At 56.3% G+C, this 107,394-nt stretch carries 102 protein-coding genes, 4 tRNA genes and 1 rRNA gene (1 of these 107 cut by a window edge); 48 read left to right on the top strand and 59 right to left on the bottom strand.

Features of this window, described 5'->3' with window-relative positions:
• On the bottom strand, window positions 1–339 hold the start of the coding sequence (gene pmbA / locus F3J31_RS16675) for a metalloprotease PmbA (protein WP_032643854.1). 1,014 nt of this gene lie to the left of the window's left edge; only the first 339 of its 1,353 coding nucleotides appear in the window; its start codon is at window positions 337–339; its stop codon lies beyond the left edge, outside the window.
• A 95-nt stretch (window positions 340–434) separates the two neighbouring features.
• Between pmbA and yjgA the strand changes: the two genes are divergently transcribed.
• Complete coding sequence (gene yjgA, locus F3J31_RS16680) at window positions 435–986, top strand: ribosome biogenesis factor YjgA (RefSeq protein WP_008501414.1); 552 nt, start codon at window positions 435–437, stop codon at window positions 984–986.
• Between the two features lie 77 nt (window positions 987–1,063).
• On the opposite strand, the gene mpl is transcribed toward yjgA, so the two are convergent.
• Complete coding sequence (mpl, locus tag F3J31_RS16685) at window positions 1,064–2,443, bottom strand: UDP-N-acetylmuramate:L-alanyl-gamma-D-glutamyl-meso-diaminopimelate ligase (protein ID WP_167214244.1); 1,380 nt, start codon at window positions 2,441–2,443, stop codon at window positions 1,064–1,066.
• Window positions 2,444–2,640: 197 nt separating this feature from the next.
• On the opposite strand from mpl, the gene fbp reads away from it, so the two are divergent.
• Window positions 2,641–3,639, top strand: coding sequence for a class 1 fructose-bisphosphatase (gene fbp, locus F3J31_RS16690; RefSeq protein WP_008501416.1), 999 nt, complete (start codon window positions 2,641–2,643; stop codon window positions 3,637–3,639).
• Between the two features lie 150 nt (window positions 3,640–3,789).
• Window positions 3,790–4,146 carry a LysR family transcriptional regulator gene (locus F3J31_RS16695; RefSeq protein ID WP_167214247.1) on the top strand — a complete coding sequence of 119 codons (357 nt, stop codon included), beginning with the start codon at window positions 3,790–3,792 and terminating at the stop codon, window positions 4,144–4,146.
• Here F3J31_RS16695 and F3J31_RS16700 read toward each other — a convergent pair.
• From F3J31_RS16700 to ytfQ, 5 genes are all read right to left on the bottom strand, one after another.
• Entirely contained in the window at window positions 4,118–5,689 is a 1,572-nt protein-coding gene (locus F3J31_RS16700) for a methyl-accepting chemotaxis protein (protein WP_167214250.1), read from the bottom strand. The two genes, F3J31_RS16695 and F3J31_RS16700, sit on opposite strands and share 29 nt — an antisense overlap.
• Before the next feature lie 93 nt (window positions 5,690–5,782).
• Window positions 5,783–6,784 carry a galactofuranose ABC transporter, permease protein YjfF gene (yjfF, locus tag F3J31_RS16705; RefSeq protein WP_021240694.1) on the bottom strand — a complete coding sequence of 334 codons (1,002 nt, stop codon included), beginning with the start codon at window positions 6,782–6,784 and terminating at the stop codon, window positions 5,783–5,785.
• Entirely contained in the window at window positions 6,771–7,796 is a 1,026-nt protein-coding gene (ytfT, locus tag F3J31_RS16710; RefSeq protein ID WP_167214253.1) for a galactofuranose ABC transporter, ATP-binding protein YtfT, read from the bottom strand. The genes yjfF and ytfT overlap by 14 nt, the downstream gene beginning before the upstream one ends.
• A gap of 10 nt (window positions 7,797–7,806) precedes the next feature.
• Window positions 7,807–9,309, bottom strand: a complete 1,503-nt coding sequence (gene ytfR / locus F3J31_RS16715) for a galactofuranose ABC transporter, ATP-binding protein YtfR (protein WP_167214256.1) — start codon at window positions 9,307–9,309, stop codon at window positions 7,807–7,809.
• 132 nt (window positions 9,310–9,441) lie between these two features.
• The gene (gene ytfQ, locus F3J31_RS16720) at window positions 9,442–10,398 is read right to left on the bottom strand and encodes a galactofuranose ABC transporter substrate-binding protein YtfQ (protein ID WP_014882271.1); all 957 of its coding nucleotides are present in this window, start codon (window positions 10,396–10,398) and stop codon (window positions 9,442–9,444) included.
• A 309-nt stretch (window positions 10,399–10,707) separates the two neighbouring features.
• On the opposite strand from ytfQ, the gene ppa reads away from it, so the two are divergent.
• Together ppa and F3J31_RS16730 are read left to right on the top strand one after the other, a co-directional pair.
• Entirely contained in the window at window positions 10,708–11,238 is a 531-nt protein-coding gene (gene ppa / locus F3J31_RS16725; RefSeq protein ID WP_008501423.1) for an inorganic diphosphatase, read from the top strand.
• Between the two features lie 215 nt (window positions 11,239–11,453).
• Entirely contained in the window at window positions 11,454–13,037 is a 1,584-nt protein-coding gene (locus F3J31_RS16730; RefSeq protein WP_167214259.1) for a methyl-accepting chemotaxis protein, read from the top strand.
• A 43-nt stretch (window positions 13,038–13,080) separates the two neighbouring features.
• Here F3J31_RS16730 and F3J31_RS16735 read toward each other — a convergent pair whose 3' ends face one another.
• Genes F3J31_RS16735 through tamA form a run of 3 tightly spaced genes read right to left on the bottom strand, consistent with a single transcriptional unit; the run spans window position 13,081 to window position 18,934 of the window.
• A complete protein-coding gene (locus tag F3J31_RS16735) occupies window positions 13,081–13,425 on the bottom strand; it encodes a gamma-glutamylcyclotransferase (RefSeq protein ID WP_014830431.1) in 345 nt (114 codons plus the stop codon).
• Between the two features lie 2 nt (window positions 13,426–13,427).
• The gene (gene tamB, locus F3J31_RS16740) at window positions 13,428–17,204 is read right to left on the bottom strand and encodes an autotransporter assembly complex protein TamB (RefSeq protein WP_167214262.1); all 3,777 of its coding nucleotides are present in this window, start codon (window positions 17,202–17,204) and stop codon (window positions 13,428–13,430) included.
• Entirely contained in the window at window positions 17,201–18,934 is a 1,734-nt protein-coding gene (gene tamA / locus F3J31_RS16745) for an autotransporter assembly complex protein TamA (protein WP_045908043.1), read from the bottom strand. The genes tamB and tamA overlap by 4 nt, the downstream gene beginning before the upstream one ends.
• 224 nt (window positions 18,935–19,158) lie before the next feature.
• On the opposite strand from tamA, the gene msrA reads away from it, so the two are divergent.
• Window positions 19,159–19,800, top strand: coding sequence for a peptide-methionine (S)-S-oxide reductase MsrA (gene msrA, locus F3J31_RS16750; protein WP_048027915.1), 642 nt, complete (start codon window positions 19,159–19,161; stop codon window positions 19,798–19,800).
• On the opposite strand, the gene F3J31_RS16755 is transcribed toward msrA, so the two are convergent.
• On the bottom strand, window positions 19,801–20,859 hold the full coding sequence (locus F3J31_RS16755) for a LacI family DNA-binding transcriptional regulator (RefSeq protein ID WP_167214266.1): 1,059 nt from the start codon (window positions 20,857–20,859) through the stop codon (window positions 19,801–19,803). It lies immediately after the preceding gene.
• 192 nt (window positions 20,860–21,051) lie between these two features.
• On the opposite strand from F3J31_RS16755, the gene F3J31_RS16760 reads away from it, so the two are divergent.
• The 6 genes from F3J31_RS16760 to F3J31_RS16785 all read left to right on the top strand — a co-directional run bounded on the left by F3J31_RS16760 (window position 21,052) and on the right by F3J31_RS16785 (window position 28,662).
• On the top strand, window positions 21,052–22,203 hold the full coding sequence (locus F3J31_RS16760; RefSeq protein ID WP_048225344.1) for a Gfo/Idh/MocA family oxidoreductase: 1,152 nt from the start codon (window positions 21,052–21,054) through the stop codon (window positions 22,201–22,203).
• A gap of 16 nt (window positions 22,204–22,219) precedes the next feature.
• Window positions 22,220–23,389 (top strand): Gfo/Idh/MocA family oxidoreductase, encoded by a 1,170-nt coding sequence (locus tag F3J31_RS16765; RefSeq protein WP_048225340.1) that lies wholly within the window; start codon window positions 22,220–22,222, stop codon window positions 23,387–23,389.
• 11 nt (window positions 23,390–23,400) lie between these two features.
• Window positions 23,401–24,468 (top strand): Gfo/Idh/MocA family oxidoreductase, encoded by a 1,068-nt coding sequence (locus F3J31_RS16770; protein ID WP_167214269.1) that lies wholly within the window; start codon window positions 23,401–23,403, stop codon window positions 24,466–24,468.
• Between the two features lie 12 nt (window positions 24,469–24,480).
• Entirely contained in the window at window positions 24,481–25,503 is a 1,023-nt protein-coding gene (locus tag F3J31_RS16775) for a Gfo/Idh/MocA family oxidoreductase (protein WP_167214273.1), read from the top strand.
• 79 nt (window positions 25,504–25,582) lie between these two features.
• Window positions 25,583–27,130: an MFS transporter gene (locus F3J31_RS16780; RefSeq protein ID WP_167214276.1), complete on the top strand. Its 1,548-nt coding sequence runs from the start codon at window positions 25,583–25,585 to the stop codon at window positions 27,128–27,130.
• Between the two features lie 194 nt (window positions 27,131–27,324).
• Entirely contained in the window at window positions 27,325–28,662 is a 1,338-nt protein-coding gene (locus F3J31_RS16785; RefSeq protein ID WP_008501429.1) for a hemolysin family protein, read from the top strand.
• Window positions 28,663–28,739: 77 nt separating this feature from the next.
• Here F3J31_RS16785 and F3J31_RS16790 read toward each other — a convergent pair whose 3' ends face one another.
• Window positions 28,740–28,946, bottom strand: a complete 207-nt coding sequence (locus F3J31_RS16790; protein ID WP_008501430.1) for a DUF1107 domain-containing protein — start codon at window positions 28,944–28,946, stop codon at window positions 28,740–28,742.
• Between the two features lie 324 nt (window positions 28,947–29,270).
• On the opposite strand from F3J31_RS16790, the gene F3J31_RS16795 reads away from it, so the two are divergent.
• Window positions 29,271–29,828 (top strand): YtfJ family protein, encoded by a 558-nt coding sequence (locus F3J31_RS16795; protein WP_023617831.1) that lies wholly within the window; start codon window positions 29,271–29,273, stop codon window positions 29,826–29,828.
• On the opposite strand, the gene cysQ is transcribed toward F3J31_RS16795, so the two are convergent.
• Entirely contained in the window at window positions 29,822–30,562 is a 741-nt protein-coding gene (gene cysQ, locus F3J31_RS16800) for a 3'(2'),5'-bisphosphate nucleotidase CysQ (protein WP_023617832.1), read from the bottom strand. The genes F3J31_RS16795 and cysQ overlap by 7 nt on opposite strands.
• A 190-nt stretch (window positions 30,563–30,752) precedes the next feature.
• Between cysQ and F3J31_RS16805 the strand changes: the two genes are divergently transcribed.
• The gene (locus tag F3J31_RS16805; protein WP_167214279.1) at window positions 30,753–32,696 is read left to right on the top strand and encodes a bifunctional 2',3'-cyclic-nucleotide 2'-phosphodiesterase/3'-nucleotidase; all 1,944 of its coding nucleotides are present in this window, start codon (window positions 30,753–30,755) and stop codon (window positions 32,694–32,696) included.
• A 98-nt stretch (window positions 32,697–32,794) separates the two neighbouring features.
• On the opposite strand, the gene F3J31_RS16810 is transcribed toward F3J31_RS16805, so the two are convergent.
• On the bottom strand, window positions 32,795–33,181 hold the full coding sequence (locus F3J31_RS16810) for a helix-turn-helix domain-containing protein (RefSeq protein ID WP_023331869.1): 387 nt from the start codon (window positions 33,179–33,181) through the stop codon (window positions 32,795–32,797).
• 84 nt (window positions 33,182–33,265) lie between these two features.
• Here F3J31_RS16810 and F3J31_RS16815 point away from each other — a divergent pair, with 84 nt between their 5' ends.
• The 3 genes from F3J31_RS16815 (at window position 33,266) to F3J31_RS16825 (ending at window position 36,061) form a co-directional block, all read left to right on the top strand.
• Window positions 33,266–34,114, top strand: a complete 849-nt coding sequence (locus tag F3J31_RS16815; RefSeq protein ID WP_167214281.1) for an SDR family oxidoreductase — start codon at window positions 33,266–33,268, stop codon at window positions 34,112–34,114.
• An 81-nt stretch (window positions 34,115–34,195) separates the two neighbouring features.
• A complete protein-coding gene (locus F3J31_RS16820; RefSeq protein WP_008502887.1) occupies window positions 34,196–35,020 on the top strand; it encodes an AraC family transcriptional regulator in 825 nt (274 codons plus the stop codon).
• Between the two features lie 75 nt (window positions 35,021–35,095).
• Window positions 35,096–36,061 carry a DMT family transporter gene (locus tag F3J31_RS16825; RefSeq protein ID WP_048027884.1) on the top strand — a complete coding sequence of 322 codons (966 nt, stop codon included), beginning with the start codon at window positions 35,096–35,098 and terminating at the stop codon, window positions 36,059–36,061.
• 85 nt (window positions 36,062–36,146) lie between these two features.
• Here the strand turns inward: F3J31_RS16825 and F3J31_RS16830 are convergent, their stop codons facing one another.
• Complete coding sequence (locus tag F3J31_RS16830; RefSeq protein ID WP_048027882.1) at window positions 36,147–37,796, bottom strand: methyl-accepting chemotaxis protein; 1,650 nt, start codon at window positions 37,794–37,796, stop codon at window positions 36,147–36,149.
• A gap of 244 nt (window positions 37,797–38,040) precedes the next feature.
• Here F3J31_RS16830 and ytfE point away from each other — a divergent pair, with 244 nt between their 5' ends.
• Complete coding sequence (ytfE, locus tag F3J31_RS16835; RefSeq protein WP_111967115.1) at window positions 38,041–38,703, top strand: iron-sulfur cluster repair protein YtfE; 663 nt, start codon at window positions 38,041–38,043, stop codon at window positions 38,701–38,703.
• An 86-nt stretch (window positions 38,704–38,789) separates the two neighbouring features.
• Here ytfE and cycA read toward each other — a convergent pair whose 3' ends face one another.
• Window positions 38,790–40,199, bottom strand: a complete 1,410-nt coding sequence (cycA, locus tag F3J31_RS16840) for a D-serine/D-alanine/glycine transporter (protein ID WP_008502891.1) — start codon at window positions 40,197–40,199, stop codon at window positions 38,790–38,792.
• 312 nt (window positions 40,200–40,511) lie between these two features.
• Window positions 40,512–41,132: an FKBP-type peptidyl-prolyl cis-trans isomerase gene (fklB, locus tag F3J31_RS16845; protein WP_008502892.1), complete on the bottom strand. Its 621-nt coding sequence runs from the start codon at window positions 41,130–41,132 to the stop codon at window positions 40,512–40,514.
• A 233-nt stretch (window positions 41,133–41,365) separates the two neighbouring features.
• Here fklB and F3J31_RS16850 point away from each other — a divergent pair, with 233 nt between their 5' ends.
• A complete protein-coding gene (locus F3J31_RS16850) occupies window positions 41,366–42,010 on the top strand; it encodes an OapA family protein (protein WP_167214284.1) in 645 nt (214 codons plus the stop codon).
• A 68-nt stretch (window positions 42,011–42,078) separates the two neighbouring features.
• On the opposite strand, the gene rplI is transcribed toward F3J31_RS16850, so the two are convergent.
• Genes rplI through rpsF form a run of 4 tightly spaced genes read right to left on the bottom strand, consistent with a single transcriptional unit; the run spans window position 42,079 to window position 43,518 of the window.
• Window positions 42,079–42,528: a 50S ribosomal protein L9 gene (gene rplI / locus F3J31_RS16855; protein WP_008502894.1), complete on the bottom strand. Its 450-nt coding sequence runs from the start codon at window positions 42,526–42,528 to the stop codon at window positions 42,079–42,081.
• Window positions 42,529–42,569: 41 nt separating this feature from the next.
• Entirely contained in the window at window positions 42,570–42,797 is a 228-nt protein-coding gene (rpsR, locus tag F3J31_RS16860; protein WP_000135199.1) for a 30S ribosomal protein S18, read from the bottom strand.
• A 4-nt stretch (window positions 42,798–42,801) separates the two neighbouring features.
• A complete protein-coding gene (priB, locus tag F3J31_RS16865; RefSeq protein WP_008502895.1) occupies window positions 42,802–43,116 on the bottom strand; it encodes a primosomal replication protein N in 315 nt (104 codons plus the stop codon).
• Between the two features lie 6 nt (window positions 43,117–43,122).
• Window positions 43,123–43,518, bottom strand: a complete 396-nt coding sequence (gene rpsF / locus F3J31_RS16870; RefSeq protein WP_014830397.1) for a 30S ribosomal protein S6 — start codon at window positions 43,516–43,518, stop codon at window positions 43,123–43,125.
• Window positions 43,519–43,856: 338 nt separating this feature from the next.
• Here rpsF and yjfY point away from each other — a divergent pair, with 338 nt between their 5' ends.
• Complete coding sequence (yjfY, locus tag F3J31_RS16875) at window positions 43,857–44,132, top strand: DUF1471 family protein YjfY (RefSeq protein ID WP_167214287.1); 276 nt, start codon at window positions 43,857–43,859, stop codon at window positions 44,130–44,132.
• 141 nt (window positions 44,133–44,273) lie between these two features.
• On the opposite strand, the gene F3J31_RS16880 is transcribed toward yjfY, so the two are convergent.
• The 6 genes from F3J31_RS16880 to ulaA are packed head-to-tail and all read right to left on the bottom strand — an operon-like array spanning window position 44,274 to window position 48,681.
• Window positions 44,274–44,960: an L-ribulose-5-phosphate 4-epimerase gene (locus F3J31_RS16880; protein ID WP_167214290.1), complete on the bottom strand. Its 687-nt coding sequence runs from the start codon at window positions 44,958–44,960 to the stop codon at window positions 44,274–44,276.
• The gene (locus tag F3J31_RS16885) at window positions 44,953–45,813 is read right to left on the bottom strand and encodes an L-ribulose-5-phosphate 3-epimerase (RefSeq protein ID WP_167214293.1); all 861 of its coding nucleotides are present in this window, start codon (window positions 45,811–45,813) and stop codon (window positions 44,953–44,955) included. Before F3J31_RS16885 ends, F3J31_RS16880 begins: the two co-directional genes overlap by 8 nt.
• A gap of 9 nt (window positions 45,814–45,822) precedes the next feature.
• Window positions 45,823–46,473 carry a 3-keto-L-gulonate-6-phosphate decarboxylase UlaD gene (ulaD, locus tag F3J31_RS16890; RefSeq protein WP_008502901.1) on the bottom strand — a complete coding sequence of 217 codons (651 nt, stop codon included), beginning with the start codon at window positions 46,471–46,473 and terminating at the stop codon, window positions 45,823–45,825.
• A gap of 12 nt (window positions 46,474–46,485) precedes the next feature.
• Window positions 46,486–46,953 (bottom strand): PTS ascorbate transporter subunit IIA, encoded by a 468-nt coding sequence (gene ulaC / locus F3J31_RS16895; protein WP_024907321.1) that lies wholly within the window; start codon window positions 46,951–46,953, stop codon window positions 46,486–46,488.
• 9 nt (window positions 46,954–46,962) lie between these two features.
• Window positions 46,963–47,268 (bottom strand): PTS ascorbate transporter subunit IIB, encoded by a 306-nt coding sequence (gene ulaB / locus F3J31_RS16900; RefSeq protein ID WP_003856022.1) that lies wholly within the window; start codon window positions 47,266–47,268, stop codon window positions 46,963–46,965.
• A 12-nt stretch (window positions 47,269–47,280) separates the two neighbouring features.
• Window positions 47,281–48,681 carry a PTS ascorbate transporter subunit IIC gene (gene ulaA, locus F3J31_RS16905; RefSeq protein ID WP_167214296.1) on the bottom strand — a complete coding sequence of 467 codons (1,401 nt, stop codon included), beginning with the start codon at window positions 48,679–48,681 and terminating at the stop codon, window positions 47,281–47,283.
• Window positions 48,682–49,039: 358 nt separating this feature from the next.
• Between ulaA and ulaG the strand changes: the two genes are divergently transcribed.
• On the top strand, window positions 49,040–50,104 hold the full coding sequence (gene ulaG, locus F3J31_RS16910; protein ID WP_010427455.1) for an L-ascorbate 6-phosphate lactonase: 1,065 nt from the start codon (window positions 49,040–49,042) through the stop codon (window positions 50,102–50,104).
• 110 nt (window positions 50,105–50,214) lie between these two features.
• Complete coding sequence (gene ulaR, locus F3J31_RS16915; RefSeq protein WP_045907973.1) at window positions 50,215–50,970, top strand: HTH-type transcriptional regulator UlaR; 756 nt, start codon at window positions 50,215–50,217, stop codon at window positions 50,968–50,970.
• Here ulaR and yjfP read toward each other — a convergent pair.
• Complete coding sequence (gene yjfP / locus F3J31_RS16920; RefSeq protein ID WP_167214299.1) at window positions 50,967–51,689, bottom strand: esterase; 723 nt, start codon at window positions 51,687–51,689, stop codon at window positions 50,967–50,969. The two genes, ulaR and yjfP, sit on opposite strands and share 4 nt — an antisense overlap.
• A 137-nt stretch (window positions 51,690–51,826) precedes the next feature.
• Here yjfP and bsmA point away from each other — a divergent pair, with 137 nt between their 5' ends.
• From bsmA to F3J31_RS16935, 3 genes are all read left to right on the top strand, one after another.
• Window positions 51,827–52,156 carry a biofilm peroxide resistance protein BsmA gene (bsmA, locus tag F3J31_RS16925; protein ID WP_072052249.1) on the top strand — a complete coding sequence of 110 codons (330 nt, stop codon included), beginning with the start codon at window positions 51,827–51,829 and terminating at the stop codon, window positions 52,154–52,156.
• 148 nt (window positions 52,157–52,304) lie between these two features.
• Complete coding sequence (gene yjfN, locus F3J31_RS16930; protein WP_008502907.1) at window positions 52,305–52,580, top strand: DUF1471 family protease activator YjfN; 276 nt, start codon at window positions 52,305–52,307, stop codon at window positions 52,578–52,580.
• A gap of 171 nt (window positions 52,581–52,751) precedes the next feature.
• Entirely contained in the window at window positions 52,752–54,683 is a 1,932-nt protein-coding gene (locus tag F3J31_RS16935) for a methyl-accepting chemotaxis protein (RefSeq protein ID WP_167214302.1), read from the top strand.
• Here the strand turns inward: F3J31_RS16935 and F3J31_RS16940 are convergent.
• A complete protein-coding gene (locus tag F3J31_RS16940) occupies window positions 54,680–56,302 on the bottom strand; it encodes an isovaleryl-CoA dehydrogenase (protein WP_167214305.1) in 1,623 nt (540 codons plus the stop codon). The two genes, F3J31_RS16935 and F3J31_RS16940, sit on opposite strands and share 4 nt — an antisense overlap.
• 193 nt (window positions 56,303–56,495) lie before the next feature.
• On the opposite strand from F3J31_RS16940, the gene F3J31_RS16945 reads away from it, so the two are divergent.
• Window positions 56,496–57,770 (top strand): MFS transporter, encoded by a 1,275-nt coding sequence (locus tag F3J31_RS16945; RefSeq protein ID WP_167214308.1) that lies wholly within the window; start codon window positions 56,496–56,498, stop codon window positions 57,768–57,770.
• A gap of 82 nt (window positions 57,771–57,852) precedes the next feature.
• Here F3J31_RS16945 and rlmB read toward each other — a convergent pair whose 3' ends face one another.
• The 14 genes from rlmB to nnr form a co-directional block, all read right to left on the bottom strand.
• Window positions 57,853–58,584 (bottom strand): 23S rRNA (guanosine(2251)-2'-O)-methyltransferase RlmB, encoded by a 732-nt coding sequence (gene rlmB, locus F3J31_RS16950; RefSeq protein WP_048225287.1) that lies wholly within the window; start codon window positions 58,582–58,584, stop codon window positions 57,853–57,855.
• A gap of 66 nt (window positions 58,585–58,650) precedes the next feature.
• Complete coding sequence (rnr, locus tag F3J31_RS16955) at window positions 58,651–61,092, bottom strand: ribonuclease R (RefSeq protein WP_048027861.1); 2,442 nt, start codon at window positions 61,090–61,092, stop codon at window positions 58,651–58,653.
• Between the two features lie 38 nt (window positions 61,093–61,130).
• A complete protein-coding gene (nsrR, locus tag F3J31_RS16960) occupies window positions 61,131–61,556 on the bottom strand; it encodes a nitric oxide-sensing transcriptional repressor NsrR (RefSeq protein WP_010427492.1) in 426 nt (141 codons plus the stop codon).
• A 192-nt stretch (window positions 61,557–61,748) separates the two neighbouring features.
• Window positions 61,749–63,047, bottom strand: a complete 1,299-nt coding sequence (locus tag F3J31_RS16965) for an adenylosuccinate synthase (protein ID WP_006178975.1) — start codon at window positions 63,045–63,047, stop codon at window positions 61,749–61,751.
• Window positions 63,048–63,151: 104 nt separating this feature from the next.
• Window positions 63,152–63,349, bottom strand: a complete 198-nt coding sequence (locus F3J31_RS16970; protein WP_003855996.1) for a DUF2065 domain-containing protein — start codon at window positions 63,347–63,349, stop codon at window positions 63,152–63,154.
• A 71-nt stretch (window positions 63,350–63,420) separates the two neighbouring features.
• Window positions 63,421–64,425 (bottom strand): protease modulator HflC, encoded by a 1,005-nt coding sequence (gene hflC, locus F3J31_RS16975; RefSeq protein ID WP_008502916.1) that lies wholly within the window; start codon window positions 64,423–64,425, stop codon window positions 63,421–63,423.
• Between the two features lie 2 nt (window positions 64,426–64,427).
• The gene (gene hflK / locus F3J31_RS16980; RefSeq protein WP_167214311.1) at window positions 64,428–65,687 is read right to left on the bottom strand and encodes an FtsH protease activity modulator HflK; all 1,260 of its coding nucleotides are present in this window, start codon (window positions 65,685–65,687) and stop codon (window positions 64,428–64,430) included.
• A 56-nt stretch (window positions 65,688–65,743) separates the two neighbouring features.
• Entirely contained in the window at window positions 65,744–67,024 is a 1,281-nt protein-coding gene (gene hflX, locus F3J31_RS16985; protein ID WP_023310136.1) for a ribosome rescue GTPase HflX, read from the bottom strand.
• A gap of 74 nt (window positions 67,025–67,098) precedes the next feature.
• Entirely contained in the window at window positions 67,099–67,410 is a 312-nt protein-coding gene (gene hfq, locus F3J31_RS16990; RefSeq protein ID WP_008502919.1) for an RNA chaperone Hfq, read from the bottom strand.
• An 85-nt stretch (window positions 67,411–67,495) separates the two neighbouring features.
• Window positions 67,496–68,446: a tRNA (adenosine(37)-N6)-dimethylallyltransferase MiaA gene (miaA, locus tag F3J31_RS16995; protein WP_047073328.1), complete on the bottom strand. Its 951-nt coding sequence runs from the start codon at window positions 68,444–68,446 to the stop codon at window positions 67,496–67,498.
• A complete protein-coding gene (mutL, locus tag F3J31_RS17000) occupies window positions 68,439–70,283 on the bottom strand; it encodes a DNA mismatch repair endonuclease MutL (RefSeq protein ID WP_167214314.1) in 1,845 nt (614 codons plus the stop codon). The genes miaA and mutL overlap by 8 nt, the downstream gene beginning before the upstream one ends.
• Before the next feature lie 9 nt (window positions 70,284–70,292).
• Window positions 70,293–71,633 carry an N-acetylmuramoyl-L-alanine amidase AmiB gene (amiB, locus tag F3J31_RS17005; RefSeq protein ID WP_063622713.1) on the bottom strand — a complete coding sequence of 447 codons (1,341 nt, stop codon included), beginning with the start codon at window positions 71,631–71,633 and terminating at the stop codon, window positions 70,293–70,295.
• 16 nt (window positions 71,634–71,649) lie between these two features.
• Window positions 71,650–72,111, bottom strand: coding sequence for a tRNA (adenosine(37)-N6)-threonylcarbamoyltransferase complex ATPase subunit type 1 TsaE (tsaE, locus tag F3J31_RS17010; RefSeq protein ID WP_013095283.1), 462 nt, complete (start codon window positions 72,109–72,111; stop codon window positions 71,650–71,652).
• The gene (nnr, locus tag F3J31_RS17015) at window positions 72,104–73,627 is read right to left on the bottom strand and encodes a bifunctional ADP-dependent NAD(P)H-hydrate dehydratase/NAD(P)H-hydrate epimerase (protein WP_069720058.1); all 1,524 of its coding nucleotides are present in this window, start codon (window positions 73,625–73,627) and stop codon (window positions 72,104–72,106) included. The genes tsaE and nnr overlap by 8 nt, the downstream gene beginning before the upstream one ends.
• Between nnr and queG the strand changes: the two genes are divergently transcribed.
• A complete protein-coding gene (gene queG, locus F3J31_RS17020) occupies window positions 73,626–74,765 on the top strand; it encodes a tRNA epoxyqueuosine(34) reductase QueG (RefSeq protein WP_167214317.1) in 1,140 nt (379 codons plus the stop codon). The genes nnr and queG overlap by 2 nt on opposite strands.
• 270 nt (window positions 74,766–75,035) lie before the next feature.
• Here queG and F3J31_RS17025 read toward each other — a convergent pair.
• From F3J31_RS17025 to orn, 4 genes are all read right to left on the bottom strand, one after another.
• Window positions 75,036–75,111 (bottom strand) — tRNA-Gly (locus F3J31_RS17025).
• Window positions 75,112–75,147: 36 nt separating this feature from the next.
• A tRNA-Gly gene (locus F3J31_RS17030) sits at window positions 75,148–75,223 on the bottom strand.
• Between the two features lie 36 nt (window positions 75,224–75,259).
• Window positions 75,260–75,335 (bottom strand) — tRNA-Gly (locus F3J31_RS17035).
• 196 nt (window positions 75,336–75,531) lie between these two features.
• On the bottom strand, window positions 75,532–76,077 hold the full coding sequence (orn, locus tag F3J31_RS17040; protein ID WP_045909541.1) for an oligoribonuclease: 546 nt from the start codon (window positions 76,075–76,077) through the stop codon (window positions 75,532–75,534).
• Window positions 76,078–76,184: 107 nt separating this feature from the next.
• On the opposite strand from orn, the gene rsgA reads away from it, so the two are divergent.
• The 3 genes from rsgA to mscM all read left to right on the top strand — a co-directional run bounded on the left by rsgA (window position 76,185) and on the right by mscM (window position 81,646).
• Window positions 76,185–77,237 carry a small ribosomal subunit biogenesis GTPase RsgA gene (gene rsgA / locus F3J31_RS17045; RefSeq protein WP_008502927.1) on the top strand — a complete coding sequence of 351 codons (1,053 nt, stop codon included), beginning with the start codon at window positions 76,185–76,187 and terminating at the stop codon, window positions 77,235–77,237.
• 97 nt (window positions 77,238–77,334) lie between these two features.
• Complete coding sequence (gene asd, locus F3J31_RS17050) at window positions 77,335–78,303, top strand: archaetidylserine decarboxylase (protein ID WP_023326546.1); 969 nt, start codon at window positions 77,335–77,337, stop codon at window positions 78,301–78,303.
• Between the two features lie 19 nt (window positions 78,304–78,322).
• Window positions 78,323–81,646: a miniconductance mechanosensitive channel MscM gene (gene mscM / locus F3J31_RS17055; RefSeq protein ID WP_045909543.1), complete on the top strand. Its 3,324-nt coding sequence runs from the start codon at window positions 78,323–78,325 to the stop codon at window positions 81,644–81,646.
• 37 nt (window positions 81,647–81,683) lie between these two features.
• Here mscM and yjeM read toward each other — a convergent pair whose 3' ends face one another.
• The gene (gene yjeM / locus F3J31_RS17060; RefSeq protein WP_167214320.1) at window positions 81,684–83,183 is read right to left on the bottom strand and encodes a glutamate/gamma-aminobutyrate family transporter YjeM; all 1,500 of its coding nucleotides are present in this window, start codon (window positions 83,181–83,183) and stop codon (window positions 81,684–81,686) included.
• 178 nt (window positions 83,184–83,361) lie between these two features.
• Window positions 83,362–84,339: an elongation factor P--(R)-beta-lysine ligase gene (epmA, locus tag F3J31_RS17065; RefSeq protein WP_045909545.1), complete on the bottom strand. Its 978-nt coding sequence runs from the start codon at window positions 84,337–84,339 to the stop codon at window positions 83,362–83,364.
• Between the two features lie 310 nt (window positions 84,340–84,649).
• On the opposite strand from epmA, the gene frdA reads away from it, so the two are divergent.
• From frdA to frdD, 4 genes are read left to right on the top strand one after another with little or no spacing between them, the layout of a single operon-like run.
• The gene (gene frdA / locus F3J31_RS17070; protein WP_045909546.1) at window positions 84,650–86,440 is read left to right on the top strand and encodes a fumarate reductase (quinol) flavoprotein subunit; all 1,791 of its coding nucleotides are present in this window, start codon (window positions 84,650–84,652) and stop codon (window positions 86,438–86,440) included.
• Window positions 86,433–87,167, top strand: coding sequence for a succinate dehydrogenase/fumarate reductase iron-sulfur subunit (locus tag F3J31_RS17075; protein ID WP_045909547.1), 735 nt, complete (start codon window positions 86,433–86,435; stop codon window positions 87,165–87,167). The genes frdA and F3J31_RS17075 overlap by 8 nt, the downstream gene beginning before the upstream one ends.
• A gap of 10 nt (window positions 87,168–87,177) precedes the next feature.
• Complete coding sequence (frdC, locus tag F3J31_RS17080; protein WP_045909548.1) at window positions 87,178–87,573, top strand: fumarate reductase subunit FrdC; 396 nt, start codon at window positions 87,178–87,180, stop codon at window positions 87,571–87,573.
• A gap of 10 nt (window positions 87,574–87,583) precedes the next feature.
• Window positions 87,584–87,943: a fumarate reductase subunit FrdD gene (gene frdD, locus F3J31_RS17085; RefSeq protein WP_032662398.1), complete on the top strand. Its 360-nt coding sequence runs from the start codon at window positions 87,584–87,586 to the stop codon at window positions 87,941–87,943.
• Between the two features lie 29 nt (window positions 87,944–87,972).
• Here frdD and ampR read toward each other — a convergent pair whose 3' ends face one another.
• Window positions 87,973–88,848, bottom strand: coding sequence for a LysR family transcriptional regulator AmpR (ampR, locus tag F3J31_RS17090; protein ID WP_167214323.1), 876 nt, complete (start codon window positions 88,846–88,848; stop codon window positions 87,973–87,975).
• A gap of 132 nt (window positions 88,849–88,980) precedes the next feature.
• Here ampR and blaACT point away from each other — a divergent pair, with 132 nt between their 5' ends.
• Window positions 88,981–90,126 (top strand): ACT family cephalosporin-hydrolyzing class C beta-lactamase, encoded by a 1,146-nt coding sequence (blaACT, locus tag F3J31_RS17095; RefSeq protein ID WP_167214326.1) that lies wholly within the window; start codon window positions 88,981–88,983, stop codon window positions 90,124–90,126.
• A 131-nt stretch (window positions 90,127–90,257) separates the two neighbouring features.
• The gene (locus F3J31_RS17100; protein WP_167214328.1) at window positions 90,258–90,788 is read left to right on the top strand and encodes a lipocalin family protein; all 531 of its coding nucleotides are present in this window, start codon (window positions 90,258–90,260) and stop codon (window positions 90,786–90,788) included.
• Here the strand turns inward: F3J31_RS17100 and sugE are convergent.
• The gene (gene sugE, locus F3J31_RS17105) at window positions 90,785–91,102 is read right to left on the bottom strand and encodes a quaternary ammonium compound efflux SMR transporter SugE (protein ID WP_008502938.1); all 318 of its coding nucleotides are present in this window, start codon (window positions 91,100–91,102) and stop codon (window positions 90,785–90,787) included. The two genes, F3J31_RS17100 and sugE, sit on opposite strands and share 4 nt — an antisense overlap.
• A gap of 261 nt (window positions 91,103–91,363) precedes the next feature.
• Between sugE and F3J31_RS17110 the strand changes: the two genes are divergently transcribed.
• Complete coding sequence (locus F3J31_RS17110) at window positions 91,364–91,963, top strand: LuxR C-terminal-related transcriptional regulator (protein WP_048027839.1); 600 nt, start codon at window positions 91,364–91,366, stop codon at window positions 91,961–91,963.
• Between the two features lie 37 nt (window positions 91,964–92,000).
• Here the strand turns inward: F3J31_RS17110 and ecnB are convergent, their stop codons facing one another.
• The 3 genes from ecnB to efp form a co-directional block, all read right to left on the bottom strand.
• Complete coding sequence (gene ecnB / locus F3J31_RS17115) at window positions 92,001–92,147, bottom strand: lipoprotein toxin entericidin B (protein ID WP_003025482.1); 147 nt, start codon at window positions 92,145–92,147, stop codon at window positions 92,001–92,003.
• Window positions 92,148–92,255: 108 nt separating this feature from the next.
• A complete protein-coding gene (locus F3J31_RS17120; protein WP_024907352.1) occupies window positions 92,256–92,387 on the bottom strand; it encodes an entericidin A/B family lipoprotein in 132 nt (43 codons plus the stop codon).
• 57 nt (window positions 92,388–92,444) lie between these two features.
• Window positions 92,445–93,011 (bottom strand): elongation factor P, encoded by a 567-nt coding sequence (gene efp / locus F3J31_RS17125; RefSeq protein WP_008502940.1) that lies wholly within the window; start codon window positions 93,009–93,011, stop codon window positions 92,445–92,447.
• 40 nt (window positions 93,012–93,051) lie between these two features.
• On the opposite strand from efp, the gene epmB reads away from it, so the two are divergent.
• Window positions 93,052–94,080: an EF-P beta-lysylation protein EpmB gene (gene epmB, locus F3J31_RS17130; RefSeq protein WP_049122278.1), complete on the top strand. Its 1,029-nt coding sequence runs from the start codon at window positions 93,052–93,054 to the stop codon at window positions 94,078–94,080.
• A 65-nt stretch (window positions 94,081–94,145) separates the two neighbouring features.
• Here epmB and F3J31_RS17135 read toward each other — a convergent pair whose 3' ends face one another.
• Complete coding sequence (locus tag F3J31_RS17135; RefSeq protein WP_045909554.1) at window positions 94,146–94,499, bottom strand: DUF4156 domain-containing protein; 354 nt, start codon at window positions 94,497–94,499, stop codon at window positions 94,146–94,148.
• A 231-nt stretch (window positions 94,500–94,730) separates the two neighbouring features.
• Between F3J31_RS17135 and F3J31_RS17140 the strand changes: the two genes are divergently transcribed.
• The 3 genes from F3J31_RS17140 to iadA are packed head-to-tail and all read left to right on the top strand — an operon-like array spanning window position 94,731 to window position 97,009.
• Window positions 94,731–95,393 carry a nucleoside recognition domain-containing protein gene (locus tag F3J31_RS17140; RefSeq protein WP_167214331.1) on the top strand — a complete coding sequence of 221 codons (663 nt, stop codon included), beginning with the start codon at window positions 94,731–94,733 and terminating at the stop codon, window positions 95,391–95,393.
• The gene (locus F3J31_RS17145) at window positions 95,374–95,835 is read left to right on the top strand and encodes a YjiG family protein (RefSeq protein ID WP_045909556.1); all 462 of its coding nucleotides are present in this window, start codon (window positions 95,374–95,376) and stop codon (window positions 95,833–95,835) included. The genes F3J31_RS17140 and F3J31_RS17145 overlap by 20 nt, the downstream gene beginning before the upstream one ends.
• A 10-nt stretch (window positions 95,836–95,845) precedes the next feature.
• Complete coding sequence (gene iadA, locus F3J31_RS17150; RefSeq protein WP_167214333.1) at window positions 95,846–97,009, top strand: beta-aspartyl-peptidase; 1,164 nt, start codon at window positions 95,846–95,848, stop codon at window positions 97,007–97,009.
• A gap of 65 nt (window positions 97,010–97,074) precedes the next feature.
• Here iadA and groL read toward each other — a convergent pair whose 3' ends face one another.
• The gene (gene groL, locus F3J31_RS17155; protein ID WP_047748209.1) at window positions 97,075–98,718 is read right to left on the bottom strand and encodes a chaperonin GroEL; all 1,644 of its coding nucleotides are present in this window, start codon (window positions 98,716–98,718) and stop codon (window positions 97,075–97,077) included.
• Between the two features lie 31 nt (window positions 98,719–98,749).
• Window positions 98,750–99,043: a co-chaperone GroES gene (locus F3J31_RS17160; protein ID WP_003855929.1), complete on the bottom strand. Its 294-nt coding sequence runs from the start codon at window positions 99,041–99,043 to the stop codon at window positions 98,750–98,752.
• 179 nt (window positions 99,044–99,222) lie between these two features.
• On the opposite strand from F3J31_RS17160, the gene yjeH reads away from it, so the two are divergent.
• Window positions 99,223–100,443, top strand: coding sequence for an L-methionine/branched-chain amino acid transporter (gene yjeH / locus F3J31_RS17165; protein WP_167214336.1), 1,221 nt, complete (start codon window positions 99,223–99,225; stop codon window positions 100,441–100,443).
• A gap of 36 nt (window positions 100,444–100,479) precedes the next feature.
• Here yjeH and F3J31_RS17170 read toward each other — a convergent pair whose 3' ends face one another.
• A complete protein-coding gene (locus F3J31_RS17170; RefSeq protein ID WP_023616652.1) occupies window positions 100,480–100,944 on the bottom strand; it encodes an FxsA family protein in 465 nt (154 codons plus the stop codon).
• A 335-nt stretch (window positions 100,945–101,279) separates the two neighbouring features.
• On the opposite strand from F3J31_RS17170, the gene aspA reads away from it, so the two are divergent.
• The 6 genes from aspA to F3J31_RS17200 all read left to right on the top strand — a co-directional run bounded on the left by aspA (window position 101,280) and on the right by F3J31_RS17200 (window position 107,065).
• Complete coding sequence (gene aspA, locus F3J31_RS17175; protein ID WP_003855923.1) at window positions 101,280–102,716, top strand: aspartate ammonia-lyase; 1,437 nt, start codon at window positions 101,280–101,282, stop codon at window positions 102,714–102,716.
• A gap of 115 nt (window positions 102,717–102,831) precedes the next feature.
• Window positions 102,832–104,133: an anaerobic C4-dicarboxylate transporter gene (locus tag F3J31_RS17180; RefSeq protein ID WP_167214338.1), complete on the top strand. Its 1,302-nt coding sequence runs from the start codon at window positions 102,832–102,834 to the stop codon at window positions 104,131–104,133.
• 113 nt (window positions 104,134–104,246) lie between these two features.
• Complete coding sequence (gene cutA, locus F3J31_RS17185; protein ID WP_014168278.1) at window positions 104,247–104,570, top strand: divalent cation tolerance protein CutA; 324 nt, start codon at window positions 104,247–104,249, stop codon at window positions 104,568–104,570.
• Window positions 104,546–106,237 carry a protein-disulfide reductase DsbD gene (locus F3J31_RS17190; RefSeq protein ID WP_167214341.1) on the top strand — a complete coding sequence of 564 codons (1,692 nt, stop codon included), beginning with the start codon at window positions 104,546–104,548 and terminating at the stop codon, window positions 106,235–106,237. The genes cutA and F3J31_RS17190 overlap by 25 nt, the downstream gene beginning before the upstream one ends.
• A gap of 49 nt (window positions 106,238–106,286) precedes the next feature.
• Window positions 106,287–106,862, top strand: coding sequence for a transcriptional regulator (locus tag F3J31_RS17195; RefSeq protein WP_021240733.1), 576 nt, complete (start codon window positions 106,287–106,289; stop codon window positions 106,860–106,862).
• Between the two features lie 127 nt (window positions 106,863–106,989).
• Window positions 106,990–107,065, top strand: a tRNA-Phe gene (locus F3J31_RS17200).
• Window positions 107,066–107,279: 214 nt separating this feature from the next.
• Here F3J31_RS17200 and rrf read toward each other — a convergent pair.
• Window positions 107,280–107,394: ribosomal RNA gene (gene rrf / locus F3J31_RS17205) — 5S ribosomal RNA — on the bottom strand.

Genomic DNA, 107,394 nt, shown 5'->3' on the forward strand with positions numbered 1-107,394 from the left:
ATCTGCGACGCCGGCGTAAGGGTCCGGCGAGGTGTAACGGGCGATATCCAGCGCGGCCTGCACCGTACGGGCGATGGCATCCGGACTGAGATCGGTGGATGACGCACTGCCTTTGCGATTCTGGTGATATACCGTGATACCCAGCGCGCCGTCGCTGTTGAATTCGACATTCTCCACTTCGCCATAGCGGGTGCTCACGCTAATGCCGGTGGTTTTGCTGACCGCCACTTCGGCGCCATCTGATTTTTCTGAAGCAAGCATCAGCGCGGTGGAGACGGCTTCTTCCAGAATCTTACGCTGCGCTTCAACTTGTGAGGTTACTTTCATCGCAAATGCCATACTGTAAGAGAGAGTTAACTGAAGTCTAACAGAGAACCGTTTTTCAGTGCGCGTCTTAACTGGTAACATTAGCCTCTTTTTTTAAGGAGCCTGACATGACTAAGCAGCCCGAAGACTGGCTCGACGACGTTCCCGGTGATGACATCGAAGACGAAGATGATGAGATCATCTGGGTCAGTAAAAGTGAAATTAAACGTGACGCCGAAGAGTTAAAACAGCTTGGCGCGGAAATGGTAGAACTGGGTAAAAACGCGCTGGATAAGATCCCGCTCGACCAGGATCTGCGCGATGCCATTGAACTGGCACAGAAAATCAAAAAAGAAGGCCGTCGTCGCCAGCTTCAGCTTATCGGGAAAATGCTGCGTCAGCGCGATGTTGATCCGATCCGCCAGGCGCTGGACAAGCTGAAAAACCGCCACAACCAGCAGGTTGCGCTGTTCCACAAGCTGGAGCAGATCCGCGATCGTCTGATTGAACAGGGTGATGACGCCGTACCGGAAGTGCTGAACCTGTGGCCGGATGCCGACCGCCAGCAGCTGCGTTCCTTGATCCGCAACGCGAAGAAAGAGAAAGAAGGGAATAAGCCGCCGAAGTCTGCGCGCCTGATTTTCCAGTATCTGCGCGAGTTGTCTGAGAACGAAGAGTAATGCGTTCCCCTCACCCCGGAGGGGCGAGGGGGAAAAGAACGTAGGCCCGGTAAGCGCAAGCGCCACCGGGCTTTTTTTTACGCCTCGGCGGCCGCTTCCGCTTTCTTCGCCAGCCCGTCCAGCAGCTTCTGATGGATCCCACCAAAACCGCCGTTGCTCATCACCAGAATATGGTCGCCAGGCTGAGCGGCTTTCACCACCATATCCGCGAGCGCATCCACATCTGCGCTCCAGTGTGCCGGCTGAATGCAGGCATCGGCCACTTCCGCGACCTGCCACGGAATATGCTGCGGCTGCAGCAGGAAGACTTCATCGGCACGTCCTAACGACGGCGCGAGATCGTCTTTGCAGATGCCCATCTTCATGGTGTTCGAGCGTGGTTCCAGGACCGCCAGAATGCGCGCGGTACCGCCAACTTTGCCACGCAGGGCGGCAAGCGTGGCCAGAATGGCCGTTGGGTGGTGCGCGAAATCGTCATACACGGTGACGCCGTGGGCTTCACCGCGCAGTTCCAGACGGCGGCGGGCATTGATAAACGAGCCCAGCGCATTCGCCGCATCCGCAGGCTGAACGCCCACGTGACGCGCTGCGGCAATCGCCATCAGGCCGTTGTGCATATTGTGTTCGCCCACCAGGCCCCACTTCACCTCACCCACTTTTTCACTGTCGAGCAGCACTTCCCACTCGGAGGCATCGGCATTGAGTTTCTTCGCCTGCCAGTGGCCCTGCTCACCCACCAGCTCCTGCTCGCTCCAGCAGCCCATTGCCAGGGTCTGCTTCAGGTTAATGTCGTTTTCCGGCAGGATGATGCGGCCCTGGCCTGGAACAATGCGCACCAGGTGGTGGAACTGTTTCTGAATGGCCTTCAGGTCGTCAAAAATATCCGCGTGGTCAAACTCAAGGTTATTGAGGATCAGCGTGCGCGGGCAGTAATGCACGAACTTAGAGCGCTTGTCGAAGAACGCGCAGTCATACTCGTCGGCTTCGATCACAAAGAACGGGCTGTCCCCCAGGCGCGCAGAAACGTCAAAGTTGCCCGGTACGCCGCCGATGACGAAGCCCGGCTTATAGCCACAGGCTTCGAGGATCCAGGTCGCCATGCCCGCGGTAGTCGTTTTGCCGTGGGTACCGGCAACGGCAACTACCCAGCGGTCACGCAGGACGAAGTCATGCAGCCACTGCGGGCCGGACATGAACGGGATATTGCGTTCCAGTACCGCCTCAACGCACGGGTTGCCGCGGGTCATGGCGTTGCCAATGATCACCAGATCCGGCTCAGGATCCAGCTGGCTGGCATCGTAGCCCTGAATTAAAGCGATGCCCTGTTTCTCCAGAAGTGTGCTCATTGGCGGATACACATTGGCGTCCGAACCTGTCACCTCATGGCCCAGCGAGCGCGCCAGCATTGCCAGTCCGCCCATGAAAGTGCCACAAATCCCCAATATATGAATGCGCATACGTCACTATCCTTCTTCAATGTGGCGCACATTTTACTCACATGTCAGCGGGTGTGAAACGCATTTCAGGAAAATCCGTATCCTGCTGGCGCGATTCACCTCTGCGCTACTATTTGAATATTTGTTAAGATTGTTGGGCTTTAGTCGTTTTAGTGAACATACAATCGCTCTACTCACAAAGATGCAGGGAAAGTGTTATGAAAACGTTAGGTGAATTTATTGTCGAAAAGCAGCACGAGTTCTCTCATGCTACCGGTGAACTCACTGCTTTGCTGTCGGCAATAAAGCTGGGCGCTAAGATCATCCACCGTGATATCAACAAGGCCGGTCTGGTCGATATCCTGGGTGCCAGCGGTGCCGAGAACGTTCAGGGCGAGGTTCAGCAGAAACTCGATCTGTTCGCAAATGAAAAACTGAAAGCTGCACTGCGCGCGCGCGACATCGTTGCGGGTATCGCCTCCGAAGAAGAAGATGAAATTGTTGTTTTCGAAGGGTGTGAACACGCGAAATACGTTGTTCTGATGGATCCGCTCGACGGCTCCTCCAACATCGACGTTAACGTTTCTGTCGGTACCATTTTCTCCATCTACCGCCGCGTCACGCCTGTTGGCACGCCGGTGACCGAAGAAGATTTCCTGCAACCGGGCATTAATCAGGTTGCTGCCGGTTACGTGGTTTATGGCTCCTCCACCATGCTGGTGTACACCACCGGGTGCGGAGTGCACGCCTTTACGTACGATCCTTCCCTGGGCGTTTTCTGTCTGAGCCAGGAACGCATGCGCTTCCCGGAGAAGGGTAACACCTACTCCATCAACGAAGGCAACTACATCCGCTTCCCGAACGGCGTGAAGAAGTACATCAAATTCTGCCAGGAAGAAGATAAAGCGACGCAGCGCCCGTACACATCCCGCTATATTGGCTCTCTGGTCGCGGATTTCCACCGTAACCTGCTGAAAGGCGGCATCTATCTCTACCCAAGCACCGCCAGCCACCCGGACGGGAAACTGCGTCTGCTGTACGAATGCAACCCGATGGCGTTCCTGGCCGAACAGGCGGGCGGCAAGGCAAGCGACGGTAAAGAGCGTATTCTGGAGATCGTGCCGGAAAGCCTTCACCAGCGCCGTTCATTCTTCGTCGGCAACAACCACATGGTTGAAGACGTCGAACGTTTCATCCGTGAGTACCCGGACGCGTAATCCCTCTCTTCAGGGGAGCCGATCCGGCTCCCCTGGTCATTTATATATTTTACCGTATAAGTGTTTATAAAAAACATGCTTTAATCTTCGCCACTGCTCCTGCATTATTTCCATAACAGTTTGACAGATATTTCGTGGAGCAGAATCGCAATGAAAAATTATTCCCGTGCTAATACCGGTATTGATTTAAATCTTATCCCTGTATTTATTGAAATCGTCCGCTGCGGCAGCATGGCAAAGGCCTCTTTGCGTCTGGAGATGTCCCGTCCTGCGGTGAGTCTGGCATTAAAGCGTTTTAATCAACTCTTTGATGAGCCGTTATTTTTCCGTAAAGGTTTATATCTTGAACCGACTGAAAAAGCGTTAGCCTTAACCAGCTCACTGGAAATATTAATGGGTGAAATTCACGATAATATCGGGGCGCTTAATTCCGGAAGGAATAAAACCCCGACACAGAACGTACCGGGGCTGGGTAATATTATGCCGCGTTCTGAGTCGTCACTTTGAATGATGACATGGCTTCCATCAGCTGACGCGACTGCTCCTCAAGGGAGCGGGTCGCGGCAGAGGATTGCTGCACCAGCGCCGCATTCTGCTGCGCGGTTTCGTCCATCTGGTTCACCGCAATATTCACCTGCTCAATGCCGCGGCTCTGCTCATGAGACGCGGTCGCAATCTCACGCATCAGTTTGGTCATACGCAGCACTTCGGTTGCAATCTCGTCCATCGTTTCGCCAGCCTGCTGGGCCAGCTCGCTGCCCTCGTTAACGTGGGTCTGCGAGTCGCCGATAAGCGTTCGAATCTCTTTCGCCGCGTCAGCGCTGCGGCTGGCCAGGTTGCGCACCTCGCCCGCGACGACGGCAAAACCGCGCCCCTGCTCGCCCGCACGCGCCGCTTCCACGGAGGCGTTAAGCGCCAGAATATTGGTCTGGAAGGCAATGCCGTCGATCACGCTCAGGATGTCAGCGATACGCGCCGAACTGCCGGAGATATCGCGCATTTTTTCAATCACGTAGCAGACCATTTCACTGCCGTGATCGGCCGTGTCGGACACCGATTTCGCCAGTTGGTGCGCCTGCTCGGCGTTATCGGCGTTGAGCTTCACCGTGGCGGTGATCTGTTCCATGCTGGCCGCCGTCTGCTCCAGCGATGTGGCGGTGGATTCCGTACGCTCGGCGAGATCGCGGTTTCCCAGCGTCAGCTCGCGGCTGCCGGTGTCAATCTGCGCGCTGGCATCGCGTACCCGCAGAACCGAGTTCATCAGCGACTGACGCATCTCCTCTATCACCGCGTTAAGGCGGTTAAACTCCTGGCTCGCGGGCGCAGCCAGCGTATGGGTTAAATCACCCGCTGCCACATTCTCCAGTTGAGCAATCGACGCCGAGAGCGGCTTGAGCAGCATATGGCGCAGCGCCAGCCAGGCCAGCACAATAATGCCCGCCGTCAGCAGCGCTGCGACGATAATCAGGATCAGGACGTGGGTTTTGCTCGCCTGCACGGCATTCACTTCCGCCAGACCTCGCGCTTCGCTCCATTTCTGAAACGCCTGCATGTCATTATCGAACGTTGACGCCAGCGGGATCAGCGTCTTCTCCAGCAGATCGTAATACCCGTCCGCGCTCTGGTCATTGAGGGTTCTCAGCATCGGGTTGATCCCCTGCTGGGTATACGCCCCCAGGCTGGTCGCCACCTTATTGAGCAGCTGTTGCCCCTGCTCGTCAGCCACGCCGCCGTCGATCACGCCCTTCAGCGTTTTCTGGGCCAGGGCGACTTCCTGGTTGATGTTTTTTACCGCGTTGGCCGCATCGTCCAGCATGCCGATTTCCATCATGCGGACGGCCTGACCCGCTTCATTGCGCGCGCGCAGGATCAGCGTATAGCCTGAATTAAGCTGCACCATTTGCTCACCCTGAAGGTGATTAATACGCTGCAGCGAAGAAGAACTCTGTGTGAGGGCATAAATGCCAATGCCGCTGACAATCAGCAGCAGAAGGGTCATAACGGCCAGTAAAGAGAGCAAGCCGGTACGAATCGATAGCGTTTTCAGCATGATATTATTTCCGGTAGCGAGATATTTCTGGGCATAAAAAAAGAGTATCGGCCGCTACCGGAAAATGTTTAGACTTTAAGCAAATTCAGCGTGTTATCGCTCTGTTACCGATGTGTTTACGCGAGTAACAGGTGAGCTTTGACGGTTCTCCCAGAGCACCGTCAGACCACGCTGTAGGGCAATAAAAATAAACAGCAGAATGCCGATGGCGATCTTCGTCCACCACGAGCTGAGCGTGCCGTCAAAGTTGATATAGGTTTGTATCAGCCCCTGAATCGCCACGCCGAACAGCGTCCCCAGCACCGTCCCCACGCCGCCACTGAGCAGCGTACCGCCGATGACCACAGAAGCAATCGCATCCAGCTCAACGCCCACGCCTGCGAGGGCATAGCCCGCCTGGGTGTATACCGAGAAGACGATACCCGCCAGCGTCGCCAGGCCGGTCGAGAGCATATAGATGCGGATGGTGGTGCTGCGGGTCGAGATCCCCATCAGGTTAGCCGACGTGGCGTTGCCGCCAATGGCGTAAACCTGATTGCCAAACCGGGTACGGTGAGCAAGGAAGATGCCAATGACGACCACGCCCAGCATCAGCAACCCCATCGCGCTCAGGCGGCCGCCGCCGGGGATTTTCCACGCCAGGCTGGAGAGCGTGTCGTACACCGGATGGTTAATCGGGATCGACTCTTCCGACACCAGGTAGCTCACCCCACGGAGGAAGAACATTCCCGCGAGGGTAATGATAAACGCCGGAATTTTTAACGCGTCGATCAGCAGCCCCATAAAGGCGCCAAACGCGCAGCCCATCACCAGCACCAGCGGAAACGCCACCAGCGGTGAGATGCCCCAGAAGCCGATCGCCTTTGCGAGAAATACGCCCGTAAACGCGATCACCGAGCCGACGGAGAGGTCGATCCCGCCGGAGAGGATCACAAAGGTCATGCCGACGGCGATAATGCCTAAAAAGGCGTTATCGGTCAGGATATTGCAGATCACGCGCGTCGAGGCAAAACCGGGGAACTGCGTCAGACAGTAGAGGTAGCCCAGCACAAACACGCCCAGCGTGATCATTAGCGGTAAATTACGTTTTATCATGGCCACGGATCCCCTTAATGATGCTGACAAAGCGCGGCGACTGGACGATCAGCACGCAGAGCACGACCACCGCTTTCACCACCTGGTTGAGTTCCGGCTGGAAACCGGAGAGCAGGATCCCGGTGTTCATGCCCTGAATGATCAGCGCGCCGATCACCGAGAGCAGCAGGTTGAAGCGTCCGCCCATCAGCGACCCGCCGCCGATGACCACCGCCAGGATCGCATCCAGCTCCAGCCAGAGCCCGGCGTTGTTGGCATCGGCTCCGCGGATATCCGCTGCGACGATCACCCCGGCGATGGCGGCGCAGATACCGCTCAACACGTAGGTCAGCATCACCATCAGCCGCGTGTTGACCCCGGCGTTGAGCGCGGCGCGGATGTTGATCCCGACGGCCTCAATGAACATGCCCAGTGCCGTTTTGCGGGTAAAAAGCCAGAACACCACTAACGTCGCCAGGGCAATAATCACCGGCGTCGGGAAGAACAGAAGGTTGCCGCTGCCGAGCCACGCCAGGCTCGGTGAGTTGAAGGTAACAATCTGGCCGGAGGTAATCAGCTGCGCGACGCCGCGCCCGGCCACCATTAAAATCAGCGTGGCGACAAAGGGCTGGATTTTCAGCACCGCCACCAGAATACCGTTCCATAACCCGGCCAGCACGCCGGTACCTAAGGCTGCCAGCAGGACCACCGGCAGGCTGTGCCCGGCCACGGTCATGGAGGCGGCCGTGGCCCCGGCGATAGCCATCACCGCGCCGACGGAGAGGTCAATCCCGCCGGTGGCAATCACCAGCGTCATCCCGATGGCCAGCAGCGCCACGGGCGCGGCACGGTTTAAAATGTCTATCGGGCTGCCAAACAGGCGGCCATCCTGCACGATGATCTGGAAGAAATGCGGGGCAACCAGGCTATCAACCAGCAGCACCACCAGCAGCGCCGCGATTTGCGGCGTGCCGGTCGGCCAGTTGAAGCGGCGCTTTGACTCACCGGTTTGCGAAAGCGAACGGGACATCACGATTCACTCCTTATGCCGCGATGGCATTCATGATCGCCGGAACGGACAGCTTATCCAGCGGGATCTCTGCCACCTGTTTACGATCGCGCATAATGATGACGCGATCGGCATAACTCACCAGCTCTTCCAGCTCGGACGAAATGACCAGCAGCGCCAGACCGTCAGCGCACAGGGTCTCGATAAGCCGGATAATTTCGGCGTGCGCCCCCACGTCAATGCCGCGGGTCGGTTCGTCGAGGATCAGGAACTGGGGTTTGGTCAGCAGCCAGCGCGACAGCAGCACTTTCTGCTGGTTACCGCCGGAGAGAAATTCAATGGGCTGTTCCGCGCTCGGGGTGCGGATGCCGAGCTGGCGGATAAAGCGCTCAGCAATGGCGTTCTGCTCTTTGCGAGGGATCGGCCGCAGCCAGCCGCGCTGGGCCTGTAGCGCCAGAATGATATTTTCCCGCACCGAGGCCGCGGCAATAATGCCGTCCGTTTTCCGGTCCTCCGGGCAGAAGCCGACGCCGAGACAGGAGGCCTGATGCGGCGATCGCAGGGTTTGCGGTTTGCCCTTGATCAGCGCGCTGCCGCTGTCGGCGGGCTTGATCCCGAAGATCACCTCGGCGGTCTCGGTTCGACCCGAGCCTAACAGGCCCGCCAGCCCGACAATTTCGCCTGGCCGCACCTCAAGGTTAAACGGCGAGATGACCCCTTTTTTACCGTAATCGCTGAACGCGGCGACCGGCTTCTCGCTCAGCAGCGTGCGGCCCGCGCGCTGAAGGGCGTTGGTCTCCAGCTCGCGGCCCAGCATCATTTTGACCAGCTCGATCTGCGGCAGCTCGCGGGTTTCGCGGCAGCCGACAAAGCTGCCGTTGCGCAGCACCGTAATGCGATCGCTTACCTCATACACCTGATCGAGGAAGTGGGTAACGAAGATCAGGCTGACGCCCTGATCGCGCAGCTGGCGCATCAGGGTAAAGAGCATTTCCACCTCCTGGGTATCGAGGCTGGCGGTGGGTTCGTCGAGGATCAGCACCTTTGCGGAGAGATCGATCGCGCGACAAATGGCGACGATCTGCTGCATCGCCACTGAAAAGCGGTTCAGCGGCTCGCGGACGTCGAGGGAGAAGCCGTAGGATTCCATCAGCGTTGTCGCCCGCGCCTCCATCTCTTTACGGCGCAGCAGGCCAAAACGTCGTGGCTCACGGCCAATAAACAGGTTATCCGCCACCGACATATTCGGCAGCAGGTTCACTTCCTGATAGACCGTCCCGATCCCCAGCTGCTGGGCATGGGCGGTGTTTTTTGGCGAAATGGCGTTGCCTTCCAGCCAGATGGTGCCGCGGTCAGCGTGATAAACACCGGTCAGGGATTTAATCAGCGTCGATTTTCCCGCGCCGTTCTCGCCCAGCAGCGCCATGATCTCCCCGCGCCGCAGGCTGAAATCAACGTTATCCAGCGCCTTTACGCCGGGAAAGAATTTACTCAAGCCCTCTGTGCGGAGGATTTCCTGGTGTTGTTCAGTGGTCATGGTTTCCCCCTCACCCTGACCCTCTCCCCGGAGGGGAGAGGGGATTGATCGTGCCAATTGTTAATATCCAGCTCCGCCCTGCCTTTCTCCCTCTCCCCTCCGGGGAGAGGGCTGGGGTGAGGGGCGCGGGTCTTAGTAGCCCATATTTTTCTTCTTCTCTAACTCTTCTTTCGCCGTATCAGGCAGATAGAGCGTGGACTTGGTGACCGTCACTTTCTCCGGCATCGTGCCGTCTTTCTTGAATTTCTCCAGCGCGTCGAATGCCGGGCCCGCCATGTTTGGCGTCAGCTCCACGCTGGCGTTGGCTTCGCCGTCGATCATCGCTTTGTAGATGTCCGGCACGCCGTCGATAGAGCCGGTGAGGATATCTTTGCCCGGCTTCAGGCCCGCTTCTTTAATGGCCTGAATCGCACCGATCACCATGTCATCGTTGTGGGCGTAAACCATGCAGATGTTCTTGCCGTTGTTTTCAGCCTTAATGAAGCTCTCCATGACCTCTTTACCTTTGCTGCGGGTAAAGTCGCCGGACTGAGAGCGGATAATCTTGATGTTTGGCGCTTTCGCGATGGCTTCAGCAAAGCCTTTTTTACGGTCGATGGCCACGCTCGCCCCGACGGTACCCTGCAGCTCAACGACGTTACACGGCTTGCCGTCGACCTGTTTTACCAGCCAGTCACCAATTAACTGCCCTTCCAGCACGTTGTTGGCCGTCACGGTGGTCATATAGAGAGATTTGTCTTTGACGTCGATGGAACGATCGAGCAGGAAGACCGGGATCTCAGCGTCTTTCGCTTCCTTCAGGACGGGTTCCCAGCCGGTCGCCACGACGGGGGCAATAAAGATGGCATCCACGCCCTGGGCGATAAAGGAGCGCACGGCTTTGATCTGATTCTCTTGTTTTTGCTGACCATCGGCGATTTTCAGGGTAATACCGCGTTTCTGAGCTTCGCTTTTCGCCACGTTGGTTTCTGCCGCTCGCCAGCCAGATTCAGAGCCGACTTGCGAAAAACCTACGGTTAAGGGAGCGGCCATCGCCATAGACGACATGGCTGCCGAAACGGCTGTGACCAGGAGTAAGCGCTTCCACATATGAACGTCCTCGTAGGGTGAGTTATTGTTGGTTAAAAGATGTTCTGCGGAATGACTATAGCCCATGAAATATGTAACGAATTGCGTTACATCACACTTCAGAAAAGTGAATAAAACGTTAATCACAAGTTTGTAATCGCTTTCATTTCTCCATGAAAAATGCGGCTGAGTTTATGGATTTTTCTGTCATGGAATCGGTCTGAAAAGTGGGAAGAACGTGGAGAGAAGGCGAAAACAGGCGGAGACATTCAGCGCGAGTTGGCTATAATACCTGCCACTTGTTTACCATCCATTTTAAAGGACACCGACATGAGCTTACTCAACGTCCCAGCGGGTAAAGAACTGCCAGAAGACATCTACGTAGTTATCGAAATCCCGGCTAACGCAGATCCGATCAAATACGAAGTGGACAAAGAGAGCGGCGCCCTGTTCGTAGACCGTTTCATGTCTACCGCGATGTTCTATCCGTGCAACTACGGTTACATCAACCACACCCTGTCTCTGGACGGTGACCCGGTTGACGTGCTGGTCCCAACGCCATACCCACTGCAGCCAGGCGCAGTGATTCGCTGCCGTCCCGTTGGCGTGCTGAAAATGACCGACGAATCCGGTGAAGATGCGAAGCTGGTTGCGGTACCGCACACCAAGCTGAGCAAAGAATACGATCACATCAAAGATGTGAACGACCTGCCAGAACTGCTGAAAGCGCAGATTACTCACTTCTTCGAGCACTACAAAGACCTCGAAAAAGGCAAGTGGGTTAAAGTTGACGGCTGGGACAACGCAGAAGCAGCGAAAGCGGAAATCATCGCCTCTTTCGAACGCGCTGCCAAGAAGTAATTCTTACTGTCGATTAAAAAAAGCCCCGCATGCCGGGGCTTTTTTGTTGCCCTGAAACTGTCACAAAAACGTCATAAAGAGATTTTATCTCGCAATATTAATTAGATATCGCTTTTTACCTGCCCTATCCCCTCTTCCCCCTTTAAAGTCTGCCTGCCGCAGGTCGATACCTCCCGTGATATGAGCACAATCGCGTTTTCACATAACAGGAAATCATGAAACTCAACACACTCACCATTGGACAGCGACTTGGCATTCTGGCGTCGCTTCTGTTGCTTGCAACGCTTTTTATTGGCCTGCGTGGCCTGCTGATCAATAGCGACAGTCAGGCGCAGAACGAACAGATTATGGCCATGGAACAGACCATCACCAGCAGCATCGATACCGCCCGCAATGCTCAGGTACAATTCAAAATTCAGGTCCAGGAGTGGAAGAACACCCTGATTCGTGGTGCTCAGGGACAAGAAGCGTTCGATAAATACAAAAAGGCCTTTGTCGCAGAAAGTCAGAACACGCAGGCACTACTGACCCGGCTAAGTGAGCTTCTGCCGAAAATTGGCATGGATAATCGACAAGTGCTGGCAACGCGCGACATCCACGCCGGGCTGGAACAGAAATACCTGGCGGCACTGGCTACCTACCAGGTGGGAGATCCCACCAGCGCCCAGCGAGTGGACAAACAGGTTACAGGGATTGACCGCGAGCCGACAAAGATGATCGACAACGTTGTGGCCCATACGCTGCAGCATGCCCAGGCTATTCATGAGCAGACCATCGCCATAAACGAGGCGCAGTACCAGAAAACGAAATGGATGCTGATACTGGCAATGGTTCTCACACTGGCCGCCGGGATACTCATTACCTGGTGGCTGATTCGAAGCATTACTCTTCCGCTGGCACAAGCTGTCACCATAGCACGTACCGTTGCCGCCGGTGATTTGCAGTCCCGCTTTACCGTGGCCGGTCGAGATGAAACGGCTGAGCTCATGCGCGCTCTGCAGGAGATGAATGACAACCTCACTCGCATTGTCTCTGGTGTACGTAAAGGTACCGAAACCATCGCCACCGCATCAGCGCAGATTGCCAGCGGTAGTCATGAGCTTTCCTCGCGCAACGAAGCACAGGCCAGTGCCCTGGAACAAACCGCAGCATCCATGGAGGAGCTGACGTCAGTTGTAAAAAGCAATGCAGAGCATTCACGCACAGCCAGCGATCTTGCCCGTAATGCCCGTCAGGTAGCCCGCCAGGGAGAAGAAGCCGTTGAACGTGCAATGCACACCATGAGTGAAATTCATAATTTCTCCAGCGAGATCAACTCTATCATCAGCATGATCGACAGTATTGCCTTCCAGACCAATATCCTGGCGCTAAACGCTGCAGTTGAAGCGGCGCGTGCAGGTACTGAAGGCCGCGGTTTTGCCGTTGTTGCAGCAGAGGTGCGCGCCCTGGCGCAACGATCAGCTGCCGCCGCCAAAGATATCCGTGTTTTGATCGACCGCTCTGTTAACCGAATTGATGAAGGGAACGGGCAGGTGCAGCAGGCCGGTGCAGCGATGGCCGATATTCTGCATAGCGTGAGTAAGGTGAGCGAACTGATTGAAGCGATCTCGCATGCCAGCCATGAACAAAGCACGGGTATCGATCAGGTCAATGTGGCCGTGACGCACATGGATACAGCCACGCAGCAAAACGCAACCTTGTCACAGGAATCTTCCGCCGCAGCGCAGGCTATGCATCGACAGGCAGAACAGCTTCTGGAATCGGTGCAGATATTCAAGCTGCGTCATGACGCCGTTTAGCCCATAAAAAAACAACGCCACCTCACGGTGGCGTTGTTTTTTTTCAGTACTGGTCTCTGTCTAACCAGTTACCGCTTACAATCCGCGTTAACCCTTCGACCGGACGCTGGTAGACATACATCCACGCACTTCCGTACGGCGTCTGGATCAACTGGCGCGCGTATTCACCGCCCCTGGTGCGCAAGGCATCAAGTTCGGCAAGTGTCGCGTTATCAATACGATAAACTTCACCCTGTACTGTTCCTTCGCCGGGAACCGCGCCTGGATAGTGGCCCAGGCTGTACAACTGGTAGTTCTCGATATTGTAATTCCCCAGCAGCAGGGCATTGGTCATCCAGTGACTGTTGCCTTGCTTGGTTCGTAAACTGCCGTAGACAAATATTCGCATTGCTAAAACTCAAACTGATAGAGCAGATCAAGTGCCTGGTCTACGCCGGACACTGCTTCCAGATATAGCTTAGGCATCAGGCGATAGCGTAACGTGAGTGTTGCCAGTGAGTCAAAGATCCCCACACCATATTTTACCTGCAGACCCGGCAGTACATAACCGCTGACCACCACCTGCGAGGAGTCACCCACGCCCTGGGTGTCCAGCGCCAGATTGCTTACGCCGAACGTCTCGCCGATTTTACCCACAACCTGCCCACTTTGTGCAACCCCCAGCCCCACTAACATCGAGGTCATCGCCGCACTGTCGCTCTGACCGCTGTCGAGACCTTGTCCACGCAGCAGGTAAGAGAGAGCCTCCTGCTGGGACATCGCCGGGTCAGAGAAGATCTCCGCCTTCGGTTCGTCAGCAGAACCGGTGACGCGTACCCCAGCAATGACGTCGTTTTCCGTCGCTTCCGGGTTACGAATCGCTTCGATGTTGAGCAGGGGCTGATCCGGTGGACCGGAGAACAGCAGCTCGCCTTTACGGACAATCAGATCCTGACCATAAGCGTGGAAACGCCCTTCAGGAATATTGATTTGCCCGTTCAGGCCAAGCCCTTGTTTATCCTGCGCCACCTTCAGGTCGCCCGTAAGCCTCGCCTTCAGCCCAAACGCATCCAACCGCACGTTATTCCCCACGTGCACGATAAGGTTACTATTAATCGGTATGCCAGCGCTCTTCTGTTCGACAGGTTTCAGATTTTCATTGAGCATAACTTCATCACTTGAGACGCCGACCGCACTTTCCGGCACATCGTGAACCACGATGCGCGCCCACGGCACGTCGACGCGACCGTCAAGCGTGAAGAGGCTTGGCGTGGCTTCAAAGACCACATCAGGTGAGACGTCCAGACGCACCATCGGCGGTACGGTGATGCGCACCTTACTGCCTTTCGCGGCAATACGGGCGCGCCAGTTATCGAGCTGGCTCCAGTCCGCGTCGCCGCTCAGGTTGATTTGCCCTTGCTGCGTCAGTACCGAGCCGCTTAGCGTCGAGCTCATGCCGTTGAAGTTCATGGCGATCTGGCTGGGCTGCATGTCAAACGGCATAAAGTTGCCGTCAATATCCACGCCGCTGAGCCGCAGTTGGCCGAACAGCTGAGGGGTTTGTGCATTGCCCGCCAGGCGCAGGTTGGCATTCACCATGCCCTCTGCTTTTTCCCCGCGCGCGAAAATCGGGTTCACCATCGCCAGGTTGAAGTTGCGGATAGTGACGTTGCCGCCCAGATTTCGCCGACCCTGTGGGTCGGTAATTTGAACCTTCCCGTCAAACTGACCGTTATTGGTGAGGCGAATCAGCCACCCCAGCTCCGCACGGTTGTTATGCAGGTCAGCGCTCAGGTTCAGGGTGTCGAAGGCCACCGGCAGCGGCGCGTCATTCACCTCCTGCGTCACCTTCACGTTACGCCCGGACAGCGTGACGCTACCCTGCGGCAGCCCCTCTTTGGTGGTGTCCCAGGCGACATCGGCTTTCCCGCTGAAGACGCCGCTCGCCTGCGTGGTCTCCGGCATAAACGGTTTTAGCATCGCCAGATCGAAGCGGTTGAGGTTGATCTGCGCGCGCCCTTCCGCGCCCGCATCGATGGTCTGCGGCACGCACAGTTCCGCATTCGGGTTGGTCCAGCAGTGCGGCCCAATGCTGATCTTCTGCTCGGCGTTGCGGTAGTCCAGAGCAATGGCGCGCGACAGCGCCAGCGGCCCGACCGGCGTATTGAAACGGGTGTTATCCAGCGTCCCTTTCCAGCGCGCCTGTTTGCGGTCGAAGCTACCGGTCAGGTGAAGCTGGCCGGAGACCGGCTCGCCCTGCACCCGTAGCTGCAGGTCGTGCTGCTTCTCGTTCCCTTTCGCGTCCAGGGTGACCAGGCTGATGTTCACGTCCGGCTGAGAAATACGCTCCACGCGCAGGTTCAGGTTACCGCCGATCTGGTCGGTGGATTTCACATCCCCTTCTACGCGGACGCGGGCAACGCTTAGCTCTTGCCAGCGCAGGTTATTGGCGGTGATATCCGCCAGCAGCTGCGGCGCGTCTACCGTGCCGCGCACCTTCACGAGTCCTTTCGCCGTACCGCCAAGCCCCGGCAGGGCGTTATCCAGATTCGGCGCGTCGATGGTGGCATCCAGATTAAGATCTTTCACCCCCAGCTCGCCTTTGATATCCGCCGTGTTGCGCCCCAGGGCCACATGCAGGCCCGGGATAACCCACTGCAGATAGCTGTTGCCTTTCACCGAGCCCTCAACGTTTACCTTGTTCTGCTTCACGTTCCCGGTGAGCTTGATCTCCGGCACGTCCATCTGCCACGTGCCGCCGTACAGGCTGCCGCGGGTTTTAATCAGGCCATCCAGCTTCGACGGCCAGTCTGGCACCTCTTTGGCGGTGTTAATGCCCGTCAGCTTCAGCTCGCCGCGCCAGCTGATCGCCTGCTGCCAGTCGAGCAGCGCGGTCAGCTCGGTTTTACCTTCCAGCGCCGCGACGGTCAGCTTGTCGAGGTTGACCTGCTGTTCGTTGCCCTTCGCATCCAGGGTGATGTTCGCGGGCGGCACCCCCTGCCCCTTCACCGCGGTGCGGAACGAGAGCGTGTAGTCGGTCATCTTGCCGCTCAGCTTCAGCTTCAGGTCATCGGCCTGGAACTGCTTTTCGCCGGTGAACGGCCAGGAAAGCTGCTTGCTGACAACCTCAAGATTGAGCGGCAGCCCGGCTTCCGCCAGCTGGGTTTGCGCACGCAGGGCCATATCCACCGGGCCGGAGAGATTCACGCCAACATCGAGCTTATCGCGCAGCGCCCCGCCCACCTTGACCTTCACTTTCTCGCCTTTCAGCGGGTCGATGTTCAGGGTGCTATTCAGCGTGATATCCACCGGCCAGCTGTCGCGCAGCAGGGCATTACCTGACGCATTCACCGAGCCCTGGTTGGTGTCGATATCCAGCGCGTCGAGCTTCATGTTGCCGTCAATGCTGCTGACCTTCAGCAGCATGTTATAGACCGTCAGGTCGGTATCGCCCGTCAGACGCAGCTGTTCGCCTTTGAATTCCTCAATGTTAAGGTTCAGCGGCAGATGAACGTCGGTCATTTCCGGCAGCACTGGCTTCGAGAAGAGGTCTTTCAGCGTTTCGCCCAGCGGCTTCTCTTCCGGCTGCGGGTTCTGGATCTTCGGCTCGACGATCTCTTCCTGCGCCACGTCGGCCACTTTCGGCAGCGCGATCAGCAAGCCCTGCAGGGACGTTGGCGTCAGGGTGAGGTTTTTCTCCTGCCAGCGCAGGCCGGAGGTGAAATCCATCACGGACACGGTGGTGTCGTCGATTTTGATATTGATGTTATCGAGCGCGACCCGATAAAGCGCGATCGGGTACGGCGTGGAGAGATTCAGCGGGCCGCTGTCCTCTTCTTCAACCGGCGCAGACTTCGGCATTTTCTTCGAGTCTATCGCCACGTTGACATCTTTTAGCGACAGATCGTTGACGCAGAGCTTGCTGTCCCGCAAACAGCCCAGCTTCACCGCCAGGTGAAATTCCCCGGCGTTAACCGCCACGCCCGGCTGCTCATAGCGGATGTTCTTCAGGCGCAGGTCGCGCCAGCCGCCCGTCACCTGGCCAATTTCCAGCCCCGGCACCCAGCGGTTCGCGGCGTTAAACAGCAGATGCAGCCCGGTCGTCGTTCCTACCAGAAACGCCACCGTCCCGAGCAGCAGCACGATAAAGATCAGCACTCCGAGGCTTATTTTCTTCCATAAACTCATAATTCAGGCCCCAGACCGATGTAAAACTGTAATCCGTGTTCATCTTTGTCACCCACCGGCACGGCGAAATCGAGCTTGATGGGCCCGACGGGTGACTGCCAGCGCACGCCGACGCCCGCGCCGGTTTTAAAGTCGCTGCGGCGGATATCGTTCACCGCTTCACCGCCGTCAACAAACATGGCGCCCCACCACTTTCCGCTGACGTTGTACTGGTACTCCAGCGAGCCCGTCGCCAGTTTTGACGCACCGGTCAGCTGGCCCTTTTCGTTCTCAGGTGAAATCGATTTGTACTTATACCCGCGAATGCTGCGGTCGCCCCCGGCGAAGAAGCGCAGATCCGGCGGAACGCGCTCGAAATCTCCCGTTTCAATCCAGCCGAGATTGCCGCGCATCACAAAGCGATGTTTATCGTACAGCGTGCGGATCCAGACGTTTTGCGCCTGAAAGACGGAGAAGTCCACGTCGGAGCCCCAGGCGGTGTTGGAATAATCGATGGAGTAGCGCTGCGAGTCGCCCCAGGTCGGCATCAGGCCCCCGCGCGAGCGGGTACGGCTGATCATCACCCCCGGATAAAGCAGCATGGTGGTATTAGTGACGTTGGCCTGGGTAAAGTGATCGAGGCTCCAGCGCAGGTTAATGGCGCGCTGCCAGCCGCTGGAGAGATCCCAGAAACGGGAGACCGCAAGCGTCGTCGAATCCTGCTCGGTGTCGTTCAAATCGGTGCGCTTAAAACCGCCCTGCAGAAGGTAATACTGCTCCAGCGGATTTTTCAGCAGCGGCATTTTGTAGCTGAAATCCAGCTGCTGCTCGGGCGCAGAAAGGCTCAGGCTGGTGGTCAGGCTGTGGCCGTACGAGTTCACCCACGGTTTTTTCCACGAGGTTTTCACCCGTGGCCCCACGTCCGTCGAGTAGCCCACACCGGTCTCAATGGTGTTCTCGGTGCGCGGCGAAACAACGCCATGCAGCGGCAACACCTTGGTTTTGCGAGACTTATCAAATTCCGGTGCGACAACCACGGAGTTAAACCAGCCGGTAGCGGAGAGGCGTCGGTTCAGCTCTCCGAGGTCGCTCGACTGGTAGTAGTCCCCTTTTTTGAAGGGCACGAGGTTTTGCAGATACTCTTCACGAATTTGCGAACCTTCGAACGTCACGTCACCAAAGCGGTAACGTTCTCCGCTGTCGTAGTCGATATCCCAGAAGGCCTGACGTCGCGCCAGCGCAATGCCCAGCTGGCTTTTGTTGAACTGGCTGTCAAAGTAGCCCTTACGCAGGGAAACGCTGGTCAGCTCTTTTTTGAAATGATCGTAGTCGCCGTGGTTAAGCACGGTACCGATTTTCGGCCGCGTGCTGAGCAGGTCCAGGTAATCCCGGTCGGTACGCGCCCCGCCGCGCAGGATGACATTCGTGCCGCCAATCAACACCGGCTCGCCCGGCGAAACGCGGGCAATAAGCACCTGGCGCCCCTTCTTTGGAGGCGGACGGAGGTCAAAATCAATGGTGGGTTCGTAATAACCCAGCGCTTTCAGCCCCTCGCGGATCGCATCATCGACGCGCGCGCGAAAACGCCGGTCCGGCGTCACCTCATCACTCTGGATGGTCGATAACTGCGCACGTACGTTTTTTTGTAGCGCCCCGGATAACCCCTCAACCTGCAAACGGACATTCGCCGCGCTGGCAATCCCGCTTGTCAGCAACACACTGACTAAACATAACTGGCGGATTTTTGTCACGTTTTCTCCTGAATATCCCTGTTTCCACCCTGGAAGCAAATGAAGTGCCGCTCCGCGGCAAAATACGGCCTGATGGCCAAAAACCCGAATCGTGGGTTGAAAATGGGTGTAACACCCAAATATTTCTTATGATTAAATCTAGTCTCATTCAGCGCATTTATTGTGTTCAATTAAACGCTTCGTGACAACCTTAACTGAAACATCGCACCCCGGGAGGCCCCATCGTGAGTTTATTCGACAAAAAGCATCTGGTTTCACAAGCAGATGCATTACCGGGACGCAACACCCCTATGCCTGTAGCGACCTTACACGCCGTCAATGGCCATTCTATGACCAACGTGCCGGATGGCATGGAAATCGCCCTGTTCGCCATGGGCTGCTTCTGGGGCGTTGAGCGCCTCTTCTGGCAGCTGCCCGGCGTTTACAGCACGGCAGCCGGCTACACGGGCGGTTACACGCCGAATCCAACCTACCGCGAAGTCTGCTCCGGCGAAACCGGCCATGCGGAAGCGGTACGCGTGGTCTATGACCCTGCGGTAATCAGCTACGAACAGCTCCTGCAGGTCTTCTGGGAGAATCACGACCCGGCGCAGGGCATGCGTCAGGGCAACGACCACGGCACGCAGTACCGTTCTGCTATCTATCCGCTCACCCCTGAGCAGGATGCCGCCGCGCGCGCCAGCCTGGAGCGTTTCCAGCAGGCCATGCGTGAAGCGGGCGATACGCGCGAGGTGACCACGGAAATCGCGACGGCGAAACCGTTCTACTACGCCGAGGACGATCACCAGCAGTATCTGCATAAAAACCCGTACGGCTACTGCGGCATCGGAGGCATCGGCGTTTGCCTGCCGCCACAGCTGGCCTGATCACTGTTCCAGCGCCACGCGAGCCGCGTGGCGCGTGGCATTGCTGACCGAGCCGTAATCCATCACTTTGCCCTGCAACAGCAGGTTAAAGACCGGTGCCTGCGGTCTGTTGAGCCGCGTTTGCAGCAGATGAACGGCCTCAATACCCAGCTCACGGCAGGGCACCGTCACGCCCGTGACCGGTTTTTCCAAACGGTGCGCTAAATTCCATGCAAAATCGGTCGTGATAAGCGAAATGTCTTCCGGAATGCGCAGCCCGTGTCGCGTCAACGCCCTTACCACCCCTTCCGTCATGCTGGTACTGTTCGGGAAAATCACCTCCGGCCACTGCGAGCGGTCATGATTCACTAACCACGCATCCAGCGCCTGCTCGGCCTCTTCTGCGGTAAACCACTCCGTCACGAGCAAATCGCGCAGGGGATCGAAGGCGACGTGAAAATGACGGTACGCCTCTTTGATGCCGTCCAGTCGCGCGTACAGCGTATCCCGCCGCAGGCAGGTGAGCGTGAGCACGCGGCGATGCCCCTGCTCGAAAAGGTACTGCATGGTGGTGAAGCCGATCGCCCGGTGATCGGGTGACACGGAATCCAGCACCCGATCCCGGTCAACGGAATTAATCAACACGCAGGGCTTATTCAGGGTGCTTGCCAGTTTAAATATGGTGGAATCATCAGTGCCAATAATAATTATCGCGTTAATATTCTTATGACTGGCTTTTTCCATAAAGACTTTCACATCGGCGTGCTGCTCTTCTAAACCACAGCACGTGACCCACACATTATGCCGCGCGCAGGCTTCAGCAATTCCTTTCGTCACTTCCAGATAAAAAATATCCCCGCGTCCCTGAAAGGTTCTTTCCGGTGCAAAAACAGCGATACCGTTAATGAGCAGTCTTCCGCTCGCCATAGACTCCAGCACACCGAGCTCCCGCGCGGTGCGAACGATCGCTTCCCTGGCTTTATCGCTGGTGTAAGACTTGCCGCTTAATACCCGCGAAACCGTGCTGACGGAATAGCCCGTCAGGGCCGCAATTTCCTCCATTTTTAACTTGCCCGGCATAGTGTGACCTCGCTCTCATTCAGTTTTTGCAAATATTTGCAGAAACAGTCCTTTGATTTTAAAACCAAATTTCAAAACGCCTGGAGATTACTTAATCACCTTGCGAGTATTCTCACAAAAACACATTGTCGCTACCGTTCCCCTTTCCTATTTTCCGGTCATCACTCATTTCAACTGAAATTAAGGTGTGACATGGAGAAGGTACGTTTTGGCATTATTGGAATAGGTAATATCGGTACGGTCCACGCGCGTTATTTACTGGCGGGTACGGTCAGCGACGCCTGCCTTGCCGCAGTTTGTGATAATGCGCCGGAAAAGCATCCGGCCATTCGCCAGCTGGTCGGCACCCTCCCCGTGTTCAGCGACGCGCAGGAGATGCTCCAGAGCGGGCTTATCGACGCGGTGATTGTCGCTACGCCCCACTACGAGCATCCGCGCCTGTCGATGCTGGCGATGCGCAACGGCATCCACACCCTGTGTGAAAAACCGGCGGGCGTGTATACCGCCCAGGTACAGGAGATGAACGCCTGCGCCCAGGCGTGCGATGTGGTGTTCGGCATCATGTACAACCAGCGCCCGAACCCGCTCTACCAGAAGGTGAAAGATCTGATCGACAGCGGCGAGCTGGGTGAGATCCGCCGCTCCAACTGGATCATCACCAACTGGTATCGCTCGCAGAGCTATTACAACTCCGGCGGCTGGCGCGCCACCTGGAAAGGAGAAGGCGGCGGCGTGCTGCTCAACCAGGACCCGCACCAGCTCGATCTCTGGCAGTGGCTGGTCGGTATGCCGGTCCGTCTGCGCGCGTTCTGCCAGTTCGGCAAGCATCGCGATATCGAAGTGGAAGACGACGTCACCGCCTACGCCGAATATGCCAACGGCGCAACGGGCGTGTTCATCACCACCGTGGCGGAAACGCCGGGAACCAACCGGCTGGAAATCGTCGGCGATCGCGGCAAGGTGGTCGTCGAAGAGGGCAAGCTGCGCTACTGGCGGCTGCGGGAATCTGAAACCGCCTTCAACGCCCGCTGGCAGAACGGTTTTGGCGAGCCTGAATGCTGGGAGGTCACGCTTCCCGTGGCCCCGGAATGCAGCGAACACCACGTTATTACCGCCAACTTCTGTGCCGCCATCCTGCGCGGCGAGCCGCTCATTGCGCCGGGTCTGGAAGGGATCCACGGGTTGACGCTCTCCAACGCCATGCACCTCTCCACCTGGACGGACGACTGGGTCGAGTTCCCGCTCAACGAAAAACAGTATCTGCGCCTGCTTCAACAACGCATCAGCACCTCAGTGGCTAAAGAGACAGCCAGCGTCACGCTGGACGCCTCAGGCACCTGGTAACTCCGGAGAAGAATCAATGTTAAATGTCGCTATTGTGGGAACAGGGAATATCTCGCACAACCATATTCAGGGCTATTTGCAGTTTGGCCAACGCTGCCGGATCGTCGCGCTGGTTGATATTTATCCGGAAAAAGCCCACGAGAAAAAAGCGCGCTACGGCCTGACGGACGCCCGCGTGTATGACAGCCACCAGCAGATGCTGGCGTCAGAGCCGGATATCGATATCGTCGACGTCTGCACGCCGCCCTACGTCCACGCAGAGATCAGCATTGATGCCCTGAACGCGGGCTGCCACGTGCTGTGCGAAAAACCGATGGCCGCCTCGCTGGAGGAGTGCGACGCGATGATCGCCGCACAAAAGGCCAGCGGCAAAATGCTCTCCATCATTGCCCAAAACCGCTTTACCGATGCCTTCTGGCGCTTAAAAGCAGCGCTGGATTCGGAGCTTGCGGGCAAGGTTTGCCACGCGCAGGTGGACTCCTTCTGGTGGCGCGGACACTGCTATTACGACCTGTGGTGGCGCGGCACCTGGGAAAAAGAGGGCGGCGGCTGCACCCTTAACCACGCGGTTCACCACATCGACGCCATTCAGTGGATGCTGGGCTTTCCGTCTGAGGTGGTGGCGATGATGACCAACGTGGCGCACGACAACGCTGAAGTCGAAGACCTCAGCGCCGCGATCTTCAAATACCCCAGCGGTGCGCTCACCCAGCTTACCGCCTCGGTCGTGCACCACGGGGAAGACCAGAAAATCATTATTCAGGGTGAGAAGGCGCGCATCTCCGCGCCGTGGCAGGCCTTTGCCAGCGTCAGCGCCGACAACGGCTTCCCGCAGGAAACCCACGACCAGCAGCGCGAAGCGCAGCTCGACGCGGTGTTTAAGCAGACGCCGAAGCTCGAGTGGACGCTGCACGCCGGGCAGATTAATGACCTGCTTTCTGCCATCGAGCACGGCACGGCACCGTTAGTGGATGGGTTACAGGGCAAACGCTCGCTGGAACTGATCGCCGCGATCTATAAATCCGCCATTACCCGCACCGTGGTCTCGCTGCCGATTCAGCGCGACGACCCGTTTTACCGTACCGGTGGGACGAGCGCCCTCGCTCCCCGTTTTTATGAAAAATCCGCAAGCGTCGCCAACTTCAGCGAAGTGGGTGCGATTCCCCTTGGCAAAGACCTGGATTAAGGAGTGACACCATGAACAAAAATGACGGAATGAACTACGCGCCGGTGGGTAAACCTCAGCCGGTTGTCCGCGAGGGGGAGTTTGTTTTTGCCGCTGCCGCGCTCGACCACGGCCATATCTACGGCATGAGTAACGGCCTGATTGAAGCCGGGGCCACGCTGAAGTGGGTATACGACCCCGATCCGGCAAAAGTGGATAAATTTATCCAGCAATACCCGCAGGTCAACGTGGCGGAGTCGCTGGAGGTGATACTCAACGACGACGAAGTGCGCCTGGTGGCCGGTGCGGCCATCCCGTCTGAGCGCTGCGCGCTGGGGCTGAAAGCGATGGCGGCCGGCAAGGACTACTTCACGGATAAAGCCCCGCTCACCACCCTTGAACAGCTGGCGGATGCCAAAGCGATGGTTGAGAAAACCGGCCGGAAATACGCCGTGTACTACAGCGAACGTCTTCACGTGGAGAGCGCGGTGTTTGCCGGACAGCTGGTGCAGCAGGGGGCCATTGGCCGCGTCGTCCAAACCCTGGGGACAGGCCCGCACCGGGAAGGGACCGGCCGCCCGGACTGGTTCTACGATCGTCGCTACTTCGGCGGCATTCTGTGCGACATCGGCAGCCACCAGATTGAGCAATTTCTGTTTTACACGGGCAACCATAACGCCACCGTGGTCGCCAGTCAGGCACGCAATTTCAACCATCCGCAGCATCCGGCATTCGAAGATTTCGGTGACGCAACAATCAGGGGCGAAAACGGTGCCAGCGGTTATTTCCGCTGTGACTGGTTCACCCCCGACGGACTCTCAACCTGGGGCGATGGACGTCTGACGCTGCTCGGCACCGACGGGTATATCGAGATCCGCAAATATGTCGATCTCACCCGCGGCGAGCAGGACGTGGTTTATCTCGTCAATAAGGAGGGGGAATTCCGCTATCCGGTCGCCGGACAGGTCGGGTTCCCGTTCTTTGGCGAACTGATCCTCGACTGTCTGCATCGTACCGAAAACGCCATGACGCAGGCGCACGCCTTCAAAGCGGCCGAGCTCTGCGTGAAGGCCCAGATGCTGGCCAACGCGACGGAATAACGGGAGGCGACAATGACGATCCTGAACACGGCGGTTATCGGTGCCGGAGCGATCCACGGCTGCCATGTGAATGCGTTGCGCCTGCTCCCCAACGTCGCGCTACGCGCGCTGGTCGACCTCGACAGCGTCAAAGGGCTGGAGCTGGCAATGCGCTATCAGTGCCGCTTCTATCAGGATTACCGGGAAATGCTGCTGGATGATGCCATCGACGTGGTCCACATCTGCACGCCGCATTTCGAGCATAAAAGCATGATCCTGGCGGCGCTCGCCGCCGGGAAACATGTTTTCTGTGAAAAACCGGTGGGCATGAATAGCAGCGAACTCGTGGATATCACCCGCGCCGCCGAACAGGCGTCGGGTCTGCTCGGCGTGTGCTACCAGAATCGCCTCAACCCCACCAGCCTGCGCATTCGCCAGATGCTGGAGGAGGGCAGGCTGGGGAAAATGCTCAGCATTAAGGCCGTGCTGACGTGGTCACGCTCGGGCGCGTACTACACCGAAAGCCCGTGGCGCGGGCGGCTGGCAACGGAAGGTGGCAGCCTGCTGATCAACCAGGCCATTCATACCCTCGACCTGATGCAGTGGTTTGCCGGTGGCGTAACGCGCGTGAAAGGCGTGGTGGACAGCGGCGAGCTGGCGGACGTAACCGAAGGGGAAGACAGCGCAATGGCCACGCTGCACTTTGCCAACGGCGCGCGCGGCCTGTTTTACGCCAGCAACTGCAATACCACCGATTCCCCGCTTCTGATGGAGATCCACTGCGAAAAGGGCTCGCTGCTGCTGCATAACAACGTGCTCTGGTGCATCACCCGCGGCGAGCGCCTCAGACTGGCCAGCGATGACTCTCCCGACGGCTCGGTCAAAAGCTACTGGGGACTGGGGCACGAGCAGGCGATCCGCCGGTTTTATCACGCCATCACCCACCCGGGGCACACGGATTACACCAACATCCGTGAAGCCGGACATTCACTCACGCTTGTGGAGGCTATTTACCGCTCATCTCAATTAAGACAATGGATAGATATCAATAACTAGAACGTAATTTGTATTCCAGCACTCATTAAAAAAACGACCCGGAAAACGGGTTAATCATTACCCTACACTGGATATTATTATGGTCAAACCAACTGAACGTAGAGTGGGTTATGGCGTAGCGCTCGGCTACGGCGTAACCGATCTTTTTGGCGGAGGCGCTTTCGCCATTATCGGCACCTGGCTGTTATTTTTTTACACCACCTATTGCGGACTCTCGGTCATTGAAGCGGGATCGATATTCGCCATTGCCCGCGTGATTGATGCGCTATTAAGCCCGATAATGGGTTATATCACCGATAACTTCGGGGATACCTGGCTCGGGCGTAAATTTGGCCGTCGCCGCTTCTTTTTATTACTCAGTTCACCGCTCATGTTTTTGTATGCCCTGTTATGGCTGACGGACATGGGTTACTGGTACTACCTGGGCACCTACCTCTCTATTGAGCTGCTGTCGGCGATGGTGCTGGTTCCCTGGGAGACCCTGGCGGCTGAAATGACGAACCGGTATGAAGAACGTAGCCGCCTGTCCGGCGTGCGGATGATCTGCTCCCAGCTGGGCGGTTTTCTTGCGGTATTCGTTCCCGGGGTGATTATGCAGTTCACGGGGAAAGATAATCCGTTTACCTATACCCTCACCGGGCTGATATTTTCCTGCGTGTTCTGCCTTGCGGTATTTATTACCTGGTACACCACCTGGGAAGCGAAGGATGTGCAGCAGGAATCCAGTTTTAAAGTGGATAACCAGCGCAGCGGCGGGCTACTGAATCACCTGAAATATCTGGTGCTGGATCTCTTTTCCTCCTTCCGTATCCGCGCGTTCCGCCTGCATATTATTATTTATATCTTTTCGTTCACGGCGATGGACGTGTTCGGTTCGGTGTTTACCTATTATGTCGTGTACTGTCTGAGCCAGGATGCGGCTGCGGTATCCGGCTGGCTGAGCATTGCGGCCTTCGCCTCGGTACCCGGCACCTATGGGTTTATGCTGTTGCTGAACCGGCTGAACGTCACGCCGTCTGCCGCCCTGCGGCTCTCCTACGGCTGTATCTTCCTGGTGCTGGCCTTCCTGTTTACGGTCTACCTCACCAAAACGCAGGTACCGACGCTGCTGTTCTCCGCGGTCTTTATTCTGCTCGGTGCCGCCCGCTCTGGCCTCTACTATATTCCGTGGAATATCTACAGCTTCATTCCGGATATTGACGAGATGGTGACCCAGCAGCGCCGCGAAGGGATATTTGCCGGGGTGATGGTCCTGACCCGGAAGAGCACCGTGGCGATTGCCATCATGATTATTGGCCTGGTGCTGCAGGAATCCGGCTTCGTGAAGGGCAGCGGCGCGCAGCCTGAAAGCGCGCTGGGGGCGATTATCGGCCTGATGATCTTCGCAACGGCAGCCCTGCTGGCGGTAAGCTTCTTCACCACCTACAGGTTCAAGCTCACCCGTGAGACGCACAAGCTGCTGCTCAAAGAAATTGCGCGCCGTAAGCTGGGTGGCGATTACCGCGACTGCGACGCTAGCACCCGCGTGGTGATTAAACAGCTCACGGGCTATGAATACGATCAGGTATGGGGAGGCGATGCCACCCGTCGGGCGGTGGGCGATGTCCGCCTGTCTACCGTGAAATAACGTGATGTACCGGACAGCGCCCGCTGTCCGGTCTGTTTTATGCCAAAAATGTGACCTCTGGCAGATTTACATCTCTTTACGCTATACTACCCGCTGAAATAATCGGCTCAACGCTACGAGCTGGTGTTCAATGTGTTTCCACACAAATGGTATCAACTCCCCTTCTGAGGATCTGGCGAGAAGCCGGATAAACTATGTTAAACAGTATTTTAGTAATACTTTGTCTGATTGCCGTCAGTGCATTTTTCTCGATATCCGAGATCTCGCTGGCCGCGTCCCGTAAAATCAAACTGAAGCTGCTTGCCGACGAAGGCAACATCAACGCCTCACGCATTCTCAAAATGCAGGAAAACCCCGGTACGTTCTTTACCGTGGTGCAAATTGGTCTGAACGCGGTCGCCATTCTCGGCGGTATCGTGGGCGATGCGGCGTTTTCCCCGGCGTTTTATAGCCTCTTTGCGCAGTATATGTCCGCCGAACTGGCCGAGCAGCTGAGCTTTATCCTCTCCTTCTCGCTGGTGACCGGGCTGTTCATCCTCTTCGCCGACCTGACCCCGAAACGCATCGGTATGATTGCGCCAGAAGCTGTGGCTTTGCGTATCATCAACCCGATGCGCTTCTGCCTGTTCGTGTTCCGCCCGCTGGTGTGGTTCTTCAACGGCCTGGCAAACGTCATTTTCCGCATCTTTAAGCTACCGATGGTGCGTAAAGACGACATAACCTCTGACGATATTTATGCGGTCGTGGAGGCCGGCGCGCTGGCCGGGGTGCTGCGCAAGCAGGAACATGAGCTGATTGAGAACGTATTCGAACTGGAATCCCGTACCGTGCCCTCTTCCATGACGGGCCGTGAAAGCATTATCTGGTTCGATTTACATGAAGATGAGCAGAGCCTGAAGAACAAAGTGGCGCAGCATCCGCACTCCAAGTTCCTGGTCTGTAATGAAGATATCGACCACATCATCGGTTACGTCGACTCCAAAGACCTGCTGAACCGCGTGCTGGCGAACCAGAGCCTGGCGCTGAACAGCGGCGTGCAGATCCGCAATACCCTGATTGTGCCGGACACCCTGACGCTCTCAGAAGCGCTGGAAAGTTTCAAAACCGCCGGGGAAGACTTCGCGGTGATCATGAACGAATACGCGCTGGTGGTGGGTATTATCACCCTCAACGACGTCATGACCACGCTGATGGGCGACCTGGTAGGCCAGGGGCTGGAAGAGCAGATTGTTCAGCGTGACGATAATTCATGGCTGATTGATGGCGGCACGCCGATTGAAGACGTGATGCGTGTGCTGGATATCGACGAGTTCCCGCAGTCCGGAAACTACGAGACCATCGGCGGCTTTATGATGTTTATGCTGCGTAAAATCCCGAAACGCACCGACTCGGTGAAGTTCTCCGGCTACAAGTTTGAGGTGGTGGATATTGATAACTACCGCATCGACCAGCTGCTGGTGACGCGTATCGACAACAAACCGACCGTACTGGTGCCGAAGCTGCCGGATGCGGAAGAGAAGGTGTCGGCGTAACGTTCTGGCCCCCACAAACATCAACGGCTCCCATCGGGAGCCGTCTTTTTATCTACTACTACTGCATAGCACGTTGGTTAAGCCATCTCAGTTTGCAGACGCATAACCTGACGGTTGACTTCGGACATCACAGACAGGTGCTGTTTGTCCTTCACTTTTGGGACAAGGATTTTGCCCTTATCAAACTCAAAAGCGCCAACATCCTTGATGTACAACCGTCCACGGAACAGGATCTTCACGTACTTCGCCACCTGAAGCGGGTTGTAGCGTTGGAAAATTTTCATTCTTGTATCTCCTGCGAATCATACGCTCTTGCGGTGCCACAATCGGCCCGACTGTCCTGAGCGCAAATTTTAATGCCCAATGACTATAGACCAGAACTACGGTGTTACCCAGTGTGCATAAGTTTATTTACCGTTTGATTACAATTATTCAGAATAATCTTTGCAAAGCGTGACTGAGCGCAGTATAAGCCGTCGTTTTTTCATGGATATGTGCGTTCACCCGCAAACTGGCATCGGGATTGCGGGAAAACCACATTGATCGCACTTATCATTAAAAGCGTATGACCAAGTGGTCGGATCACCTGCAAACAATAAGGAAACGCCATGACCCTACGTAATATCCTTGCAGCAGCCTGCCTGCTGCTGCCCCTGTGGGCGAGTGCTCACAACATTGAAAAAGGACAACGTGTACCGCCAGTCGGCATTGCTGACCGGGGAGAATTGATTCTCGACAATGATAAGTTTAGCTACAAAGCCTGGAATAGCGCGCAACTCGCGGGCAAAGTGAGAGTTGTACAACATATTGCCGGTCGTACATCTGCAAAAGAGAAAAATGCCAGCCTGGTGGAAGCGATCAAGGCCGCAAAATTCCCTCACGACCGCTACCAGACCACCACGATCGTGAATACCGATGACGCCATTCCGGGTTCGGGGATGTTTGTGCGCTCAAGCCTTGAGAGCAATAAAAAGCTCTACCCGTGGTCGCAGTTTATCGTCGACAGCAACGGCGTCACCCGTAAGGCCTGGCAGCTGGAGGAAGAGAGCTCCGCGATTATCGTGCTGGATAAAGAAGGTCGCGTACAGTGGGTAAAAGACGGGGCGCTGACCCAGGAAGAGGTGCAGCAGGTTGTCGACCTGCTGCATAAGCTGCTGGCTCAATAAATAGAGACGCGGAAGCCGGGGTTTAGGAAGGATTCGCGCGGGGTGTAGTCCAGCGGCTTGCCCTGCCAGTCATGAACATGCGCCCCGGCGGCCGCAGCAACGGCATGCCCGGCGGCGGTATCCCAGACGTTCGTCGGCCCAAAGCGGGGATAGAGCTGAGCCTGTCCTTCCGCCACCAGGCAGAATTTCAGCGATGAGCCAATCGAGGTGGTCTGGTGTTCACCCAGCTGCTGCAGGTACTCCTGCAGCTCGCTGTCGCTGTGCGAGCGGCTAATCACCACCAGCGGCGGACGCGCATCGCGCACCTGGATCTGCTTGCGCACGCCGCACTCTTCTTTCCACGCCTTCCCTTCTGCAGCACTGTACATCACCTTCATGACCGGCGCGTAGACCACGCCCAGCACCGCTTTCCCCTTCTCAATCAGGGCGATATTGACGGTGAATTCACCGTTGCGCTTGATGAACTCTTTTGTCCCGTCCAGGGGGTCCACCAACCAGTAACGCTGCCAGTGCTGGCGTTCGTCCCAGCTTTGCGGCGCTTCTTCTGACAGGACGGGGATGTCCGGCGTTAAGGCCTGTAACCCTTTCAGGATCACCTTATGCGCCGCGATATCTGCCGCCGTGACCGGAGAGTCGTCCGCTTTGCTGACGACCTCCATAGGTTTAATACCGTCATACACCTGCATGATGGCATCTCCCGCATCCCGTGCGAGCTGACAAATTTTATCTAGCATTTTCCACCTCTTTGTTAACGCAGTGAGGTTAACTCTTTGTTTTAGTTATATCGTAATGTGAACAATTCCGCTATCTGTGAAGCAATTCCGGTTTCAGGTTGCTTTTTTCTGTCAGGATTCACATTTATGTAAGCAACGCGTTATAGATACATACTCTTTTGTGGCCTGGATCGAAAAAAGGACTCTTCTGATGATTAAGTTTAGCGCAACGCTCCTGGCGACGCTGATTGCGGCGAGCGTGCAGGCGGCGACGGTCGATTTACGTATTCTGGAAACGACCGATCTGCACAGCAATATGATGGACTTCGATTACTACAAAGATACCCCGACGGAAAAATTCGGACTGGTACGCACGGCAAGTTTGATCAATGCCGCACGTGGCGAAGTGAAAAATAGCGTGCTGGTCGATAACGGCGATCTCATTCAGGGCAGTCCGCTCGGGGATTACATGGCGACCAAGGGGCTGAAAAAAGGCGAGGTCCATCCTGTTTATAAAGCGATGAACACCCTGGACTATACCGTCGGTAACCTTGGCAACCATGAATTCAACTACGGTCTGACATACCTGCACGATGCCCTGGCAGGTGCAAAATTCCCGTACGTTAACGCCAATATCATCGACGTTAAGACCCAAAAGCCGCTCTTTACCCCTTACCTAATTAAAGAGACCGAGGTTGTCGATCGGGACGGGAAAAAGCAGACGCTGAACATCGGCTATATCGGTTTTGTCCCGCCGCAGATCATGACATGGGATAAGGCCAACCTCGACGGTAAGGTGACCGTTAACGACATCACCGAAACCGCGCGCAAATACGTGCCGGAAATGCGTGAGAAAGGCGCCGATCTGGTGGTCGTTGTCGCCCACTCGGGTCTCTCCGCCGACCCGTACCAGGCCATGGCAGAAAACTCCGTTTACTACCTGAGTGAGGTTCCGGGCGTCGATGCGATCCTGTTCGGCCACGCCCACGCGGTCTTCCCGGGCAAAGACTTCGCCAGCATCAAAGGAGCGGATATCGGGAAAGGCACGCTCAACGGCGTGCCGTCGGTGATGCCGGGCATGTGGGGTGACCATCTTGGCGTGGTGGATCTGGTGCTGAATAACGACGGCGACCGCTGGAAGGTGACGCAGTCAAAAGCCGAAGCGCGTCCGATCTACGACGCGGCAGCGAAGAAATCACTGGCGGCGGAAGATAAAAAACTGGTCGACGTGCTGAAGCACGATCACGACGCCACGCGCGAATTCGTCAGCAAGCCGATCGGTAAATCCGCTGACAACATGTACAGCTTCCTGGCGCTGGTGCAGGACGATCCGACCGTCCAGGTCGTCAACATGGCGCAGAAAGCCTATGCCGAACACTTTGTGCAGGGCGATCCGGATCTGGCGAAGCTGCCGGTCCTGTCGGCCGCTGCGCCATTCAAAGTGGGCGGACGTAAGAATGACCCGGCAAGCTATGTTGAGGTCGAAAAGGGCCAGCTCACCTTCCGTAATGCCGCCGATCTCTATCTCTATCCGAATACGCTGGTAGTGGTTAAAGCCACCGGGAAAGAGGTAAAGGAGTGGCTGGAGTGTTCTGCCGGACAGTTTAACCAGATTGACCCGCGCAGCAGCAAGCCGCAGTCGCTGATTAACTGGGACGGCTTCCGCACCTACAACTTCGACGTGATTGACGGCGTGAACTACCAGATTGACGTCACCCAGCCGGCGAAATATGACGGTGAGTGTCAGGCGATCAACCCGCAGGCGGAGCGCATTAAAAACCTGACCTTTAATGGCAAGGCGATCGACCCGAATGCCACCTTCCTGGTGGTGACCAATAACTACCGCGCCTACGGCGGCAAGTTTGCCGGTACGGGAGATAGCCACATCGCCTTTGCCTCGCCGGACGAGAACCGCTCGGTGCTGGCGGCGTGGATCAGCGCGGAGTCGAAAAAGGCCGGCGAAATTCATCCGGCGGTGGATAACAACTGGCGTCTGGCGCCGATCCACAGCGAAACGCCGCTGGATATCCGTTTTGAAACGTCACCGTCCGACAAGGCAGCCGCGTTTATCAAGGAGAAGGCGCAGTATCCGATGAAACAGGTCGCGACGGATGATATTGGGTTCGCGATTTATCAGGTGGATTTGAGCAAGTAAAAGCAAAACGGCAACGCACGTTGCCGTTTTTGGTGTTTGTTCCCTCTCCCTGTGGGAGAGGGCCAGGGTGAGGGCATCAGGCCGCACATACCCGGCTTTTACGCCGCGCGATCGTCCCTGTTCGCCATCACCTTCGGCGTATTTACCTCAATCCAGTCCGCCAGCGCGGCGACTTTTTCGCTGACCTCGATACCCATCGGCGTCAGGCTATACTCTACGTGCGGCGGCACGACCGGATACGATACGCGATCGACAAACCCGTCCTGCTCCAGCGCCTGAAGCGACTGGGACAGCATCTTTTCGCTCACCCCGCCCATTTTACGGCGCAGATCGCTAAAGCGATGCGTCCCCTGGCGCAGAGCCAGCAGAATCAGTACCCCCCAGCGGCTGGTCACGTGTTTGAGCACCTCTCGTGAAGGGCACTGTTCCGCGAAAAGATTGCCATCGCGCATTTGTTCGCTGAGCGTCGGTATCGTTGTTTTCATACTTACCTTTTTGTACGTACTTACTAAAAGTTAGCTATGGTGCTAGTGTGCCACAACACCAGACAAACACGAAGGAGATTCATCATGATCGCGATTACCGGCGCCACCGGCCAGCTTGGCCATCTCGTTATCGAACAGCTGTTGAAAACCGTACCGGCTAACCAGATTGTGGCTATCGTACGTAACCCGGCGAAAGCGCAAGCCTTAAGCCAGCAGGGAATTGTGGTTCGTCAGGCGGACTACACGGATGAAGCCGCCTTCGCCGCCGCGCTGAGCGGCGTGGATAAGCTGCTGCTGATCTCGTCCAGCGAAGTCGGCCAGCGCGCAACCCAGCACCAGAACGTGATTAACGCCGCCAAAACGGCAGGGGTGAACTTTATCGCCTACACCAGCCTGCTGCATGCGGATACCTCACCGCTCGGCCTGCACGTTGAACACGTTGCCACTGAAAAAGCGCTGGCGGCGTCCGGCATTCCTTATGCCCTGCTGCGCAACGGCTGGTATACCGAAAACTATCTGGCGAGCGCGCCGCCTGCGCTGGAACACGGCGTGTTTATTGGTGCGGCAGGCGAAGGCAAAATTGCCTCTGCCACCCGCGCAGACTATGCCGCGGCGGCAGCCAAAGTGATCGCTGAAGAGGGCCACGCGGACAAGGTATATGAACTGGCGGGCGACAACGGCTGGACGCTGAGCGAACTGGCGGCTGAACTCAGCAAACAGAGCGGGAAGCCGGTCACCTACCAGAATCTCAGTGAAGCGGATTTTGCCGCCGCGCTGAAGAGCGTCGGCTTGCCTGCCGGTCTGGCCGATATGCTGGCGGACTCCGATGTCGGGGCCTCCAAAGGCGGGCTCTTTGACGACAGCCATACGCTGAGCAAACTGATCGGACGCGCCACCACGCCGCTGGCGCAGAGCATTAAAGACATCCTGTAATTGTTACTGGATGGTTATTTTTTGTGGCATCCCCTCTGGTCATCTTTGATAATGAAAAGATGACCCACGAGGAGGCTTACCGTGCAAGGCGTACCGGAACAGTTTAATGATGAAAGAGACAGCGCGCGCTTTCGCCATCTGGCGCAACTGCCGGGCCTGGAGCTTTATCATGCCCATATTTCTGACTACGCCTTTGAGCCTCACACCCATGAAGCCTTCGGGATCGGCACGATTGAAACCGGTGCCGAACGTTTTCGCTATCGCGGTAGCCAGCATCTCGCGGCGGAAAAATCCGTCGTTACCATGAACCCGGACGAGATCCATACCGGCGAATCCGCCACCGAGGGCGGCTGGCGCTACCGGATGGTCTATATCGAACCCGATCTGCTGGAAGAGGTGACCGGTCTGCGGCACTGGTGGTTCAGTGACGTGACCCGTCATGACCCATTGCGCTCGCAGCAAATTGGCAGGCTTATTTACGGCTTGTGGCACACGGACGATCCGCTTGCGCAAAAAGGATTACTGCTGGATCTGATTGAGACCTTCCAGCCGTTTGCCCATCACGCGCCGCGGGTTCAGGAAGGCGCGCACCGCTTCGAACGGGTACGCGAGTACCTGCACGACAACTATATGCGCGCCCTGACGCTGGACGAACTGGCCAGCGTCGTTTCACTCAGCCCGTATCATTTCCAGCGCCAGTTCAAAGCCCATTTTCACGTAACGCCGCATCAGATGCTGATGGCCATTCGCCTCTGGCGCGCCAAAGCGTTCCTCACCCACGGCATGCCCGCCGCAGAGGTCGCCGCCGCAACCGGGCTGACCGATCAGTCGCATCTGACCCGCGCGTTTACCCACCGCTACGGCATTACCCCCGTGCGCTACCAGAAGCAGGTCACCCGGCGCTAATGCGCAACCTCATACAATACGCACGCATTTGCCCGTCCTACACTGAGAACAAAGTAAATACCTGTGGATGGAAAAATGATTAGTGGAGTGTTGTATGCCCTGCTGGCCGGGATGATGTGGGGGCTGATTTTTGTCGGCCCGCTGATCGTGCCGGAGTACCCGGCGATATTGCAGTCGACCGGACGTTATCTGGCGCTGGGGCTGATTGCCCTGCCCCTGGCGTGGCTGGGGCGCGCGCGCTTGCGTCAGCTCAGCCGTCAGGACTGGGGTACCGCACTGGCGCTGACCATGATGGGCAATCTTATCTATTACGTTTGCCTCGCGAGTGCCATTCAGCGTACCGGTGCGCCGGTATCGACCATGATTATTGGCACGCTGCCGGTCGTTATCCCCGTCTTTGCTAACCTGCTTTACAGCCACCGCGATGGCAAACTGGCGTGGTCAAAAATGGCCCCGGCGCTGGTCTGCACTGCCCTGGGGCTGATATGCGTCAATATTGCCGAGCTGCGTCATGGGCAGGGGGATGTTGACCTGTGGCGATACGGCTCTGGCATTCTGCTGGCGTTCATTTCCGTGGCGTGCTGGGCCTGGTATGCCCTGCGCAACGCGCGCTGGCTGCGAGAGAATCCGGACAAGCACCCAATGATGTGGGCGACGGCGCAGGCGCTGGTCACGTTGCCCGTATCTGTCGTGGGGTATCTCGGCGCATGCCTCTGGCTGGGCCATCAGCAGCCGGACTTCGCCCAGCCCTTCGGGCCAAGACCGTGGGTGTTTATCGGCCTGATGGTGGCGATTGCGGTGCTGTGTTCATGGGTGGGCGCGCTGTGCTGGAATATTGCCAGCCAGAAGCTGCCGACGGTGATCTTAGGGCCGCTGATTGTCTTCGAAACCCTGGCCGGGCTGCTGTATACCTTCCTGATGCGCCAGAGCGTGCCGCCGTTGTTCACGGCCTGCGGGATCGTGCTGTTGGTCGTGGGCGTGGTGATGGCGGTGAGAGCGAAGCCGGAAAAACCGAGGGTTGTTCCGGCGTCGGAGATGTGATTTTGCCGGGTGACGGCTACGCCTTACCCAGCCTACAAGGAACGGTTTCACAGGCCGGGTCAGCGCAGCGCCACCCGGCATGATCTTAAAACGTTTCCCAGTTCGCTTCGGGTGCCGTCGCTACGGGCTGCGCTTTTGGCACATAGGTTTTCACCGGCGCCGCTTTAACCGCCTGATTGCGGGTGATTTTAAATACCGCCACCGCTTCGTTCAGACGTGCAGCCTGATCTTCCAGCGCTGCCGCTGCGGCCGCAGACTCCTCCACCAGCGAGGCGTTCTGCTGAGTCACGCGGTCCATTTCGGCTACCGCCTGGCCCACCTGGTCAATACCGCGGCTCTGCTCGTCAGAGGCCGAGGCTATTTCGCCCATGATGTCGGTGACGCGGGTAACCGCATTGACGATCTCGGCCATCGTGGCCCCGGCTTCGTTAACCAGCTGCGAACCCGCATTCACGCGTTCGCCGGAGTCGTCGATCAGCGCTTTGATCTCTTTCGCCGCCTGAGCACTGCGCTGGGCAAGGGTACGCACTTCCCCTGCCACCACCGCAAAGCCACGGCCCTGCTCGCCTGCACGGGCTGCTTCCACCGCCGCGTTCAGCGCCAGGATATTCGTCTGGAAAGCAATACCGTCGATCACGTTAGTGATTTGCGCGATCTTGCTGGAACTGGTGGCGATCTCATCCATCGTACGTACGACGCCTTCCACCACGTTACCGCCCTTCTTCGCCGTTGAGGAGGCATCCAGCGCCAGACGGGACGCCTGACGCGCGTTATCGGCATTCTGCTTCACCGTTGCCGTCAGCTGCTCCATGCTGGCTGCCGTCTCTTCCAGAGACGCGGCCTGCTGCTCGGTGCGGGAAGAGAGATCGTTACTGCCTGCAGAGATTTCGCCTGCACCGGTGTAAATGGTATCTGCGCCTTCACGCACTACGCCCACGGTATTCGCCAGCGAAGTTTGCATCTCCTGCACGTTGCGCGCCAGGATAGCCATTTCATTTTTACCGTCGGCCTGAATCGGCTGGGTGAGATCGCCTGCCGCAATGGCGCGAATATGGTTAATCACCTCTTCCAGCGGCAGCAGCAGCACGCGGCGCATCGCAATCCAGCTGGAGATAATCACCACAATCACCAGCAACATGACCGCAGAGAGGATCCACAGGATGCGCTTGTAATCACTTTCGTTATCCTGAATGCCTTTATCCGTGAGCGCAGCCTGCGCTTCACGCCATTCACGATACACCGTCTGCATCGCGTTCTGTTTTTGTTCGGCATTCTGCTTGAACATATCTTCCAGATTGCCCTGGCTCAGCAGAACGTTCATTTGCGTCAGCGTCGCAGAGTAAATGCGGTACTGCTCTTCGAGTTGGTTAGTCAGGCTCTCATCCAGGCCTGGCGTGTTCGGCAAGGCATAGTATTTATCGTAATGAACCTGCGCTTCAGTCAGCAGATTTTTCGCCGTGGTCACCAACTCATTCAGCTGACCGCCGTTAATTTGCGAGGCCATGCTGCTTTGCAGGCGCAGCATCCCGCGGTTCAGGGTGACGCGCGCCTGGTTCAGACTGATCCACGCATCGGTAAACTCCGCCACGTTCTTGCTGGAGAGCTGCGCCACGGTGAAGTTGTCTTTATCGTTGTTCAGGGCGTTGATAAAGATACCGGCGGAAATCACTTGCATGATGCCGAGCACAAGCAGCACCGAAATCAGAAGGGTAATGACTTTTATACGTTTAAACATGCGTTGCCTTTGTTATATGCAGGTTTGTCTGACGTGGATATATCGGCAGGCACAGCGGGTTGTTTACTGTTTCTCCACCTTTAAAAAGTTTCGAAACCACTTTCCTGAGCCCATTCAGAGAGTTAAATCGGATATTTTTTTGTGATCTGCATCTCATTTTTCCCCGTCCCTCTAAAGGGTTATAGCGCCACCTTAAAGATGCATTTAGTATGCATCTTATATTATTGAGAATGAGGTAACTGCTATGGCCTTTCGCGACCAACCCCTCGGCGAGCTGGCGCTCTCCATTCCTCGCGCTTCTGCGCTGTTCCGTAAATACGATATGGACTACTGCTGCGGCGGTAAGCAAACCCTGGCGCGTGCGGCGTTACGCAAAGAGCTGAACGTTGAGGTGATTGAAGCCGAGCTGACGCAGCTGGCCGCACAGCCCATCGACAAAGACTGGCGAACCGCTCCGCTCGCGGAAATCATCGACCATATCATCGTGCGTTATCATGACCGTCACCGTGAACAGCTGCCGGAGCTGATCCTGCAGGCGACCAAAGTCGAGCGCGTCCATGCCGACAAACCTTCCGTACCGCGCGGTCTGGCAAAGTACCTGACCCTGCTGCACGAAGAGCTTTCCAGCCATATGATGAAAGAAGAGCAGATCCTCTTCCCGATGATTAAACAGGGAATGGGAAGCCAGGCGATGGGGCCCATCAGCGTGATGGAAAGCGAGCATGATGACGCGGGCGAACTGCTGGAGGTGATCAAACATACCACCCACAACGTCACGCCGCCGCCAGAAGCGTGCACAACGTGGAAAGCGATGTACAACGGCATTAACGAAACGATCGACGACCTGATGGAGCACATCAGTCTGGAGAATAACGTTCTGTTCCCACGGGCATTAGCGGGGGAATAAAAAAGCCCGGTGGCGCTAGCGCTTACCGGGCCTGCAACGTCCTCGAACGTAGGCCGGGTAAACGTCAGCGCCACCCGGCAACATGCTTAACGCATGCCAGCCATACGTTTCTTACCGATAAACATCCAGCCCAGCCCCAGCGCGATAAACCACAGCGGCGTGACGATCAGCGCCTGGCGGGTATCATCTTCCAGCGTCAGCAGAACCAGCACGAAGACGAAGAACGCCATGCACACCCAGCACATCAGCTTGCCCAGCGGCATCTTGTAGATCGATTTTTCATGCAGGTGTGGGCGCTGTTTGCGGTACACCAGATAGGAGCAGAGGATAATGGTCCAGACGAACATAAACAGGATCGCAGAGACCGTGGTGATCATGGTGAATGCGCCAATCACGCTTGGGTTCACGTAGAGCATCACCACACCACCCAGCAGACACATGCATGAGAAGGTCAGCCCTTTTGCCGGTACGGCACGCTTAGAGAGCTTGGCGAACGCGCTCGGCGCCACGCCTTCCTGCGCCAGACCAAACAGCATACGGCTGGTTGAGAACACGCCGCTGTTTGCGGAAGAAGCCGCAGAGGTCAGCACCACGAAGTTAATCAGGCTCGCTGCCGCAGGCAGACCTACCAGCACGAACAGCTCAACAAACGGGCTCTTGCTTGGCACCACCGAGCTCCACGGCGTCACGGACATAATGATAATCAGCGCGAAGACGTAGAACATGATGATGCGCACCGGAATGGAGTTAATGGCGCGCGGCAGGGACTTCTCAGGATCTTTGGTTTCCGCAGCGGTCGTTCCGACCAGCTCAATCCCTACAAACGCGAACACCGCAATCTGGAAGCCGGCAAAGAAGCCGCTGATGCCTTTCGGGAACCAGCCGCCGTCATTCCACAGATGGGTAAACGACGCCTGAACGCCGGTTGGTGACTGGAAGTGGGTGAGCACCATCACCAGGCCCACCACGATGAGCCCGACAATGGCCACAATTTTGATCATTGCGAACCAGAACTCCATCTCACCGAACATTTTAACGGTGGCGAGGTTAAGGCTCAGCAGCAGAACGATGACCGCCAGCGAGGCCACCCAGTCCGACAGCCCCGGGAACCAGAACTGCGCATAGGCGGTAATCGCCACGACGTCCGCCATACCGGTGACGACCCAGCAGAACCAGTAGGTCCAGCCGGTAAAATAGCCCGCCCATGGTCCGAGCAGGTCTGAAGCGAAGTCGCTGAAGGATTTGTATTCAAGGTTCGAGAGCAGCAGTTCACCCATTGCACGCATCACGAAGAACAGCATAAAACCGATAATCATATAGACGAATATGATTGACGGTCCGGCGAGACTGATGGTTTTGCCTGACCCCATAAACAACCCGGTACCGATGGCACCCCCGATGGCAATGAGCTGAATATGACGGTTTGTGAGATTGCGCCGTAGCGACTGTTCAGACGACGCCTCTTCGTCGGCGACGACTTTGACCTGATCTACCATGTGATATTTTCCTGTTTATGCCTGTCTGTGTTGTTAAGGCTCTTCTGGCCTTTAAATACGCCAAAAAAATGACGTTCCCTTGTAAGGGCTAATCGATATTAGGTAAGAATCGGCGGGATGAATACTATGATTTAGATATTATGTTAATAATATGTTGAAAGTGAGTGTCATATCACTCATACAGCGCGAAACAGCTCACAAAAATACACGCAACAGTTTCGTTTGCAAGATAAAATATTGATTCCGGCTTAACTATAGGTTTTCACGCTATTTTCCCCTCCCCAGCCGGGGAGAGGAAATAAGAAAAGTCGATTACAGAATTTCCAGCAGCTCGACTTCAAAGACCAGGGTGCTGAATGGCGGGATGGACGCGCCAGCGCCGCGCTCGCCGTAGGCCAGGTTGTGCGGAATAGTCAGTTCCCATTTAGAACCCACTGGCATCAGGGTCAGCGCTTCGATCCAGCCTGCGATAACGCCATTCACCGGGAACTCAGCCGGTTCGCCGCGCGCCACGGAGCTGTCGAAGACGGTACCGTCGATCAGCTTACCGGTATAGTGTACGCGAACGTGGTCGGTACGCGCCGGGATTGCGCCATCACCCTGATTGATCACGCGGAACTGCAGACCAGACTCGGTGCTGTTCACGCCTTCACGCTCACGGTTCTCTTCCAGATATTTCACACCTTCGGCGGCCATCTCTTCAAAACGTGCGCGACGCACGGCGTCAGCACGTTCGTGGATTTCACGCAGCGCACGGTGCACAACGTCAACCGGAACGGCAGGCTGTTTACCTTCCAGCGCGTCAGCGATACCCGCCACCAGCGCTTCGGGTAACAGACCTTCCAGGCCGGATTCGCTCAGCTGCTGTCCTACCTGCAAGCCGATACCGTAACTTGCCTGCGCTTCGATAGTGTCAAAAGTCGGGGTGGTCATGGGTTTTCCTTCCATCACATTTAAAGTAGCGGGCAGCATATCAGCCATGCCCTTATGGGTAAAACTTTGTCTGAAGTTAAGGTGACAAACCGCGACGAAACAGAAACAATAGAGAGAACCAGGATTAATCCCGAACTGATGTCACGGATGTCGGGTTTACTACGCCGTTCAGGCAGTTAGCAAACTATACTTCGGGGCACAGGATAAAAAATACGCGGAGCAGGAGGAGTGCCATGCCCGGGCGATTTGAACTGAAACCTACCCTGGCGAAAATCTGGCAGGCGCCGGACAATTTTCGCATCATGGACCCGCTGCCGCCTCTGCATCGCAGAGGGATCATCATTGGTGCGCTGATGGTGATTGTGGGCTTCCTGCTTCCTTCCGGTGGCGATGATGTTGATATCGCCCCCGTCACCCGCAATGCTCAGCTGGATATTCAGTCGCAAACCCGACCGCAGCCTGACGCACAGCCGATGCAGACGCAGCTCGTCACCCCGTCTAACGACCCGGGTCAGGTCGCGCCGGTTGAGCCAGAGCCCATTCAGGACGAACAGCCGCAGGAACAAGCCGCCGCCCCGTCTCAGCCTCAGACGCAACAGCCCACCGGCATTGAGCAACAGTGGCGTTCCTATCGCGTAGAGTCGGGTAAAACGCTGGCGCAGCTGTTCCGTGACCACAACCTGCCGCCGACAGACGTGTATGCCATGGCGAAGGTGGAAGGTGCGGGTAAGCCGCTCAGTAACCTGCAGAATGGCCAGATGGTGCAAATACGCCAGAATGCCAGCGGGGTGGTGACAGGGTTAACGATTGATACCGGAAATGGACAACAGGTGCTGTTTACCCGCCAGCCGGACGGCAGTTTTATCAGGGCACGTTAAGGACTGGGATCTGTAAAAAGCAAAACGCCGGCACAAGGCCGGCGTTTCAACGTGAGCAGAGTAAAAAATTACTCAGCTACAACGTTAACAACCAGTTTAGCGAACACTTCGCTGTGAACCTGGAAGTCAACTTCGTGCTCACCAGTGGTACGCAGAACGCCGTTCGGCAGACGAACTTCGCTCTTAGCCACTTTAACGCCTGCTGCAGAAACTGCATCAGCGATATCGCGGGTACCGATGGAACCGAACAGTTTACCTTCGTCGCCAGCTTTGGACGCGATGGTAACGGTGCCCAGTGCGTTGATTGCTTCAGCGCGAGCATTAGCAGCCGCCAGAACGTCAGCCAGTTTGGCTTCCAGTTCAGCGCGACGTGCTTCGAAAAACTCTACGTTTTTCTTGGTAGCTGGAACAGCTTTACCCTGTGGAACCAGGAAGTTACGAGCGTAGCCCGCTTTAACGTTTACCTGATCACCCAGGCTGCCCAGGTTTGCTACTTTATCAAGCAGAATAACTTGCATTACCTTATCCTCTTAAAGTCGTATTAATGGACCGTGCCCGATTACTGATGACGATCAGTGTACGGCAGCAGGGACAGGTAGCGAGCGCGTTTGATAGCGCGAGCCAGCTGACGCTGATATTTTGCACGAGTACCGGTGATACGGCTTGGGACAATCTTACCGCTTTCGGTGATGTAGTTTTTCAGCGTTGCGATATCTTTATAGTCGATCTCTTGAACGCCTTCCGCGGTGAAACGGCAGAACTTGCGACGACGGAAATAACGTGCCATATGGCTAGTCTCCAGAATCTATCAAATCAATCTGCTCGGCATGCAGAACCATTTTGCTCAGACCGTTCTTTGCCTTGTGGCAAGAGATGAACCCCTGAACGATTACTGCACTACCGACCGTTAAACTGTGAGTAATGGCCTGGTTTTCGTGTCCGCTAATAATAACGGGCATTTGGCACCACGCCTGCCGGTGAAACCCGGCTTCCTCTTGCACAGAACGATGCTCAAGCACGAACTGGCAATGCGGAATTCCTGATGGACTGACCTTTCGAAGGGGAGCCCTGCATACGATGCCGGACAACGCCAGACGGTTGGTCATCAGAAATTACTCTTCAGAATCCCCAGCATCAGAATCATCTGCGGTTTCGTTTGCGAAATCATCGCGACGCTCACGGCGCTCGTCTTTCGCTTTAACCATCGGAGATGCTTCGGTAACTGCGTGTTTAGTACGCATAACCATGCTGCGGATAACGGCATCGTTGAAGCGGAAGTTAGTTTCCAGCTCATCGATCACTTCCTGCGGCGCTTCAACGTTCAGCAGAACGTAGTGAGCTTTGTGCAGTTTGTTGATCGGATAAGCCAGCTGACGGCGGCCCCAGTCTTCCAGACGGTGGATCGTGCCCGCTGCTGCAGTGATTGCACCAGTGTAGCGCTCGATCATACCCGGAACCTGTTCGCTCTGGTCAGGATGGACCATAAAAACGATTTCGTAATGACGCATCGAATTGCTCCTTACGGATTATTCAGCCTCCTGTCTGGGTCAGCCGAGGCCCGGGGAGGCAAGGAACGTGTTAAAGGTCGGCTGAAAAATTGACGCGTCATAATACTTGCGCGCCCCCGGAAACTCAAGCTGATTGCACAAATAATTCGCACAAAGCGCGAAGCGGGTCTAAGTGGGTGATTTAAAATTACTCACACCCGGAAGCGGTGTTTTTTTGAACAACTGCATCAGAAATGGTCACGCTTCCCCGCCGGAGGAATGATTACACTTTAATCAGAGATCACCTGAACAGAAGAAGGAGTCCCCCTCTCAGAGCACGCAGTCGTGGAGCGCATATCATGAAACAAATCGCATTAGCCCTAATGGCAGCGCTTTTGCTCAGTGCAAACGCGATGGCAGCCATCAAGATAGACAGCCGACAGGCCAGAAACATGGATGATGTGCAAAGCTTGGGCGTCATTTACATCAATCATAATTTCGCCACGGAAAGTGAAACAGATCAGGCCCTTAATCAAGAAACCGATGCACAGGGCGCAACCTATTACCACGTGATGTTAATCCGTGAGCCCGGCAGCAACGGCAATATGCACGCCAGTGCAGATATTTACCGATAACGCGTTAACGCTAGCACCAGGAAAGCCAACAACGAGAACATAGCCATAGTTGACGTTGCCCCCTGCCCGGGGGCTTTTTTTTGTGAATGGCTCCGGAATACCACCGGTTACAACTGTTTTTCGGTATTCCAGAGCACTTATTCACTTCTGCCCGTAATAGGCATTCGGGCCGTGCTTGCGCATGAAATGCTTATTCATCAGATAATCATCAATCCCCTGAAGCTGTGGGTTGATGCCGCGAGCAATCCACGCCATGCGTGCCACCTCCTCCATGACAACCGCATTGTGAACGGCGTCGTGGGCATCTTTTCCCCAGGCGAACGGGCCGTGCTGATAGACCACAATACCCGGCGTATGCAGCGGTTCGCTTTCACCCAACGTTTCGATGATAACCTTCCCGGTGTTGAGCTCGTATTCGCCTTCCACTTCAGCCTGCGTTAATGCGCGCGTGCAGGGGATGTCGCCAAAGAAGTAGTCCGCATGCGTTGTTCCCAGCGCCGGGATCGCCAGCCCCGCCTGTGCCCAGGCCGTGGCATGGGTCGAGTGGGTATGCACAACGCCGCCGAGTGAGGGATAACGACGATAAAGCGCCAGATGGGTCGCCGTATCTGAAGAGGGACGCCATTTTCCCTCTACGACGTTTCCGTCAAGATCGACCGCCACCATATCGTCAGCGTTCATGGTGTCATACGCCACACCGCTCGGCTTAATCACGATCAGCCCCTGTTCGCGATCGATAGCGCTAACGTTACCCCAGGTGAAGGTGACCAGGCCATAGCGCGGCAGATCCATGTTGGCTTCAAAGACCTGCTGTTTAAGCTTAAGCATGTTCAGCCTCCAGTAACCCCGCGCGCGCCATACGCTCGCGCACCCAGTCCCGCGCCTTTGCTACTTCCGCCGCAGGGTTTTCCGACGTTTCGCTCCACATCTCGATCAGATAAGGCCCGCAATAGCCGGTCTGCCTGAGCGTCTCGAAGCACCGTTCGAAATCCACCACCCCTGTGCCGAACGGTACGTTTTTAAACACGCCAGGACGGGTATCTTTGACGTGCACCGCCACGATATGCCCCATACCTGCCTGCAGTTCCATCTGCACATCGTTATCCCATGCCGACAGGTTGCCGATATCAGGATAAAGCTGGAACCACGGGTTATTCAGATAGTGCGCGTAGCCCAGCGCCTTGCTGATGGAGTTCATCAACGGGTAGTCCATGATCTCCATCGCCAGCGTGACCTGCGCACGGCTGGCCATCTCAACGCTCTCCTTCAGCCCGTCACGGAAACGACGGCGCGTTTCATCGTTGGCTTCCTGGTAATAAACGTCATAACCCGCCAACTGGATCACGCGGATACCCACGTCCTGCGCAAAGCGAATGGCTTTACGCATGATCTCCAACCCCTGAGCGCGCACAGCATCGTCTTCACTGCCGAGAGGGAAACGGCGGTGGGCGCTCAGGCACATTGACGGCACGCGTACCCCCGTTTCGGCGATGGCGCTCACCAGCGCCAGGCGTTGTTCACGACCCCAGTCGAGACGAGAGAGGCGTTCGTCCGTCTCATCCACGGACATTTCGACAAAATCGAAGCCCAGCTGTTTTGCCAGCTGTAACCGCTCCAGCCAGCACTCCCCCACAGGGAGTGCCTTTTCATAGATGCCAAGCGGGACCTGTTTGGACAACATACCCGCTCCTTAGCCCCAAAGCTGAGCGATTGAGCGTTTGAACTGACGCGCCGCTTCCACTGGAGACGCCGCATCACGAATGCTGCGACCGGCAATAAAGACGTGAATCGGAATGCCCTTGAACAGCGGCAGATCTTCCAGTGCCAGACCGCCGGTAACGGTGACTTTAAAGCCCATATCCGCCAGACGTTTGATCGCGCTGATATCCGCTTCGCCCCACGCCACCCCTGCGGCCTGCGCGTCGCGGCTGCGGTGATACACCACCTGCTGTATACCCGCATCACGCCACTCCTGGGCCTGTTCCCAGGTCCAGAAACCGGTCAGCTCAATCTGCACGTCGCCGTTAAACTCTTTTGCCACGTCCAGCGCGCCTTTGGCGGTGTTGATATCCGCACAGCAAATGACGGTGACCCAGTCGGCGTTGGCTTCGAAGCACATGCGGGAGAGGATTTTGCCTGCGTCGGCTATTTTGGCATCTGCCAGCACGATTTTGTGCGGATAAAGCGCCTTCAGGTCGCGAACGGCGCGAACGCCCTCGCCCACGCAGAGAATGGTACCCACTTCGATGATATCGACTTCTTCCGCAATCAGACGGGTCGTTTCATAAGCGTGGGACAAGGTCTGGTTATCAAGCGCAACCTGCAACATGGGTAATGACATTTTCAATTCCTCTTAAACAGCCGCCGCTGTGGCGTTATCAATTAAATCCAGCACGTCCTGCTCGGTACGGCAGGCGCGTAAACGGTCGAAATTGGCTTCGTCATCAAACAGATTGACGATCTGCATGATGCCCACCTCCTGGTGGGTGTTAGCGTCAACAGCGGCCATGGTGATCAGGATGTCGACCGGGTCATTATCTTCGTGGTTAAACACCAGCGGCGTTTTCAGCGTCACCAGCGCGAAGCCGGTTTTCTTGACGCCCTCTTCCGGGCGGCCATGCGGCATCGCCAGGCCCGGCGCAATCACAAAATAAGGGCCATGCTGCGCCACACCATCCAGAATTGCCTGGTAGTAACGCGGCTCGACAACGTCAGCCTTAACCAGCAGATCCACGCTCAGCTTTACCGCTTCCTGCCAGGTGCTGGCCTCAGCCTGTAAAAGGATGGAGTTATTCTCTGCCAGCGAATCACGTAGTTTCATGTGGCGTCCTTACTTCACGTCTTGTGGAAAGTGCTCTTTAATCACTTCCAGCAGTTTTGGTCCGAAATCCGCAGGCGACAGCATGTTGCGCACGCCCACCACGTATTTATTACCCGACACACTGATTTCGCCGGCGATATGAGTAGAGGCGATGATGATGTCCGCGCCGTTCAGCTCACTTTTGTATTCACCCACTGCGCAGCTGTTTACCGTGTGGTCGATGTTGGACTGGGTTAAAAACTGGTCCACTTTCATCTTCATGATCATGGAGCTGCCTTGCCCATTACCACACACAGCCAGGATACGTACGGTCATAATCGAAACTCCTTAATGAGCAGAGACTTCTGCTGTTTGTTTTTCCGCGTCTTCTTCTGCTCGCAGCGAACGGCCAGCGAAGAACATATAAGCCAGAGCAATCAGGATGATGATGGCCATAAAGACCAGCCCGATGGAGGCAAAGCCCTGCATCATCGGCGGTGCCAGAATTGACCAGTCCGCCATACCCATCCAGGCGCTCATACTGGTGAGCTTGACCGCCCACACGCAGCCGAAGATTTCCACCATGCCCATCACCAGGCAGATTTTGAGCGCCGCACGCCAGCCGCCGAAGTGGTTAGCGAATACGCCGATGGTGGCGTTGGAGAAGAACATCGGGATAAAGCCTGGAATAATCAGGATTGAGGAGCCGCAGCCGACCAGAATGCCCACTGCAATCAGCTGGCCGATAGTGCCCCACATAAAGCCCCAGACCACCGCGTTTGGCGCGAAGCTATAGATAGCGGCACAGTCGATGGCCAGTACCGCGCCAGGGATCAGGCGCTGGGAGATACCGTTGAACGCTTCCGACAGTTCGGCAACGAACATACGTACGCCCTGAGTGATGATGAAGATCGCCACCGCGAAGGAGAAACCGGTCTGCAGGATGTAAACCGTCCAGTGGGTTTTGCCTGCCATCGCCTGCACCACGTCAATACCGAAGGAGAGCAGAATGGCCCCGAAGAAGATGGTCATGACAATTGCGGTCGAAACGATGTTGTCGTGGAAGATATTCAGCCAGCCAGGCAGCTTGAGGTCTTCAACGCTCTCTTCTTTTTTGCCCAGGTACGGCGCAACTTTATAGGCAATCCAGGAAGCAAACTGCTGCTGATGGCCGATGGAGAAACCGCAGCCGTCCGTCACTTCCTGAGTCGGCTTGTACATCATGTTGGAGGTGATACCCCAGTAGAGCGAGACCAGCACCGCGGTGCAGATAATCGTGGTCCACATTGGGTAACCGAAGATATAGAGAGAAACCGCGATCAGCCCCGCCTGCTGGAACATGATGTGCCCGGTGAGCATGATGGTGCGAATGCCGGTAATACGACGCAGGAGAACGTAGATGATGTTCAGCGCCAGGGCGAGCAGCACTGCATACCCCACCCAGCTATAGGCATCACCCATGCGCTCGATGGTCGCCATCATTGAGGCGTAAGTGTCAGAAATCGCACCGTTGATGCCATACACTTCGGACATTTTGGCGACGACCGGCTTAAAGGTGCTGGTCAGAATGCCAGACCCCGCCTGTAACAGCATGAAACCGATAATGGTTTTGATGGTGCCTTTAATAATCACGCTGACGCTTTTGCGCAGCAGGATATAGCCCAGACACGTCACGATACCCAGCAGCAGCGGGGCGTTGGTCATTACCTGATTAAAGAACACGGTAAAGACGTTGTAGAGGATCTCCATAACTCTCTCCAGAAATGAGAACACGAGGGGTAATCCCTGTGCGGTTGGTGTCATCACTCTATTAATCACAAATAATCACCACAAGATTGCATTTGATTATTTGTGACGTATCACGCAATTTATTTCCATGCAGTTAATAATGATTTTCACTACTGCATTGCGAAAACAAATTAATCCTTATAATTCATCAAATTAATGAGTTGCGCGTACTACTATAACAAGTAAGAAGCGGAGAATCTGTGAAGTTGAACGGATAAAAATCCGCATTTTTACCATTGCAAAGCGCGTCAAATGGTGCCAGCATTAATCACAACAAATCACCAAGTGATTACTTTTGATTAAACCAGGAGTCAAAACGATGAGTAAAGTGAACACCATCACCCGTGAGTCATGGATTCTGAGCACCTTCCCGGAATGGGGCAGCTGGCTGAATGAAGAGATCGAGCAGGAACAGGTTGCTCCTGGTACCTTTGCGATGTGGTGGCTGGGCTGCACCGGTATCTGGCTGAAATCAGAAGGCGGCGCCAATATCTGCGTCGATTTCTGGTGCGGCACCGGCAAGCAGAGCCACGGCAACCCGTTGATGAAAAAGGGCCACCAGATGCAGCGCATGGCGGGCGTGGAAAAACTGCAGCCGAACCTGCGTACCACGCCGTTTGTGCTCGATCCGTTTGCCATTCGCCAGATCGACGCCGTGCTCTCCACTCACGATCACAACGATCATATCGATGTGAACGTGGCGGCAGCGGTGATGCAAAACTGTGCTGACGATGTGCCATTTATCGGGCCGCAGACCTGCGTGGATCTGTGGATTGGCTGGGGCGTGCCGAAAGAGCGCTGCATCGTGATGAAGCCTGGCGACGTGGTGAAAATTAAAGATATTGAAATCCATGCGCTGGATGCCTTTGACCGTACAGCACTGATTACCCTGCCTGCCGATCAGAAAGCCGCGGGTGTACTGCCGGACGGTATGGATGAGCGCGCGGTTAACTATCTGTTTAAAACCCCTGGCGGCTCCCTGTACCACAGCGGCGACTCTCACTACTCTAACTACTACGCGAAGCACGGTAACGAGCACCAAATCGACGTGGCGCTGGGCTCCTACGGTGAGAACCCGCGCGGCATTACCGACAAAATGACCAGCGCCGACATGCTGCGCATGGCGGAAGCGCTGAATACCAAAGTGGTGATTCCGTTCCACCACGATATCTGGTCAAACTTCCAGGCCGATCCGCAGGAAATCCGCGTGCTGTGGGAGATGAAAAAAGACCGCCTGAAGTATGGCTTCAAGCCGTTCATCTGGCAGGTCGGCGGCAAGTTCACCTGGCCGCTGGACAAAGATAATCTTGAATATCACTACCCACGTGGTTTCGATGATTGCTTCACCATTGAGCCAGACCTGCCGTTCAAGTCCTTCCTCTGATTGTGCAGCCACATCGCCAGACTTGATGTCTGGCGATGTCATATTTCTTTTAGTAATTTCACGCTATTTCAAATATCATCTTTTCAAATCAATTCTTATCGGAATAGCTCATGACGGAAGCGCAACGGCATCAAATTCTCCTGGAACTCCTGGCGCAAACCGGGTTTATCACCGTCGAGAAAGTGATCGAACGTTTAGGGATCTCCCCGGCAACGGCGCGGCGGGATATCAACAAGCTGGATGAAAGCGGCAAGCTGAAAAAGGTCCGCAACGGCGCGGAAGCGATCAGCCAGCAGCGCCCTCGCTGGACGCCAATGAATATTCATCAGGCGCAAAATCATGATGAAAAAGTGCGGATTGCCAGAGCCGCGTCGCAGCTGGTGAATCCTGGTGAGAGCGTCGTGATCAACTGCGGTTCCACGGCATTTCTGCTGGGCCGTGAAATGTGCGGCAAGCCGGTGCAAATCATCACCAACTACTTACCGCTCGCCAACTATCTGATCGACCAGGAGCATGAGAGCGTGGTGATCATGGGCGGGCAGTACAACAAAAGCCAGTCCATCACCCTTAGCCCTCAGGACAGCGAAAACAGTCTCTATGCCGGGCACTGGATGTTTACCAGCGGCAAAGGCCTGACGGCAGATGGCCTGTATAAAACCGATATGCTGACCGCGATGGCGGAACAAAACATGCTCAACGTTGTGGGCAAGCTCGTTGTGCTGGTCGACAGCAGCAAAGTGGGCGAGCGCGCTGGCATGCTGTTCAGCCGTGCTGAGCAGATCGACATGGTGATCACCGGCAAAGGCGCCAACCCTGAGATCCTCCAGAAGCTGGAAGATCAGGGCGTAAAAGTGCTGCGCGTTTAAAGGTGCTGGCGGAAAAACGCCACCGTAGCGTCCAGCGCCGTGGGCGTGATGCGGTGGCGGACGCCCGCTTCCCACAGACAGGTGAGATTACCGTCCATGCCTGCATTCATTAACGCCTGCTGTAGTCGAAAAGTTCCCTCAGGCGGGACCACATCATCCGCGTCGCCGTGCCACAGCAGCAGCGGGCGATCCGCCAGGCGCGGCAATGCCAGGGTCACGTCCCACTCATCGAGCGTCGCGGTGATTTGCGCTAAATCCTGAGGGGGAAAGAGCGTCTTCGCCAGCGACGTAAAATAGCCCGAGCCCATCAGGCAGGCGACCGATTTCACTTCCGGATGATGCGTCATAATCCCCAGCGCCGTCATACCTCCCATCGACGCTCCGGCCACGGCCAGACGATTCTCTGCCACCAGCCCTGCCTCATAAAGCGCATCGCGCAACCCGGCAAACTCGGTCAGGCTCCCGTGCAGAATGTGCCAGAACTGCCCAAGACGCGCCTGTTCGTTACCCATAAAGCGGGCGCCGTGGTCAGGCGCATCCGGCATCACCACGCGAAACCCCGCCTGCGCCAGCGCAACCGCAAAATAACTGTAAACCAGCTTCGATGAGGTAAACCCGTGATAAAAAACCACAACAGGCAGCGGTTTATCACGTTTACCCGCTGGCATAGCGTGTAAAATTTCATGGTCGCCGAGGTGGCGTATTTCAATTTCAATCATTGTCGACCCTGTACGAATGTATGATTCATAATGTTGAGAACTGGGTTACGCTTTCACATCATTTTCATTCGAAATATACGTCCCAGATAACACTTCGGGAACATTCCCCCAAAACTAAATTCACAGACAACTACACTATGGCTATCAGGAAACGAGATATGGTTATGCGCAGGTTTGCTGCTTTAGTACTGGTGTTTCTGCTCAGTGGCTGTAGCGCGCTGCAGGGAACGCCGCAACCCGCTCCACCGGTCGCCGATCATCCACAGGAGATTCGTCGTAATCAGACGGAAGGATTACAACGAATGGGCACCGTCTCCGCGCTGGTTCGCGGCTCCCCGGATGACGCAGAAGCGGCAATCAAAGCACAAGCCGTCGCCGCCAAAGCAGATTATTACGTCATCATTATGATCGACGAAACCATCATAACGGGACAGTGGTATTCACAGGCCATTTTGTACCGTAAATAATGGTTTTCCTTTGAACGAGATTTACACTGCTTTGCGTCCATAGACATTTTCCTGTCCACAATAAACTCCATGCCCGCGTCAATGGAAGGGAGTTTATTCGCGAAGGATTGCCCGGCGGATACCGGAGATATGTGAAATGGAGCTGACGATGAAACGAACTCTTGCTTTGACCTCTCTGTTGCTCTCAGCCGGCCTGGTGAGCACCACTGCGCAGTCAGCAGAATTCGCCAGTGCTGACTGTGTAACTGGCCTGAATGAAATTGGCCAGATCTCCGTGAATAATATCTCGGGGAGCCCGCAAGACGTTGAACGCGTTGTGGCATTAAAGGCCGATGAGCAGGGTGCTTCATGGTATCGCATCATCCAGATGCAGGAAGATAACCATATCGACCACTGGCGGGTACAGGCCATTCTCTACGTGTAATATCCTCCTGATAAAAGCCACTTATTTTTAGTGGCTTTTCGCTTTTGCAAATTTTTTATCTAATCAAAAACCAATAAATAACAACAAAATAACATTTTGTTACATTAATTCAGTAAACGTAATCCCCGCTCTGCCGTTGAAGAACCATACCTTTTCAATGATGAGCAATTTATGATCAACGTTTTTCGCCGTGCAGGCCTGGGGGCGAAGCTGTCGCTGCTTACGGGCGTCAGTGTCGCCACGCTGTTTCTGCTTTTCACTTTTCTGCTCAGTCAAAAAGCCAGCCAGCAGCTTGAAGCCCTTGCGGTAGAAGACCTGCATAATCAGTCTACCGGCATGGTCGACATGGTGCAGATGTTTAACACCAGCCTGAGTGAAGAGGTGGAGAGTTATACCCGGCTGTTTACTACCTTTTTACCGCAGCCACTGAATAGTGATCCTTCCCAACCCCAGACGATCAACGGGCTCAGCGTCCCGCTTCTGAAAGGCGGCGACACCGGGCTACATGAAAATAACACCCTGTCGGACGACTTCCTGAACCGTACGGGAGCCATCTCGACGCTGTTTGTACGCAGCGGAAACGACTTTGTTCGCGTAGCGACTTCCCTGCGCAAAGAGAATGGCGAGCGGGCAATGGGCACCGTGCTGGATACTTCCAGTCCGGCCTTTGCCGCCGTCAACAAAGGTGAAGTCTACCGCGGCCTGGCGCTGCTGTTTGGCAAACGCTACATCACCCAGTATCAGCCCGTAAAAAACGCCGAAGGACAGGTCATTGCGATCGTCTTTGTTGGGGTGGACATCACTCACTCCTGGAACGTCATGCGCGAGAAAATTCTCAACCGCCGCCTGGGTGAGAGCGGTCACTTCTTCGTGCTGGATCGCAGCAACGGCAAAACGCGCGGGCAATACCTGTTCCATGCCGGTGAAGAGGGACAGCTGCCGAAGTGGGACGACGCGACGCAGCAGCAGCTTCTGGGTGACAAGCCCGGCACCCTGGAACGCGTAAGCGACGACGGCCGCACGCTGAAAATGGCGTATACCCCGCTGCCAGGCTGGAACTGGACTATTGTCGGCGAAGTGGATAAATCAGTGCTGCTCTCAAGCGTTACCGCCATGCGCGATCGTTTCCTGCTGGCCGGCGTGGTCTTATCTATCCTGTTTGCTGGTCTGTTCGTGGTCATTATTCGCCGCGTGCTGACCCGACCGCTGCGCAATGTGATCCATCTTGCCCGGCAATATGCCGCAGGGGATCTCCGTTCCAGCCTGCCCGTGACGCGCCAGGACGAAGTCGGCCAGCTGATCGACGCTATCAACGGCATCGGTGGCGGCCTGCAAAAAATTGTCCTGCAGGTCCGCGAGGCCGCAGGCGAGATCCATTTGGGCACCAACGCGCTGGCCGCCGATACCGGCGAGATTTCAGAGCAGATCAACAAGCAGGCCAGCAGCGTGGAAGAGACCTCCGCCAGCATGGAGCAGTTGGCCGCCACCGTGCAGCAAAATGCCGCCAACATGGAGCAAACGCAGCAGTTGGTGGGTGAAACCTCGCTCGCGGTGCATCAGGGCGGTGAGACGGTCACCCACGCGGTGTCGACGATGGACGACATTCGCGAAGCGTCAAAACGCATCGAAGACATCACGCGCGTGATTGAGTCTATCGCTTTCCAGACCAATATCCTGGCGCTGAATGCGGCAGTGGAAGCGGCCCGCGCGGGCGAGCACGGGAAAGGGTTTGCGGTGGTCGCGCAGGAAGTTCGCGCCCTGGCCGGACGCAGCGCCAACGCGGTGAAGGAGATTGAACAGCTGATTGGCGATACGCTCAGGAAAGTGAGTGAGGGCCATGCGCTGTCTGAACAGACGCGCCTGGCGATGGATGACATCATCATTCATATCGATAACATCAGCCAGCTGGTCACCGAGATTAACCATGCCTCACGCGAGCAGTCCGCAGGGATTGGCCAGGTGAATCTCGCCATGACCCACATTGGTGAAGCATCGCATATTAATGCGGATCGTATCTCACGCAGCGAACAAACCGCTCAAACGCTGCGTGAGAAGGGATCACATCTGGCCCAGCTGGTAAGTCTGTTCCAGCTAAAAGACTAACCGACTCTGCCCGTCGCACGCAGCAGCAGGTCATTTTGCACCTGCTCGCTCATCAGCGTGCCGCCACGGGTATCCAGCATCATGCGGCACCACGCCTGCGCTACCGGGGGCGATGCGTGCCGCAGCATTTCGCTCCCGGCACCCAGGAGGAAAAGCTGCTGCGCAATTTCCCGCCCCTGCGCCTCCTGCGGTTTACGCAGTTTTTGCTGAAGCTGTCGCCAGCTGCGGTCGAAGTGTCTGTCCTGCCCTTTGACCTGTGCAAACTCCTCGGCAAGCAGATCGTGAATACCCGGCTGCTTCGCCAGCACGCGCAGCACGTCCAGGCACATGATGTTGCCGGACCCTTCCCAGATGCTGTTCACCGGCATCTCGCGATACAGGCGGGGAAGTTCGCTCTCCTCGCAGTACCCGACTCCGCCCAGCACCTCCATCGCTTCAGCCACAAACGGGATGCCCGCTTTGCACACGCTAAATTTCGCGGCCGGGGTAAACAGCCGCGCCCATGCCGCCTCCTTCGGATCCGCGCGTTTATCCCACGCCCGCGCCAGGCGGAACAGCAGCGCCGTTTGCCCCTCCAGCACCAGCGCCATCCGGCTTAGCACTTCGCGCATGAGCGGCTGATCGATAAGATTTTTGCCGAAGGTCTGGCGCTGATGCGCGTGGTACAGCGCCACGGACAACGCACGGCGCATGAGTCCGTGGCTGCCCAGCGCGCAGTCAAAGCGCGTCAGACCGCCCATTTTGAGGATCTGCCGGACCCCTTCGCCCTCTTCCCCCAGCAGCCAGCCGGAGGCATCAAGAAACTCCACCTCGCTGCTGGCGTTGGAGCGGTTCCCGAGCTTGTCCTTAAGACGCTCCAGCCGGACGGCGTTGCGCTGTCCGTCAGGCAAAAAGCGCGGCACAAAAAAGCAGGACAACCCGCCCTTCGCCTGCGCCAGCACGAGATGCGCATCGCTTTGTGGGACGGAGAAAAACCATTTATGCCCCACCAGCCGGTAGCTGCCGTCGCCGCATTTTTCCGCTTTGGTGGTGTTGCTCAGCACGTCCGAGCCGCCCTGCTTTTCCGTCATCCCCATACCGATCAGCAGGCCGCGCTTTTGCGCGCCAGGCGCCAGATGCGGATCGTAGCGATCGCTGAGTAGCGGCGTCAGCCAGTCGTGAAATATTTTGGGAAGCGCCTGCTGCAGAAGCGGCGTGGCGGCAAACGTCATGGTGACCGGGCAAAGCGTGCCCGCTTCCACCTGAGCATGAAGCACAAAGCGTGCGGCCCGCGCGACAAACGACCCTTTACGCGCCTCCTCTTCCCATGCCAGGTTATGTACCCGATTGGCACACAGCCCCTGCATCAGCAGGTGCCATGCCGGGTGAAAGCGGACGTCATCCAGTCGCTCTCCGGTGGCGTCATAACGAAGCAACTCCGGCGGATTTACGTTCGCCAGCCTGCCCAGCTCCAGCGACTCTGCGGTGCCTAACTGCTGCCCGATGCTGGCGAGCAGCTCGATATCCCACTCGGCCCCTTCACGCGCGACCGCATCGCGCAGCGCGCAGTCCGAGAGAAAAAGGTTGCTGTTAGAGAGTGGTGCGGGTTGATTGAAAACGGTATGGGTCTGCCAGTGCATACTGTCTCCCTCCTTCAGTGGCAATGACGATAAGTATGGACAGACCGCGCATACGCTGCATGGGAGGGGAGTCACACGTTCACGATCCCGCTAATATCATTCGTGAAATAGCTCACAGAACATAAGAATAAACTATTTCATGACTTCGCTTTTGTTGAATAATTTATTCTTACTCTTTTCAGTGAGGATCGTTATGCAACCGGATGCGCACAAGCGAGCATTAATTGCCGGCTCCATTGGTAACTTTATCGAGTGGTATGAGTTTGCGGTCTACGGTTTTCTGGCGACCGTCATTGCGAAGAACTTCTTCCAGCTTGAAGGGGAAGCAGGGCTTACCAGCCTGATCCTCACCTACGCCTCATTCGCCATCGCCTTCTTCTTCCGTCCGCTGGGTGCGGTGGTGTTTGGACGCATCGGCGACCGAATTGGCCGTAAGCCGACGCTCATTATTGTGCTGGTGCTCATGACGCTCGCTACCGCCGCCATCGGCATTGTGCCGGTCTACGCCAGCATCGGGATTGCCGCACCGCTGATCGTTACGCTGCTTCGCATCCTGCAGGGGCTGTTCGCGGGCGGCGAGTACGGCGGTGCGGTCTCGCTGATGACGGAGTTTGCTCCGCGCGGCAAGCGCGGGCTCTATGGTGCCTGGCAGTCCTTTACCGTGGCGCTGGGGCTGTTAGCGGGTGCAGGCATCGTGGCGCTGCTCTCCGCCCTCCTCACGCCTGAGGCCCTGCACGACTGGGGCTGGCGCATTCCTTTCTTCCTGGCGCTGCCCATGGGCGTTGTTGCGCTGTGGCTTCGTGTCAGTATGGAAGAGACACCCAGCTTTGTGCAGCAGCAGGATAAACCGGCTGTCGCTCAGGCGGATATTGCCGCCACGCTCCGGGCCATCGTGATGGGGATTGGCCGCGTAATGGTCTGGTCTGCAGCGGGGTATACCTACCTGGTGATTATGCCGACCTATCTGCAGTCGGCGCTGCACACCGGGTTTAACCAGGCGCTGCTGATCGCGGTGATTTCGAACGTTGGGTTTGCGCTGACCATCATTCCATCGGGGATCCTGAGCGATAGGATCGGGCGTCGCACGGTGATGATTATCGCCACCGCGCTGCTGCTGATCCTCGCCCTGCCGCTGCTGAAACTTCTGCAGGCGGAGTCCAGCACGCTGGCGGTGAAAGCGATAGTGGTATTGATTGCGGGCGGCCTGGTGGGCATGCTGGCAGGGCCGGGCCCGGCGATGCTCTCTGAGATGTTCCCGACGCGCGTACGCTATACCGGGCTGGGGTTGGCCTACTCGTTATCGAACGCGATTTTCTCGGGCTGTGCGGGGTTAATTATTACCGGGCTGATTAAGCAGACGGGTAACCTGGATATTCCGGCGTACTACGTGATGGCAACGGCGGTGGTGAGTATTTTCGCGCTGATGACACTGAGGAAGGATGACCATCTGCGGTCGTTAGAGAAGTGAGGTTGTTTTGCCGGGTGGCGGCTTCGCCTTACCCGGCCTACAAAACCGTAGGCCCGGTAAGCGAAGCGCCACCGGGCGAAAATCAGCTGCGCTGACGCACCGCTTCAAACAGGCAAATACCCGTCGCAACAGACACGTTCAGGGAGGACACGCTGCCCGCCATCGGGATGCTGATCAGCTCGTCGCAGTGCTCGCGGGTCAGACGACGCATGCCTTCACCTTCCGCCCCCATCACCAGCGCCAGACGGCCGGTCATTTTGCTCTGGTACAGAGTATGATCCGCTTCACCGGCAGTCCCGACGATCCAGATGTTCTCTTCCTGCAGCAGACGCATGGTGCGCGCCAGGTTAGTCACGCGGATCAGCGGAACGTTTTCCGCCGCGCCGCAGGCCACTTTCTTCGCCGTCGCATTCAGCTGTGCAGAACGATCTTTCGGCACGATCACCGCATGCACGCCCGCCGCATCCGCGCTGCGCAGACACGCGCCGAGGTTATGCGGATCGGTGACGCCATCGAGGATCAGGAAGAACGGATTCTCCAGCCCAGCGATCAGATCCGGCAGATCGTTCTCCTGATACTGACGGCCCGGCTTCACTCGGGCAATAATGCCCTGGTGCACCGCCCCATCACTTTTTTCATCCAGGAACTGGCGGTTCGCCAACTGGATCACCACGCCCTGCGCTTCCAGGGCGTGGATCAGCGGCATCAGACGTTTATCTTCACGCCCTTTCAGAATAAACACTTCCTGAAAACGCTCCGGTGCGCGCTCGAGAAGGGCCTGCACCGCGTGGATGCCGTAAATCATTTCACTCATTGATGGTTCTCGTAATAAGTATTTCTCCTCTCCCGGTTGGGGAGAGGGTCAGGGTGAGGGGAGAATTTACTCCGCCTGCTTTTTCTTAGCCGCGCGCTTCGCTTTGGTGGCGGCCGCTATTTTCTGTGTCTTCGCGGAAGGTTTCTTCGCGGAACGGGCTTCTTTCTTCGCCGCCTTCGGCTTCTGCTTCTTCTCGCCGCGGAACGCGCTGTCCGGCTCGAAGTTCACCTTCTTACCGGCCTGACGGCGCTTGCCGCTCGTTTTGCCGTTTCCGCCTTTTTTCGCTCTTTCGCGCTCGGTTTTACCGACGTTACGCGGGGCGCGCTCGCTGGAGATCAGGCTGAAGTCGATTTTACGGTCGTCCATATTCACGGCCTCAACCTTCACTTCCACGCGGTCGCCCAGACGATAGGTCTGGCCGCCAGATTCGCCGATCAGACGCTGGCCGACCTGGTCGAAGCGGTAGTAGTCGTTATCCAGGCTGGAGACGTGCACCAGACCGTCGATAAACAGCTCATCCAGACGAACGAAGAAGCCAAAGCCGGTCACGCTGGCAATCACGCCTTTGAAGACGTTGCCGACCTGGTCCAGCATAAAGTCACACTTCAGCCAGTCCGCCACGTCGCGGGTGGCCTCATCGGCACGGCGTTCGGTCATGGAGCAGTGCTGACCTAGCTGTAGCATCTCTTCCATCGAATAGTGGTAGCCACCGGTTTCGGTGGTGTTCCCTTTATGTCCCTGCTCCTGCGCCAGCAGATACTTGATCGCACGGTGCAGAGAGAGGTCAGGGTAACGACGGATCGGCGACGTAAAGTGGGCGTAAGACTGCAACGCCAGGCCGAAGTGACCGCGGTTTTCCGGATCGTAAATCGCCTGCTTCATTGAGCGCAGCAGCATCGTCTGCAGCATTTCTGCATCAGGACGATCGCTAATGGATTCCAGCAGCTCGGCGTAATCGCGCGGCTCTGGCTTGTTGCCGCCCGGCAGCTCCAGGCCCAGTTCGGCCAGCACGGAGCGGAACGCGGTGATGGCTTCCGTCGACGGTTTATCGTGAATACGGAACAGCGCCGGTTCTTTGGCTTTCTCAACGAAGCGTGCCGCCGAGATGTTCGCCAGAATCATACACTCTTCGATCAGCTTGTGCGCATCGTTACGCTGGGTCTGTTCGATACGCTCAATGCGGCGCTCGGCGTTGAAGATAAACTTCGCTTCTTCGCTCTCAAAGGAGATCCCGCCGCGCTCTTCGCGCGCCTGATCCAGCGTTTTGTAGAGGTTATGCAGCTCTTCGATGTGTTTGACCAGCGGCGCATACTGTTCGCGCAGATCCTGGTCGCCCTGCAGCATATGCCAGACCTTGGTATAGGTCAGACGCGCATGCGAACTCATCACCGCTTCGTAGAACTTGTAGCCGGTTAAGCGCCCTTTGTTGGAGATGGTCATCTCGCACACCATACAGAGGCGGTCAACCTGCGGGTTCAGGGAGCACAGACCGTTAGAGAGCACTTCCGGCAGCATCGGTACAACCTGCGACGGGAAGTAGACCGAGGTACCGCGGCTGCGCGCTTCGTTATCCAGCGGGGTATGCGGACGAACATAGTAGCTTACGTCTGCAATCGCTACCCACAGACGCCAGCCGCCACCGCGTTTTTTCTCGCAGTAGACAGCGTCATCGAAGTCACGGGCGTCTTCACCGTCGATCGTGACCAGCGGCAGGGAGCGGAGATCCACGCGGCCCACTTTGGATTCTTCCGGCACTTCTTCACGCAGGCTTTCGATCTGCTCTTCAACCGCTTTCGGCCAGATGTACGGAATTTCGTGGGTGCGCAGCGCCATATCAACGGCCATGCCGGTGCCCATGTTATCGCCCAGCACTTCGACGATTTTACCTACCGCTTTGGTGCGACGGGTTGGGCGCTGGGTGAGTTCCACCACCACCACAAAGCCCATGCGGGCACCCATCACCTCTTCAGGTGGGATCAGGATGTCGAAGCTCAGACGGCTGTCGTCCGGCACCACGAACCCCACGCCCGCGTCGGTAAAGTAGCGGCCGACAATCTGGCTGGTTTTTGGCACCAGAACGCGCACGACACGCGCTTCGCGGCGGCCTTTACGGTCGGCACCCAGCGGCTGCGCCAGAATTTGGTCGCCGTGGATGCACATTTTCATCTGTTCAGATGAGAGATACAGATCGTCTTTACGGCCTTCTACGCGCAGGAAGCCGAAGCCATCGCGGTGACCAATGACGGTCCCTTTCAGCAGATCGAGGCGTTCTGGCAGCGCGTAGCACTGGCGGCGGGTAAAGACCAGTTGCCCGTCACGCTCCATCGCGCGCAGGCGGCGGCGAAGGGCTTCAATTTGTTCTTCACCTTCAATGTTTAATTCAACAGCAAGTTCTTCACGATTGGCGGGTTTTTCGCGTTTTGTTAAGTGTTCAATGATGAACTCGCGGCTGGGGATAGGATTCGCGTATTTTTCGGCTTCGCGTTCCTGGAAAGGATCGTGTGACATGTCGGTTCCTCCGTTGTCAGCTCCGGTGGAAATTTTCTTCATTCCACCAGCAATAATTTATAAAGCGGTTGATTCTCTTCAACCAAATCGGCCAGCGTGTAGTTATCCAGTTCCATGAGAAAACTTTGCACGGCCTTAGAAAGCGCCTGTTTCAGGCGGCAAGCGGGCGTGATGTGGCAGAACTCGCTGCTGCAGTTCACCAGAGAGAGCGGCTCCAGTTCACGTACCACATCGCCAACACGAATACTCTGTGCCGGTTTACCAAGACGGATCCCACCATTCTTCCCGCGGACGGCAGCAACGTATCCGGCACGACTAAGTTGATTGATTATTTTGACCATATGATTACGGGATACGCCGTAGACCTCTGTGACTTCAGAGATACTGGTCATTTTCCCATCGGGTAACGACGCCATGTAGATCAGCGCGCGTAAGCCGTAATCGGTGAAACTTGTTAACTGCACATCAACCTCAGGAAAAAGGGAAATCGCGGACAAACCGCAGAGATATTCATTAATGATGATAAACCAGCCAGATAGTTAGCGGCTAATTTATTTGACAGACGGGGCGAAAAAGCGGAGATCCAGGAGCGGTCGCCGGATGGCGCTACGCTTATCCGGCCTACGGGTCTCCCCGCAGGCCAGCAGTCACGAAGATTATGCGTCGAACGGGTCGCGCAGGATCATCGTTTCAGTACGATCCGGGCCGGTAGAAATAATATCGATCGGCACTTCGGTCAGTTCTTCAATACGCTTGATGTAATCCAGCGCCGCCTGCGGCAGGCCGCTACGCTCTTTCACACCGAAAGTGGTCTCAGACCAGCCCGGCATGGTTTCGTAGATTGGCTCAATGCCTTCCCAGTCGTCAGCAGCCAGCGGAGTGGTGGTCACTTCGCGGCCATCTGGCATACGGTAGCCTACGCAGATTTTCACTTCTTTCAGGCCGTCCAGTACGTCCAGCTTGGTCAGGCAGAAGCCAGACAGGGAGTTGATCTGCACTGCACGACGCACGGCAACCGCATCCAGCCAGCCGGTACGACGACGACGACCGGTGGTCGCGCCAAACTCGTTACCCTGCTTGCACAGGAACTCGCCGGTTTCATCAAACAGTTCGGTCGGGAATGGACCCGCACCCACGCGAGTGGAGTACGCTTTGATGATACCCAGAACGTAATCCACATAACGTGGACCCAGGCCAGAGCCGGTCGCCACGCCACCCGCGGTGGTGTTAGAGGAGGTTACGTACGGATAGGTACCGTGGTCGATGTCCAGCAGCGTACCCTGCGCACCTTCGAACATGACGAAATCGCCACGCTTGCGCGCCTGGTCCAGCAGATCGGACACATCAACAACCATACCGGTCAGAATGTCTGCAATCGCCATGACGTCATCCAGCACTTTCTGGTAGTCAACAGCGTCAGCTTTGTAGAAGTTCACCAGCTGGAAGTTGTGATATTCCATCACTTCTTTCAGCTTTTCAGCGAAGGTCGCTTTGTCGAAGAGATCGCCCACGCGCAGACCGCGACGTGCAACTTTATCTTCGTAAGCCGGGCCGATACCACGACCGGTGGTGCCGATCGCTTTCGCGCCACGCGCTTTTTCACGCGCAACGTCCAGCGCCACGTGATAATCCAGGATCAGCGGGCAGGCTTCGGAGAGCAGCAGACGCTCACGAACAGGGATACCACGGTCTTCCAGACCTTTCATCTCTTTCATCAGCGCCGCTGGAGACAGCACAACGCCGTTACCGATGATGCTGGTGACGTTTTCGCGAAGAATGCCTGATGGAATAAGATGGAGGACGGTTTTTTCACCGTTGATTACGAGAGTATGGCCTGCGTTGTGACCGCCCTGGTAGCGCACAACATATTTAGCCCGTTCAGTCAGAAGATCAACAATCTTCCCTTTACCTTCGTCACCCCATTGGGTGCCCAGTACGACGACGTTGTTACCCATTTTTTTCAAAATCACCGTTTGCTTAAAAATGGATTCTACCATCGCTTTTTCAGATATACAGCACTTTTTGACCTCAAAATACGCCGATTGCGCCTACTTTTTGATCAGCCAATCGTTTTCCTCAACATGTAGTAGATCACGATGCCCGCAACCACAAGACCGCCGCCAAAACGGCGTAAAATATTATCCGGCAGTTGGCTCATGGTGGCGATCATTCGACGCCAGGCGCGTGGATAGAGCATCGGTCCCAGACCTTCAAGCACCAGGACAAGGGCCAGCGCGAGCCAGATCGTTGAATTCATTTTTGTTCCTTATAAAAGAAAACCACCGCTCCGTGGGGAGCGGTGGTTTGAATACTCAAACGAGCCTGAGTTTATCGCGTTGCGTTAGTCGGCGTCTTCATATAACGGAAGAAATCGCTGTCCGGGCTGAGCACCATCACATCCTGGTTGCTCTGGAAGCTATTCTCGTAAGCACGCAGGCTACGGATAAAGGCATAGAAGTCAGGATCCTGGCTGAAGGCATCAGCAAACAGTTTCGCGGCTTCCGCATCACCTTCACCGCGCAGGATACGGCCCTGGCGCTCAGATTCCGCCAGCGTCTTGGCCACTTCGTAGTCCGCAGCAGCACGCAGCTTCTCCGCCTCTTCCTGGCCCTGTGAACGGTGACGACGGGCGACCGCTTCACGCTCGGCGCGCATACGGTTGTAAATCGCCTCGGACACTTCCACCGGCAGGTTGATCTGCTTGATACGCACGTCCACCACTTCGATACCCAGCGCAGCCATACTGTTCGGGTTGATCACCGGCACTTTACCGTTGGTTTCTGCCTGAACGCGTTCAGCCGCTTTAGCAATTGCATCGTCAGCTGCTGGCGTTGAAACTTCATCTTCAGTGCCCGCGGTGCCGGAGTTCAGCGCATCGCGAACTTCCAGGGTCAGACGGCCACGGGAGTCGGTCACGATGTCTTTCACATCCAGACGACCAATCTCGGAACGCAGACGGTCAGAGAACTTACGTTTCAGCAGCACTTCCGCCTGAGAAACGTCACCGCCGCCCGTTGCCAGGAAGTAACGGCTGAAATCACTGATGCGCCATTTGATATAGGAATCAACGATCAGGTCTTTCTTCTCTTTGGTCACGAAACGGTCGGCCTGGTTATCCATGGTCTGGATACGCGCATCCAGCGTTTTCACAGACTGAATGAACGGCACCTTGAAGTGCAGGCCCGGTTCGTAAATGACCGGACGTTTGTCGCCATCACGCACGACGCTGCTGAACTGGAACTTAATCCCACGCTCGCCCTCTTTCACCACAAAGATCGAGGTATAAAGCACGACCAGTACGATGACGATGATCGCAATAACTGACTTACGCATCCTTATTCCCCCTGACGCTGGTAGTCGTTACGCTGCGCGTTAGCACGGCGTTGGTCCATAATGTCACCATCGTTCGAAGAAGGCGTTGTGTTCGTGCTGGCGCTGCCCGTTGAGGATGGCGGCAGACGCAGCAGGTTGTTCGCACCGCTGTTGTCTTTTGCTGCCGGAGCAGAACCGCCTTTCAGCATCTGATCCAGCGGCAGCACCATCAGGTTTCCGCCTTTACTGTCGTTAACCAATACTTTGCGGGTGTGGCTCAGCACTTTTTCCATGGTCTCGATATAGAGACGCTCACGGGTAATTTCCGGCGCCGCTTTATATTCAGGCAGGATCTTCGCAAAGCGAGCCACTTCACCCTGTGCTTCCAGGATGGTCTGGGTCTTATACGCACGCGCTTCTTCCAGAATACGCTGCGCCTGACCGTTAGCACGCGGCTGAACTTCGTTGGTATAGGCTTCTGCTTCACGAATGTACTGCTGTTCGTTTTCACGTGCAGCAATCGCATCGTCAAAGGCCGCTTTTACCTCTTCCGGCGGACGGGCAGCCTGGAAGTTGACGTCCAGCAGGGTAATACCCATGTTGTACGGACGAATGGTCTCTTCCAGCTCACGCTGGGTATCGCTACGAATAACGGTACGACCTTCGGTCAGAATGCGGTCCATGGTGTATTTACCGATCACACCACGCAGGGCGCTGTCGGTCGCCTGACGCAGGCTGTCATCGGCGCTGGTCACGCTAAACAGATAACGCTCAGGATCGGTCACGCGGTACTGCACGTTCATCTCAACGCGCACGACGTTTTCGTCAGAGGTCAGCATCACGCCGGAGGCGGCCAGTTCACGGACGGATTCCACGTTGACCGCAGTCACGTCGTCAATGAAGGTCGGTTTCCAGTTCAGGCCCGGCTCAACCAGATGGCTGAACTTACCGAAGCGGGTCACCACACCGCGTTCCGCTTCTTTAATGGTGTAGAACCCGGTAGCAGCCCAGATGATTACCACTGCAGCGGCAACAATACCCACTACGCGGCCACCCATTTGCGGGCGCGGCCCCTGGGTGGAATTTCCATCTGAGCCAGAACCTTTACCTCCGCCAAGACCACCAAGCTTTTTGCTCAGCTTGCGGAAGATATCATCCAGATCCGGCGGCCCCTGCTCGCGACCACCTTTGTTGCCATTTCCCCCAGAGTTGCCGCCTTGATTATTGCTGCTTCCCCACGGGTCGCGGTCCTGTCCGTTATTACCGGGCTGATTCCACGCCATGTATATGCTCCATATTTGTTATGCAAGGGCGAATTATTCAGGCATCCCCTTTCTGATCAGACGATATAGTCGACCAGCGCAGGTTCTTGTTTACAGAGGCGACGCCAGTCAACGATCGGCATACGCACCTGCATCCCCACGCTGCCGTCATCCTCCATCCACTCTTTTTCTATCGCCTGAAGCTGATAAAACCGGCTGCGCAGCCTGCCTTCCTGTGGCGGCAGTCGCAGCGTGTGCTGAGCTACCTCACCGGAAAGACGTTCTGTCAAAGCCTGGAAAAGCAGTGGCACACCAATACCGGTCTGGGCAGAAAGCCAGACCCGAATCGGTTTGTTCTCTTCATCTCTGTCGATACGCGGTTCGAAATCGTCCAGCATATCGATCTTGTTCATGACCAACAGCGTGGGAATTTCGTGGGCGTCGATCTCTTCGAGCACCACGTTTACCGCGTCGATGTTCTCCTGCACGCGCACGTCTGCCGCATCAATCACGTGCAGCAGCAGCGTCGCCTGTCGCGTCTCCTGCAGGGTGGCCTTGAATGCCGCCACCAGGTCATGCGGCAGGTGACGGATAAACCCTACGGTATCCGCCAGCACCGTTTCACCGACGTCTGCGACGTCAATACGGCGCAGCGTAGGGTCCAGGGTCGCAAACAGCTGGTCTGCAGCATAAACCTGGGCCTCGGTTATCTGGTTAAACAGGGTGGATTTACCGGCGTTGGTATACCCCACCAGCGACACCGTCGGGATGTCGGCTTTGGTTCGTGCCCGACGCCCCTGCTCACGCTGTTTCTCAACCCTTTCCAGACGTGAGAGGATCTGGGTAATTCGGCCACGCAGCAAACGACGGTCGGTTTCGAGCTGGGTTTCACCCGGGCCGCGCAAACCAATCCCGCCTTTTTGTCTTTCAAGGTGGGTCCAGCCACGCACCAGACGCGTTGCCAGATGGCGCAGCTGCGCCAGCTCAACCTGCAGTTTCCCTTCGTGGGTACGTGCACGCTGAGCAAAAATGTCTAAAATCAATCCCGTGCGATCGATAACACGGCATTCGCAGAGAGCTTCCAGGTTGCGCTCCTGGGCTGGAGACAGCGCATGATCAAACAACACGACTGACGCGCCGGTTGCTTTTACGGCATCCGCAATTTCGACTGCTTTACCTTCACCAACAAAATACTTTGGGTGCGGCGCTTTACGGCTACCGGTAATCACCTGCATTGCTTCGACACCGGCGGAAGAGACCAGAGATTCAAACTCCTGGAGGTCTTCCATATCTTTGTCTTGCGAAAAATAGATGTGTACCAGCACCGCCTGCTCACCGGCATCATAACGGTCAAACAAGCGTAAACCTCTCTAAAAAGATCAGCGGGGAACGCAGGATCCCTGGCTCCCCGTGTGGATAACAGTGCGAAACCTTATTCGGTCTCGTCGCTGTCCTGCGCTGGCGTTGAAGAACCCTGCGCGTTGCTGCCATGATGGTAGTTACTACCTGTGCCGCCGCCAGCGTTATTGCTGTGATGAGATACCGGACGGGACGGAACAACAGTAGAAATAGCGTGCTTGTAGACCATCTGACTGACCGTGTTTTTCAACAGAATCACGAACTGATCGAAAGACTCAATCTGACCTTGCAGCTTAATACCATTCACCAAATAAATAGAAACTGGAACACGTTCCCGACGCAATGCGTTCAGGAACGGATCTTGTAAAGATTGCCCCTTAGCCATTCTATCTTTTCCTTATATGCTTGTTTTGTACTTAGAACCTTGCGATTCTGAAAAATTGCGCACGATACGTCTCAATTGTACACATTCAGTGAGCGATATCACCAACAACCTCAATCACGTCGTTTAACGCCTGTTGTGGTTTTTCACTGTCTAACCAGTGAACCCCTTCCCAACCGCGCAACCAGGTGATCTGGCGCTTCGCTAACTGTCTCGTGGCGCAAACACCTCGATAAACCATTTCATCGTATGAAATCTCACCTTCAAGATACGACCACATCTGGCGGTATCCCACACAACGAATGGAAGGCATGTCCGTATGCAAATCTCCACGGGCAAATAACGCCCGCACTTCTGCTTCAAAATCTGAAGCTAACATCTGATGAAAACGCTGCTCAATTCGCTGATGGAGCAGTTCACGGCTCGCCGGGGCGATGGCGAACTGATGCACCTGATACGGCAGAGCGTCTCCTGACGTTTGCGTCAGTTCCGTTAAAGTTTTACCCGAAATGAAAAAAACTTCCAGTGCCCGGGAAAGCCTTTGCGGATCATTTGGATGGATCCGTGCTGCGGCAACCGGATCAATCTCCGCCAGTTGCTGATGCAAAACGTCCCAACCCTGCTCTGCCGCCTGCTGCTCAATTTTCGCTCTTACTTCCGGGTCCGCGGATGGCAGAGGTGATAACCCCTCCAGCAGCGCCTTGAAGTAGAGCATGGTTCCGCCAACCAACAGCGGTATACGCCCCGCCGCCGTTATCTCGGCCATCTCGGCTAAGGCATCCCGGCGAAAATCCGCTGCGGAGTAAGCCTGAGCCGGGTCGAGTATATCCAGCAAACGGTGCGGTGCCGCACGCAGCTCTTCTGCGTCAGGCTTCGCCGTGCCGATGTCCATCCCCCGATAAATGAGGGCGGAGTCGACGCTAATCAACTCTACAGGCAAAACTTTACGCAACTCAATGGCGAGCGCCGTTTTGCCGGAGGCCGTTGGGCCCATTAAAAAAATTGCCTTAGGCAGGCTCGCCTTACTTACATCAATCATGTTTCAGGGCGTTCATCGCCGTTTGTAAATCAACAGGTTGTAATAATCCACCCGGCGGCATTTTCACCAGATGCGGACAGAGGCGTTCCACCTCCGCCAGCACGCTAATGGCCTGTGCCATGCTCCACGGCGTGTGTTCGCTTGCCAGATGACGGGCGATCCACTGCGCGGTGTTAGCGGCATCAAACGATGTTTGCTGCGCCAGGTAGCCTATCAGTTCAGGAATCAAGTTTTGTAAATTTTGTTGGCGTAAGGGTAAAGGCACTGCACGAATTGTCACATGTTGCGGTTCGAGCACAGTTTCAATCCCCATCTGCGCCAGCTGCGCCTCGGCGCGCTGCAATACCCTTGTTTCATCAGGGGATATTTTCAGGCGAACCGGAATTAACAGCGGCTGCGCACAGGCGGCATTTTCGCCCGGCGTGAGCTGCACCTGTTTAAGCCAGCGTTCGGCCACCGGCAGTGCCAGAAGCATCAATTTACCGTGACGCTCCAGCAGCGCCATATCCGGCGCGATGATCGTCAGCACACGACCAAAACTCTGGCTGTGGCCGTCCAGAGAAGGCTGAGGCGTCGGAATGGATGTTTTACGCTCCACGGCCGGCGTTTCCAGCAGTTTGCGGTACAACGCGCCCTGCTGCTTTTGATAGCCGGGCTGGACATTCGGGTAATTGGCACCCGTTGAACGCGGTGCGCCCCCGGCGGAGGAAAAGCGCGGTGCTTCCGGTTCACGCGCGACGGCGGGCTCCGCAAAATGGTTGCGGCCCGCCGCGACGCGGTTTTCCGGGATTGGGCGTGGCGCCGGTTCTGCGTGTTCCAGCGGCAATGACGTTTCAACCTGCTGCTGCAGCACGCTCAGCACGCCCTGATAGATAAAATCATGCACCAGTCGCGACTGGTGGAACCGCACTTCGTGCTTGGCAGGATGGACGTTCACATCCACCTGATGCGGGTCGATGTCCAGATAAAGCACGAAAGCAGGCTGCTGATCGGCCCCGAGCTTGTCTTCGCAGGCCTGGCGAATGGCGTGATTGATGAGACGGTCGCGCATCATGCGGCCGTTGACGTAGCAATACTGGATCTCCGCAAACGCAGCGCTGCTCGCGTTCGGATCGGCTACCCAGCCGCGCAGCGCCAGATCGCCGTGCTGCCACTCAATGGCCAGCGCCTGTTCCAGAAACGGGGTCCCGCAAATGGCGCCCAGCCGTCGCTCTTTCTGTCCACCTTCCGCCACCGCGCGATACTGGCGCATCACCTTGCCGTTGTGGCTGAGGTTGATGGTGACATCGAAACGCGCCAGCGCGATACGGCGGATGATCTCGTCGATGTGTCCGAATTCGGTCTTCTCGGTACGCATGAACTTGCGGCGGGCGGGGGTGTTGTAGAAGAGATCTAATACTTCAAGCGTCGTGCCGACAGGGTGCGCCGCGGGTTTGACCGTTACATCCATATCGCGCCCTTCGGCGTACGCCTGCCAGGCTTCCTGCTGTTCGGCGGTACGGGAGGTCAGCGTTAAGCGCGAAACCGAGCTGATACTGGCCAGCGCTTCACCGCGAAAGCCGAGGCTAATAATCGCCTCCAGGTCATCCAGAGAAGCAATTTTACTGGTGGCGTGACGGGCCAGCGCCAGCGCCAGCTCCTCTTTTTTTATGCCACAGCCGTTATCGCGAATGCGGATAAGCTTCGCGCCACCGCGCTCGATATCAATATCAATACGGGTCGCGCCCGCATCGAGGCTGTTTTCCACCAGCTCCTTCACGACCGACGCAGGGCGTTCCACCACCTCACCGGCGGCGATTTGGTTCGCAAGCTGCGGCGGCAGAACCTGAATCGGCATGAATTCTCCTTAGTTGGTCGCGGTCATCTCACCCGGCAGCGCTGCGCTGGCCGTCTGGCCTGCGCCACTCTGTGGCGCAGACTGCAGCGGATGGGCATCAAAGTATTTACGCAGACCGTTATAAATCGCTTCGGCAATTTGCTGCTGATAGCTGTCGCTTCCCAGCAGACGTTCTTCGCCGTTGTTACTGATAAAGCCCGTCTCTACAAGGATGGACGGGATATCTGGCGAGCGCAGAACGCCGAGGCTGGCATGTTCAGGACGGCGCTTATGCAGCACGCCAATACTTTGCAGCTGGTTCAATACGTTAGTGGCGACATCATACCCGACGCGCTGAGAATGACCGAATTGTAAATCCAGCACCGCCTGGCTGAGATACGGGTCTGACTGGCTGTTTGCCAGCACATCGCCCGCACCGCCCAACAGTTCAGACTGCTTCTCATGCTCTTCCAGCCAGTTGGCCATTTCGCTGTTGGCGCGACGGTTCGAGAGTACCCATACCGAGGCGCCGGTCGCGTTACGGTTTGGCGCAGCATCCGCGTGGATGGAGACCAGGAAGTTCGCATTCTGCTTACGAGCGACATCCGAACGCCCCATCACCGAAATGAAGTAATCCCCGTCGCGGGTCAACACGCCTTTGAACATAGGGTCGTCGTTGAGCAGCGCACGCAGCTTACGGGCAATGGCGATGGTGACATTTTTCTCTTGCGTTCCCCCCGGGCCAATCGCACCCGGATCCTGTCCACCGTGACCCGCATCGATGGCGATAATTACTTTGTCACCGCTGGTCGCTGCACGGCGCGCACTCGCTGCCGGACGCGTTACCGTGTTGCTGCTGGTTGCCGCAGTGATGCGATCGTTCTGCGATTTAAACGGATTACGCGCAGGTTCAGCAGGACGCGGCGTATACACCGGTTCTTCGACGCGTTTCGCAACGACCGGCGGCGGTGGAGGCGGTGGCGGAACATCAGCATTGATGGTAAAGACCACCGTATAGTTCGCCCCATTTTGCTGCTTCACCGCCTTCGTTTTGCCCTTTTCGGTCAGATCGACCACCAGGCGTAACGACTGGCTATCCTGCGGCGTACCCGAACGGATACTTTTCACCAGGTTGTTGCCGCTGAACTGCAGCGGGAGTCCCTGGATCACGCCTGTCTGTTTGATATCCAGCGCCACGCTGTGGCTGTCTGGCTGTGAAAACGCATACTCAGGATCGCCCATAAAGCTGAACGTGATCCGGGCCTGGCTTTCGCCGTTCGAGACCTGAATATCTGAGAGGTTTGCCGCCCCGGCCTGCGCGCACAGCAGCACGGTGGCAGCCAACAACCAACCTTTAACGCGATTTATCATCCCGTCATCCCTACGCTTAACCGGCCAGTCGCGCCAGTAAGGAACTGCCTGATGAGGAAACAGCACTGATGCGTGCCTCACGCCCTTGTGCCTGGTAATCTAAGTGAATTTCGACATCCGGGTCAGGCAGCACACCCGCACCTTGTTGCGGCCACTCCACCAGGCAGATGGCATCATTGGCAAAATAATCACGGATCCCCATAAATTCCAGCTCCTCAGGATCCGCAAGGCGGTATAAATCGAAGTGGTACACCATGAGATTTTCAAGGGTGTACGGTTCTACCAGCGTGTAGGTGGGGCTTTTCACATTCCCGTTATGCCCTAACGCCTGTAAAAAACCCCGGCTGAAGGTGGTTTTACCCGCACCTAAATCACCATACAGATAAATGACGGTTGCCCCCTGACAGGCCTGCGCCACGCGCTTGCCGAGTTCTAAAGTGGCTTGTTCATCAGGTAAAGGAATCGCTCGATTAGTCATTTTCTACGTCAATCACATCCGGGTTAACAACACGCCGCAGCGTGCAAAAGAGATCGGTGGCCAGCATACCGCGTGTACCGTAACGCGCAGCCAGTTTATCTGCCGCAACGCCGTGGGCCACGCAGCCCGCGCAGGCTGCATCATAAAGGGGAAGTTTCTGTCCAAGCAATGCGCCGATGATGCCGGAAAGCACATCGCCCATGCCGCCGCTCGCCATGCCCGCATTTCCGGCATCAATAATGCCCTGCGTCTCGTCACAGGCGACAACGGTTCCCGCCCCTTTTAAAACAGCAACACCTCCGTAACGTTTTACCAGACGCTGAGCAGAAAGTAAGCGATCGCTTTCAATTTCTGCCACGCTGCAGTTAAGCAGCCGCGCGGCTTCGCCGGGGTGTGGCGTCAGAATGCGATTGTGACGCTTATCCGGGTTTATTGCCAGAAGGTTAAGCGCGTCGGCATCCCACAGCATCGGTTTGCGAAAATTCTCGACCTTTTGCAGGGCCTGTTTACCCCACGCCTGCTGTCCAAGCCCGGGACCGATCACCACCACATCCGCCCATTCGAGGCTTTCCTCTAACGTCTGAAGCGTAAGCTCATGGACCATCAACTCCGGTCGGGCAGTGATGATTGGCGCAATATTCTCAATGCGAGTGAGCACTCGCACTAATCCGGCGCCGCTGCGCAGGGCTGCTTCACCGGTCATGCGAATCGCACCTGCCGTACCGTGGTCGCCGCCCACAATGACCAGCCTGCCGTGATCGCCCTTATGGGAGGTCGACCGGCGCGGCGGGAGCCACGCTGGGAGCTGCGAGGCGTCAAAGCGTGACAGTTTCGTTTCCTGCCCGGCGAGCCAGCTCTCCAGTCCCAGCGCACTGTGGTGCAGCACGCCGACGACATCCCGCGCTTTGCCGGTCAGTAACCCCGGCTTGAGGGCGATGAAGGTCACCGTATGTGCCGCCTGAATCACCGCCCCCGGCGTCGCGCCGGTTTGTGCCATCAGGCCAGAGGGAATATCCAGGGCGACTACCGGCGCGGAATGTCTGTTAGCGTGTTCAATAAGCGCGGCAACGTTTTCGCGCGGCGCGCTGCGCAGCCCGGTGCCCAGCAGCCCGTCAACAATCAGATCAACATCCTCTGGCCAGACGATATCAGGCGCATGAATCACACCGCCTGCGTTCAGCCATGCCTCCCGCGCCGCGCTGGCCTCTTCCGGCAGCGGTTTATCACTTTCGAGAGCCAGCAAGGTCACGCGGAGACCCGCAGCCACCGCGAGACGGGCAACGACGTAGCCATCACCGCCGTTGTTGCCGTGCCCGCACAGAATCAGCCAGTGAGCCGCCTGCGGGAAGGCGCTTCGGGCAACGTCAAATGCCGCCTCACCCGCGCGCAGCATCAGTTCATACAGGGTAATCCCGAGGCTATCTGCAGCCTCTTTTTCGGCGCGCCGGAGGTCATCCGCATGCCAGATGGAATGTGGTATACTTGCGGGGTTTTTCTTCACCGTATGGTCCGTCATGTCACAGCCCCTCGATCTCAATGAATTAGCGCAAAAAATAAAACAGTGGGGTGCTGAGCTTGGCTTCCAGAAGGTGGGCATTACCGATACCGACCTTTCCGCCAGCGAGCCGAAACTGCAGGCCTGGCTGGATAAACAATACCACGGCGAAATGGAGTGGATGGCGCGTCATGGCATGATGCGCGCCCGTCCACACGAGCTTTTGCCGGGCACATTACGCGTCATCAGCGTGCGCATGAATTATCTGCCCGCCAACGCGGCCTTTGCGCGCACGCTAAAAGACCCCTCGCTGGGTTACGTTAGCCGGTACGCCCTGGGACGTGATTACCATAAGCTTCTGCGTAACCGTTTAAAAAAACTCGGGGAAACTATTCAGCAGCACTGTGTTTCGCTGAATTTTAGACCCTTTGTCGATTCCGCGCCTATTCTTGAGCGTCCGATCGCCGAAAAAGCCGGGCTTGGCTGGACAGGTAAGCACTCACTTATCCTTAGCCGCGACGCCGGATCGTTCTTCTTCCTCGGTGAACTGCTGATCGATTTGCCGCTGCCGGTAGACGGCCCGGTAGAGGAAGGCTGTGGCCGCTGCGTGGCCTGTATGACCATCTGCCCTACCGGCGCCATCGTTGAGCCCTACACCGTTGATGCGCGCCGCTGTATCTCCTACCTGACTATCGAACTGGAAGGAGCCATTCCAGAGGAATTCCGACCGCTTATCGGCAACCGCATCTACGGCTGCGATGATTGCCAGCTCATCTGCCCATGGAACCGCTATTCGCAGCTTACTGACGAAGAGGATTTCAGCCCGCGTAAGGCGCTCCATGCCCCGCCGCTCATTGAGCTGTTCGCCTGGTCCGAGGCCTGGTTCCTGAAAGTGACGGAGGGTTCGGCTATTCGCCGTATCGGCCATCTGCGCTGGCTGCGAAATGTCGCCGTCGCGCTGGGGAATGCCCCGTGGGATGAAGCCAATATTCGGGCGCTTGAAAGCCGTCGAGGTGAGCACCCACTTCTTGATGAACACATAGAATGGGCGATTGCGCAGCAGATAGAGAAGCGTCATGCTTGCGTGGTCGAGGTGCAAATACCGAAGAAACAGCGTCTGGTGAGGGTGATTGAGAAAGGGCTTCCGCGGGATGCCTGAACTATTCACAGCCTGTGAATAAAATTACAAACTCAAGCGCCATCTGGGCTGGAGATGAGGTCAAGTGATCTCAATAACATTTTGAAATCAAATTTTATACTTAAAATACAATGCGTTATGAAGATACTATTCACCCTGCTAAGTTTTAACCCTGTTTCGGTTAAGCGCAGTTTCTGTGGATAACTCTGTTCACAAGAGTATTTCAGAGACAATAGAAAACGTCCCCAGCGACGCTTTTCGCTGTGGATATTTTAGAAATGAAGAAGAATTTGGAGCGGGAAACGAGACTCGAACTCGCGACCCCGACCTTGGCAAGGTCGTGCTCTACCAACTGAGCTATTCCCGCTTGGGTGGTCCGTGCTGTGGAAGCACTTTCAAATTTTGGAGCGGGAAACGAGACTCGAACTCGCGACCCCGACCTTGGCAAGGTCGTGCTCTACCAACTGAGCTATTCCCGCTTGGGCAGTCTGTGCTGTGAAAGCACTTTCAAATTTTGGAGCGGGAAACGAGACTCGAACTCGCGACCCCGACCTTGGCAAGGTCGTGCTCTACCAACTGAGCTATTCCCGCAAATCTGCACTGCTTTTGTTGCTGTCGTAACGTGTAATTCTCTGTCGTTACGGGAGGCGCATTATACGAGAAATCCTTTTAGCTGCAACCCCCCTTAAAGCGATTTTTTCGAAATTCAGTTCAAATGCTTATTTAATCGGCAAGCTGAACAATTTAACGACAAAAACCCGGCCACGCAAGGCGCCGGATCTCAAAATCACAGCTTAATAAAGTTTTCGCGGTAGTAGGAAAGCTCCGCCACGGACTCTCGGATATCGTCCATCGCCTGATGCGTCCCCTGCTTTTTAAAGCCGTCGAGGATTTCAGGCTTCCAGCGACGCGCCAGCTCTTTCAACGTGCTGACATCCAGATAGCGGTAGTGGAAGTAAGACTCCAGCTCCGGCATGTACTTAAACAGGAAACGACGATCCTGACCGATACTATTCCCACAGATAGGCGATTTGCCCGCCGGAACCCACTTTTTCAGGAACTCAAGCGTCGCCAGCTCCGCCTCACGGTCACCCATGGTGCTCGCCTTCACGCGCTCCACCAGACCACTGCCGGTGTGGGTACGCACGTTCCACTCATCCATCAACGCCAGCTGGTCATCGGACTGATGCACCGCTATCGTTGGCCCTTCCGCCAGGATATTCAGGTTGGCGTCCGTCACCAGGGTTGCAATTTCAATGATGCGATCGCGCTCGGGATCCAGCCCGGTCATTTCGAGATCGATCCAAATCAGGTTGTTTTCATCCGCGCTCATGTTATTTTCCACCCTTCTCGCATAACCGGCAGTAGCAGGTTAACTAGTATTAATTAGAGTGTATCATAGAGGTTTTGCCCCCTACGGGCGACCAGGAGCCAGTGCGATTGAGTAAAAATAAACTCTCCAAAGGGCAGCAGCGCCGCGTGAATGCCAATCACCAGCGCCGTCTTAAAACCACTGCGGAGAAGGTCGATTACGACGACAACCTGTTTGGCGACCCAACGGAAGGCGTAGTCATCAGCCGTTTCGGTATGCACGCTGACGTGGAATCCGCCGATGGAGCGATTCACCGCTGCAACATCCGCCGGACCATTCGTTCTCTGGTGACCGGCGACCGCGTCGTCTGGCGGCCGGGGAAAGAGGCGGCGGAAGGCGTGACGGTAAAAGGTATCGTTGAAGCGGTCCATGAGCGCACGTCCGTGTTAACCCGTCCCGATTTCTACGACGGGGTCAAACCGATCGCCGCCAACATTAACCAGATTGTTATCGTATCGGCGATTTTGCCCGAATTGTCGCTCAATATTATCGACCGATACCTCGTCGCCTGCGAAACGCTGCAGGTTGAGCCGATTATCGTGCTGAACAAAATCGATCTGCTGGACGACGACGGAATGGCCTTCGTCAATGAGCAGATGGATATCTATCGCAAGATTGGCTACCGCGTCCTGATGGTCTCCAGCTACACCAAAGATGGCCTAAAACCGCTGGAAGAGGCGCTTACCGATCGCATCAGCATCTTTGCAGGCCAGTCCGGCGTGGGCAAATCGAGCCTGCTGAACAACCTCCTTGGCCTGCAACAAGAGATCCTCACCAACGATGTCTCTGATGTCTCGGGCCTGGGCCAGCACACCACCACCGCGTCACGCCTGTATCACTTCCCGCACGGGGGCGATGTCATCGACTCCCCGGGCGTGCGAGAGTTCGGTTTATGGCACCTGGAGCCGGAACAAATCTTTAACGGATTTGTCGAATTCCATGATTATTTAGGCGCTTGCAAGTACCGCGACTGTAAACACGATAACGACCCAGGCTGCGCTATCCGTGAAGCGGTTGAGAAAGGCGAAATTGCGGAGACCCGCTTCGAGAATTACCACCGTATTCTTGAGAGCATGGATCAGGTAAAAACGCGTAAAAACTTTTCTGATTCTGATAACTGACAACTAAGCTAAGCATCGCTAAAATCGTCCCCTTTTTTCAGGTTCCGGCGGCTTAACGCCGGATCAGGAACGACAAAACAATGGCCTGGAGGCTACCTTGTTAAACGCATTTAAACTTTCGCTTCAATACATTCTGCCAAAACTGTGGCTCACTCGCCTGGCGGGCTGGGGCGCGAGCAAACGCGCAGGCTGGCTGACCAAACTGGTCATCGACCTTTTCGTAAAATATTACAAGGTCGATATGAAAGAGGCGCAGAAGCCGGATACCGCCAGCTACCGCACCTTCAACGAATTCTTCGTGCGCCCGCTGCGTGACGACGTGCGCCCGGTGAACACCGACCCTAACGTCCTGGTGATGCCGGCAGACGGCGTGATCAGCCAGTTGGGTAACATCGAAGACGACAAAATTCTGCAGGCGAAGGGCCATAACTACAGCCTGGAAGCGCTGCTGGCGGGTAACTACCTGATGGCGGATCTGTTCCGCAACGGTACCTTTGCCACCACCTATCTGTCACCGCGCGACTACCACCGCGTACACATGCCGTGTAACGGCATCCTGCGTGAAATGATTTACGTCCCGGGCGATCTGTTCTCCGTGAACCACCTCACCGCGCAGAACGTGCCAAACCTGTTTGCCCGTAACGAGCGCGTCATCTGCCTGTTTGATACTGAATTCGGCCCTATGGCCCAGATTCTGGTCGGTGCGACCATCGTCGGCAGCATCGAAACCGTCTGGGCTGGCACCATTACCCCACCGCGCGAAGGCGTGATCAAACGCTGGACCTGGCCTGCCGGTGAAGCGGAAGGCTCTGTGGCCCTGCTGAAAGGCCAGGAGATGGGTCGCTTTAAGCTGGGCTCCACCGTGATCAACCTGTTTGCGCCGGGCAAAGTGAAGCTGGCTGAACAGCTTGAAAGCCTGTCGGTGACAAAGCTGGGCCAGCCGCTGGCGGTCTCTACTGAAACCTTCGTGACGCCGGATGCAGAGCCTGCTCCGCTGTCACAGGAAGAGATCCAGGCCGAGCACGACGCCAGCCCGCTGGTTGACGACAAAAAAGACGAAGGCTAACAACAGAAGGATCGCTGACGTGCGCCCGATTATCGTTCTACTGATGGCCTGGTGCCTCAGCATGGGGGCGTACGCAGCGACAGCCCCCGACGCCAAACAGATAACCCAGGAACTAGAGCAGGCAAAAGCGGCCAAACCCGCTCAGCCAGAGACCGTCGAGTCGCTCCAGTCCGCACTGAACGCGCTTGAGGAGCGGAAAGGCTCGCTTGAGCGCGCTCAGCAGTATCAGCAGGTTATCGACAACTTCCCCAAACTCTCGCAGACGCTGCGCGCGCAGCTCAATAACTTGCGTGACGAACCGCGCGATGTGCCCGCAGGGATGACCTCCGACGCGCTGAACCAGGAGATCCTGCAGGTCAGCAGCCAGCTTCTGGAAAAGAGCCGCCTTGCTCAGCAGGAGCAGGAGCGAGCGCGCGAAATTGCCGACTCTCTCAGCCAGCTTCCGCAGCAGCAAACCGACGCCCGTCGCCAGCTTAATGAAGTTGAGCGCCGCGTGGGTACGCAAAACGGCAACACGCCGCAGGCACAGGCCCAAAATCTGGGCCTGCAGGCAGAATCGGCTCGCCTGAAGGCCCTTGTCGATGAGCTTGAGCTGGCGCAGCTTTCCGCCAATAACCGCCAGGAGCTGTCGCGGATGCGCTCAGAACTCGCTCAGAAGCAGAGCGAGCAGTTGGACGCGTATCTTCAGGCCCTGCGCAACCAGCTCAACAGCCAGCGCCAGCGTGAAGCGGAGCGCGCGCTGGAAAGTACCGAGCTGCTGGCAGAAAACAGCGATAACCTGCCTGCCGGCATCGTCCAGCAGTTTAAGGTCAACCGTGAGCTTTCGGCCGCGCTGAACCAACAGGCGCAGCGTATGGATCTGGTGGCCTCGCAGCAGCGTCAGGCCACCAATCAAACCCTTCAGGTTCGCCAGGCGCTTAACACCCTGCGCGAACAGTCCCAGTGGCTCGGATCGTCAAACCTGCTGGGCGAAGCGCTGCGCGCCCAGGTCGCGCGGCTGCCGGAAATGCCCAAACCGCAGCAGCTGGACACCGAAATGGCCCAGCTGCGCGTTCAGCGGCTGCATTTTGAAGATCTTCTCAACAAACAGCCGCAAATCCGCCAGATCCGTCAGGCTGACGGACAGCCTCTGACCAGCGAGCAAAACCGCATTCTTGAAGCCCAAATGCGTACCCAGCGTGAACTGCTGAACTCTCTGCTCCAGGGCGGGGATACGCTGATTCTGGAGCTGACCAAGCTAAAAGTGTCCAACAGCCAGCTGGAAGATGCGCTGAAAGAGGTGAACGAGGCGACGCACCGTTATCTCTTCTGGACGTCCGACGTGCGTCCGATGACCTTCTCGTGGCCAATAGAGATTGTCCAGGATCTGCGCCGTCTGATTTCGCTGGATACCTTCAGCCAGCTGGGACAGGCCAGCGTGATGATGCTCACCAGCAAAGAGACCATTTTCCCGCTGCTGGGGGCGTTGATTCTGGTGGGCTTCAGCATTTACTCGCGCAGACATTTCACCCGCTTCCTCGAGCGTTCCAGCTCCCGGGTGGGGAAGGTTACCCAGGATCACTTCTGGCTGACGTTGCGCACCGTATTCTGGTCGATTCTTGTCGCCTCCCCGCTGCCTGTGCTGTGGATGACACTGGGCTATGGCCTGCGGGAAGCCTGGCCCTATCCGCTCGCGGTAGCGATTGGCGATGGCGTCACCGCCACGGTGCCGCTGCTGTGGGTGGTGATGATTTGCGCCACCTTTGCGCGACCCAATGGTCTGTTTATCGCCCACTTTGGCTGGCCGCGTAATCGCGTGGCGCGCGCCATGCGTTACTATCTGATGAGCATCGGGCTGATTGTGCCGCTGATTATGGCGCTGATCATGTTCGATAATCTCAACGACCGCGAATTCTCAGGCTCGCTGGGCCGCCTCTGCTTTATGCTGATATGTGGAGCGCTGGCCATCGTCACGCTCAGCCTGAAACGCGCGGGTATTCCGCTCTATCTGGATAAAACCGGCAGCGGCGACAACATGTTCAACCGGTTGCTCTGGAACCTGCTGCTCAGCGCACCGTTGATTGCGATGCTGGCAGCCGCGGTGGGTTACCTGGCGACGTCGCAGGCGCTGTTGGCACGTCTGGAAACCTCGGTGGCCATCTGGTTCCTGCTGCTGGTGGTGTATCACGTGATCCGCCGCTGGATGCTGATTCAGCGCCGACGTCTGGCGTTTGATCGTGCCAAGCATCGCCGGGCGGAGATCCTCGCCCAGCGCGCGCGGGGTGAGGAAGAGCCAAACCACGTCAACAGTACGGAAGGCACGACGGAGGCGGATGAGGTCGAGCTGGATCTGGATGCCATCAGTACCCAGTCCCTGCGTCTGGTTCGCTCTATACTGATGCTGATTGCCCTCCTGTCGGTCATCTTCCTGTGGTCGGAGATCCACTCCGCATTTGGCTTCCTGGAGAACATCTCGCTGTGGGATGTGACCTCCACGGTGCAGGGCGTTGAAAGCCTGGAGCCAATCACTCTAGGGGCAGTGCTGATTGCCATTCTGGTGCTGATCATCACCACCCAGCTGGTGCGCAACTTCCCGGCGCTGCTGGAGCTGGCGCTGCTGCAGCATCTGGATTTAACGCCGGGTACGGGCTATGCGATCACGACCATTACCAAGTATCTGATCATGCTGTTTGGTGGACTGGTTGGCTTCTCGATGATCGGCATTGAGTGGTCGAAGCTCCAGTGGCTCGTCGCAGCGCTCGGCGTCGGGTTAGGTTTTGGTTTGCAGGAGATCTTCGCCAACTTCATCTCTGGCCTGATCATACTGTTCGAAAAACCGATCCGTATTGGCGATACCGTCACGATCCGCGATCTGACCGGCAGTATCACGAAGATCAACACCCGTGCGACGACGATCAGCGACTGGGATCGGAAAGAGATCATCGTGCCAAACAAGGCGTTTATTACCGAGCAGTTCATCAACTGGTCGCTGTCAGACTCCGTTACCCGTGTGGTGCTGACGGTACCGGCACCGTCGGACGCTAACAGCGAAGAGGTCACCCAGATCCTCTACACCGCCGCTGAGCGCTGCTCGCTGGTGATCGACAACCCGGCGCCGGAAGTCTTCCTTGTGGATTTACAGCAGGGGATCCAGATTTTTGAGCTGCGTATCTACGCCGCCGAAATGGGGCACCGTATGCCGCTGCGCCATGAGATCCACCAGCTGATTCTGGCGGGCTTCCGCGAGCACGGTATTGATATGCCGTTCCCACCGTTCCAGATGCGTCTGGAAAGCCTGGACGGGCGTAAAACGGGAAGAACGCTGACGTCAGCGGCGCGTACGCGCCCGGCGGGCAGTCTGTAACGCTTCTCCCCTCCCTTTCGGGAGGGGAATATTCCCGCTACGCCACTTCTGCGACGAATGCCGTTGCGCGTCGACGGTAATTCTCATAAATCCCCATCGCCAGCAGCGAGAAGAAGATTGGGCCGCCCACCATCCATAGCGCGCTGTTCCAGTCGTTCGCCTCAATCACCGGCTGAATAATGGTGAAGATGTTGGCAAACGCCACCACCAGCAGCACCAACGTGGTGGCCAGCAGCGTTGCCGCGCGGGTTTTGAAGATCACAAACGGACGTTCAAGGTCCTGCTTCGCCTTAAAGAACGGGAACGCCAGGGTCAGGAACAGGTACGGCAGGGTCATCGACACGTTCGCCATCAGGGTCAGCTTGTTGTAAAACGCAGACGCCGTATCGCCGCCAAATGACACCAGCAGAATGAACGCACATACCAGCAAGCACTGCATCCACATCGCGTTAGCAGGCATCCCCGTCGTGTTGAGCTGGGTCATGCGCGTAGGCCACAGCGCCTTCGGCGTACCCTGAATAATCGCTTTCAGCGGCGAATAGATCAGCGTGAAGAATGCGCCGGTATAGGCGAGGAACATCGACAGACCGGTAATGCGCGCAAACCAAATGCCCAGCGTTGCCGCCGCATCCGGCGTCAGGTTCATCGCCTGCCCCAGCGTCATCCCCAGACTTTTCATCAGCACGTAGGTGATGTTCCCGAGGTTGGTGGTGCTATTGCTCAACACCTGTTGCCAGTTGGTGCTGACCCCCCAGAGGAAAATCGCCAGCGAATAGCCGATGGAAATCACGATGGCGGCAAAAATAATGCCTTTGGCAAAGTTTTTCTCCGGGTTCTCGGTCTTGTCGACCAGACCGCCAACGGCTTCAATGCCGCCGTAAGCGAAGATGGCAAACACCACGAAGGAGAGCATAGCCAGCCCGGACTGGTAACCTGGATTAGGCGATGAAACGAAGTTCACCTCCTGCGCAAAATGACCACCGTTCAGGCACAGGATAGCGATACTCACCAGCAGCAGCACCAGGTTCAGGCACATCACGGAAATACCGCCAACGGCAGTGATACGGGCAATTTTGTTGATGCCTTTAGACGCCACCAGCGTCACGACAACCATCCAGCATACCGCCAGAATCCCGACGACCTGCGTGGAGCTCAGCCCGGCTAACGACCAGACCTGGGTTTTATCGGCGCCGAAAACAAACGTCGAGAACGGCACCCAGACTTTAGCGGCCGTACTGACCATCCAGACGACGTAGGATGAAAACCACATAAACGTACCGATAAAGGCATAACGCGGGCCGACGCTGTTGTTCATCCATGAGTAAATCCCGCCCTCTTCTTTCCGGTAAGCCGAGCCCATCTCCGCCATCATCAGCGCAAACGGGATAAAGAAGAACAGAGCAGAAACGATATAAAACGGCGTCGCGCTATAGCCCATCAGATAGAACGCGGAGGGGCTGTTGGCAAAGCCAAACACTGAGGTAAATATCATCAGGATGAGCCCGGTGAGGGTCATCTTTTTGAGTGAGTGGGACATAGAACCATCCAAAGCGGAATTAAACTGCGCGGATGGTAGCAGAAGACCAGACTAATATTGTGGCTATAAGGGCCAAATTAAGAAAAAGACCCGTATATTGATGATATGGCAGTTTTTAATGTGGCAGGGCCAAGTGACCGAGTAGGCCGGGTAAGCGACAGCGCCACCCGGCAATTCTTTAAGCGCGATCGACCGTAAAGGCAATCACATCGCCCAGCTGCTCGGCGCCCAGCGCCAGCATCACCAGACGGTCTACGCCCAGCGCCACGCCGGAGCAATCCGGCAGGCCCGCTTTTAACGCTTCCAGCAGGTTGGTATCGATCGGCTGCTGTGGCAGGCCGCGCGCGGCGCGCTTGCGGTTATCCTGCTCGAAACGCTGCGCCTGCTCGCGGGCGTCGGTCAGTTCGTGGAAGCCGTTCGCCAGCTCAATACCTTTGTAATAGACCTCAAAACGCTCTGCGACACGATGGTCTTCGGTACTGATCTGCGCCAGTGACGCCTGGCTTGCCGGGAAGTGATAGACAAACGTCGGACGGTCTTTGCCAATCTGCGGTTCCACGCCGAAGGTGAACAGCAGCTGCAGCAGCGTGTCGCGATCCTCTTCGGTATCCGCCACGTTGCTCAGATCCAGTTTTGCCGCCACTTCGCGCAGCTGGGTTTTGTCCGCCGACAGCGGATCGATTTCCAGATAGCGCTGGAAGGCCTGCTGATAAGAGAGCGTTTCAGCTTCAGAGCAGTCCAGGACCTGCTGCAGCAGATCGTCCACCTCATTCATCAGGCGGTACATATCATAATGCGGTCGGTACCACTCCAGCATGGTGAATTCCGGGTTGTGGTGACGCCCCATCTCTTCATTACGGAAACTGCGGCACAGCTGATAGACCGGACCACACCCCGCCGCCAGCAGGCGTTTCATGTGGTATTCCGGGCTGGTCATCAGATACAAATTCATGCCCTGAGAGTGGCCGGGGCCAACAAAACGGGTTTCAAACGGGACCAGATGAATATCCGTTACCGTTGCCTGACTCATGCACGGGGTTTCCACCTCCAGGACGCCGCGGTCGGCAAAGAAACGGCGAATCTCCGTCATAATTGCAGCGCGTTTTAACAGATTAGGGATGGATGCGCTCGGCTCCCAGGTGGCCGTTTCGCTCATGAGTTGTTCTCCGATTTCAGACAAGGGCACGAAGTCTACTCGTTAGCAGGGACAGAGACAAATTTTGCGCAGTAAAAAAGCGCATTTCATTTAGGTGAACAATTGCGTGATGCAATTCATCAATCTCAATGATAAATCGCCGGACAGAACAGCAAAAAAATCGAACACGTCAAATTTCCCTGACATCTACACGGTTATACTGTTTTACCCATAAAGGAGCAGTGGAAACGCTTTCGCAATCGTCCTTTTGGACGGGTGAACTACCTTTAGTTTGTCGCGTTGCGAAATAACAAAAATCTGGAGGAATGTCGTGCAAACTTTTCAGGCCGATCTTGCCGTAATAGGCGCTGGCGGGGCTGGATTACGTGCTGCGATTGCTGCAGCGCAAGCTAATCCCAACGCTAAAATCGCATTGATTTCAAAAGTCTATCCAATGCGCAGCCACACGGTGGCCGCAGAAGGAGGGTCCGCCGCCGTTGCGCAGGATCATGACAGCTTTGAATACCATTTCCACGACACGGTTGCAGGGGGCGACTGGCTTTGTGAACAGGATGTCGTTGACTACTTTGTGCACCATTGTCCAACGGAGATGACCCAGCTTGAGCAGTGGGGTTGCCCGTGGAGCCGCCGTCCGGACGGCAGCGTCAACGTTCGCCGCTTCGGCGGCATGAAGATCGAACGCACCTGGTTCGCTGCCGATAAGACCGGCTTCCACATGCTGCACACCCTGTTCCAGACCTCCCTTCAGTTCCCACAAATTCAGCGCTTCGATGAGCATTTCGTCCTCGACATTCTGGTGGATGATGGACACGCGCGCGGCCTGGTGGCGATGAATATGATGGAAGGCACGCTCGTCCAGATCCGCGCCAATGCGGTGGTGATGGCGACGGGCGGTGCGGGCCGCGTTTATCGTTATAACACCAACGGCGGCATCGTTACCGGCGACGGTATGGGTATGGCGCTCAGCCACGGCGTGCCGCTGCGCGATATGGAATTCGTGCAGTATCACCCAACCGGTCTGCCTGGATCCGGCATTCTGATGACGGAAGGCTGCCGTGGTGAAGGCGGTATTCTGGTCAACAAAAACGGCTACCGCTACCTGCAGGATTACGGCATGGGTCCGGAAACCCCGCTCGGCGAGCCGAAGAACAAGTACATGGAGCTCGGCCCGCGTGACAAAGTCTCTCAGGCTTTCTGGCACGAGTGGCGCAAAGGCAACACCATCTCCACGCCGCGCGGCGATGTGGTCTATCTCGACCTGCGCCATCTGGGCGAGAAAAAACTGCTGGAACGTCTGCCGTTCATCTGCGAGCTGGCGAAAGCCTACGTCGGCGTCGATCCAGTGAAAGAGCCGATTCCGGTACGCCCAACGGCGCACTACACCATGGGCGGGATCGAAACCGATCAGCAGTGTGAAACCCGTATTAAGGGTCTGTTCGCCGTCGGTGAATGTTCCTCCGTGGGCCTGCACGGCGCCAACCGTCTCGGCTCAAACTCGCTGGCCGAGCTGGTCGTCTTTGGCCGCATGGCGGGCGAGCGCGCGATGGAGCGGGCGGCAACCGCAGGCGAAGCCAACGGTGCCGCGCTGGATGCGCAGGTCGCCGACGTTGAAAAACGCCTGAAAGATCTGGTGAACCAGGAAGGTAACGAAAACTGGTCTAAGATCCGCGACGAGATGGGCCTGTCGATGGAAGAAGGCTGCGGTATCTACCGTACCCCTGAGCTGATGCAAAAAACCGTCGACAAGCTGGCGGAACTGCAAGAGCGCTTCAAGCGCGTGCGCATCACCGATACCTCCAGCGTTTTCAACACCGACCTGCTCTATACCATCGAACTGGGCCACGGCCTGAACGTGGCGGAATGTATGGCGCACTCTGCGCTGGCGCGTAAAGAGTCGCGTGGGGCGCATCAGCGTCTTGATGAAGGCTGTACCGAGCGTGACGACGTCAACTTCCTGAAACACACGCTCGCCTGGCGCGATGCGGATGGCACCACACGTCTGGACTACAGCGACGTGAAAATCACCACGCTGCCACCGGCTAAACGCGTGTACGGTGCAGAAGCAGAAGCCGCCGAGAAGAAGGAGAAGGCGAATGGCTGAGATGCAAACACTCAAAGTTGAAGTGGTGCGCTACAACCCGGAAGTGGATGCCGCACCGCACAGTGCTTTCTATGAAGTCCCTTACGACGAACAAACCTCCCTGCTGGACGCGCTCGGCTATATCAAAGACAACCTGGCGCCAGACCTGAGCTACCGCTGGTCCTGCCGCATGGCGATCTGCGGCTCCTGCGGCATGATGGTCAACAAGGTGCCGAAGCTGGCCTGTAAGACTTTCCTGCGTGACTATACCAAAGGCATCAAGGTCGAAGCCCTGGGCAACTTCCCGATTGAACGCGATCTGGTGGTCGATATGACCCACTTTATCGAAAGCCTGGAAGCCATTAAGCCCTACATCATCGGCAACCCGCGCACGCCGGATCAGGGGCCAAACACCCAGACCCCGGCTCAGATGGCGAAATACCATCAGTTCTCCGGCTGCATCAACTGCGGTCTTTGCTACGCTGCCTGTCCACAGTTTGGCCTGAACCCCGAGTTCATCGGCCCGGCCGCCATTACCCTGGCGCACCGCTATAACGAAGACAGCCGCGACCACGGTAAAAAAGAACGTATGGCGCAGCTTAACAGCCAGAACGGCGTCTGGACCTGTACCTTTGTGGGCTATTGCTCCGAAGTCTGTCCGAAGCACGTCGACCCGGCCGCCGCTATTCAGCAGGGTAAAGTGGAAAGCTCGAAAGACTTTCTTATCGCTACCCTGAAACCACGCTAAGGAGTGCATGATGACGACTAAACGCAAAGCCTATGTGCGGCCTGTGCCGTCCACCTGGTGGAAAAACCTGCCGTTTTATCGCTTCTACATGCTGCGTGAAGGCACGGCGGTACCGGCGGTCTGGTTCAGCCTTGAGCTGATGTACGGCGTTTTTGCCCTCAAGCATGGCCCGGAAACCTGGGCCAGCTTCGTCGGTTTTCTGCAAAACCCGATCATAGTGATTCTGAACCTGATCGTGCTCGCGGCCGCGCTGCTGCATACCAAAACCTGGTTTGAACTGGCGCCAAAAGCGGCGAACATCATTGTAAAAGGCGAGAAAATGGGGCCAGAGCCGGTGATTAAGGGGCTCTGGGCGGTGACGGTTCTGGTCACCGTGGTCATTCTGTTTGTCGCACTGTTCTGGTAAGGAGACTATTGTGATCAATCCAAATCCAAAACGTTCTGACGAGCCGGTCTTCTGGGGCCTCTTTGGCGCAGGCGGCATGTGGAGTGCCATCATTGCCCCCGTCATCATTCTGCTGGTCGGCATTATGCTGCCGCTGGGGCTGTTCCCGGGCGATGCGCTGAGCTACGAGCGCGTACTGGCGTTCGCGAGCAGCTTTATCGGCCGCGTGTTCATCTTCCTGATGATCGTCCTGCCGCTGTGGTGTGGCCTGCACCGTATTCACCATGCGATGCATGACCTGAAAATCCATGTACCAAGCGGGAAATGGGTATTCTACGGTCTGGCGACCATCCTGACCGTGGTGACGCTGATTGCGGTGGTCACCCTCTGACGCCTCTGGCCCGCCATCCGGCGGGCCTTTTATTTCTGCATCTTCCCCACCAGCCACTGCGCAAACTCACTCATTGCGGGCGTTTCTGCGCGTGACTGTAGCCTCGTGAGCCAGTAGCTGCCAAGGTCAATCTGCGTCGCAAAGGGTTGCACAATGCGCTCACTGTTCAGCAGGTGGGTAAACATATCGACAGGGGCAATCGCTATGCCCACGCCTGCCTGCGCGGCTTCCAGCATGGTCACGGACGAATCAAACACCATCACCCGGTGCGTCGGTGAAGGCGGGTGTTCTCCCGCGGCCTGCATCCAGGCGGTCCACTCGTCGCGCCGGTAAGAACGCAGCAGAGTAAACTTCAGGATATCGGCAGGAGTATGCAACGCGGCAGCGATATCAGGCGTGCAAAGCGGTGCCAGCGGCGCAGAACAGAGAAATGTCGCTTCCGTGCCGTGCCACGCCCCTCCGCCATAGCGAATGGCGTAATCAAGCCCCTCGGCTGCCGGATCGACGCGATTGTTGTGCGTCGACAGCTGAAGATCGATATGCGGATAGCAGCGACGAAAGTCAGCGAGCAGCGAAAATAACATCCCCGTAGCAAAGGTACCCACCACGCCAATTTTCAGCTTCTCCTGAGCGCGCTGGCTGGCAAAGCGATCCAGCATTCCGGCAATTCGGTCGAACGAGTCATTCAGTACCGGCAGCAAATTCTCGCCTTCCGTGGTCAACATCAGCCCACGGGAAACGCGGACGAACAGCTGGCAATTAAGGTGCTGCTCCAGCGCCTTTACGTGCTGGCTAATCGCGGAATGGGTGACATTCAGCTCGATAGCGGCATGCGTAAAACTGAGGTGCCTGGCGGCGGCTTCAAACGCCCGCAGGGAATTAAGAGGAAGATAGCTGCGCGTCATGGTCTCGTCCGTTAGAAAAATTAACAGCTAATGCTAAATTTAACCGTTTGTCAGCCACAGTCAAATCTCACAGACTACAGCGGTCTGACGGGCCCGGACACTCCCTTGAACTGCTATTACGGAAGATAACTAATGATGAAGAAAACCCTAAGCTGTGCCCTGCTGCTCAGCGTTGCCAGCGCTGCATTCGCCGCACCGATGTCCGAAAAACAGCTGGCTGAGGTGGTGGAACGTACCGTTACGCCGCTGATGAACGCGCAGGCCATTCCGGGTATGGCGGTGGCGGTGATTTATCAGGGTCAGCCGCACTACTTTACCTTCGGTAAAGCTGATGTTGCAGCGAACAAACCCGTCACCCCGCAAACCTTGTTCGAGCTGGGTTCGATAAGTAAAACCTTCACCGGCGTATTGGGTGGCGATGCGATTGCGCGCGGTGAAATAGCGCTGGGCGATCCGGTGACCAAATACTGGCCTGAGCTCACGGGCAAGCAGTGGCAGGGCATTCGCATGCTGGATCTGGCAACCTATACCGCAGGCGGTCTTCCGTTGCAGGTGCCGGATGAGGTCACGGATACCGCCTCCCTGCTGCGCTTTTATCAAAACTGGCAGCCAAAGTGGAAGCCAGGCACCACACGTCTTTACGCTAACGCCAGCATCGGTCTTTTTGGCGCGCTGGCGGTCAAACCCTCCGGCATGAGCTATGAGCAGGCCATGACGACGCGGGTCTTTAAGCCGCTCAAGCTGGACCATACCTGGATTAACGTCCCGAAAGCGGAAGAGGCGCATTACGCCTGGGGATACCGTGACGGTAAAGCGGTCCACGTTTCGCCAGGGATGCTGGACGCGGAAGCCTATGGCGTAAAAACCAACGTGCAGGATATGGCAAGCTGGGTAATGGTCAACATGATGCCGGACTCCCTTCAGGATTCCCCACTTAAACACGGTATTGCCCTGGCACAGTCTCGCTACTGGCGCGTGGGAGCCATGTATCAAGGATTGGGCTGGGAAATGCTGAACTGGCCGGTCGACGCCCAAACGGTAGTCGGGGGCAGCGACAATAAGGTGGCGCTGGCGCCGTTGCCTGCAAGAGAAGTGAATCCACCGGCACCACCGGTTAAGGCCTCCTGGGTCCATAAAACGGGCTCTACCGGCGGATTTGGCAGCTACGTAGCATTTATTCCTGAAAAGCAGCTCGGCATTGTGATGCTGGCGAATAAAAGCTATCCGAACCCGGCACGCGTTGAGGCGGCATACCGTATCCTCGACGCGCTGCAGTAAAACATTGCCGGGTGGCAGCTTCGCCTTACCCGGCCTATAAAATCCACGGTGTGCGGCGAAATACCCCGCACACTCTTCCGCATTTTTCCTGCTGTCATCTACACTTAACAAAAAACAGTAAGGAAACTCCTATGCGCATTCTGCCTGTTATCGCCGCGGTGACAGCCGCGTTTTTAGTGGTTGCCTGCAGTTCTCCTACCCCACCGCCTGGCGTTACCGTCGTCACGCCTTTTGATGCACAACGCTTCCTTGGAACATGGTATGAAATCGCGCGCCTCGACCATCGGTTTGAGCAGGGCTTAGAGAAGGTCACTGCGAATTACAGTCCGATGGATGATGGCGGTATTCAGGTGATCAACCGGGGCTATAATCCCGATCGTGAGATGTGGCAGCAGTCGGTTGGGAAAGCGTACTTCACTGGCGACCCGCGGCGAGCCGCGCTCAAGGTCTCTTTCTTTGGCCCGTTTTATGGCGGCTATAACGTGATCGCGCTCGACAGAGAGTACCGTCACGCGCTGGTCTGCGGGCCGGATCGCGACTACCTGTGGATACTCTCCCGCACGCCGACTCTTAGACCCGAAATGAAGCAGCAGATGCTGGACGTCGCGACCCGGCAAGGGTTTGATGTGTCAAAACTTATCTGGGTAAAACAGCCCCATTAGTGGGTGCTGAGCTTAAGCCCAACGATCCCGGCCACAATCAACGCGAGGCTGGCGATACGCGCCAGACTCGCTGACTCGCCAAGCAGCAGAATGCCGGTGATGGCAGCCCCCACCGCGCCAATACCCGTCCAGACGGCATAAGCCGTTCCCACAGGCAGAGAGCGCATCGCCCAGGATAACAGAACGATACTGACGATCATGGCGGTAACGGTAATGACGCTGGGCGTCAGGCGGGTAAATCCGTGGGTGTACTTGAGACCAATCGCCCATACCACTTCGAGCAGGCCAGCAATAAAAAGAATGATCCAGGACATGTCAGGCTCCTTAACTTAATGCAAGTTGGGGCCGTCCCCGGTGAAAGAAACGCTTACGGGTCGTCCCGTAAGGCAGAGATTACGCCCCCTATTGTGGTTAGCGTGCTATTTTTTTTCAATCATTTTTTGCTGAACACGTTAAGGCAAGAAATAGCCGCAGTATGGCGCGGAGTTCCGGCTTTTAGCACTCATCCGACTTCTCTATGATGATGTGCTTTCTGATGGCAGGAAGCCAAACCACTAGCCGACTGCGAATAAAATATGTTCAAAATTCTTTTGATTGACCGTTGTCACTTCACCCGCGCGGGGTTTGAAGCATGGCTCAATCATTCCGGTTTGTTCCCGGGACACTACGTTGTGACCGGGCTGAATAATCTGTTTCTTGCCAGAGAACACATTCTGCAATGGAAACCTGCGCTGGTCATCGCTGACCTGTACGGCTTCAGGCAGGATATTCACCATTTTCAGCAGCTCTCTTCTCTGCTTAACGCCAGTGAACGCTTACCGTTTATTTTACTGCAGTCGGGAGAGGACAGCGGCATGACCGACTGGCTTGGCAAGTTCCCGGTGTGGTCGTCACTGTTGAAAAACGCCAGTCTCAAAGAAGTGGCGACGGTTATCAACGACGCATTACGCTCGCGCGCAGGCGCTGACAGACCAACGGCGGCGGCCCCCTTGCTGACCCGCCAGGAAGAGAAGGTGCTAACATTGTGGATGGACGGCGCGAGCAATCAAAAAATTGCCGCTCACCTGAGTATCAATGGAAAAACGGTTTATACCTATAAACGCAATATCCGCATGAAATTACATATGGATACGCGTTTTTCTCCGTTCTTATCCCTGCAGGAATCAGAAAGCTGACGGTACGAAACCCGACTGGTCCCGTACCGTTTATTCGTTACTGCTGAGCTTTTGTTGCCGCACCAGAGATTGCGCTACCACCTTCAGAAATATCCTGACCGACGCCACGCGTGGTATTACAGGCCGTTAACACTGAAGAAAGTACCAGGACTGAAAAGATCGCTGCAATTGTCTTCTTAACCATAATATCTTCCTTTTATAGCCAAAGTTGTTTTGTGTATAGCAACTTAAGGATAGACAAAATCCCGCCGGTTGACGGAAAAGGACGCATTTTTAGGAAAATTAGACGAACTTAGCTGGCGGCGTGAGAAATGATATGACCCAGATCCTGGATATCTTGTCCCATTCCACGCGTGGTGTTACAGCCGGAAAGTAATGCACTGGAGAGCGCTAACAGAAGCAGAATTTTAACGGTACGTTTCATCATCCCTGCCTGCAAAAATCAGGCGCAGCGGGCGCTGCGCCTTCAGTCATACGTAAATTACTTCACGCGGGACACGTATTCGCCGGAGCGAGTATCCACTTTGATCACTTCGCCAGTCTGTACGAACAGTGGCACTTTCACCACTGCGCCGGTAGACAGTTTGGCTGGCTTACCGCCGGTACCTGCGGTATCACCCTTCAGACCTGGATCGGTTTCTACGATTTCCAGTTCTACGAAGTTTGGTGGGGTCACCGCGATAGGCTGGCCGTTCCACAGGGTCACGATGCACTCAGCCTGATCCAGCAGCCATTTAGCGCTGTCACCTACCGCTTTCTCATCAGCAGAGAGCTGTTCGAAAGTGGAGTTGTTCATGAAATGCCAGAACTCGCCATCGTTGTACAGATAGGTCAGGTTCATATCAACAACATCAGCGCCTTCAGCAGAGTCAGTAGACTTGAAGGTTTTCTCAACACGGGTACCGGTCAGCAGACGGCGCAGCTTAACGCGTGCGAATGCCTGGCCTTTACCTGGTTTAACGAATTCGCTGGCTTCAACCGCGTACGGTTCGCCGTCCATCATGATTTTAAGACCAGCACGAAAATCGTTGCTATAGTACGTTGCCATAAGGCCCTCTAAATTTGTTAACTGGTAGCTAAGCCACAAAATGGCGCATATTGTAACCCTAAACACCCCGTCCAGAGAAGATTGGTTATCGCAACTTGCCGATGTAATCACCAGTCCTGATGAATTGCTGCGTCTTTTAGACCTCGATCAGCACCCAGAGTTGCTTGCAGGACGCGAGGCAAAGCGCCTTTTCGCCCTGCGCGTTCCCCGTGCGTTTGTGGCGCGGATGGAGAAAGGCAACCCCGACGATCCGTTATTAAAACAAACGCTTACTTCGCAGGATGAATTCATTACTGCACCGGGATACAGCACCGATCCGCTGGAAGAGCAGAACAGCGTGGTGCCGGGTTTACTGCATAAGTATCTCAACCGCGCCCTGCTGCTGGTCAAAGGCGGATGTGCGGTAAATTGTCGTTATTGCTTCCGCCGGCACTTCCCGTACGCCGAAAATCAGGGCAATAAACGCAACTGGCAGGTCGCGCTGGACTATATTGCCGCCCATCCGGAGCTGGATGAGATTATTTTTTCCGGCGGCGATCCACTGATGGCGAAAGATCATGAGCTGGACTGGCTGCTGACTCAGCTTGAAGCTATCCCGCACATTAAGCGCCTGCGCATTCATAGCCGCTTACCGATTGTCATTCCGGCACGGATCACCGACGACCTGGTGTCACGCCTGGAGCAGTCCCGCCTGCAGGTGCTGCTGGTGAATCATATTAACCACGCGAACGAAATTGACGATGCGTTTTGCGCGGCGATGGCGCGACTGCGTAAAGCGGGCGTGACGCTGCTGAATCAGAGCGTGCTGCTGCGCGGCGTGAATGACAGCGCCCGCGTGCTGGCCGATCTGAGCAATGCCCTGTTTGATGCGGGCGTGATGCCGTATTACCTGCACGTGCTGGATCGCGTACAGGGCGCGGCGCATTTCATGGTGACGGATGAAGAAGCCCGGCAGATTATGCGCGAACTGTTAACGCTGGTTTCAGGCTATATGGTGCCGAAGCTGGCACGTGAGATTGGCGGAGAGCCGAGCAAGACGCCGCTGGATTTGCAGCTGCGGCAGCACTAAAAAGGCAGGTGGCGCTACGCTTACCTGCCCTACAGGGCCGGGCGCAGCGCCATCAGCACATTACATCAGTTCGGGCACTTATAGACCTGGCCCGTCATCTGGCTGGCGGTCGGCACGAAGCTGGACAGCATACTCTGCGTTGGGCTGCTTACGCCGTAAATCACGTTGCCACCCATTGCCGCAGCCTGATTACGCAGGGCATTCGCCGCACCGCGCATTGAGCCACCTTCTTCGCCATGCTGCCCTGACATCCAGTTACTTTGCTCACCGGTTGCCGTGCCTAACAGCTGGCATTCAGTGCCAGGCTTATCTTCCACAAAGCGAACGCCCTGGCCCGCTGCCGACAGCTCATTGCTGGAGCTACACCCCGCCAGCAGCAGTGCTGCCCCTACAATCCCTGCACAGACTTTTACGCGCATGTTATTCCTCGTTTTCAATAAGCTGGACAGTAGTTGTCCGTGTGTAAATCTTATACCTAAAAGATGACCAAAAGAAAAACGTTGAGCAATTCTGCGGGCCTGATTCCAGTCATCCCTTCCCTGATATCCTAAATGAATTCTGATATTGGCCTTTGGGATATCGTGTTTTCTTCTCCGATCGTTTTTAGTGATGCGACGTACAACTTTTGTACGCAACGAAAAGGAGGTTACATGAGTGCATCATCCTCAGGAGAGGAAAGAGTGACGTGGGTGGGCTATCTGGCGTTTGGGCTGACCATCGTTTTTTTCTCCGGTTTTTTCGCAAAAAGCACTGACTGGTGGCGCGTGCTGGACTTTACCGTCTTAAACGGCAGCTTTGGCCCGGTTAACGGCGCCCTGACGTTTCGCGGAACGGGCGGAACGGGGGCGAAAGACGGTTTTCTGTTTGCCCTTGAGCTGGCTCCCTCGGTCATCTTATCGCTCGGTATTATTGCCGTCACAGAAGGTCTGGGCGGGCTGCGTGCCGCGCAGCAGCTTATGACGCCTGTTTTACGTCCGCTGCTTGGTGTGCCGGGCGTTTGCTCCCTGGCGCTGATTGCCAACCTGCAAAACACCGATGCGGCGGCAGGGATGACCAAAGAGTTAACCGATGAAGGCGCGATTGCGGACCAGGAGCGCGCTATTTTCGCCACCTTCCAGACCAGCGGTAGCGCCATCATTACCAACTATTTTTCTTCCGGTGCCGCGCTCTTCACCTTCATTACCGTCCCGGTAATTACGCCGCTGGCCGTCATTCTGGTGTTTAAGTTTGTTGGCGCGAACATCCTGCGCCTGTGGATCGCCCACATGGAAAATCGTCTTCAGGAGGAAGAACATGATCGCCCAGCCGCGTAAAAATATCATGGATATGTTTATTGATGGCGCCCGCCGCGGCTTTACCATCGCCACCACCAGCCTGTTGCCGAACGTCGTCATGGCGTTTGTCATCATTCAGGCGCTCAAGGTCACCGGCCTGCTGGATATTGTCGGCAAACTATGTGAGCCGATTATGGCGCTGTGGGGCCTTCCGGGCGCGGCGGCAACGGTTCTTCTGGCCTCGGTGATGAGTATGGGAGGCGGCGTGGGCGTCTGCGCCAGCCTGGTCGCCGCCGGCACGCTCAACGGCCACGATGCTACCATCCTGCTGCCCGCCATCTATCTGATGGGCAATCCGGTGCAAAACACCGGCCGCTGCCTGGGGACCGCCGGCGTGAACCCAAAATATTATCCGCATATTATTACTCTTTGCGTCATTAATGCCCTGATCTCGATGTGGGTGATGCAGCTACTCTTCTGAGGAGATAAAAATGGATTTTTCAGTGCTGACCCCCCACCTTTTCCGCAACGCACATCTCTTCGCTCCGGAGGATAAAGGACGTTGCGATCTGCTGATCGCTGCGGGGAAAATCGTGGCGATCGAAAAAGCGAGCCAGGGAACAACGAGGCCAGACTGCCCGGAAAGCGATCTCGCCGGGGCGGTGGTTTGCCCGGGGTTTATCGACCAGCATGTGCATTTGATCGGGGGCGGCGGTGAGGCAGGCCCTCACACCCGCACGCCAGAGGTTCGCCTGTCTGCACTCGTGGCCGCAGGCATCACCTCCGTTGTGGGCCTGCTCGGCACCGACGGCGTAACCCGCCATCCTGAATCGCTGCTGGCAAAAACGCGGGCGCTCGAACATGAAGGGATCAGCGCATGGATGCTGACGGGCGCGTACGGGCTGCCTTCACCGACAATCACCGGCAGTGTCGAAAAAGACGTGGCGCTGATAGACAAAATTATCGGCGTGAAATGCGCAATCTCTGACCATCGTTCTTCCGCGCCAGCAGACCACCAGCTCGCCAGTATAGCTGCCCAGTCTCGCGTAGGTGGGCTGTTGGGTGCCAAAGCGGGCATATCCGTGTTTCACCTCGGCAACAGCCCAAAGATGCTGGAGCCGCTACTAAGCATCCTGCATAACGCCGACGTTCCCCGCCTAAAACTGCTGCCAACTCACGTTAACCGCGCCCAGGCGCTGTTCCATGCCGCGCTGAACTATGCCCGCGAAGGCGGCTTTATCGACATCACGACCAGCATCAGCGAACCGATTGACGCCGCCAGCGCCATCGTGATGGCCCGCGAGGCTCAGGTGCCGTTTAACCGGCTTACGCTCAGTTCTGACGGTAACGGCAGCCAGCCGAAATTTGACGAGAGCGGCAATCTGGTGGGTATAGGCGTGGCGGGGTTCGAATCCCTGCTCGAAACTCTGCAACAGCTGGTCAACCGACATCAGTTGCCGCTGGAAGAGGCGCTTCTTCCGTTTACGCAAAACGTGGCGGCGTTTCTCGGTCTGGAACATAAGGGACGGATCGCGCCCGGATGCGATGCCGATTTCCTGGTGCTGACGGATGACCTGCAGATCCGCGACGTCTGGGCCAAAGGCCGCCAGATGGTGCGTGAAGGTGCCGTATGCGTCAAAGGGACTTTCGAATAGCACGCAATAAAAAACCCCGGGCATTTCTGCCCGGGGTTCGTTCTGAGAGGTTCAGAACAACATGATTACATCATGCCGCCCATTCCGCCCATGCCGCCCATACCAGCAGCACCTAAGTCAGGCGCATCGCCTTTTGGCAGGTCGGTCACCATGCACTCGGTGGTGATCATCAGACCAGCAACAGAGGCCGCGTACTGCAGAGCAGAACGGGTCACTTTAGTTGGGTCCAGGATACCGAAGTCGATCATGTTGCCGTATTCTTCGGTTGCAGCGTTGTAACCGTAGTTACCTTCGCCCGCTTTAACCTTGTTCGCCACAACAGATGGCTCTTCACCGGCGTTAGACACGATCTGACGCAGAGGGGCTTCCATTGCGCGCAGCGCAACTTTGATACCCACGTTCTGGTCTTCGTTCTGAGCAGTCAGGCCAGCCAGTTTAGCGGCAACGCGCACCAGCGCAACGCCACCACCCGCAACCACGCCTTCTTCTACCGCAGCACGGGTCGCGTGCAGGGCATCGTCAACGCGTGCTTTTTTCTCTTTCATTTCAACTTCGGTCGCAGCACCGACTTTGATTACCGCAACGCCGCCTGCCAGTTTCGCTACGCGCTCCTGCAGTTTTTCACGGTCGTAATCGGAAGTCGCTTCTTCGATCTGCTTACGGATCTGAGCAACACGGCCCTGAATAGCGGCTTCTTCACCCACGCCATCGATGATGGTGGTGGTGTCTTTGTTGATCACAACGCGTTTCGCCTGACCCAGGTCTTCCAGGGTCGCTTTTTCCAGCTCCATACCGATCTCTTCGGAGATGACGGTACCGCCAGTCAGGGTAGCGATATCCTGCAGCATCGCTTTACGGCGATCGCCGAAGCCAGGTGCTTTAACCGCAGCCACTTTCACAATGCCGCGCATGGTGTTAACAACCAGGGTCGCCAGCGCTTCGCCTTCAACGTCTTCAGCGATGATAACCAGCGGTTTGCCTGCTTTCGCAACGGCTTCCAGCACTGGCAGCATTTCGCGGATGTTGGAGATTTTCTTGTCAGCCAGCAGGATGAACGGGCTTTCCAGCTCAACAGCGCCAGTCTCTGGCTTATTGATGAAGTATGGGGACAGGTAACCGCGGTCGAACTGCATACCTTCAACCACGTCCAGTTCGTCTTCCAGACCGGTACCGTCTTCAACGGTGATCACGCCTTCTTTACCGACTTTATCCATCGCTTCCGCGATCAGTTTACCCACGGTTTCGTCGGAGTTAGCGGAGATGGTACCTACCTGAGCAATGGCTTTAGAGTCAGAGCACGGTACGGACAGCGCTTTCAGTTCTTCAACAGCGGAGGCGACAGCTTTGTCGATACCACGTTTCAGATCCATTGGGTTCATGCCCGCCGCAACGGCTTTCAGACCTTCGGTGATGATCGCCTGCGCCAGAACGGTCGCGGTGGTGGTACCGTCGCCTGCAGCGTCGTTCGCTTTAGAGGCAACTTCTTTCACCATCTGCGCGCCCATGTTTTCGAACTTGTCTTCCAGCTCGATTTCACGTGCTACAGAAACACCATCTTTGGTGATGGTTGGCGCGCCGAAGGATTTATCCAGCACTACGTTACGACCTTTCGGGCCCAGGGTCACTTTAACTGCATCTGCCAGTACGTTTACGCCGCGGAGCATTTTTACACGAGCGTCGTTACCGAATTTTACGTCTTTAGCTGCCATGTTCTTATTTCCTCAAATTCTCGTGCGTAAATTACGCTTCAACAATTGCCAGAATGTCGCTCTCGGACATGATCAACACTTCTTCATTGTCGATCTTCTCGGATTTCACGCCGTAGCCATCGTTGAAAATTACGATGTCACCAACTTTAACGTCCAGCGGCTGCACAGTTCCGTTTTCCAGGATGCGGCCCTTACCGACAGCGATGATTTCGCCACGCGTTGATTTGGCTGCTGCAGAACCGGTCAGAACGATGCCGCCAGCAGACTTGGTTTCAACTTCTTTACGTTTGACGATCACACGATCATGTAACGGACGAATACTCATTGATAGCTCTCCTTTGAGAAAGTCATTATCAGTTATGGATGACGCCGGCCCGCATGCGGTTTTCCGACTAGTGCCCTGAGAGATGGGGATAGCTTTTTACCCCTTCAAGGGGGAGTTGAAAAAAAAATTTGCGAAAGTGTTACCATCGCCTCTCTTTTGGTATTGGCAGGGCGATGTCAATGAGTGGACTCAAGCAGGAGTTGGGGCTGGCGCAGGGCGTTGGCCTGCTCTCAACCTCCTTGTTAGGTACGGGCGTGTTTGCCGTACCCGCACTGGCGGCGCTGGTGGCAGGAAATAACAGCCTGTGGGCGTGGCCGGTGTTGATTGTACTGGTTTTCCCGATAGCCATTGTGTTTGCCATCCTGGGGCGGCATTTTCCCAGCGCGGGCGGCGTGGCGCACTTTGTCGGCCTGGCCTTTGGCGCACGGCTGGAGCGAGTGACCGGCTGGCTGTTTCTCTCTGTCATTCCGGTTGGCCTCCCGGCGGCGCTGCATATTGCGACAGGTTTTGGGCAAGCGCTGTTTGGCTGGCATCACGAGCAGCTGTTGCTGGCCGAGCTGGGGACGCTGGCCATCGTCTGGTGGGTGGGCTCACGCGGCGCCAGCTCCAGCGCCAACCTGCAGACGCTGGTTGCGGTGCTGATTGTCGCGCTTGTGGCCGCTATCTGGTGGGCGGGCGATATCACCGTAAAGGAGATTCCCTTCCCGGCGGTAACAGACGTCGACCACGCGCAGCTTTTTGCCGCGCTCTCCGTCATGTTCTGGTGTTTTGTCGGTCTGGAAGCCTTTGCCCATCTGGCGTCGGAATTTAAGCAACCTGAACGTGATTTCCCCCGCGCGCTGATGATCGGCCTGCTGCTGGCGGGTACGGTCTACTGGGCGTGTACCGTGCTGGTGTTGCACTTCCACGCGTTCGGCGCGGATCTCGCCGCCGCGGCATCGCTGCCGGGTATCGTGGTTGAACTGTTTGGTGTGAAAGCGCTGTGGATTGCCTGCGTCATCGGCTATCTGGCCTGTTTTGCCAGCCTCAACATTTATATCCAGAGCTTTGCCCGTCTGGTGTGGTCGCAGGCGCTGGATAAACCTGATAACCGCCTCGCGCGCCTGTCTAAACGCCAGCTGCCGCTGAATGCCCTGAATGCTGTACTGGGCTGCTGCGTGCTGAGTACGCTGTGCATTTACGCCCTGAAGATCAATCTGGATACGCTGCTCGTCTACGCCAACGGCATTTTTATTATGATCTACCTGCTGTGTATGCTGGCGGGCTGCCGTTTGCTGAAAGGCCGTTATAAAGCACTGGCGGTTGTTGGGGGGCTGCTGTGCCTGCTGTTGCTGGCGATGGTGGGATGGAAGAGCATGTATGCCATCGTCATGCTGGCGGTGTTGTGGCTGGCGCTTTAGTAGGCCCGGTAAGCGAAGCGCCACCGGGCAACAAAATCACCGATCGTCTTTGTGATCCAGACGGTCGTGCTGTTCATCCTTACGCTGATATTCCCCTTCAAACGTGTCGCCTGGCCCGGTGCTGAACCCACCGCCGGGCATACGGCTAAAGCGCAGATGCGGCAGCAGCTTCATGGTGAGGTGTTTTTGCACCGGCGGCAGTAGCAGCAGAAGGCCGAGGAAATCGGTGAAGAACCCTGGCAGAATCAGCAGCAGCCCCGCAATAATCAACGACACGCTTTTGATCATCTCTTCCGCCGGGCTTTCGCCTGCGGCCATCTTCTGCTGCATTATCAGGAAATTTTTGAAACCCTGATTACGCACCAGCGACATGCCGATGACGGAGGTGAAAATCACCAGAATCAACGTCAGCAGGACGCCCAGCACATGGGCAACCTGGATGAAAATGGAAATCTCAATGTAAACATAGAGAAAGAAAGCAATAAACGGTATCCAGCGCACTGGCATCTCCTGTGTGGCAGAGGCCATCGGGCCCCTGTCTGAATGTGTTCGCGACGCGTGTTTGTATGAGATGGTGACGGTTAGCGAAAATTCAATCAGTTTGCACGGATATTTTTTTTGGAAATATTAAAGCGGTGACCCATTTCACAGATTAATAATTATCATGGAATCGGCTCGATAATAAGTGATCCAGCTTACGGCAATTCGCTATCATCAGCATATGATCTCGAGCATCTGGCTGATTGAGGGAATAATCGTCGGCCAGAAAATATTCAAAACCACATAAATACTGTGTGTTTAGTACAATCCATCGGCAGCTTGAAAAGAAGGTTCACATGTTAAACAACATTCGTATCGAAGAAGACTTGTTGGGTACCAGGGAAGTTCCAGCGGATGCCTACTACGGTGTCCACACTCTGAGAGCGATTGAAAACTTCTACATCAGCAACAGCAAAATCAGCGACATCCCTGAGTTTGTTCGTGGCATGGTGATGGTGAAGAAAGCCGCAGCCCTGGCCAACAAAGAGCTGCAAACCATTCCTAAAAGCGCGGCAAATGCGATTATCGCGGCCTGCGATGAAGTGCTGAACAACGGCAAATGCATGGATCAGTTCCCGGTTGACGTCTATCAGGGCGGCGCGGGCACTTCCGTCAACATGAATACTAACGAAGTACTGGCAAACATTGGCCTGGAGCTGATGGGTCACCAGAAAGGTGAATACCAGTACCTGAACCCGAACGACCACGTCAACAAATGCCAGTCCACCAACGACGCCTACCCAACCGGCTTCCGTATTGCGGTGTATGCCTCCGTGGTGAAACTGGTGGATGCGATCAACCAGTTGGGCGATGGTTTCCAGCGTAAAGCGGTTGAGTTCCAGGACATTCTGAAAATGGGTCGTACCCAGCTGCAGGATGCGGTGCCGATGACCCTCGGTCAGGAATTCCACGCGTTTAACGTACTGCTGAACGAAGAGACCAAAAACCTGCTGCGTACCTCCGAGCTGCTGCTGGAAGTGAACCTGGGCGCCACCGCCATCGGTACGCGTCTGAACACCCCGGATGGCTATCAGCAACTGGCGGTACAGAAGCTGGCTGAAGTGTCCAACCTGCCGGTTGTGCCTGCAGAAGACCTGATTGAAGCGACCTCTGACTGCGGCGCCTACGTCATGGTACACAGCGCGCTGAAACGTCTGGCGGTGAAACTGTCCAAAATCTGTAACGACCTGCGCCTGCTCTCTTCCGGTCCGCGCGCTGGCCTGAATGAAATCAACCTGCCAGAACTGCAGGCGGGTTCATCCATCATGCCGGCCAAAGTGAACCCGGTCGTGCCAGAAGTGGTGAATCAGGTTTGCTTTAAAGTCATCGGTAACGATACGACCGTAACCATGGCCTCTGAAGCGGGTCAGCTGCAGCTGAACGTGATGGAGCCGGTAATTGGCCAGGCGATGTTTGAATCTATCCACATTCTGACCAACGCCTGCTACAACCTGCTGGAAAAATGCATCAACGGCATCACGGCAAATAAAGAAGTCTGTGAAGGCTATGTCTATAACTCCATCGGGATCGTCACCTACCTCAACCCGTTCATTGGCCACCACAACGGCGACATCGTCGGTAAGATTTGTGCCGAAACCGGTAAGAGCGTGCGTGAAGTGGTGCTGGAGCGCGGGCTGTTGACCGAAGCCGAGCTGGACGATATCTTCTCGGCCCAAAACCTGATGCACCCGGCATATAAAGCGAAACGATATACCGATGAAAGCGAACAGTAACCGTTCAGGCTAGGCTTCTTAAGGCACGTCACTTGTGACGTGCCTTTTTTCTTTTTAGGCGTTACCAAAATACAACAATTCAATATCAACTTGTTAATAAGCAAGGCAGGTCCTTATGTTTGGAGCAGAACTCGTCATCGTCTTGTTGGCGATTTATTTGGGAGCACGACTCGGGGGTATCGGCATCGGTTTTGCCGGCGGTCTTGGAGTGCTCGTTCTTACCCTTATCTTTCAGATTAAACCCGGCGCTATCCCGTTCGACGTTATCGAAATCATCATGGCTGTTATTGCCGCTATTGCCGCCATGCAGGTGGCAGGCGGTATGGACTACCTGGTAAGCCTGGCGGAACGCATGCTACGCCGCCACCCTAAATACATTACCTTCCTTGCTCCGCTGGTGACCTGGTTTATGACCATTCTCGCCGGTACTGGCCACACCGCTTTCTCCACGTTACCGGTGATTACCGAAGTGGCGAAAGAACAGGGTATTCGTCCGTCGCGTCCGCTCTCCATTGCCGTCGTCGCGTCCCAGATCGCCATTACCGCCTCGCCGATTTCCGCGGCGGTGGTCTTCTTCGCCGGTATCCTGGAGCCGATGGGCGTGAGCTATCTGACACTGCTGGCGATCTGTATCCCGGTGACGCTGATTGCGGTGATGATTACCGCTGTGCTGTGCAACTTCCTCGGCGCTGAACTGAAAGACGACCCGGTTTATCAGGAGCGTCTGGCAAAAGGTGAAGTGAGCCTGCGCGGCAGCCAGGTCTTCGAACTGAAGCCACATGCGAAACGCTCCGTGCTGCTGTTCCTGATTGGGATTGTCGCCGTCATGTTCTATGCGACCGCCATCAGCGATACCGTGGGGCTGATCCAGAACCCGGTCCTGCCGCGTAACGAAGCGATTGTGGTGTTCATGCTGACCATCGCAACGCTGATTAGCATCACCTGTAAAATTGACACCAGCGAAGTGCTGAACGCCAGCACTTTCAAATCCGGTATGAGCGCCTGCGTGTGCGTGCTGGGTGTGGCGTGGCTCGGTGATACCTTCGTGAAAGCGCACATTAGCGACATTCAGACCGTAGCAGGCGACCTGCTGCATAACTACCCATGGCTGCTGGCGGTCGTGCTGTTCTTTGCGGCTACCCTGCTTTACTCTCAGGCAGCGACTACCAAAGCGCTGATGCCTGCGGCTCTGATGCTGGGCGTCACCCCGTTAACTGCTATCGCCTCGTTTGCTGCTGTTTCTGCCCTGTTCGTGCTGCCTACCTACCCAACCTTGCTGGCGGCCGTTGAGATGGACGACACCGGCTCAACCCGTATCGGTAAGTATGTGTTTAACCATGCGTTCCTGATCCCGGGCGTGGTCTCCATTTCACTCTGCGTGATCCTCGGCTTTATCATCGGTGGCGTGGTGCTGTAAACCGTTCCCGGTTGTAAAAATAGTTAAAATCGGGCCGCTCTGCGGCCCGTTTCATTAATGACCAACCGCCTTGCGTGATATAGTGAAACCTTTCGTGATGAGGAGGTCGACTTGTGAACACGCCTGATGCCGTTGTCGTACTGTGTACCGCCCCTGATGAAGCCTCTGCCCAGGATCTCGCCGCCAAAGTGCTGGCCGAAAAACTGGCAGCCTGCGTCACGCTCCTCCCCGGCGCGACCTCTCTTTACTATTGGGAAGGTAAGCTGGAACAAGAGTACGAAGTCCAGATGTTGCTCAAAACCAATCTGGCGAATCAGCAGGCACTCCTGGACTGCCTCAAATCTCATCATCCTTACCAAACCCCGGAGCTGCTGGTCCTGCCAGTGGTTCATGGCGATAACGACTATCTCTCATGGCTCAACGCTTCCTTACGCTGATCCTGCTGCTGTGCAGCACATCAGTATTTGCCGGGTTGTTTGACGCGCCCGGCCGTTCGAACTTCATTCCTGCCGATCGGGCGTTTGTTTTCGATTTTCAGCAAAACCAGCATGACCTTACGCTTAACTGGCAGGTGAAAGAGGGCTATTACCTCTATCGCAAGCAGGTAAGCATTACGCCTGCTCAGGCCAGCGTGGGCGCTTTAAAGATGCCCTCTGGCGAGTGGCATGAAGATGAGTTTTACGGCAAAAGCGAAATCTATCGCCAGCACCTGAGCGTGCCTGTTACGGTGAATCAGGCGGATAAAGGTGCGACCCTGACGGTGACCTATCAGGGGTGCGCGGATGCCGGATTCTGCTATCCGCCTGAAACAAAGGTGGTTCCGCTTAGTGAAGTGAAAGCCTCTGCCACGGTTCCCCCTCTTCCTTCAGGCGAGAAGCGTGAAGCTCCCGCTGACCTTCCGTTCTCCGCGCTGTGGGCCTTGCTGATCGGTATCGGCATTGCCTTTACGCCGTGCGTGCTGCCGATGTATCCGCTCATCTCTGGCATTGTGCTGGGCGGCAAACATCGCCTTTCCACCGCCCGCGCGCTGCTGCTGGCCTTTATTTACGTGCAGGGTATGGCGCTGACCTACACGGCACTCGGCCTTGTGGTCGCCGCTGCCGGGTTGCAGTTCCAGGCCGCACTTCAGCACCCTTATGTGCTGATTGGCCTGTCGGCGATATTTATCCTGCTGGCACTGTCGATGTTTGGCCTGTTCACGCTGCAGTTACCGTCAGCTCTGCAAACCCGCTTAACGCTGATGAGTAATCGCCAGCAGGGTGGTTCGGCAGGCGGCGTGTTTATGATGGGGGCCATCGCCGGACTGATTTGCTCCCCTTGCACCACCGCACCGCTGAGCGCCATCCTGCTCTATATTGCCCAGAGCGGCAATCTATGGCTTGGCGGCGGTACGCTGTACCTTTACGCGCTGGGCATGGGCCTGCCGCTGATTCTGGTTACGGTTTTCGGCAATCGACTTCTGCCGAAGAGCGGCCCGTGGATGGAGACGGTGAAAACCGCATTTGGTTTTGTGATTCTGGCGCTGCCGGTGTTCCTGCTGGAGCGCATTACGGGTGACGTATGGGGCTCTCGCCTCTGGGCGATGCTCGGCGTAGCGTTCTTCTCCTGGGCGTTTATCGTCAGTCTGGGGGTGAAAAAAGCGTGGATGCGCCTGGTGCAAATCCTCCTGCTCGCCGCCGCGCTGGTGAGCGTGCGCCCTCTTCAGGACTGGGCGTTCGGCTCGCCGGTCGGCCAGACGCAGGCGCATCTGAACTTCATCCAGATTAAGAACGTTGATGAGCTCAACAGCGCGCTCGCACAGGCAAAAGGCAAGCCGGTGATGCTCGATCTCTATGCCGACTGGTGCGTCGCCTGCAAAGAGTTTGAAAAATACACCTTTAGCGATCCTCAGGTACAAAACACCCTGAAAGAGACTGTTCTGCTCCAGGCGAACGTAACCGCCAATAATGCGCAGGATAAGGCTCTGCTGAAGCAGCTTAACGTGCTTGGGCTGCCAACCATCCTGTTCTTCAATCAACAGGGACAGGAGCAGCCAGAACAGCGTGTAACCGGCTTTATGGATGCCGCGGCATTCAGCGCGCATTTGCGCAATCGCCAACCGTAAACAACACTGTAAACGTAACACACCGTTGGGAATAGCGGAGGAGACAACCGTGCAACGCGAAGACGTACTGGGACAAGCCCTGCAATTACTTGAGATTTATGGGATCGCCAGCACCACGCTTGAGATGGTAGCCGACCGTATCGATTACCCCCTGGATGATCTTAAGCGCTTCTGGCCGGATAAAGAGGCGCTCGTTTATGATGCTCTACGCTATCTCAGCCAGCAGGTTGATATCTGGCGCAGGCAACTGATGCTGAATGAAGAGCTGACTGCGGAACAAAAGCTGCTGGCGCGCTATACCGCCCTGACGGAATGTGTCAGCAACAATCGCTATCCGGGTTGCCTGTTTATTGCGGCCTGTACGTTCTATCCCGATCCCGACCATCCTGTCCACCAGTTGGCGGATCAGCAAAAACGGGCAGCGCATGACTTCACTCACGAACTGCTGACCCGTCTTGAAGTGGATGACCCGGCAATGGTGGCGAAACAGATGGAGCTGGTGCTGGAGGGCTGCCTGAGCCGCATGCTGGTGAACCGTAGCCAGGCCGACGTGGATACGGCGCACCGACTGGCGGAAGATATTCTACGCTTTGCTCAGTGCCGTATGGGCGGGGCGTTGACGTAAGCGAGCCTGTTAAATTTGCCCTATTCGACGCGTAAACCATCAGATTGCCGCAAAGTTAAGCAATTGAACAGCTTTTCCCGAAATAATGTTGACGATAAGGCGCGATTGCGGTTTAATGCGCTCCGTTGCCCGGATAGCTCAGTCGGTAGAGCAGGGGATTGAAAATCCCCGTGTCCTTGGTTCGATTCCGAGTCCGGGCACCACTATTTAAAGAACCCAGCCTATGGCTGGGTTTTTGCTTTTCTGCGTTTATAAATCCCTTCTTTAGTATTCTTGCTTCTTTTTACCGTGGGATCGTGCGGTCTGCCATGCCCGGTGGCGCTGCGCTTACCGGGCCTACAAAACCATCCGGCATGATTTCTGACGCACAAAGCAAAAAACCCCGCACCTTACGGTACGGGGTTCTTCTTAATTGATGCCTGGCAGTTCCCTACTCTCACATGGGGAGACCCCACACTACCATCGGCGCTACGGCGTTTCACTTCTGAGTTCGGCATGGGGTCAGGTGGGACCACCGCGCTAAAGCCGCCAG

This window comes from Enterobacter sp. Acro-832 (assembly GCF_011752745.1).
GTDB lineage: Bacteria > Pseudomonadota > Gammaproteobacteria > Enterobacterales > Enterobacteriaceae > Enterobacter > Enterobacter quasiroggenkampii.

Coding starts and splice junctions, on each gene's coding strand:
- fklB (WP_008502892.1), bottom strand. CDS start 41,132: ATGACCACCCCGACTTTTGACACTATCGAAGCGCAGGCAAGTTACGGT.
- F3J31_RS16940 (WP_167214305.1), bottom strand. CDS start 56,302: ATGCACTGGCAGACCCATACCGTTTTCAATCAACCCGCACCACTCTCT.
- epmB (WP_049122278.1), top strand. CDS start 93,052: ATGGCGCATATTGTAACCCTAAACACCCCGTCCAGAGAAGATTGGTTA.
- queG (WP_167214317.1), top strand. CDS start 73,626: ATGTCACAGCCCCTCGATCTCAATGAATTAGCGCAAAAAATAAAACAG.
- iadA (WP_167214333.1), top strand. CDS start 95,846: ATGGATTTTTCAGTGCTGACCCCCCACCTTTTCCGCAACGCACATCTC.
- cycA (WP_008502891.1), bottom strand. CDS start 40,199: ATGGTAGATCAGGTCAAAGTCGTCGCCGACGAAGAGGCGTCGTCTGAA.
- rnr (WP_048027861.1), bottom strand. CDS start 61,092: ATGTCACACGATCCTTTCCAGGAACGCGAAGCCGAAAAATACGCGAAT.
- groL (WP_047748209.1), bottom strand. CDS start 98,718: ATGGCAGCTAAAGACGTAAAATTCGGTAACGACGCTCGTGTAAAAATG.
- F3J31_RS17110 (WP_048027839.1), top strand. CDS start 91,364: ATGTTCAAAATTCTTTTGATTGACCGTTGTCACTTCACCCGCGCGGGG.
- sugE (WP_008502938.1), bottom strand. CDS start 91,102: ATGTCCTGGATCATTCTTTTTATTGCTGGCCTGCTCGAAGTGGTATGG.
- F3J31_RS16830 (WP_048027882.1), bottom strand. CDS start 37,796: ATGTTTAAACGTATAAAAGTCATTACCCTTCTGATTTCGGTGCTGCTT.
- rpsF (WP_014830397.1), bottom strand. CDS start 43,518: ATGCGTCATTACGAAATCGTTTTTATGGTCCATCCTGACCAGAGCGAA.
- ytfR (WP_167214256.1), bottom strand. CDS start 9,309: ATGACCACTGAACAACACCAGGAAATCCTCCGCACAGAGGGCTTGAGT.
- fbp (WP_008501416.1), top strand. CDS start 2,641: ATGAAAACGTTAGGTGAATTTATTGTCGAAAAGCAGCACGAGTTCTCT.
- rpsR (WP_000135199.1), bottom strand. CDS start 42,797: ATGGCACGTTATTTCCGTCGTCGCAAGTTCTGCCGTTTCACCGCGGAA.
- ulaG (WP_010427455.1), top strand. CDS start 49,040: ATGAGTAAAGTGAACACCATCACCCGTGAGTCATGGATTCTGAGCACC.
- ytfE (WP_111967115.1), top strand. CDS start 38,041: ATGGCCTTTCGCGACCAACCCCTCGGCGAGCTGGCGCTCTCCATTCCT.
- F3J31_RS16815 (WP_167214281.1), top strand. CDS start 33,266: ATGATCGCGATTACCGGCGCCACCGGCCAGCTTGGCCATCTCGTTATC.
- F3J31_RS16805 (WP_167214279.1), top strand. CDS start 30,753: ATGATTAAGTTTAGCGCAACGCTCCTGGCGACGCTGATTGCGGCGAGC.
- F3J31_RS16885 (WP_167214293.1), bottom strand. CDS start 45,813: ATGTTGTCCAAACAGGTCCCGCTTGGCATCTATGAAAAGGCACTCCCT.
- hflC (WP_008502916.1), bottom strand. CDS start 64,425: ATGCGTAAGTCAGTTATTGCGATCATCGTCATCGTACTGGTCGTGCTT.
- amiB (WP_063622713.1), bottom strand. CDS start 71,633: ATGATAAATCGCGTTAAAGGTTGGTTGTTGGCTGCCACCGTGCTGCTG.
- miaA (WP_047073328.1), bottom strand. CDS start 68,446: ATGATTGATGTAAGTAAGGCGAGCCTGCCTAAGGCAATTTTTTTAATG.
- F3J31_RS16735 (WP_014830431.1), bottom strand. CDS start 13,425: ATGCGAATATTTGTCTACGGCAGTTTACGAACCAAGCAAGGCAACAGT.
- ecnB (WP_003025482.1), bottom strand. CDS start 92,147: ATGGTTAAGAAGACAATTGCAGCGATCTTTTCAGTCCTGGTACTTTCT.
- F3J31_RS16825 (WP_048027884.1), top strand. CDS start 35,096: ATGATTAGTGGAGTGTTGTATGCCCTGCTGGCCGGGATGATGTGGGGG.
- F3J31_RS16755 (WP_167214266.1), bottom strand. CDS start 20,859: ATGCCGGGCAAGTTAAAAATGGAGGAAATTGCGGCCCTGACGGGCTAT.
- F3J31_RS17075 (WP_045909547.1), top strand. CDS start 86,433: ATGGCTGAGATGCAAACACTCAAAGTTGAAGTGGTGCGCTACAACCCG.
- mpl (WP_167214244.1), bottom strand. CDS start 2,443: ATGCGCATTCATATATTGGGGATTTGTGGCACTTTCATGGGCGGACTG.
- nnr (WP_069720058.1), bottom strand. CDS start 73,627: ATGACGGACCATACGGTGAAGAAAAACCCCGCAAGTATACCACATTCC.
- ytfQ (WP_014882271.1), bottom strand. CDS start 10,398: ATGTGGAAGCGCTTACTCCTGGTCACAGCCGTTTCGGCAGCCATGTCG.
- F3J31_RS16730 (WP_167214259.1), top strand. CDS start 11,454: ATGAAACTCAACACACTCACCATTGGACAGCGACTTGGCATTCTGGCG.
- yjfF (WP_021240694.1), bottom strand. CDS start 6,784: ATGATAAAACGTAATTTACCGCTAATGATCACGCTGGGCGTGTTTGTG.
- F3J31_RS16760 (WP_048225344.1), top strand. CDS start 21,052: ATGGAGAAGGTACGTTTTGGCATTATTGGAATAGGTAATATCGGTACG.
- F3J31_RS16780 (WP_167214276.1), top strand. CDS start 25,583: ATGGTCAAACCAACTGAACGTAGAGTGGGTTATGGCGTAGCGCTCGGC.
- frdC (WP_045909548.1), top strand. CDS start 87,178: ATGACGACTAAACGCAAAGCCTATGTGCGGCCTGTGCCGTCCACCTGG.
- efp (WP_008502940.1), bottom strand. CDS start 93,011: ATGGCAACGTACTATAGCAACGATTTTCGTGCTGGTCTTAAAATCATG.
- blaACT (WP_167214326.1), top strand. CDS start 88,981: ATGATGAAGAAAACCCTAAGCTGTGCCCTGCTGCTCAGCGTTGCCAGC.
- F3J31_RS16880 (WP_167214290.1), bottom strand. CDS start 44,960: ATGCTTAAGCTTAAACAGCAGGTCTTTGAAGCCAACATGGATCTGCCG.
- priB (WP_008502895.1), bottom strand. CDS start 43,116: ATGACCAACCGTCTGGCGTTGTCCGGCATCGTATGCAGGGCTCCCCTT.
- ulaB (WP_003856022.1), bottom strand. CDS start 47,268: ATGACCGTACGTATCCTGGCTGTGTGTGGTAATGGGCAAGGCAGCTCC.
- F3J31_RS17135 (WP_045909554.1), bottom strand. CDS start 94,499: ATGCGCGTAAAAGTCTGTGCAGGGATTGTAGGGGCAGCACTGCTGCTG.
- F3J31_RS16700 (WP_167214250.1), bottom strand. CDS start 5,689: ATGCTGAAAACGCTATCGATTCGTACCGGCTTGCTCTCTTTACTGGCC.
- F3J31_RS16945 (WP_167214308.1), top strand. CDS start 56,496: ATGCAACCGGATGCGCACAAGCGAGCATTAATTGCCGGCTCCATTGGT.
- ulaD (WP_008502901.1), bottom strand. CDS start 46,473: ATGTCATTACCCATGTTGCAGGTTGCGCTTGATAACCAGACCTTGTCC.
- tamB (WP_167214262.1), bottom strand. CDS start 17,204: ATGAGTTTATGGAAGAAAATAAGCCTCGGAGTGCTGATCTTTATCGTG.
- yjgA (WP_008501414.1), top strand. CDS start 435: ATGACTAAGCAGCCCGAAGACTGGCTCGACGACGTTCCCGGTGATGAC.
- yjfY (WP_167214287.1), top strand. CDS start 43,857: ATGAAACAAATCGCATTAGCCCTAATGGCAGCGCTTTTGCTCAGTGCA.
- ulaC (WP_024907321.1), bottom strand. CDS start 46,953: ATGAAACTACGTGATTCGCTGGCAGAGAATAACTCCATCCTTTTACAG.
- yjeH (WP_167214336.1), top strand. CDS start 99,223: ATGAGTGGACTCAAGCAGGAGTTGGGGCTGGCGCAGGGCGTTGGCCTG.
- F3J31_RS16765 (WP_048225340.1), top strand. CDS start 22,220: ATGTTAAATGTCGCTATTGTGGGAACAGGGAATATCTCGCACAACCAT.
- rplI (WP_008502894.1), bottom strand. CDS start 42,528: ATGCAAGTTATTCTGCTTGATAAAGTAGCAAACCTGGGCAGCCTGGGT.
- ulaA (WP_167214296.1), bottom strand. CDS start 48,681: ATGGAGATCCTCTACAACGTCTTTACCGTGTTCTTTAATCAGGTAATG.
- mutL (WP_167214314.1), bottom strand. CDS start 70,283: ATGCCGATTCAGGTTCTGCCGCCGCAGCTTGCGAACCAAATCGCCGCC.
- hfq (WP_008502919.1), bottom strand. CDS start 67,410: ATGGCTAAGGGGCAATCTTTACAAGATCCGTTCCTGAACGCATTGCGT.
- yjfP (WP_167214299.1), bottom strand. CDS start 51,689: ATGATTGAAATTGAAATACGCCACCTCGGCGACCATGAAATTTTACAC.
- F3J31_RS16935 (WP_167214302.1), top strand. CDS start 52,752: ATGATCAACGTTTTTCGCCGTGCAGGCCTGGGGGCGAAGCTGTCGCTG.
- F3J31_RS17100 (WP_167214328.1), top strand. CDS start 90,258: ATGCGCATTCTGCCTGTTATCGCCGCGGTGACAGCCGCGTTTTTAGTG.
- rlmB (WP_048225287.1), bottom strand. CDS start 58,584: ATGAGTGAAATGATTTACGGCATCCACGCGGTGCAGGCCCTTCTCGAG.
- F3J31_RS16790 (WP_008501430.1), bottom strand. CDS start 28,946: ATGAAAATTTTCCAACGCTACAACCCGCTTCAGGTGGCGAAGTACGTG.
- tsaE (WP_013095283.1), bottom strand. CDS start 72,111: ATGACTAATCGAGCGATTCCTTTACCTGATGAACAAGCCACTTTAGAA.
- F3J31_RS16810 (WP_023331869.1), bottom strand. CDS start 33,181: ATGAAAACAACGATACCGACGCTCAGCGAACAAATGCGCGATGGCAAT.
- F3J31_RS17120 (WP_024907352.1), bottom strand. CDS start 92,387: ATGAAACGTACCGTTAAAATTCTGCTTCTGTTAGCGCTCTCCAGTGCA.
- yjfN (WP_008502907.1), top strand. CDS start 52,305: ATGAAACGAACTCTTGCTTTGACCTCTCTGTTGCTCTCAGCCGGCCTG.
- hflK (WP_167214311.1), bottom strand. CDS start 65,687: ATGGCGTGGAATCAGCCCGGTAATAACGGACAGGACCGCGACCCGTGG.
- bsmA (WP_072052249.1), top strand. CDS start 51,827: ATGGCTATCAGGAAACGAGATATGGTTATGCGCAGGTTTGCTGCTTTA.
- F3J31_RS16965 (WP_006178975.1), bottom strand. CDS start 63,047: ATGGGTAACAACGTCGTCGTACTGGGCACCCAATGGGGTGACGAAGGT.
- F3J31_RS16775 (WP_167214273.1), top strand. CDS start 24,481: ATGACGATCCTGAACACGGCGGTTATCGGTGCCGGAGCGATCCACGGC.
- F3J31_RS16770 (WP_167214269.1), top strand. CDS start 23,401: ATGAACAAAAATGACGGAATGAACTACGCGCCGGTGGGTAAACCTCAG.
- cysQ (WP_023617832.1), bottom strand. CDS start 30,562: ATGCTAGATAAAATTTGTCAGCTCGCACGGGATGCGGGAGATGCCATC.
- epmA (WP_045909545.1), bottom strand. CDS start 84,339: ATGAGCGAAACGGCCACCTGGGAGCCGAGCGCATCCATCCCTAATCTG.
- orn (WP_045909541.1), bottom strand. CDS start 76,077: ATGAGCGCGGATGAAAACAACCTGATTTGGATCGATCTCGAAATGACC.
- ampR (WP_167214323.1), bottom strand. CDS start 88,848: ATGACGCGCAGCTATCTTCCTCTTAATTCCCTGCGGGCGTTTGAAGCC.
- F3J31_RS17145 (WP_045909556.1), top strand. CDS start 95,374: ATGATCGCCCAGCCGCGTAAAAATATCATGGATATGTTTATTGATGGC.
- F3J31_RS16785 (WP_008501429.1), top strand. CDS start 27,325: ATGTTAAACAGTATTTTAGTAATACTTTGTCTGATTGCCGTCAGTGCA.
- F3J31_RS17180 (WP_167214338.1), top strand. CDS start 102,832: ATGTTTGGAGCAGAACTCGTCATCGTCTTGTTGGCGATTTATTTGGGA.
- ulaR (WP_045907973.1), top strand. CDS start 50,215: ATGACGGAAGCGCAACGGCATCAAATTCTCCTGGAACTCCTGGCGCAA.
- F3J31_RS17160 (WP_003855929.1), bottom strand. CDS start 99,043: ATGAGTATTCGTCCGTTACATGATCGTGTGATCGTCAAACGTAAAGAA.
- yjeM (WP_167214320.1), bottom strand. CDS start 83,183: ATGTCCCACTCACTCAAAAAGATGACCCTCACCGGGCTCATCCTGATG.
- F3J31_RS16795 (WP_023617831.1), top strand. CDS start 29,271: ATGACCCTACGTAATATCCTTGCAGCAGCCTGCCTGCTGCTGCCCCTG.
- F3J31_RS16850 (WP_167214284.1), top strand. CDS start 41,366: ATGCCCGGGCGATTTGAACTGAAACCTACCCTGGCGAAAATCTGGCAG.
- F3J31_RS17190 (WP_167214341.1), top strand. CDS start 104,546: ATGGCTCAACGCTTCCTTACGCTGATCCTGCTGCTGTGCAGCACATCA.
- ppa (WP_008501423.1), top strand. CDS start 10,708: ATGAGCTTACTCAACGTCCCAGCGGGTAAAGAACTGCCAGAAGACATC.
- F3J31_RS17140 (WP_167214331.1), top strand. CDS start 94,731: ATGAGTGCATCATCCTCAGGAGAGGAAAGAGTGACGTGGGTGGGCTAT.
- aspA (WP_003855923.1), top strand. CDS start 101,280: ATGTTAAACAACATTCGTATCGAAGAAGACTTGTTGGGTACCAGGGAA.
- F3J31_RS16970 (WP_003855996.1), bottom strand. CDS start 63,349: ATGAATTCAACGATCTGGCTCGCGCTGGCCCTTGTCCTGGTGCTTGAA.
- F3J31_RS16695 (WP_167214247.1), top strand. CDS start 3,790: ATGAAAAATTATTCCCGTGCTAATACCGGTATTGATTTAAATCTTATC.